We start from the raw sequence: 111,951 nt of genomic DNA on the forward strand, positions 1-111,951 counted from the left end.
CAGCGCGGCGCACGCGCAGTAGACGAAGGCGGCGATCCAGCCCCAACGCCCGGCCCCGCGCAGCGTCCACTCGTAGGCGATCAGGGCCGGCGCGGCACCGAAGGAGACCATGTCGGACAGCGAGTCCATCTGCTCGCCGAACGCGCTCTGCGTGTTCGTCATGCGGGCAACACGCCCGTCCAGGCTGTCCAGCACCATGGCGCAGAAGACCCCCACGGCGGCCAGGTCGAACCGGTTGTTCATGGCCATCACGACCGCATAGAAGCCGCCGAACAGTGCCGCCAATGTGAACAGATTGGGCAGGACGTAGATGCCCTTGCGGCGCTTGCGCGGCACGGGCTCGTCCACGAGCATCAGGTCGGAATCGTTTCCATCATGCATGGGACAAGTGTAGTGGAGGGGCCCATTGAAAAAGGCCACCGAAGTGGCCTTGCGGAGGTACCGGGAAACCGGTGATCAGTTGCGGGTCTGGTCGACCAGCTTGTTCTTCTTGATCCAGGGCATCATGGCGCGCAGCTGCTCGCCCACCACTTCGATCTGGTGCTCGGCGTTCAGGCGGCGGCGGCTGATCAGCGCGGGCTGGCCGGCGGCGGCTTCGAGCACGAAGCTCTTGGCGTACTCGCCGGTCTGGATGTCCTTCAGCACCTGCTTCATGACCTTCTTGGTTTCGTCGGTCACGATGCGCGGGCCCGTCACGTACTCGCCGTACTCGGCGTTGTTCGAGATCGAGTAGTTCATGTTGGCGATGCCGCCTTCGTAGATCAGGTCCACGATGAGCTTGAGCTCGTGCAGGCACTCGAAGTAGGCCATCTCGGGCGCATAGCCGGCTTCCACCAGCGTCTCGAAGCCGGCCTTGATCAGCTCGACGGTGCCGCCGCACAGAACGGCTTGCTCGCCGAACAGGTCGGTCTCGGTTTCTTCGCGGAAGTTGGTCTCGATGATGCCGGCACGGCCGCCGCCGTTGGCCATGGCGTAGGACAGGGCCAGGTCGCGCGCCTTGCCCGACTTGTCCTGGTGCACCGCCACGAGGTGGGGCACGCCGCCACCCTGGGTGTAGGTGCCGCGCACGGTGTGGCCGGGGGCCTTGGGCGCGACCATCCAGACGTCCAGGTCGGCGCGCGGCTGCACGAAGCCGTAGTGCACGTTGAAGCCGTGGGCGAACACCAGCGAGGCGCCCTGCTTGATGTTGGGTGCCACGTCGTTCTTGTAGACCTGGGCGATCTGCTCGTCAGGCAGCAGGATCATGACGACGTCGGCGGCCTTGACGGCTTCGGCGACTTCGGCGACCTGCAGACCGGCCTTCTCGACCTTGCTCCACGATGCGCCGCCCTTGCGCAGGCCGACCAGCACCTTGACGCCGCTGTCGTTCAGGTTCTGCGCGTGCGCATGGCCCTGGCTGCCATAGCCGATGATGGTGACGGTCTTGCCCTTGATCAGGGAGAGGTCACAGTCCTTGTCGTAGAAAACCTTCATTGTCTTGCTCCAAATGGTTCAGGCGAATTGCCGACGGCAGCCTCGCAAATCGTCGATCCGCCGCGCCGAGCCTGCCAGCACGCGCGCGCGGATGCTTGGTACTCACACGCGCAGGATGCGCTCGCCGCGGCCGATGCCGCTGGATCCCGTGCGCACGGTTTCCAGGATCGCGCTGCGCTCAATGGCTTCGAGGAAGGCGTCGTTCTTGCCCTGGTCACCCGTGAGTTCGATGGTGTAGCTCTTCTCGGTCACGTCGATGATGCGGCCGCGGAAGATGTCGGCCATGCGCTTCATCTCCTCGCGTTCCTTGCCCACCGCGCGCACCTTGACCATCATGAGCTCGCGCTCGGTGTAGGCGCCTTCGGTCAGGTCGACCACCTTGACGACTTCGATGAGCCGGTTCAGGTGCTTGGTGATCTGCTCGATCACGTCGTCCGAACCCGTGGTCTGGATCGTCATGCGCGACAGGCTCGGGTCCTCGGTCGGCGCGACGGTCAGCGATTCGATGTTGTAGCCGCGGGCCGAGAACAGGCCGACGACGCGGGAAAGTGCGCCGGCTTCGTTCTCCAGCAGCACTGCGATGATGTGTTTCATGGATGCAGATTCCTCTTTTCGCCGCCCTCCCCCGCGCACGGTAATGCGCGGGCTCGGCGGGCAATAGATTCGTCGTTGAAAGAGCCCGGCCCAGGTGGGCCAGGCGGTGCGAGCGTTACAGGTCTTCGGAGCCCAGCAGCATCTCGGTGATGCCCTTGCCGGCCTGGACCATGGGGAACACGTTCTCCGTCGGGTCGGTCCGGAAGTCCATGAACACCGTGCGGTCCTTGAGCTTGCGCGCCTCGCGCAGCGCCGGCTCCACGTCCTGCGGGCGCTCGATCAGCATGCCCACATGACCATAGGCCTCGGCCAGCTTCACGAAATTGGGCAGCGCGTCCATGTAGCTGCTGCTGTAGCGGCCGGCGTACTCGACCTCTTGCCACTGGCGCACCATGCCCAGGTAGCGGTTGTTGAGCGAGAGGATCTTGATCGGCGTGTTGTACTGCAGGCAGGTGGAGAGTTCCTGGATGCACATCTGCACCGAGCCCTCCCCCGTCACGCAGAACACCTCGGCCTCGGGCTTGGCGAGCTTGATGCCCATGGCGTAGGGGATGCCCACGCCCATGGTGCCCAGGCCACCGGAATTGATCCAGCGGCGCGGCTCGTCGAAGCGGTAGTACTGCGCGGCCCACATCTGATGCTGGCCGACGTCGGAGGTGACGTAGGTCTCCACGTCCTTGGTCATGTTCCACAGCGTCTCGATGACGTACTGCGGCTTGATCACGTCGCCCGCGCCACGGCTGTACTTGAGGCAGTCGCGCTTGCGCCAGACCTCGATCTGCTCCCACCAACCGGCCAAGGCGCCGCTGTCGGGCTTGGTGTCGGACTCGCGGATCATCGCGATCAGCTCGGTCAGCACGTCCTTCACATCGCCCACGATGGGGATGTCCACGCGCACGCGCTTGGAGATGCTCGACGGATCGATGTCGATGTGGATGATCTTGCGTTCGTTCTGCGCGAAGTGCTTGGGGTTGCCGATCACGCGGTCGTCGAAGCGCGCGCCCACGGCCAGCAGCACGTCGCAGTTCTGCATCGCGTTGTTGGCTTCCAGCGTGCCGTGCATGCCCAGCATGCCGAGGAACTTGCGGTCCGACGCCGGGTAGGCGCCCAAGCCCATCAACGTGTTCGTGACCGGGTAGCCCAGCATGTCGACCAGCGTGCGCAGCTCATTGGTCGCGTTGCTCAGCAGCACGCCGCCGCCGGTGTAGATGTAGGGGCGCTTGGCCGTCAGCAGAAGCTGCAGCGCCTTGCGGATCTGGCCGCCGTGGCCCTTGCGCACGGGGTTGTACGAGCGCATTTCCACCGTCTCGGGGTAGCCGCTGTACAGCGCCTTCTTGAACGAGACGTCCTTGGGGATGTCGACCACCACGGGGCCAGGCCGGCCGGTGCGCGCGATGTGGAAGGCCTTCTTGACCGTCATGGCCAGGTCGCGCACGTCCTTGACCAGGAAGTTGTGCTTGACGATGGGCCGCGTGATGCCCACGGTGTCGCACTCCTGGAAGGCATCGAGGCCGATCGCCGGCGTCGGGACCTGACCGGTGATGATCACCATCGGGATGCTGTCCATGTAGGCCGTGGCGATGCCGGTGATGGCATTGGTGACGCCAGGACCAGAGGTCACCAGTGCCACGCCCACGTCGCCAGTGGCGCGCGCATAGCCGTCGGCGGCGTGCACTGCGGCTTGCTCGTGGCGCACCAGCACATGCTGCATGGTGTCCTGCTTGTACAGCGCGTCGTAGATGTACAGCACCGCACCGCCAGGGTAGCCCCAGATGTGCTTGACGTTCTCGGCCTGCAAGGCCTTGACGAGGATCTCCGCGCCCATCAGCTCCTGGGGGCCGGTTTGCGAGAGGGGGGAGGATGCGGCAGCTGCCGACTTCAGTTCGGCTTTGGAGATTTCCATGATCAACCTTTGTGAATTTCTCTGACGAAATACCTTGGGTGCTCCTTCGCCCTCTCTTGTGAAGAGACGTTGGAACTTAAGGCCAGGACCATGGGCGAGATGCTTGCAGCGCCGGATCGTGACCCGTTTGCTTTTTTGACGAGCGCCGGGATTATCAACGATTTTTTGCGCCTTCTTGCATCGATGCCATAATCTTTGGCTTTCCTCGCGGCCCCATCGCGAGTGCGCGAACCCCCACAACAGCCGTCTTGGCCACCGACAAAGAACTGTCCGACTTCCTCAAAGGTGTGGAGAGACGCGCCTTCAAGCGTTGCCTGTACCACGTGCGCAACGAGGAAGCGGCGCTGGACATCGTGCAGGACAGCATGATGAAGCTCGCCGAGCACTACGGCGACAAGCCCCCGGCCGAACTGCCGCTGCTGTTCCAGCGCATTCTGTCGAACTGCACGCTGGACTGGTTCCGCCGGCAGAAGACGCGCAACGCACTCTTCTCCAACCTCAGCGACTTCGAGTCCGCCGGGGAGGACGGCGATTTCGACCTGCTGGAGGCGCTGGCGCCGCAGAGCGGCAGCGAAGGCCACGAGAGCGCGGAAGACACCACGCGTCGGGCACAGATCCTGCGGGAGATCGAAACCGAGATCCAACGGCTACCGGGACGTCAACGCGAGGCATTTTTGTTGCGTTACTGGGAGGAGATGGACGTCGCAGAGACGGCCGCTGCCATGGGTTGCTCCGAAGGGAGCGTCAAAACCCACTGCTCGCGCGCCGTCGCCAGCCTGAGTCGCGCCCTGACGGCCAAAGGAATCCACCTATGAACCAAGCTCTTTCCATCGCCCTGTCGACTGATCGCCTCGGCCGCGTGATCGCGGGCCGCCTATCGGAGTCCTGCACCAATCTGGACCATGACATTGCCGAGCGGCTCCGCGTGGCGCGGCAACAAGCCGTTGCCCGGCGCAAGGTGGCGGAGTTCGCGCCCGTGGTCAGCACGGTCAGCATCGTTCGCTCCGGGCGCGCTGGCACCCTGCAGTTGGGCGGGCGGGACGAACCCGGGCTGTGGGCCCGGCTGGGCGCAATGCTGCCACTGCTGGCCCTGGTTGCCGGGTTGCTGGTCATCTACATGGTGCAGAACGACAACCGCGCCAGCGAGTTGGCCGAAGTGGACGCGGCATTGCTCACCGACAGCCTGCCGACCGACGCCTACACAGACCCCGGTTTCCTGCAGTTCCTCAAGGCTGGTGACAACGCACCGCAGAACTGACACAGGGCGCCCCACTTTGCACGCACCCCGCCGCTTCCACTGGGTCCAGTTCGCCACAGGCGCCAGCCTGTGCTGTGCGGTGGCGCTGGCCTGTGCGCAGCCGGCCACCAAGGCCGCAAGCGGCCCGGCCACGGAAAAAGCCGAAGCGCCCAGCCCGCGCTGGGCGGGTCTGAGCAGCGCCCAGCGCCAGGCCCTCAAGCCACTCGGGCCGAGCTGGAACAGCCTTGGCGAAGGCCAGCGCCGCAAGTGGATCGCGCTGTCGCGCAACTTTGAAAAACTCCCGGCCGAAGAGCAGCAGAAGCTGCACCAGCGCATGGGCGAATGGGTCAAGCTCAGTGCCGCGGAGCGCAGCCGCGCGCGACTGAACTTCGCGGAAACCGAACGCCTGGCCAGCGACGACAAGCAGGCCAAATGGGAGGCCTACCAGGCGCTCAGCGAAGAGGAACGCCGCAAACTTGCCGAGCAGGCGCCGCGCCGCACCCTGCCCGGCATGGCCACTGCGATCCGCCCGATTCCGCGCCAGCGCCTGGCCACCATGCCGGTTGCGCCGGAAAATCAACGCACCATGCCGCGCATCAGCACCGCACCCCACCTGATCAATCCGCAGACCTTGCTGCCCCAGGTCGACGCCCACGCCACCGAGCCGGACACGGCCACGCACCAATGAAGGTCGCGACACCGGAGATGGCGCCTGCCTTGCAAGCGCCAGGACTGTGGCGCCGCATGGCTTGCTGGCTCTACGAAGGCATGCTGATGTTCGGCCTGGTTTTCATTGCCGGCTACCTGTTCGGCACGCTGAGCCAGACCCGCAACGCGCTGGACAACCGCACTGCCCTGCAGGCCTTCCTCTTCGTGGTGTTCGGCATCTACTTCACCTGGTTCTGGTCCAAGGGGCAGACGTTGGCGATGAAAACCTGGCACATCCGCGTGGTGGACCGGGCAGGCCGTCCCGTCAGCCAAACCAAGGCCTTCGTGCGCTACCTGCTGAGCTGGCTGTGGTTCCTGCCGCCGCTGGTCCTGATCGCGCCCTTTCAGCTGCCGGCCGGCGAATCCTTCGTGCTGCTGCTGGGCTGGGTCGCGGTGTGGGCGATCGCCAGCCGCTTCCACCCCCAATCCCAGTTCTGGCACGACGTCCTGGCCGGCACGCGCCTCGTCACAGCCCTACCACACACCCGATGAAGCCCGCGTTCTCGCTCTGTGTCTACTGCGGCTCCCGCCCTGGAGCGCATCCTGCCTACGGTGCCGCAGCGCAACAGGTCGGCCGCTGGATCGGCGAGCACGGCGGACAACTCGTGTACGGCGGCGGCCACAACGGCCTCATGGGCATGGTGGCCGATGCCACGCTGGCAGCCGGCGGCCAAGTCATCGGCGTGATCCCCCAGGCTCTTGTCGAGAAGGAATGGGCGCACCGCGGCTGTACCGAGTTACACGTGGTCGACACCATGCACGACCGCAAGCGCATGATGGCCGAGCGCGCCGATGCCTTTGTGGCCCTGCCCGGCGGGATTGGTACCTTCGAGGAGTTTTTCGAGGTCTGGACCTGGCGTCAACTGGGCTACCACGACAAGCCCGTCGGCCTGCTCAACATCGAGGGCCTGTACGACGGGCTGGAGAGCTTTCTGAAAACCACGGTTCGCGCAGGCTTCGTCAACGATTGGCAGATGGACCTGATCCGCATCGGCCGCGATGCAGAGGATCTGCTCAAGAACCTGGTCAACGATGCGGGCCTTGCGCCCGCGCCGCAGCTGGACCAGATCTGAGAAACCGGTCTCAGACGGCCGATTCGTCCTCTTCGCCGGTGCGGATGCGCACCACGCGCTCCACATCGGTCACGAAGATCTTGCCGTCGCCGATCTTGCCGGTGCGCGCTGCGCGCACGATGGCGTCCACGCAGCGGTCGACGTCGTCGTCCTTGACGACGATCTCGACCTTCACCTTGGGCAGGAAATCGACCACGTACTCGGCGCCGCGGTAGAGCTCGGTGTGGCCCTTCTGGCGGCCGAAGCCTTTCACCTCGGTCACGGTCAGCCCGGTCACGCCGCACTCCGCCAGCGCTTCGCGCACTTCTTCGAGTTTGAAGGGTTTGAGGATGGCGGTGATCTGCTTCATTTGAGTCTTTCTGGAGGCTGGCCAATACGTACTGGCAATAGGATAGCGTCATTCACCCGCGATCCTGCGGCCTGTCGCCCGAATTCGCCTGGCGCATTGGGGCCAAGCCACCCGGCGCAGCGGCAAGCAGCGGCTTGCCGGCATCATCCGAATCCACAGCATGGCAGACGACGACACCACCCTCCGCATCGTGGCGGACATCTCCGAGATCGACGCTGCCGCCTGGGACGGCCTGCTGGTGGCGCAGGCGGACCCCAGCCCGTTCATGCGCCACGCCTACCTGCAGGCCATGCAGGTCAGCGGCAGCGCCGTGACCGACACCGGGTGGACGCCCCGCATCCTGAGCCTGTGGCGCCGGGGCCAACTGCAGGCCGCCTGCGCGCTGTACCTCAAGACCCACTCGTACGGCGAGTATGTGTTCGACTGGGCTTGGGCCGACGCCTACCAGCGCCATGGCCTGCCCTACTACCCCAAGGCCGTCATCGCCCCACCCTTCACACCCGTGCCAGGTGCACGGCTGCTGGCGCGTGACGCGACCAGCAGGGCGACGCTGCTGCGCGCAGCCGTGGCGTGGTGCGAGGAGCAGGAACTGTCTTCATTGCATCTGCTGTTCGGCAACGCGTCCGACATGTCCGCCTGCGCCGACGCAGGGCTCATGCTGCGGCACCAGGTCCAGTTCCACTGGCAGAACGCGCGCGCGGCCGACGGGCTGCCGTTCGAGGACTTCGACGCCTTTCTGGCGAGCCTCGCGCAGGACAAGCGCAAAAAGATCCGCCAGGAGCGACGCAAGGTGGCCGAGGCCGGCGTGCGGTTTCGCTGGGCGCAGGGCCAGGCCATCACCGCGGTGGACTGGGACTTCTTCTACCGCTGCTACGAACGCACCTACCTGGAACATGGCAATGCGCCCTACCTGGCGCGCAGCTTCTTCACGTCCGTGGCGCGCGACATGTCCGAGCATTGGCTGCTGTTCACCGCAGAGCGGGACGGCGCGCCGATCGCCTGCAGCCTGGTGGCGCTGGAACCCGGTCTGGGTGTGGCTTACGGCCGTTACTGGGGCGCATTGGAACGCGTGGATTGCCTGCATTTCGAGGCCTGCTACTACCAGCCCTTGCAGTGGTGCATCGCCCAGGGCTACCAGCGCTTCGAAGGCGGCGCCCAAGGTGAGCACAAGATGGCCCGTGCGCTGATGCCGGTGCGCACCAGCAGCGCGCACTGGCTGGCGCACCCGGCCTTCGCGGAAGCAGTGGAACGTTTCCTGGAACGCGAAGGCCAGGGCATGGACGCGTACCTGAGCGATCTGGCGCAACGCACGCCATTTCGCCAGGCCGACGGCTAAGCCAGCGCCTGCGCGAAGTCGGCCAGCAGATCGGCCGGGTCTTCCAGGCCGATCGACAGTCGGACCAGGCCGTCGGCAATGCCCATGGCGGCGCGCACCTGCGCCCCTGCTTCCCAGAAGATGGTGGGCGCCACCGGGATGATCAGGGTGCGGGTGTCGCCCAGGCCTGTGGCCTTGATGGGCAGTTGCAGCCGGTCGATGAACTGCAGGCACGCCGCCGTGTCGCGCAACTCGAACGACAGCAGCCACGAGCCCGCACTGAACAACTGCTTGGCCAGCGCGTGCTGCGGATGGGTCTCCAGCATCGGGTAGTGCACCGCAACCACTGCCGAGTGCGCCTGCAGGTAGCGCGCCAACGCCAGCGCCGTGGCGCTGGTGTGTGCCACACGCAACGCCAGCGTCTCGGCGCCCAGGCTGATCTGGTGCGCGTGCTCCGACGACAGGTTTCCACCCATGTCCCGCAGGCCCTTCTTGCGCACCTGCGCAAGGCCCCACTGCTTCGCGTCGCCCTTGCGGTAGGCCGCAAAGATGTTCGGATAGCCATGCCAGTCGTACAGCCCCGTGTCGGTGACCGCGCCGCCCAGCGCCTGTCCGTGGCCGGCAATGGTCTTGGTCAACGACTGCACGACGAGACCGGCGCCCACGTCTCTCGGCCGGAACAGCGCCGGAGAGGTGACGGTGTTGTCGACGACGAACAGCAGACCGTGCTGGGCGCAGAACTTGCCGATGGCGGGCATGTCCGCGATCTGCGTTCCGGGATTCGCGATGGTCTCCACAAACACCATGCGCGTGTTGGGCTGTACCGCCGCAGCCACCGCCGCCGCATCGGTCGCGTCCACGGTGCTGATTTCGATCCCGAGATCGCGCAGCGTCCCGAAGATGCTGTTGGTGTTGCCGAACACATAGCGGCTCGCTACCAGGTGGTCGCCCGCGCGCAGCAATGTCAGGAACACCGCGCTGATGGCCGCCATGCCGGTGCCGAAACACACGGTGCCCACACCCTGCTCCAGCCGCGTGATCTGCGATTCCAGCGCGGCCGTGGTCGGGGTGCCCTGGCGCGCGTAGTTGTAGGCGCCCTTGAGCGTCCCCTGGAATACGCCGATCAGGTCTTCCACACGGTCGAAGCCGTACTGCGTCGAGGTGTGGATCGGCTTGCGTACGCCACCGTGTTCGACGCCAAAGCGGCGGTCGGAATGCACGATGCCGGTGCTGATGCCTTCGGAGGCCATGGACGGATCAGGCTCCGGTCTTGGTCTTGTAGTTGGCGACGCCGTCCAGCACTTCCTTCTTGGCCGCGTCGATGCCTTCCCAGCCCAGCACCTTGACCCACTTGCCGGCTTCCAGGTCCTTGTAGTGCTCGAAGAAGTGCGTGATGGCCTTCAGGCGCATCTGGTTCACATCCTGGACCGTCTTCCAATGGGTGTAGATCGGCAGCACCTTGTCGGTCGGCACGGCCAGCACCTTGCCGTCCACGCCGGCTTCGTCTTCCATCATCAGGATGCCCAGCGGGCGGCAGGGCACGACCACGCCGGGGAACAGCGGGTACGGCGTGATGACCAGCACGTCGACCGGGTCGCCGTCGCCGGAGAGCGTCTGCGGCACGTAGCCGTAGTTGCTGGGGTAGTGCATGGCCGTCGTCATGAAGCGGTCCACGAAGATCGCGCCCGACTCCTTGTCCACCTCGTACTTGATCGGATCGGCGTTCATCGGAATCTCGATGACCACGTTGAACGCATCGGGGATGTTCTTGCCGGGGGAGACTTTGTCGAGGGACATGGTGCTTTAGGAGCAGTTGACGGATCGGTTGGAACAGGGAACGCCTGGGACAAACCCGGATTTTAGGGGCCACGCTTGCGGTCGAGGCCGCGATGCAACAGTGTTTGCGAGATTTGCTTATATATTGGCCCAGTTGGCCAATCGTCATTCGCACGAGATCTGAGCACGACGAGGAAGCAACGCAGCGGGGGCACCGCATGCGTTGTGCCCTATCGAGCAACGAGAACAAGCGTGAGGAGAGACGTTCTATGACTGGCAACTCGGCGCTGATATTGGCGCTTGTCTGCGGCTTCATCGCCGTGGCCTACGGCTTCTGGGCCCGCAGCTGGATCCTGGCCAAGGACGCGGGCAATGCCCGCATGCAGGAGATCGCCGCGGCGATCCAGACCGGGGCCGCGGCCTACCTCGCACGGCAATACAAGACCATTGCCATCGTGGGCGTGGTGCTGGCGGTGCTGATTGCACTGTTCCTGGATGCCAAGACCGCCGTGGGCTTCGTGGTCGGCGCGGTGCTTTCCGGTGCCTGCGGCTTCATCGGCATGAACGTCTCGGTGCGGGCCAACGTACGCACCGCGCAGGCGGCCACCCAAGGCATCGGGCCGGCGCTGGACGTGGCCTTCCGCGGCGGCGCCATCACGGGCATGCTGGTCGTGGGCCTGGGCCTGTTGGGCGTCACCGGCTTCTACTGGTACCTGGCTGCCAACGGCGCGCCGGGCACCAAGCCCAGCGAACTGCTGAACCCGCTGATCGGCTTCGCCTTCGGTTCCTCGCTGATCTCCATCTTCGCGCGGCTGGGCGGCGGCATCTTCACCAAGGGCGCCGACGTGGGCGCCGACCTGGTCGGCAAGGTCGAGGCCGGCATCCCCGAGGACGACCCGCGCAACCCCGCCGTGATCGCCGACAACGTGGGCGACAACGTGGGCGACTGCGCCGGCATGGCGGCCGACCTGTTCGAGACCTACGCCGTCACGCTGATCGCCACCATGGTGCTGGGCGCGCTGGTCGTGACCGGCGGCGGCGTCAGCACCGTGGTCTATCCGCTCGCGCTGGGCGCAGTGTCCATCGTCGCGTCCATCATCGGCTGCTTCTTCGTCAAGGCATCGCCGGGCATGAAGAACGTGATGCCGGCGCTGTACAAAGGCCTGGCGGTGGCCGGCGTGCTGTCGCTGGTGGCGTTCTGGTTCGTCACGGCCTGGCTGATCCCCGACAACGCGATCGCCGCCTCCGGCAGCCAGATGAAGCTGTTCGGTGCCTGCACCGTGGGCCTGGTGCTGACGGCCGCGCTGGTCTGGGTCACCGAGTACTACACCGGCACGCAGTACGCACCGGTCAAGCACATCGCCCAGGCATCGACCACCGGCCACGGCACCAACATCATCGCGGGCCTGGGCGTGTCCATGCGCTCCACCGCCTGGCCGGTGATCTTCGTCTGCATCGCGATCTGGGTGTCGTACGCGCTGGGTGGCCTGTACGGCATCGCCATCGCCGCCACTTCCATGCTCAGCATGGCCGGCATCGTGGTCGCGCTGGACGCCTACGGCCCCATCACCGACAACGCCGGCGGCATTGCCGAGATGGCCGAGCTGCCCAGCAGCGTGCGCGATGTGACCGATCCGCTGGACGCCGTGGGCAACACCACCAAGGCGGTGACCAAGGGCTACGCCATCGGCTCGGCCGGGCTGGCGGCGCTGGTGCTGTTCGCCGACTACACGCACAAGCTGGAGGCATACGGCCGCGTCATCACCTTCGACCTGTCCAACCCGATGGTGATCATCGGCCTGTTCATCGGCGGGCTGATCCCCTACCTGTTCGGCGCCATGGCGATGGAGGCCGTGGGCCGTGCGGCCGGCTCGGTGGTGGTCGAGGTGCGGCGCCAGTTTCGCGAGATCACCGGGATCATGGAAGGCACGGCGAAGCCCGAGTACGGCCGCGCGGTGGACATGCTGACCTCTGCGGCCATCAAGGAAATGATGATCCCCTCGCTGCTGCCGGTGGTCGTGCCGATCCTGGTCGGCCTGCTGCTGGGGCCGGCGGCGCTCGGCGGGCTGCTGATGGGCACCATCGTCACCGGCCTGTTCGTGGCGATTTCCATGTGCACCGGCGGTGGCGCCTGGGACAACGCCAAGAAGTACATCGAGGACGGCCACCATGGCGGCAAGGGCTCGGAGACGCACAAGGCGGCCGTCACCGGCGACACCGTGGGCGACCCGTACAAGGACACAGCCGGTCCGGCGGTCAACCCGCTGATCAAGATCATCAACATCGTGGCGCTGCTGATCGTGCCGCTGGTGATGCAGTTCCACGGCGGCATGGCACCCGCGGCAACACCTGCTGCCGCAGCCATCGGCGACGCCGCCTCGTTCCGCGTCGACAACGGCGTCGTCAAGTTCTACTTCGCCACTGCGAAGGCCGATCTGGCCACCGGCAGCGACGCCGCGCTGGCCGAGGTGGCCAAGGCCGTCGCCTCCGGCAAGCGCGCCGTGGTCAGCGGTTACCACGATGCATCGGGGGATCCCGCCAAGAACGCCGAACTGGCGCGCCAACGCGCGGTTGCGGTACGTGAGGCGCTGAAGTCCGCCGGTGTGCCTGAAGACAAGGTTGAACTCAGAAAACCCGAGCAGACGACGGCGGGCGGCCCGCCCGCCGAGGCGCGCCGGGTGGAGGTCAGCGTGCAGTAGCGCAGCTGGCACCGCGCCCGAGCCCGCAGGCGACGCGGGCTTTTTCATCCATGGACGGCTAGAACCAGAGGGGGGGCAGTAAGATTCTTACTTTCTCCGGTAGGAATCGAGGCGGTCATGAAAATCACCAGCAAAGGGCAGGTCACGATCCCGCAGGCCGTGCGCGAGCAGGCTGGGCTGCATCCTGAAAGCGAAGTCGAGTTCGAAGTGCGGCCCAATGGCGATGTGGTGCTGCGCCGCGTGGCGCCGCGCGTGTCGCCCGTGCGGGCGGCGTTCCAGGCGGCGCGTGGGAGCGCCACAGCGGCCCAGTTCAAGGGCATGGGCACGGACGAGTTCATGCGCTGGCTGCGTGGCTAGACCCGCCTTGCGCGTGGCCGAGCCGGACGCGCGCTACCTGCACCCGTCCGCCACGCTGGTCGACAGCAATGTGCTGATCGACGTGCTGGCGGACGATCCGCAGTGGGCCGACTGGTCCCTCGATCAACTTGCGCGGCTGGGCGACGAGGCAGCGCTCGTCATCAACCCGCTGGTGCTGGCCGAGCTGAGCCCGCGCTTCGAGCGCGCCACCGACCTGGAGGCCGCGCTCGCAGCGCTGCCGCTGCGCCGCGATGCCCTGCCCTGGGATGCGGCCTTCCTCGCTGGGCAGGCATTTCGCGCCTACCGTGCGATGCCGGGCGCTGCAGACGGCCGGTCCCGCTCTCCCCTGCCCGACTTCTACATCGGTGCCCATGCCATGGTCGCCGGCTTGCGCCTGCTCACACGTGATGCCAGGCGTTACCGCCACTACTTTCCAAGGCTGGACATCATCTGTCCTTGATCCGCCCCACACATCTGACGCCATGCCCCTGAACTACATCGCCAACGCCTTCGTCCCCTCCTCGTCCGGCCGCACCATCCCGGTCATCGACCCGTCGGACGGCCAGCCCTTCGAGGAGATCCAGCGCAGCAACGCGCAGGACATCGACGCCGCCGTGCGCGCTGCGCGCCAGTGCTACGACGGCGTCTGGTCCAAGCTGTCGGCGGCCGAGCGCAGCCGGCTGCTCATGCGCCTGGCCGAAAAGATCGCCGAGCATGGCGAGGAACTCGCCGCGCTGGAGCAGCGCGACTGCGGCAAGCCGACCAAGCAGGCCCGCGCCGACGCCATCGCGCTGGTGCGCTACTTCGAGTTCTACGCCGGTGCCTGCGACAAGCTGCACGGCGAGACCATTCCCTACCAGAACGGCTACAGCGTCTTCACCTGGCGCGAGCCGCACGGCGTGACCGGCCATGTCGTGCCCTGGAACTACCCCATGCAGATCTTCGGCCGCTGCGTGGGCGGTGCGCTCGCCGCCGGCAACGTCTGCGTGGTCAAGCCCTCCGAGGATGCCTGCCTGTCGCTGCTGCGGGTTGCCGAACTGGCGGCCGAGGCCGGCTTTCCGGCCGGTGCCATCAACATCGTGACGGGCTACGGCCACGAGGTCGGCGACGCACTGGCGCGCCATCCCGGCATCGACCACATCAGCTTCACGGGCAGCCCCAAGGTCGGCACGCTGATCCAGCAGGCCGCCGCCGAGCGGCATTGCCCGGTCACGCTGGAACTGGGCGGCAAGAGCCCGCAGATCGTGTTCGCCGATGCCGACCTGGACCAGGCCATCCCGGCCATCGTCAACGCCATCGTGCAGAACGCGGGCCAGACCTGCTCCGCCGGTTCGCGCCTGCTGGTCGAGCAGTCCATCTACGAACCCTTGCTCGAACGCCTCGCCACGGCATTCGAAGCCCTGCGCGTCGGGCCCGCCGCGATTGACCTGGACGTGGGCCCGCTGATCCGCGCCACGCAGCAGCAACGTGTCTGGGACTTCCTGTCCGATGCCCATGCGGCCGACATCCCGGTGGTGGCCCAGGGCCGCGTGGTGGAGGAAGCGCCCGAGACCGGCTACTACCAGGCCCCCACGCTGCTGCGCGACGTGCCGGTGCAGCACCGGCTGGCGCAGGAAGAGGTGTTCGGCCCGGTGCTGGCCGCCATGGCCTTCCGCGACGAGGAGCATGCGCTGGAGCTGGCCAACGCCACCCAGTTCGGCCTCGTGGCCGGCGTCTGGACGCGCGACGGCGCACGCCAGTTCCGCATGGCGCGCGGCGTGCGCAGCGGCCAGGTGTTCATCAACAACTACGGTGCCGGCGGCGGCGTGGAACTGCCCTTCGGCGGCGTCAAGAGCTCAGGCCACGGCCGCGAAAAGGGCTTCGAGGCGCTGTACGGCTTCACGGTCCTCAAGACCGTGGCCGTGCGCCACGGTTGAGGCGGCTCAGCCCAGCGCGGTGTCGAGCAGCATCATGAGCACGAAGCCCAGCATGAGCCCGCCGGTGGCCCAGGCTTCATGGCCCTTGCGGTGCGACTCGGGAATGATCTCGTGGCTGATCACGAACAGCATCGCGCCGGCCGCGAAACCCAAGCCCCAGGGCAGCAGCGCCGCCGAGTAGCTGATGACGGCCGCGCCGATGACGGCACCCACCGGCTCGATCAGGCCGGACGCCATCCCCAGGCCCACGGCGAGACTGCGCCGGTAGCCCGCCGCCAGCAGCGCCACGGCGACCACCAGGCCCTCGGGCACGTCCTGGATCGCGATGCCGGTGGCCAGCGCGCCGGCCCGCATCGGGTCGGTGCCGGCGAAGCCCACGCCGATCGCCAGCCCCTCGGGCAGGTTGTGCAAGGCGATCGCGAAGACGAACAGCCAGGTGCGCTTGAGCGTGCGCGCCTCCGGCCCTTCCTTGCCCTTGATGAAGTGTTCGTGCGGCAGCCAGCGCTCCAGCGCCAGCAGCACGATGCCGCCGAGCAGGATGGCCGCGCCCACGGTCATGCCAGAGCGCCAGGGCCCGGCACCGCCCGCGTTCGCAGCGGCCAGGCCCGGAATGATCAGAGAGAACGCGCAAGCGGCCAGCATGACGCCCGCGCCGAAGCCGAACAAGCTGTCCTGCGCGCGGTCCGACAGGCGCTGCGACAGCAGCACCGGCACCGTGCCCAGGGCCGTGGCCAGCGCGGCCACCGAGCCCGCCTGCAGCGCCGCGGTCAGCACCGGGTCGGCCAGGATGCGCTGCAGCAGATGCACGAAGGGCAAGGCCAGCCCTGCGAGAAGAATGGCCCAGCCCAGCAGCTTGCGCGGACGCAGCGTGCCGAAGGCGGTCAGGCCGGAAGACTGCGTGTCGTGCATCGGCTTCCTTTTCAAGGGATCAGCGCGGCCGGCGGGCGGCGGCGAAGCGGCCGGACACCTCGGTCCAGTCCACCACGTTGAAGAAGGCCTGGATGTACTCCGGGCGGCGGTTCTGGTACTTCAGGTAATAGGCGTGCTCCCAGACGTCCAGCCCCAGGATCGGCGTGTTGCCCGACAGCCAGCCGGCCATCAGCGGGCTGTCCTGGTTGGCACTGCTTTCGACGACCAGCTTGCCGTCCGGCGCCACGCTGAGCCAGGCCCAACCGCTGCCAAAGCGTGTCAGCGCAGCGCGCGTGAAGGCGTCCTTGAAATTCGCGAAGCCGCCCAGATCGGCCTGGATCGCCTGCGCCAGTTCGCCCGTGGGCTCGCCGCCGCCCTGGGGCGACATCACGGTCCAGAACAGGCTGTGGTTGGCATGGCCGCCGCCGTTGTTGCGCACCACGGTCTGCAGGTTCTCGGGCAGCTTGGCCGCCTTGGCGACGAGTTCGTCGATCGGCACTTCCGCCCATTCCGTGCCCTGCACCGCGTTGTTCAGGTTCGTGATGTAGGTCTGGTGGTGCTTGCTGTGGTGGATTTCCATGGTCTGCGCATCGATGTGGGGTTCGAGCGCGGTGTAGGCGTACGGCAGGGCCGGCAAGGTGTAGGGCATCGGTGTTGTCCTGTGGGTTGGTGAAAACGAAGTCATTCAGTGCAAGGACCCGACCGCCATGCCCAGGCAGCCGGCACGCAGTGCACGTGCGATCACGGGATGGGCGCCATGGGCCTGGAGGTACAGCAGCAGGGCTGCATGGGTCTCGCGGCTGTGGCGCAGTGCCGCCTGCCGCAGCGCCCCCTCGGTGGCCGGGTCGCACAGCAGGTGCATCAGGGTTTCGTGTGCCAGCGCCAGGTGGGCGGCGGCCAGGTCGTTTCCGCCCGCATCGGCCTGCACTTCGGCCAGGTTGTGGTGCGAGACGACCAGCGCGGCCACGCAGTCGTCGCTGCGCTCGCCCGGCATGGCCAGCAACGCCCGCGCGATGCCCAGAGCCTCCTGGAAGTTGGCCAGTGCCAGCAGCACATGGCCCTGCCGGGCCGCAGCGGTGCCGCGCGACATGACGGACTGCCAGGGCGACAGCAGATCGCCGCCGGTCGTTCGGGAAGTGAGGGGTTCGAGATCCACGCGCATGCCTCCATCTGGGGTGCGCCCTTTGCGTGGACTTGCGTGTGCGTATTCGGGCGGTCAGATGATAATAACTCTCAATACCATTGTCCACACACCAGCGGATTCCCCCAGGCCCTGCGGCACAATCCCGCGATGGTCCACCGCGTCATTCCCCTCGTTGCCCAGGCTGCACCCCTGCCGGTGCCGCTGTACGCCGTGGGCGAGGATGGCGGCACGCTGTACGACCAGCTGCAGCGCCCGCTGCGCGACCTGCGCATCAGCGTGACCGACCGCTGCAACTTCCGCTGCAGCTACTGCATGCCCAAGGAAGTCTTCGGCAAGGACTACCCCTACCTGCCGCACAGCGCGCTGCTGAGCTTCGAGGAGATCGCTCGGCTGGCGCGGCTGTTCGTCGCCCAGGGCGTGCGCAAGATCCGGCTGACCGGTGGCGAGCCGCTGCTGCGCAAGAACATCGAGGTGCTGGTCGAGCAGCTGGCCGCGCTGCGCACGCCGGACGGCGAGCCGCTGGACCTCACGCTCACGACCAATGGCTCATTGCTGGCGCGCAAGGCCGCCAGCCTCAAGGCGGCCGGCCTGAACCGCGTGACCGTGAGCCTGGACGGGCTGGACGACACGGTGTTCCGGCGCATGAACGATGTCGACTTCCCGGTCGCCGACGTGCTGCGCGGCATCGAGGCCGCCCAGCAGGCAGGGCTCGGGCCGATCAAGGTCAACATGGTCGTCAAGCGCGGCACGAACGAGCAGGAGATCGTGCCCATGGCCCGGCATTTCCGCGGCACGGGCGTGGTGCTGCGCTTCATCGAGTACATGGACGTGGGCGCCACCAACGGCTGGCGCATGCACGAGGTCATGCCTTCGGCCGAGGTGGTGCAACGCCTGTCGGCCGAACTGCCGCTGGCGGCGCTCGAGCCAACGGCGCCCGGCGAGACGGCCGAGCGCTGGGGCTATGCCGACGGCTCGGGCGAGGTCGGCGTGATCAGCAGCGTGACCCAGGCCTTCTGCCACGACTGCAACCGGGCCCGGCTGTCGACCGAAGGCCAGGTCTACCTGTGCCTGTTCGCCAGCCGCGGCCACGACCTGCGCAGCCTGCTGCGCGGTGGCGCATCCGACGGGCAGATCACGCAGGCCATCGCCGGCATCTGGCACAACCGCAGCGACCGCTACTCGCAGCTGCGCGGCGCCGGCATGCTGGCGCCGACCGAGAAGCGCATCGAGATGAGCTACATCGGCGGCTGAACCGCCGCCGCCGCGCTCAACCCACCCAGCGCCGCGCGTTGTGCCACAGCTCCATCCAGGGGCTGGTGGCGCTCTGGTCGCCCGAGGTCCAGCTCATCTGAATGTTGCGGAACACGCGCTCGGGGTGCGGCATCATGGCCGTGAAGCGGCCGTCGGCCGTGGTCACGGCGGTCAGGCCCTGCGGGCTGCCGTTCGGGTTGAACGGGTAGGCCTCGGTCGGCTGACCGTGGTGGTCGGTGAAGCGCATCGCCGCGATGGCCTTGGCCGCGTTGCCGCGCCGCGCGAAGTTGGCAAGGCCCTCGCCGTGCGCCACCGCGATCGGCAGCCGGCTGCCGGCCATGCCCTTGAAGAACAGGCTGGGCGACTCCAGCACCTCCACCTGCGACAGCCGCGCCTCGAAGCGCTCGCTGCGGTTGGTCGTGAAGCGCGGCCAGTCCTGCGCGCCCGGGATGATGTCGGCCAGCTCGGCGAACATCTGGCAGCCGTTGCACACGCCCAGGCCGAAGGTGTCGCCACGGCCGAAGAAGGCCTGGAACTGCGCCGACAGGCGCTCGTGGAAGGTGATGGAGCGCGCCCAGCCGATGCCCGCGCCCAGCGTGTCGCCGTAGCTGAAGCCACCGCAGGCCACCACGCCCTGGAAGTCGGCCAGGTCGAAACGGCCGGCCTGCAGGTCGGTCATGTGCACGTCGAAGGCTTCGAAGCCGGCCTGGGTGAAGGCCCAGGCCATTTCCACATGCGAGTTGACGCCCTGCTCGCGCAGCACGGCCACCTTGGGCCGGCGCTGCAGCAGCGCCGGGGCCACCGCCGTGGTCGGGGTGAAGTTCAAGGCCACCTGCAGGCCCGGATCGTCGGCCGCACCGGCGGCCGCATGCTCGGCATCGGCGCCGGCCGGGTTGTCGCGCTGCTGGCAGATCTTCCAGCTCACGCTGTCCCAGACCTGATGCAGGTCGGCCAGCTTGGCCGAGAACACGGCTTTGGTGTCGCGCCAGACCTGGACCTCGCCCACGCCGACCTCCATGGCGCCGCCTGCGGGCCGCGTCTTGCCGATGAAGTGGCTCCACTTGGACAGGCCATGCGCGCGCAGCACCTGCATGACCTCGTTGCGCTCGGCCGTGCGCACCTGCAGCACCACGCCCAGCTCCTCGCTGAACAAGGCCTTGAGCGTGAGCTCCTCGCGCCGCGCCGAGACCTGGCTGGCCCAGTTCTTGGCGTCGCCGTACTCGGCCCGGCTGTCGCTGATGCCGTCGCCTTCGGTGACCAAGAGGTCCACGTTGAGCGCCACGCCCACATGGCCGGCGAAGGCCATTTCGCAGACGGACGCCAGCAGGCCGCCGTCGCTGCGGTCGTGGTAGGCCAGGATGCGGCCCTGGCCGCGGAGTTCGTTGACGGCGTTGACCAGGTTCACGAGGTCCTGCGGCACATCCAGGTCGGGTGCGGCGTCGCCCACCTGCCCCAGCGTCTGCGCCAGGATGCTGCCGCCCATGCGGTGCTGGCCACGGCCGAGGTCCACCAGCACCAGCGTGCTGTCGGCCTCGGTCGCGTCGAGTTGCGGCGTCAGCGTGCCGCGCACGTCGGCCAGCGTCGCGAAGGCCGAGACGATCAGGCTCACGGGCGCGCTGACCTGCTTCTTCTCGGCGCCGTCCTGCCACTGCGTGCGCATGGACAGCGAATCCTTGCCGACCGGGATCGAGATGCCCAGCGCCGGGCACAGCTCCATGCCCACGGCCTTGACGGTGGCGTACAGCGCGGCGTCTTCGCCAGGCTGGCCGCAGGCGGCCATCCAATTGGCCGACAGCTTCACGCGCGGCAATTCGATGGGGGCGGCCAGCAGGTTGGTGATGGCTTCTGCCACCGCCATGCGGCCAGACGCCGGTGCGTCGATCACCGCCAGCGGCGTGCGCTCGCCCATGGACATGGCCTCGCCCGCGAAACCGGCGTAGTCGGCCAGCGTCACGGCACAGTCGGCCACCGGCACCTGCCAGGGGCCGACCATCTGGTCGCGGTGCGACAGGCCGCCCACGGTGCGGTCGCCAATCGTGATCAGGAAGCGCTTGGACGCCACGGTCGGGTGCGCCAGCACGTCGATGACGGCCTTCTGCAGGTCCACACCATTGAGGTCCAGCGGTGCGAACTTGCGGGCCACGCTCTGCACCTCGCGGTGCATCTTGGGCGGCTTGCCGAGCAGCACTTCCATCGGCATGTCGACGGGGTTGTCGTCGGCCGCCAGCACCAGCTGGCGTTCCTCCGTGGCGCGGCCGACCACCGAAAACGGGCAGCGTTCGCGCGCGCAGAAGGCCGCGAAGCGGTCCAGCGACTCCGGCGCGATGGCCAGCACGTAGCGCTCCTGGCTCTCGTTGCACCAGATCTCCTTGGGTGCCATGCCGGACTCCTCGAGCGGCACGGACGCCAGCTCGAAACGCGCGCCGCGGCCCGCGTCGTTGGTCAGCTCGGGGAACGCGTTGGACAGACCGCCCGCGCCCACGTCGTGGATGGCCAGGATGGGGTTGTCCGCACCCTGCTGCCAGCAGCGGTTGATGACTTCCTGCGCACGGCGCTCGATCTCGGGATTGCCGCGCTGCACCGAGTCGAAATCGAGCTCTGCCGCGTTGGCGCCCGTGGCCATGGAACTGGCCGCGCTGCCGCCCATGCCGATGCGCATGCCCGGGCCGCCCAGCTGGATCAGCAGCGCGTCGGCCGGGAACGGGATCTTCTTTGTCTGCTCGGCAGCGATGGTGCCCAGGCCGCCCGCGATCATGATGGGCTTGTGGTAGCCGCGGCGCTGGCTGTCCACGTCGCTGGCCGCGGTCTGCTCGTACTCGCGGAAGTAGCCCAGCAGGTTGGGCCGGCCGAACTCGTTGTTGAAGGCCGCGCCGCCCAGCGGGCCCTCGGTCATGATCTGCAGGGCACTCGCGATGTGGGCCGGCTTGCCATAGGCCACGTCGGCAGCATCGGGCCAGAGCTTGGAGACCGTGAAGCCGGTCAGGCCGGCCTTGGGCTTGGAGCCGCGGCCGGTGGCGCCCTCGTCGCGAATCTCGCCGCCCGCGCCGGTCGAGGCGCCCGGGAACGGCGAAATGGCGGTCGGGTGGTTGTGCGTCTCCACCTTCATGAGCACGTGGTGCAGCGCGCTCTGGCCTGCGTAGGCCCCGCCCTCGCCCGCCACGAAGCGCTGCACGGTGCCGCCTTCCATGACCGAGGCGTTGTCGGAATACGCGACCACGGTGTGCTGCGGCGCCAACTGGTGCGTGTTGCGGATCATGCCGAACAGGCTCAGCGCCTGGTCCTGGCCATCCACCGTGAACTTGGCGTTGAAGATCTTGTGGCGGCAGTGTTCGCTGTTGGCCTGGGCGAACATCATCAGCTCGACATCGGTCGGGTTGCGGCCGAGCTTGGTGAAGGCGTCCAGCAGGTAGTCGATCTCGTCCACGGCCAGCGCCAGGCCGAATTCGCGGTTGGCCTCTTCCAGCGCCCCGCGGCCGCCGCCCAGCACGTCGACACGGGCCATGGGCGCGGCCTGCAGCGTGGCGAACAGGCCCTGGGCCTGCTGCCGGTCGGCCAGCAGGCTCTCGGTCATGCGGTCGTGCAGCAGGTCGCCGATGGCCAGCAGCTGCTCGGCGCTCAGGGCGGGTTTGCCACCCAGCAAGCCGCTCTTGAGCACCAGCCGGTACTCGGTGATGCGCTCCACGCGGCGCACGGTCAGGCCGCAGTTGTGGGCGATGTCGGTGGCCTTGGAGGCCCAGGGCGAGACCGTGCCCAGGCGCGGCGTGACCACCAGCACCGGCCCGTCGGCGGGGCCCATGTACGGATCGCCATAGTCCAGCAGCGCGGCCAGGCGCTCGGCGGCGGCCGGCTCCAGTGGCGCGTCGGCCAGCACCAGGTGCACATGGCGCGCTGCCAGGCCGGTGATCTTGTCGTGGATCGCCTGCAGGCGGGGAAGCAGTTGCTGGACGCGGAAGTCGCTCAGGGCGTTGCCGCCTTCGAGCTGGATCGGGTGCGAGGTCACGTTGTGGCGGCCTGTGGGTTGGCAGCGGCAGGACAAGCGCTGACTGGGCTTGTGGAGCGCCGCGGGGCGGAAAGCCGGCAATTTTAGCGGCGCCGGACAATGGAAAACCCGAGTGGGATAATTCGGCCCCATGAGCATCACCATCAAAGACGCCGCCGGCATCGCAGGCATGCGCGAAGCCTGCCGGTTGGCGTCCGAAGTCCTCGATTACCTGACGCCGCATGTCGCAGCCGGCGTCACGACCAAGGAAATCGACCGACTCGCCCACGAGTACATGGTCAACGTGCAGGGCACGCGCTCGGCCACGGTGGGCTACCAGCCGCCCGGCTACCCGCCCTACCCGGCCGCGCTGTGCACCTCGCTGAACCACGTGGTCTGCCACGGCATTCCGAACGAGAAGCCGCTCAAGAAGGGCGACATCATGAACATCGATGTCACCGTGATCACCAAGGACGGCTGGTTCGGCGACAACAGCCGCATGTACGTCATCGGCGAAGGTTCCATCGCCGCGCGCCGCCTGGTGCAGGTGACCTACGAGGCCATGTGGCACGGCATCGTCAAGGTCAAGCCCGGCGCGCGCCTGGGCGACATCGGCCACGCGATCCAGAAGTTCGCCGAAGGCCAGGGCTACTCGGTGGTGCGCGAGTTCTGCGGCCACGGCATCGGCCAGCGCTTCCACGAGGAGCCGCAGGTGCTGCACTACGGCCGCCCCGGCACCATGGAGGTGCTGGAGCCTGGCATGACCTTCACGATCGAGCCCATGATCAACGCCGGCCGGCGCGAGATCAAGGATGGCCCCGAGAAGGACGGCTGGACCATCGTCACCAAGGACCATTCGCTGTCGGCCCAGTGGGAGCACACCGTGCTGGTCACCGAGACCGGCTACGAGGTGCTGACCCTGTCGGCCGGCAGCCTGGCGCCGCCGGCCTTCGTGCAACCCCAACCCAGCGCCGCCGCCGCTTGAGCAGCCTGCCCGCCCCCTGCAGCGCCGCGCCGGCGGCCGACCTGCCGGCCCTGCGCGCCCACTACCAGCAGCGCAAGAGCGTTCTGCTGCAGACGCTGCGCGACTGCGGCGCCAGCACGCGCAACCTGCACGGCGTGTTGCAGCAGTTGGGGCGGCTGGCCGACGAGACGCTGTGCCAGCTCTGGCAGCGCGCCAGCATGCCGGCATCCTGCGCCCTGCTGGCCGTGGGCGGCTTCGGCCGGGGCGAGCTGTTCCCTCATTCCGATGTCGACGTACTGCTGATGCTGCCCGAAGACCTCTCGCCCGAGCACGATGCGGGCCTGAAGGCCTGCATCGAAGGCTTCATCGGCAGCTGCTGGGACGCAGGCCTGGAGATCGGCTCCTCGGTGCGCAACATCCGCGAATGCCTGGCCGAGGCCGAGAAGGACGTCACGGTGCAGACCTCGCTGCTGGAGGCGCGGCTCATCGCCGGCCACAGCGGCCTGTTCACGCTGTTCAGCAACCAGTTCCGCAAGGCCGTCGACCCGCAGGCCTTCCTGGTGGCCAAGACGCTGGAGATGCGCCAGCGCCACAACAAGTTCGACAACACGCCCTACGCGCTGGAGCCCAACTGCAAGGAATCGCCGGGCGGCCTGCGCGACCTGCAGCTGATCCTGTGGATCACCAAGGCCGCCGGCCTGGGCAGCAGTTGGGACGAGCTGGCCCGCACCGGCCTGGCCACGCCACACGAGGCGCGGCAGATCAAGCGCAACGAAGCCTTGCTGAGCCTGATCCGCGCCAGGCTGCATCTGGTCGCCGGCCGGCGCGAAGACCGCCTGGTGTTCGACCTGCAGACGGCCGTGGCCGAATCCTTCGGCTACCGCAACGATCTCTCGCAGGAGGCGCCGGTGCGCGCCAGCGAGCAGTTGATGCGCCACTACTACTGGGCAGCCAAGGCGGTCACGCAGCTCAACCAGATCCTGTTGCTCAACATCGAGGAGCGGCTGAACCCGACCACGCACGCGCTGCGGCCGATCAACGAGCGTTTCTTCGAGAAGGCCGGGATGATCGAGGTGGCCAGCGACGATCTCTACCACCGCCACCCGCACGCCATCCTGGAGACCTTCCTGCTCTACGAGAGCACGGTCGGCATCCGCGGCCTGTCGGCACGCACGCTGCGCGCGCTGTACAACGCGCGTTCACTGATGACGGCGCGCTTTCGCAACGACCCGGTCAACCGCGAGACCTTCCGCCGCATCCTGATGCAGCCGGCCGGCATCACGCATGCCATCCGGCTCATGAACCAGACCTCGGTGCTGGGCCGCTACCTGTGGGTGTTCCGCAAGATCGTCGGGCAGATGCAGCACGACCTGTTCCACGTCTACACGGTGGACCAGCACATCCTGATGGTGTTGCGCAACATGCGCCGCTTCTTCATGGCCGAGCATGCGCACGAGTACCCGTTCTGTTCGCAGCTGGCCGCCGGCTGGGACAAGCCCTGGATCCTGTACATCGCCGCGCTGTTCCACGACATCGCCAAGGGCCGTGGCGGCGATCACTCCGAGCTCGGCGCGCGCGACGTGCGTCGCTTCTGCCTGCAACACGGCGTCAGCCGGCAGGACAGCAAGCTGATCGAGTTCCTGGTGGAAGAGCACCTCACGCTGTCGCGCGTGGCGCAGAAGGCCGACCTCTCCGACCCCGATGTCATCGCCGGCTTCGCCAAGCGCGTGGGCAACGAGCGCTACCTCACGGCCCTGTACCTGCTGACCGTGGCCGACATCCGCGGCACCTCGCCCAAGGTCTGGAACGCCTGGAAGGGCAAGCTGCTGGAAGACCTGTACCGCTACACGCTGCGTGTGCTGGGCGGCCGCGCGCCCGACCCGGACGCCGACATCGAGGCGCGCAAGCGCGAGGCACTCACGCAGCTGGCGCTGCATGCCGAGCCCTTCGAATCGCACAAGCAGCTCTGGGCCACGCTGGACGTGAGCTACTTCATGCGCCACGAGGCCGGCGACATCGCCTGGCACGCACGCCAGATTGCGCGCCACCTGGGCCCCGAGGGCCTGTCTCCGGACCAGCCCGCCCTGGTGCGCGCACGCCGCTCGCCGGTGGGCGAAGGCCTGCAGGTGATGGTCTACACGGCCGACCGCGCCGATCTGTTCGCGCGCATCTGCGGCTACTTCGACCAGGCCGGCTTCTCCATCGTCGACGCCAAGGTGCACACGGCCAAGAATGGCTATGCGCTGGACACCTTCCAGGTCGTCACCTCCATGCTGCCTGAGCACTACCAGGAGCTCATGCACATGGTGGAGGCCGACCTCGGCCAGGCCCTGACCACCGGCGGCCCCCTGCCTGCCCCGGGCCGCGGCCGTGTGTCGCGCCGCGTCAAGAGCTTCCCCATCGCGCCACGCGTGGACCTGCAGCCCGACGACAAGGCCCAGCGCTGGCTGCTGTCGATCTCGGCCAGCGACCGGCCCGGCCTGCTCTACCTGGTGGCCCGCGTGCTCGCGGCCAACGACATCAGCGTGCAGCTGGCCAAGGTCACGACCCTGGGCGAGCGGGTGGAAGACACCTTCCTGATCCAGGGCCCGGCGCTGCAGCAGAACCGGCTGCAGATCGCAGTGGAGACAGAACTGCTCGAGGCCCTCGCCTGACGCGCCCGGTCCGCGATGCAGCGCGCCGCCACCTGGGCCATCTGCACCGCTGCACTGGCCCTGCTCGCGCCGGGCTGCGCCGTCCGCAACGCCCCGCCTGACACGGCCGGCACCCGCTGGACCAACACGCTGGGCATGGTCTTCGTGCGCATCCCGGCGGGCACCTTCCGCATGGGCACCGCCGCGTCCACCGAGGAACTGCAGGCCCTCTACCCGCGCGCCGAGCCGCGCCGCCTGCGGGAGCTGGAAGACGAGCGGCCGGCCCATGCCGTGCGCATCACGCGGCCGTTCTACCTGGGGCAGCACGAGGTCACCGTGGGCCAGTTCCGGGCCTTCCTGCAGCGCTCGGGCCATGTGCCGGAATCGATCGCCGACGGCACCGGAGGCTATGGCTGGAACCCGGCCTACGACCCCGCCACCACGGCCCGCGGCGACGCCTTCGAGGGCCGCGATCCACGCTACTCCTGGCGCAACCCGGGCTTCGCGCAGGGTGAGGACCATCCCGTCGTCAATGTGACCTGGAACGATGCCCAGGCGCTCGCGCGATGGCTGTCACGCACCGAAGGACGCCGTTACCGGCTGCCGACCGAAGCCGAGTGGGAATATGCCTGCCGTGCCGGCCAGCAAGGAGCGGAGCCGCCGCCCGCCGCGCTGCAGGGCCAGGCCAACGTGTTCGACCGCGACACGGCCGTGCACTGGCCGAAGTGGGCGAGCCAGGCCTTCCCGTTCCGCGACGGCCACGCGTTCACGGCGCCCGTGGGCAGCCACACACCCAATGCCTTCGGCCTGCACGACATGCTGGGCAACGTCTGGGAATGGACCGCCGACTGGCATGCCGACGACTACTACGCCCACTCCCCTGCCGAGGACCCGCAGGGCCCCGCCGAGGGCGAGGTCAAGGTGCGCCGTGGCGGCTCCTGGCACACCTGGCCGCTCTATGCGCGCTGCGGCTTTCGCAACTGGAACACACTCGAGACGCGCTACACGCTGGTCGGCATCCGGCTGGTGCTCCAGGCGCCGTGATCAGTTGTCGATCACGCGCCGCGTGAAGGCTTCCAGGTAGTCCATCAGCGCATCGGCGCCCTGCACGGCCTCGGCCTCGCTGCCGTTGGCGATGCCGCGGGCCAGCAGCGCATGGCAGCGCGCGCCTTCGGTGATCTCCCCGGCATGCTGGTAGGCATACCAGAAGCGCCGGCACTGCGTCACCAGCGGCACCACGGCGGTGACGGCCGAAGCGTTGCGGCTGGCCGCGTGGTTGGCGGCGTCCAGATCATGGTCGGCGCGCATGTAGCCCTTGAGGTCGTCGCGCGCCGCGGCGGCCACCATGCGCTGGGCGCAGTCGGCGATCTGCTGGCGCTCGGCCGCATTGGCGCGGCGCGCCGAGCAGGAGGCGATCACACGCTCCAGCACACGCCGCGTTAGGATGGCGTCCAGGTGGTTGGCCAGGTCGATGGGCGAGACCAGCAGGCCGCGCCGGGGCTGCTGCACGATCAGGCCGATCGACATCAGCCGCATCAGCGCCTCGCGCACGGGCGTGCGGCCCAGGCCGATGCGTTCGGAAATCTCGGCCTCCACGATGGGGCTGCCGGGCGGCAGGCCCATGGTGGAGATCATGGCCTCGATGGCCTCGTAGGCGATGTCGGCATCGCGCCGCCTGGGCGCTGCCCCCTTCTTCAGCATCACGTCAGATCCTCAGGGTAAGCACGGACGATAACCCGTGGCACCAAGCTTGCTTTGCACTCTAGCATACGGCTAATATATTTGAAATATTCCAAAGGAATACCCAAGATGCAGCAGCCCGCCCCACCCCGGCGCAACACATGGTCCAGTCTGGTGCTCGATGCCTCCGGTGCGGTGCTGCGCCTGGAGCGCTGGCTGATCCTGGCCCTGATGGCATTGCTCATGGTGTTGATCCTCGTGAACGTGGCCACGCGCTACACCGGCATGCCGATCTACTGGATCGACGAGGCGGCGGTCTACTCGGTGGTCTGGCTGACCTTCGTGGGCGGCTCGGCCATGACACGGCTGCGTATGGACTTCGCCGTCACGCTGCTGATCGACAAGCTCGGTGCCGGGGCCGCCCGCATCTTCAAGCTCACGGCCGGCGCCGGCGTGCTGGTGTTCGGCATCGCCATGCTGTGGATGTGCTGGGTCTGGATGGACCCGGTGGGCATCGCGCGCGCCGGCTTCGACGCCAAGGAGTTCGCCGCCACATCCTTCAACTTCCTCTACACCGAGCGCACGCAGACCCTGAACTGGCCCACCTGGCTGCTGCAGACCATCCTGCCGCTGTTCGCGTTCACGCTGAGCCTGCACGCCGCGGCCAACCTGGTCGAAGACCTGGGCTGGCAGCCCAAGCGCCGCCATGCCGGCTTCCCCGCCTCCGACGCCGAAGCCGTGGTGAACTGAACATGCTGACCACCCTGTTCTTCCTGGCCGTCATGTTCATCGGCGTGCCGATCGGCATCTGCCTGTGCCTGGCCGGCATGTTCTACATCTGGGACAGCGGCAACCCGCTGCTGTTCCAGTCCTTCCCGATGCAGATGTTCGGCGGGGTCGACAGCTACGGGCTGATCGCGATCCCGCTGTTCATCCTGATCGGCGAGATCATGAACGGCGGCGGCATCACGCGCCGGCTCGTGGAGCTGGCCATGGCCTTCGTTGGCTCGATCAAGGGCGGGCTGGCCTACGTGAACATCCTGGCCAATGCGATGGTGTCGTCCATCATCGGCTCGGCCACGGCGCAGGTGGCCATCATGTCGCAGATCATGGTGCCGGAGATGGAGAAGCAGGGCTACGACAAGACCTTTGCGGCCGGTGTCACGGTCTACGGCGGCATGCTGGGGCCCATCATCCCGCCCTCGGTGATGTTCGTGGTCTTCAGCGTGCTGGCCCAGGTGGCGGTGGGCGACATGCTGATCGCGGGCATCCTGCCCGGCATCCTGCTGACGGTGCTGTTCTTCGTGGTCATCGCCTGCATGGGGCTGGTCTACAACTACCCGCGCAGCGAACGCCGCACGCTGCGCCAGCGGGCCCGCTCGGCGTTGGTGTCCAGCCCCACGCTGCTGATCCCCATCGTGATCGTGGGCTCGATCCTGAGCGGCATGGCCAATCCCACGGAATCGGCGGCCGTGGGGGCGGTGGCCTCGGCGCTGGTGGGCCGCTACATCACCAAGGAGTTCCGCTTCAGCCAGATCCCCGAGATGCTGGTGCGCTCGGGCATCTACTCGGCCATCGTGCTGTTCCTGGTGGCCGCGGCCGCCGTGTTCTCGTGGATCCTGATCTTCGGCAAGGTGCCGCAGGCCACGGCCGCCTGGGTGCAGACCGTGGCCAGGGACCCCATCACCTTCCTGCTGCTGTCCAACGTGATCCTGCTCGTGATCGGCACCGTGATCGACGGCATCCCCGGACTGATCATGACGGTGCCCATCCTGCTGCCCATCGCCACCGAGGTCTACGGCATCGACCCGCGCCACTTCGGCGTGGTGGTGGTCGTCAACCTGGTGCTGGGCCTGATGTCGCCGCCCGTGGGGCTGAGCTTCTTCGTCGCCGCCGCCGTGACCGGGGCCAAGCCCGGAAAGATGTTCATCGTGACGCTGCCGTTCTTCCTGGTCTGCTGCGTGGCGCTCGTGCTGCTCTCCATCTTCCCCAGCCTGTCGCTGGGCCTGCTCAAGTAGTTTTTCAACCTGGAGTCCTTGCCATGACCCTTCGTCCGATCTCCCGCCGTTCCTTCGTCGCCGGCAGCGCCGCTGCCGCCTCGCTGGCCTTCAGCCCGGTGCTGCGCGCACAGGCCAAGGAGTTCCGCATCGGCCTCATCACGCCGGCCGGCCACTCCTGGAACCGCGCGGCCGTGGCCTTCGGCGAGACGCTCAAGAAGGAAACCGGCGGGCGCCTGTCGGCCACGGTGTTCCACTCGGGCCAGCTCGGCAACGAGTCGGCCATGATGCAGCAGCTGCAGTCCGGTGCGCTCGACATGGGCTGGATCCAGGCCGCCGAACTCGGCTCGCGCGTGGCCACGGTGGCGGCGATCAATGCGCCCTACCTGGTGCGCTCCACGGCCGCGGTGGCCAAGCTGGTCAAGACGCCGGCCGCCCTCAAGCTGCTGGAGGTGCTGCCGCGCGAGACCGGCTGCATCGGCCTGGGCTGGGGCATCACGGGCATGCGCTCGGTGTTCTCGACCAAGGACCTGAACAGCTCGGCCGACCTCAAGGGCCTGAAGCTGCGCATCAACCCCACGCCCGTCTACCGCGACTTCTACCAGTCCATGGGCGCGGCCCCCACGCCGATCCCCACGCCCCAGGTGTTCGACGCCATGGCCAATGGCCAGGTCGATGCGCTGGAGGCCGACATCGAGTTCTCGTGGAATGCGCGCTTCGACAAGGTGTCCAAGGTGATCCTGCAGATGAACGCGCTGTTCATGCCGTTCGCGCCGCTGGTCTCGGGCCGCGTCTGGGCGTCGCTGCCCGACAAGGACAAGGAACTGATCCGCGCCCAGGTCGCCAGGTCGCTCGATGCACAGATCGCCGAGATCGCGGGCACCGAGCCCGGCCTGCTGGCCAAGTTCAAGGAGACCGGCATCGCCATGAAGGCCGAGCCGGCCGCCAACGTGGAAGCCAGCATCAAGGCATTCGACGCGATCTGGCTGCCCAAGGCCCCTGCCATCGCCGAGCTGCGCGCCGCCGGCGCCACGCTGTAACCCATTTCAACCACAGGAGGCAACGATGAGCCCCAAAGTCAACTGGCAGGGCGTGTTCCCGGCCGTCACCACCCAGTTCCGCGAAGACATGTCGGTCGACGTGGACGCCACCGCCAAGGTGATGGACGCGCTGATCGCAGACGGCGTCTCGGGCCTGATCGTCTGCGGCACCGTGGGCGAGAACTGCTCGCTCTCGACCAAGGAGAAGATCGCCATCATGGAAGCCGGCCGCGCCGTGGCCAAGGGCCGCGTGCCCGTGATCTGCGGCATCGCCGAGTTCACCACGGCCTTCGCCTGCGAGACCGCCAAGGAGGCCGCGCGCATCGGCGTGGACGGCATCATGGTCATGCCGGCGCTGCTCTATTCTTCCAAGCCGCACGAGACGGCGGCGCACTTTCGCACCGTGTCCAAGGCCACCGACCTGCCGGTCATGGTCTACAACAACCCGCCGATCTACAAGAACGACGTGACGCCGGACATCCTGGCCACGCTGGCGGACTGCGAGACCATCGTCTGCTTCAAGGACAGCTCGGGCGACACGCGCCGCTTCATCGACACGCGCAACATGGTCGGCGACCGCTTCGTGCTGTTCGCCGGGCTGGACGACGTTGTGGTCGAGAGTGTGGCCATGGGCGCCGTCGGCTGGGTCTCGGGCATCTCCAACGCCTTCCCGAAGGAAGGCGAGACGCTGTTCCGCCTGGCCAAGGCCGGACGCTTCGACGAACTGATGCCGCTGTACGAATGGCTGATGCCGATCCTGCACCTGGATGCGCGGCCCGACCTGGTGCAATGCATCAAGCTGTGCGAGCACATCCTGGGCCGTGGCACCTACCGGACCCGGCCGCCACGCTTGGAACTGCCGGCCGCCGACAAGCTGCATGTGGAGACCATCATGAAGAAGGCGCTGGCGAACCGGCCGGTGCTGCCGGACGTGGGGATCACCGGGCGCTGAGCGCCAGGGGTCCCCTGCGCCGCGCCGTCAGGCGCGGCGGCGTGCGGCGCCCGCCATGCCCAGGCCGGCCAGCACAAGGGCCAGCGTGGCCGGCTCGGGCACTTCGCTCGCGTCCTGGAAGCTGAAGTCGTCCATCACGTAGAACGCGTGCAGGTTGCTGGAGACCACCACGGCGTCGATGGCGCCGGTCCAGCCGCTGGCCAGGAAGGCCGGTGTGTCGGACAGGCCCAGCGTGTCGGAACTGCCGACCAGCACACCGGCCAGGTACAGGTCGAAGCGTACGCTGGCCTCGCCGTAGCCGGCGAACCAGGCACCATCGAACACCGTGGGTGCCAGGAAGCGGATGGTGCTCGTGGCATCCGTGCCGTCCCAGCCCATGACGATGCGGCCATCGCCCGAGTGCGCCGTGAACGGCGATTCCGGCGTGGTGATGACCGACCAGCTGCTGCCCGACCAGTCCAGGCCGCCGTAGCTGGCGGGCACGGCCTCGTAGCCGTTGGCGCCCGTGATGTCGTCGAAGCTCAGCACGGCGGCCGAGGCGAAGGAGGTGCACAGCGCCAGGGCCGTGCCGGCGATCACGCCGCGAAGAATGGAATGCATGTCGGTTCTCGTGTCAGTTGTCGATGGCGCGGCGAGCCGCCCGCAGGGGATGAAGCCGGCTCGTACGCCACAGGTCGAAAGGCCGCGGAGCAGGCCATGCCAGCGCAGCCGCGGAACTGGCTCTGCCAGGCCGCCGGGTGCGCCCCCTTGAGGGGGGATGGGACTTCTACACGAAGTGAGAAGTCCAAACGGGGGTGGTTTCATTTCAGGTTCAACGCAGGCCCAGCGCGGGGTCGCTGACGGTGTGGCGGCCGGTCTCGACGCGGCCGGCGAAGCGCCGCAGGTAGTCGGGCTGGCCCGACACCGTGGCGCTGAAGTCGTACCAGTAGCCGTTGCCGGCCGTGGGCAGGCGCACAGCGAGTTCGCTGCGCGGCGCCAGGGTGTGGCTCTGGCTCAGCGCGGCATAGGCGTTCGCGGCGATGTTGAACGTGCACGGCGCCGTGCCGGTGTTGACCAGGCGCAGCACGAGATCGCTTGTGGCGGCGTCGCAGCGCACCTGCACGTCGGGCCGCGGCTGGCCGGCCGCGATCGCGCGCAGCGCACTGCCCGTGAAGTGGCGGTGGTAGCCGTTGGGGCCCAGCACCCACAGGTCGTAGGCGCCGCCCACGGCCGGCGTCCACAGGTCCGACAGCGTCTTGCCGGGCTCGACCATGTAGCGGCGCGGCACGGCGGCCAGGTCCTTGCGGTCGTAGACATGGAACACGGCGGCCTGGCGGCCCGTGTTGGCGAAGTCCAGCGCCACGCGCACGGCGGCCATGGTGGCGCCGGGCTGCACCGCGCAGGTCGTCGCCAGCTCGTAGGGCAGCGCGCGCGAGGGGCGCGTGCCCTCGGCCTGCACCGGGAACTGCTGCGCGGCCGGCGGCGCGATCTGCGCGAGCCGCTGCTGGGCCGTGCGCAGCGCATCGGCCTCGCCGCGGCTCTTGCGGCCCTGCAGCTGGGGCAAGGTCTCGCTGTTGGGCGTGGCGAAGTTGAAGGCGCTGGTCAGGTCGCCGCAGACGGCGCGGCGGAACGGGCTGATGTTGGGTTCGGCCACACCGAAGCGCGCCTCCAGGAAGCGGATCACCGAGGTGTGGTCGAACACCTGCGAGTTGACCCAGCCGCCGCGGCTCCAGGGCGAGATCACGTACATGGGCACGCGCGGGCCGGGACCGTAGACGCGGCCGTCGGCGGCCGGCTGGCTGGTGCTGCCCAGCGGCCTGCCGTGCGTGTAGTACTCGGCGCCCAGGTCGGCTTGCGCCAGCGTGGTCTTGCCGGCATAGCCGCCCTTGCCGTCCGGCGACGGCGCAGAGGGCGAAGGCACGTGGTCGAAGTAGCCGTCGTTCTCGTCGAAGTTGACGATCAGCACGGTCTTGCTCCAGACCTCGGGCACGGCCGTCAGCGCGTCCAGCACCTCCTGCAGGAACCAGGCACCCTGCACCGGGCTGGACGGGCCCGGGTGTTCGCAGTAGGCCGAGGGCGCGTTCATCCAGGATACGGCCGGCAGCCTGCCCTCGCGGATGTCGCGCTTGAAGGCGTCCAGGTAGGTATCGGGCGAAGTGCCGGGCAGCGTGTTGGCGATGCCCTTGTACAGCGGGTTGTTCGCGTTGTCGGTGGCCGCATCGTAGGCGTGGTACGGCAGGGCCTGGCCGGGGTTGCTGTAGGCGCTGTTCGGACCGCCGCCGCTGGACACGGGGTAGCCCGAGGCCTGGTTGGCACGGCGGAACTGGCGGAACGCGCCCAGCATGTTGTCGCCCCACTCGTCGGGCATGTTCTGGTAGCTGATCCAGCTGACGCCGGCCGCCTCCAGGCGCTCGGCATAGGTGGTCCAGGTGTAGCCCGTGTTGACGGCGCTGGCGCGGCCGTCCAGCCAGTCCCATTCGTTGGAGACGAAGGCGGTGCCGGTCGGCACGGCGCCGTTGGTGCCGGTCAGGAAGAAGGAGCGGTTGGCATCGGTGCCCGTGTGCATGGCGCAGTGGTAGGCGTCGCACAGCGTGAAGGCATTGGCCAGCGCGAACGGGAACGGGATCTCGGCTTCCTTGAAGTAGCCCATCGAGATGGTGTTCTTGTAGCGCGGCCACTGGTCCATGCGGCCGTTGTCCCAGGCCTGCTGGCTGTCGTTCCAGTCGTGCGGCGTGCCGTTGGCGCGCTGGGCGTTGCCCCGGCTGCCGTCCAGGTGGAAGGGCATGACCACGTTGCCGTTGGCCAGGCGCTGCTGCCAGACGTTGCGGCCCTCGGGCAGCGGGATCGGGAAACGGTCGCCGAAGCCGCGCACGCCGGCCAGCGTGCCGAAGTAGTGGTCGAAGGCGCGGTTCTCCTGCATCAGGATCACCACGTGCTCGACGTCGCGGATGGTGCCGGTCGCGTTGTTGGCCGGGATGGCCAGCGCACGTTGTATCGCCGGCGGGAAGGCTGCGTAGGTCGCGGCGGCGATGCCCGCGTGGGCACTGCCGCGCAGGAAGCTGCGTCGTGAGGTCATGGCTGTTGTGTGAGGTGTGGACGGCGCGCGCGCCAGGGGCGTGTTGCCGCTGCTGCGCACCGTTCCAGCGTACGCCGCGCACGTGACGCGGCTATGACCTCGGGCCGCAAGGCGCCATCGCGGCGCCCCGCCTCACGCAGCGATGCTCAGTCGTCCTCGCTGGCCGCAATGCCAGGGAACAGCACGTCGGTGAAACCGAAGCGTGTGAAGTCGCGCACGCGCATCGGGTAGAGCTTGCCGACCAGGTGGTCGCACTCGTGCTGCACCACGCGGGCATGGAAACCCTCGACCGTGCGGTCGATGGGGTCGCCGTACTGGTCGAAGCCGGTGTAGCGGATCTTCGACCAGCGCGGCACCACACCGCGCAGGCCGGGCACGGACAGGCAGCCCTCCCAGTCCTCCTCCTCGTCGGCCGACAAGGGGGTGATGATGGGATTGCAGAGCACCGTGATGGGCACCAGCGGCCGGTCCGGGTAGCGCGGGTTGCGCTCGTTGCTGCCGAAGATCACGAGTTGCAGGTCCACGCCGATCTGCGGCGCCGCCAGCCCTGCGCCATTGACGGCGTGCATGGTGTCGAACAGGTCGGACACGAGCAGGTGCAGCGCGTCGGAGTCGAAGGATTCGACGGGCACGGGCTGGGCGATGCGCAGCAGGCGCGGGTCGCCCATCTTGAGGATGTCGCGGACGGTCATGGGGGTTCGGGCTGGTCGCGCAGCGCGCGCAGTTGAAGGGCAAGCCGTGGCACCTCGACCTGGATCAGGCTCCACAGGATGTCGTTGTCGATGCCCAGGTAACCATGGATGAGCCGGTTGCGCGTCGCCACGATCAGGCGCCACGGCACTTCGGCATGGGCCGCACGCACAGGTTCGGGGATGCGCATGGCGGCTTCGCCCAGCAGTTCCAGATTGCGCACCGTGGCGTCGTAACGCATGGTGTCGGCGACGAAGCCCGCCTGCGCGACGCCGACGGTGTAGCTCTGGACCTTCTCGCAGAACTGCAGCATGTCATCGACATAGAAGCGCCACTCACGCGGCGCAGCGGGTTCAGACATGGATGGCATCGCGCTCGACGTGCGGCCGCAACTCAGGCCGCAAGGCCTTGTCGGTCACCAGGTCGACGGGACGGCCGAGCATGTCCTCCAGATAGAACATCAGGCCGAAGTAGCGCTCCGATGTGGCGGGGCCGTCAAAGCGCACGAGCAGGTCGACATCGCTGCGCTCCGATGCCTGCCCGCGCGCAACCGAGCCGAACAGGGCCAGGTCGAGCACGCCGAAGCGGTCGGCCATCACACGCTTGTGTTGCGCCAGCAGTAGCAGAACGGCAGCCGGGTCCATGCCGGCGATTATGTCTGCGCCTGCTCCAGCAGGGCCAGCATTCCGGCCTCGTCCAGCACGGCGATGCCGAGCTGCTGCGCCTTCTCCAGCTTGCTGCCCGCCTCTTCGCCAGCCACCACGTAATCGGTCTTCTTCGATACCGAACCTGCCACCTTGGCGCCGGCCGCCTCCAGCCTCTCCTTGGCCGCGTCGCGCGAGAGCGTGGGCAGCGTGCCGGTCAGCACGAAGGTCTTGCCGGCCAGCGGCAGCGGCACGCGCTGCGCGGCCAGTCCCTCGGACTCGGGCCAGTGCACACCGGCCGCGCGCAGCTGCTCGACCACCTCGCGGTTGTGCGGCTGCTCGAAGAAGGTGCGCAGGCTTTGGGCCACGATGGGGCCGACGTCGTTGACCTCCAGCAGCTGCTCCAGCGTCGCGTCCATGATGGGGTCGAGCCGGCCGAAGTGCTTGGCCAGGTCCTTGGCCGTGGACTCGCCGATGTGGCGGATGCCCAAAGCGTAAAGGAAGCGGCCCAGCGTCGTGGTCTTGCTGGCCTCGAGCGCCTGCACGAGGTTCATGGCGCTCTTGTCGGCCATGCGTTCGAGCATGGAGAGCTTGCCCACGCCGAGCTTGTAGAGCTCGGGCAGCGTGCGGATCAGGCCGCCATCGACGAGCTGGTCGACCAGCTTGTCGCCCAGGCCTTCGATGTCCATGGCGCGTCGGCCCGCGAAGTGCAGCAGCGCCTGCTTGCGCTGGGCCGGGCAGAACAGGCCGCCCGAGCAGCGGTGGTTCACGCCGTCGGGCTCGCGCACCACGGCGCTGCCGCAGACCGGGCATTGCCGCGGCATGCGGAAATTGGGTACATAGCCCTCGCGCGGGCCCGGCACCACGCCCACCACCTCGGGGATCACGTCGCCGGCACGCCGCACGATCACGCGGTCGCCCACGCGCACGCGCTTGCGCCGGATCTCGAACAGGTTGTGCAGCGTGGCGTTGCTGACGGTGGTGCCGCCCACGAACACCGGCTCCAGCTTGGCCACGGGCGTCAGCTTGCCGGTGCGGCCGACCTGGATCTCGATGCCGTTGAGCCGTGTGATCTGCTCCTGCGCCGGGTACTTGTGGGCCACGGCCCAGCGCGGCTCGCGCGACTTGAAGCCCAGCTGCTGCTGCAAGGCGCGGTCGTCGACCTTGTAGACCACGCCGTCGATGTCGAACGGCAGGCTGTCGCGTGCGGCCGCGATCAGCGCGTGGAAGTCCGCCAGGCCTTGCGCGCCCTGCACCACCTGGCGGTCCTTGTTGACGGGCACGCCCATGGTCGCGAGCGCATCCAGCGTGGCCGAATGCGTGGCCGGCGCGTCCCAGCCCTGCACCTCGCCCAGGCCGTAGGCGAAGAAGCTCAGCGGGCGTTGCTGGGCGATGCCGGCGTCGAGCTGGCGCACCACACCGGCGGCCGCGTTGCGCGGGTTCACGAAGGTCTTGCCGCCGCTCTCGCGCTGGCGTTCGTTCAATGCCTCGAAATCGTCGCGCCGCATGAAGACCTCCCCGCGCACCTCGAGCACCGGCACGTTGCCGTGCTTGAGGTAGTTTGGGATGGACTTGATCGTGCGGATGGTGTGCGTCACGTCCTCACCGGTCTCGCCGTCGCCGCGCGTGGCAGCCTGCACGAGTTCGCCCTGCTCGTAGCGCAGGTTGATGGCCAGGCCGTCGAACTTGAGTTCGGCCGCGTAGGCCAGGGCCGGCGCGTCCTCGGCCAGCTTGAGCGCGTTGCGCACGCTGGTGTCGAACTTGAGCGCACCGGCGGGCGTGGTGTCGGTCTCGGTCTTGATCGACAGCATGGGCACGGCATGGCGCACCGGCGTCAGGCCTTCCAGCACGGCGCCGATCACGCGCTGCGTGGGCGAATCGGCCGTCACGAGTTCGGGCCAGGCCGTCTCCAGCGCTTCGAGTTGCTGGTAGATGCGGTCGTACTCGGCGTCCGGCACCTCCGGGTCGTCGAGCACGTAGTAGCGGTGCGCGTAGCGGCGCAGCAGCGCCTTGAGCTGCTGCGCCTGTGCGGTCTGCTCGTGCGGCGCCATCAGCTGAACAAGCGGCGCGCGAGCGCCGAGCCGGCCGACAACTCGCGCGTGTCCAGCGTGTCGTACAGCTGTTCGAGCTCGGAGCCGATCACGTCCATGGCCTCGCGCGTGAGCGGGCGCGCCGCGTCGTCGGTGACCACGCCGTCCATGGCCTGGGCCAGCGCGGTGGCGGCTTCGCGCATGCGCACGAAGGGCTGCTCGGCGCGCTCGACCTGGGGCACGTCCAGCGTCAGCGTCACGCTGCGGATGGCGGCCTGGTCCGGGTCTTCGGCCAGCGCGGCCTGCGAATCGAAGCTCAGGCCCAGCAGCGGCGGCAGGCCGGGTGTGCCCGAGGGCAGCACCATGCGGCCCGGGATCATGCCGGCCACGAAGCCCAGGCGCGCAGCGTTCTGGTGCAGGTAACCAGGGCTCCAGGCCGCGTGCAGCGCGCGCAGCGTGAAGCTCAGTTGCGCGTCGTGGCTGCTGGCGAACTGGTCGAGCTCGCGCGCGCGCGCCACCTCCTCGCGCATCTCGGGGAACTCGGGCGCGCCATTCATGGCATCGGCGAAGGCCTGGGCCTTCATGACGAACTCGGAAAACTCGATCTCGTTGAGCGCGCCCGTGCGGTTGGCCAGCTGCACGCCGGCCTGCAGCGCGTCGTAGCGCTGGCCGGCCTGCGCGGCCTCCCATTGGCCGCCGTTGACGTTGCGGCCTTCCACCGCGAAGGGCTTGCTGCCGACACGGCGCGTGGCCGGTAGCGCGGCCAGCACGGCATCGCCGGAGACCGGGCCTTCGAGCGCGATGGGGGCGATCACGTCGACCAGCGGATCCAGCGTGGCGCGGCGCTCGGGCGCGGCCGGCAGCGGCAGGTTGGCGTCGTCGAAGCCGGGTTCGCGGCGTTCACCATCGGCCGCGTCTTCACTGGCGACGGGCTCGGCGGCGATGGGGTCGGGTTTGCGCGGCGCATTGCGGCGCGACGACCAGGCGCTGTGCGCCACGACGCCGGCCAGCACGACACCGCCGGCCACGGCCAATCCGATCTGCAGCGTGCTGCTCATCGGGTTCCTCTTGTTCTACGGTTGGATGTTCAGGACTCGGCCATGGACAGGGCCGATTCCATGTCGACCGCCACGATGCGTGAGACGCCCTGCTCCTGCATGGTCACGCCGATCAACTGCTTGGCCATTTCCATGGCGATCTTGTTGTGGCTGATGAACAGGAACTGGGTCTCGCGGCTCATGGCGCTCACGAGTTTGGCATAGCGCTCGGTGTTGGCGTCGTCCAGCGGCGCGTCCACCTCGTCCAGCAGGCAGAACGGCGCGGGGTTGAGCTGGAAGATCGCGAACACCAGCGCGATGGCCGTCAGCGCCTTCTCGCCACCCGACAGCAGGTGGATGGTCTGGTTCTTCTTGCCGGGCGGCTGGGCAATCACCTGCACGCCCGAATCCAGGATTTCGTCGCCGGTGATGACCAGCCGCGCGTTGCCGCCGCCGAACAGCTCGGGGAACATGCGGCCGAAGTGGCCGTTGACGGTGTCGAAGGTGCCCGAGAGCAGTTCGCGCGTCTCGTTGTCGATCTTGCGGATCGCATCTTCGAGCGTGGTCATGGCTTCCGTGAGATCGGCCATTTGCGCATCGAGGAACTGCTTGCGTTCGCGCGCGGCGCTGAGTTCGTCCAGCGCGGCGAGGTTGACGGCACCCAGCGCGACGATCTCGCGGTGCAGCCGGTCGATCTCGGTCTGCAGGCCAGCCAGCCGCACATTGCCTTCGGTGATGGATTGGGCCAGCTGGGCCATGTCCACGCCCGCGTCGAGCAGGTGCTGGCTGTACTGCTCCAGGCCCAGGCGCGCGGCCTGTTCCTTGAGCTGGAACTCGGTGATGCGCTGGCGTAGCGGGTCGAGCTCGCGCTCGAACTTGAGCCGGCGCTCGTCGCTCGCGCGCAGGCGCTGCGTCAGGTCGTCGTACTCGCTGCGCTGCGCGCCCAGGGCGGCCTCGCGTTCGAGCTTGAGCGCCAGCGCGTTCTGCAGACCCGCCTGGGCCGCGGCGTCCGACAGGCGCGAGAGCTCCTCGCGTGCGCGCTCCTCCTCGCCCACGAGCGAGCCGGCCTGCTGCTCGGCCATGGCGATGGCGCGCGACAATTCGTCGCGGCGTGCGCCCAGGCTGCGGTGCGCGAACTGCGCCTCCTGCGCCTGGCGCTCCAGGCTGCGTTGCTGCTCGCGCGATTCGGCCAGGCGGCGCTGGGCCTCGATCACGCGTTCGTCGAGCTGGGCATGGCGTTCCTGGCTGTCGGCCAGCTGCATGTCCAGCTCCTCGAAGCGGGCCTCGGCCGTGATGCGGCGCTCCTGCAGGTCTTCGAGCTGGGCGTCGACCTCGGCCAGGTCGCCGGTCAGCTGTTCGTTCCGGGCCCTGGCCTGCTCGGCCAGCTGCTGCAGCCGCAGCGTCTCGACCTGCAGCTGGTGCGCGCTGCTCTGGGTCTCGGCGGCTTCGCGACGCGCGCCGACCAGGCGCTGCGCGGCGTCGGCGTAGGCGGCCTCGGCGCGCACCAGTGCGCTGCGCGACTCCTCGCCGATCAAGGCCTGGGCGCGTAGCTGCTTGTCCAAGTTCTCGATCTCCTGCGCGCGCGCCAGCAGGCCGGCCTGCTCGGAGTCCTGCGCGAAGAAGCTCACGCTGTGGGCGCCGACCGCATGGCCCGCGCGCACGTAGATGGTCTCGCCGGGTTGCAGCTGGCTGCGCTGGGCCAGGGCTTCCTCGAAGCTTTGCGCCGTGTAGCAGCCGTGCAGCCATTCGGAGAACAGGGCGCGCTGGGCCGCATCGCCCAGGCGCAGCAGGTCGGCCAGGCGCGGCAGGCGGGCCGGCTCCTGCGCTGTCGGAGCAGCGGGCGGACTGTAGAAGGCCAGCTTGGCCGGCGGGCCCTCGGCGCCTTGCTGACCCAGGAAGCCCTTGACGCTGTCCAGCCGCGAGATCTCCAGCGCGCCCAGGCGCTCGCGCAACGCGGCCTCCAGCGCGTTCTCCCAACCCTGCTCGATGTGGATGCGGCTCCAGATGCCCTGCAGCCCGTCCAGGCCGTGGCGGGCCAGCCAGGGCGCGAGCTTGCCGTCGGTGCGGACCTTCTCCTGCAGCGCCTTGAGCGCCTCGGCGCGGGCCGACAGGTCGGCCTCGCGCGCGGATTCGGTGTTGACGGTCTGCTGGCGCGTGCGCCGCTCCTCATCGAGCTGCGGCACGCTGTCCTGCAGCTCCTGCAGCCGCGCATCGGCGATGCCGGCCGCCTCCTGGGCCACTTCGAGCTGCTCCTGCAGCTGGGCCAGGCGGGCTTCGTCGGGCACGGCCAGCGCGCGCTGGTCGGTCACCAGGCGGTCACGGCGCTGGTTGAGCTGGCGCGACTGCTCCTCGATGCTGCGCTGCTCGGCGGCCAGCACCTGGATCTGCTGCTGGACCTGGCCCACACGCGTGCGCTGCTCGTTGGCGCGGGCCTGGGCCTGGCCCAGTGCGTCTTCCAGTTCGGGCAGGCGCATGGCTTGCTCTTCGACCTGGGCCGCCAGCAGTTCGGCGGCCTCCTCGGCCTGCTCGCCCTGGCCCGACAGCGTCTCGAGCTCGGCTTCGGCGTCCTCGCGGCGCGTGCCCCACTGGCCGATCTGCTCCTTGAGCGTGGCCAGGCGCTGCTCCACGCGCTGGCGGCCTTCGATGACGAAGCGGATCTCGCTCTCCAGCTTGCCGACCTCGGCGCTGGCCTCGTAGAGCTTGCCCTGGGCCTGGTTCACGAGGTCGCCGGCCGCGTAGTGGGCCTGGCGCACGGTTTCCAGTTCGGCTTCGATGTGGCGCAGGTCGGCGACGCGGGCCTCCAGCGCGGTCTGGGCGTTGGCCACCTCGGCCAGGATGCGGGCCTGGTCGGCCTCGCTGTCGGCGCGCTTGAGGAACCACAGCTGGTGCTGCTTGAGCGTGGCGCTGGCCTGCAGCGCGTGGTAGCGCTGCGCGACCTCGGCCTGCTTTTCCAGCTTCTCGAGGTTGGCGTTGAGCTCGCGCAGGATGTCCTCGACGCGGGTCAGGTTCTCGCGCGTGTCGGACAGCCGGTTCTCGGTCTCGCGCCGACGCTCCTTGTACTTGGAGACGCCGGCCGCCTCTTCGAGGAACAGCCGCAACTCTTCGGGCTTGGATTCGATGATGCGGCTGATCGTGCCCTGGCCGATGATGGCGTAGGCGCGCGGCCCCAGGCCCGTGCCCAGGAACACGTCCTGCACGTCGCGCCGGCGCACGGGCTGGTTGTTGATGTAGTAGCTGCTGGTGCCGTCGCGCGTGAGCACGCGCTTGACGGCGATCTCGCCGAACTGCGACCACTGGCCGCCGGCGCGGTGGTCGGCGTTGTCGAACACCAGTTCCACGCTGGCGCGGCTGGCCGGTTTGCGCAGGTTGGTGCCGTTGAAGATCACGTCCTGCATGGACTCGCCGCGCAGCTCGCTGGCCTTGCTCTCACCCAGCACCCAGCGCACGGCGTCCATGATGTTGGACTTGCCGCAGCCGTTCGGGCCGACCACGCCCACGAGTTGTCCCGGCAACAGGAAGTTGGTGGGCTCGACGAAGGACTTGAAGCCGGCCAGCTTGATGGAGTTGAGGCGCAAGGGTGACTGAATGAAAAGCGGCCAGCACACGGGCTGGCCAAACGGCAATCGGGTGAGCGGAACAAGTGTACCCAGCGTCACCACCTCCAAAAGCAGAAGCCCGGCAGGACAAACCTGCCGGGCTTCTCTCGGCCTGCGTTGCTCAAAAATGAGCAACCATTGCCAAATGACGCTTACTTGGCTTGCTTGCGGCGGCCGGCGGCCAGACCCAGAAGGCCCAGGCCCATCAGGGCGACGGAGGCGGGCTCGGGGACCTCATTGACGGCGGTTGCACTGTAGAACGTGCCAGTACCGAGGGTGCGAACGTTGCCGTTCGGGTCGGTCACCACCGAAGAGGATGCGGTCGAGAAAGTAAAGTCTGCACCATCGGTCTTGGTGTTGGTGTCAAAGTAGCTGGCCGCAAGTCCACCGACAACGTCCAGTTGTCCGCCGCCGGTCACGGAAGACGGCGAAATGAAGCCGCTCAACGAATAACCATTCGCGGCATGACCAGCCAGTTGCAGCCACAAAGCGCTGCTGTTGTCGGCATAGGTGATCGTGACATTGACGACGCCTTGGTCATACAGACGCACCGCGCCGACGCCCGGGATAGGCGTCGAGCTCAGGTAGTTGAACCCGCTGAACGTGTACGTGAGGCTGCAACCGGTGCAGAGGAAACTGGCGTTGTCGTTGATCTTGGTAACCGACCCCGATCCAGTCACCGTGTAAGGGGCAGCACCCGAAATGTTCTGGAAGAAGTTGTCGGAGGTGCTTGTGAAGTCGAAATCGTAGGAGGTGTCCCAGGTCACGCCACCCACACTCACGACAGCAGCTTGCGCGCCGGCAAACGCTGCGAGCAGGGCTGCGCCGGCGAGAGTCTTTTTCAGAATATTCATGTTTCGTCCTTTGTCTGTAAACCTGAGGGCAACCCTTGCGCCCTCTTTTACAAATAAAGCATGAACAGTGCCAGCGCGTGAAAATATCTCAACTGCTTGTTTTCATTAAGAAATTTCTTGTTGCATAACTTTTCTATACGTTTATTTGTAAATTTGTGCGACATTTGTGTGTGAATTATTTCACGGCTGCTCTGCCGCTTTTTTCTGACCCCGTCTAGCGGTAGCGCCCCGGCGAAAGAATGCCGTTCGGATCCAGGCAGTCGTGCAGCCTGGCATGGAAGGCCTTCGCCATATCCTGCAGACCCACCACGGTGGGCATGCCACCGATGCCCACTCGGTAGGGGAAGTAACCAGCCGCGCGCCCGATCTGCACGAGCTCGGCATAGCAGGCCTTGGCAGCGGCAACTGCCTGCGGATCGTCACGCTTGAACACGATGGGGACCGTGCTGTCCACCAGCTTGTCGCTCAGGGTCGTGAACGTGATGAGCGGCTCGATGCCATGCTTGGCCGTGACCTCGTGCACCATCTTCACGTAGGCACGCATGGTGGCCGGCCGGATCGGCACCAGCGGCGCATACCAGATCAGCCCGCTGCCGTCGCGTGCCGGATCGCGGAATTGGCCGCGCGGCGGGTTCGGGTTGCGCCAGTAAGCCAGCGGCAGCGCCGTCTCGTTGGGCCGGCCGGCCACGAGTTCCAGGGACAGTGCCAGCGTCTGCGCCGTGCTGCCGATGCGCTCGCCCAGCCCGCCGGGCAGCCGCGCCGCGGCCCTGGCCAGGGTCTTGGCCGTGGCCGGTGTCAAGAAGATGAGGCGGCTCGCGATGCCCGACAGCGCGCGTCGGATCTCCTTCTGCGCGGCGGCCACCACACCCTTGGTTCCGTATAGCGTGCCGAAGCCCGTCCACGGAAAGATCTGGTACTGGCTGCCGAGTTCGGAGATCACCTTGGCCGGGATCAGCCCATCCACGAGCCGGTCCTCCGGGTACGGCGCCGACATGGCCAGCACGCGGTGCTGGTTCATGAGGTTGATCGCACCCACCGTCCCCGGCAGCCTGGACAGCACGCCGCGGATCGCCGTGGCTGCCGCCTCCAGCAGGCTGTCGTCCTTGAGGCTGAACAGGCAGACCTTGACGCATTCCGGCCGCCTGGCCAGCACGATGCTCATCCTGGTCACGATGCCGAACGCACTCTGCGTGAACAAGCCGACCGAGTACGGGCCGATGCCGTACTTGAACAGGCGCGCGATCTCCTCGCCGCCGGCCTCGTGCATGGCCGTACGGTAGATCGAGCCGTCGGCCAGCACCACCTCGACATCGGTCACGGCCGCGAAGTGGTCGGTGATGGGCGTGACGCCATAGCCGCGCTCCAGCGCATTGGACAGCAGGCTGCAGGTCGGCCCGGCGCCCGTCACCGGCACGAGGAAGGGATGTTGTCCGGCGTCGAGGAAGTCCGACAGCATGCCCTGGGTCACGCCCGGTTCTACTGTGACGACACCGAACTCGGCATCGAAGTGCAAGATCTTCTGCAGGCCACCCAGATCGATCAGCACACTGCCGTCGCCCGGTGGCAGTGCCGTGCCGTAACCCCAGTTGTGACCGGTGCTGATGGGATGCACGGGCACCTTGTTCTTCTGCGCGATCCGCATCACATCGGGCAGGCGGGTGCTGTCCAGGATGCGCAATGCTGCCGGAATCGTGCGCTCGTTGGCCGCCGTGTCGGCGCCGTAGGCGGCCTGTGCCTGTTGCGCATCCAGCACCTGCTCCGCCCCGAGGAGCTGCCTCCATGCACGGACCGCTGCGTCGATGTCCATTGCTCACTCCTACTAAATGAATCAGGGCATATTACGCAATAACATTGATTCCCTCGCATCACTGGCGAGGCGGAACGACGAAACTGTCGCGAATTCAGACCGGTGGTCGCAGTCTCTCGTCCGTTTGCACAGATGAACGCAACAAACTCCAGACGGCCTGGATGCGTGCGATGGAGCGGTTCTCCTTGGGCATGGAAATCCAGAACGTGCGCACGAACTGCGCCTCCTCGGGCAGCACGGCGCACAGCCGCGCGTCGCCGTCGGCCAGGAACGCCGGCAGCACGCCGATGCCCGCCCCCTGGGCAACGGCCTGGTGCTGGGCCAGCACGCTGGTGCTGCGCAATGCGTAGCGTTGTGGCCGGCACAGCTCGGCCAGGTAGCGCAGCTCCTTGCTGAACAAGAGGTCGTCGATATAGCTGATGAAGCTGTGTTGCGTCAGGTCGTCGCGGCCACGGATGGGCGGGTGCTGCGCAAGGTAGTGGGGCGAGGCGTACAGCCGTAGCACGTAGTCGCACAGGCGCGCCGCGACGGCGTTGCCGCGCACCGGCCGCTCCAGCGAGACCACGATGTCCGCCTCGCGCTGCGAGAGATTGACGTTGCGCGGCAGCGGCAGCAGGTCGACCACGAGCTGCGGATGCGCCTGCGCGAAGCGCGCCAGCATGGGCGCCAGCACCACGGTGCCGAAGCCCTCGGTGGCGCCCACGCGCACCACGCCCGAGAGTTCGCCAGCACGCGCCGCAGCGGTGCCGAGCACCGCGAGGCTGGCGGCCTCCATGGTCTCCACCTGGGGCAGCAGGCGCCGGCCGGCCTCGCTGACCAGGTATTCGCCACCCGAGCGCGTGAACAGCGGCGCGCCCACGGTCTGCTCCAGCGCGCGGATGCGGCGTGACACCGTGGTGTGCTGTACGTCCAGCCGCCGCGCCGCGGCACTGAGCTTGCGCGTGCGCGCCAGTTCCAGGAAGTAGCGCAGATGGTCCCAATCCATAGGCCGCGAGTATTGTGCAAATTTGCAGAGTCGCACAGCCTGGTTTGCTATTGCCGATGGAAATTTGCACAGGTAGCATGGCCGCCGATCTACAACCGACACCAGGAGACCTGCCCATGTCCGCCCTCCCCAAATCCGAGCCCGCCGTGCCCACCGTCAAGCTGCTCATCGACGGCCAGTTCGTCGAATCGCGCAGCGCCGAATGGCGCGACATCGTCAACCCCGCCACGCAGGAAGTGCTGGCCCGCGTGCCCTTCGCCACGCCGCAGGAGATCGACGCCGCCGTCGCCTCCGCCAAGACCGCCTTCAAGACCTGGCGCAAGACTGCCATCGGTGCACGCGCGCGCATCTTCCTCAAGTACCAGCAGCTGATCCGCGAGAACATGGCCGAGCTGGCTGCGATCCTGACGGCCGAACAGGGCAAGACCCTGCCCGACGCCGAAGGCGACGTGTTCCGCGGTCTGGAGGTGGTGGAGCACGCCGCCAGCATCGGCAACCTGCAGCTCGGCGAACTGGCCAACAACGTGGCCAATGGCGTGGACACCTACACGCTGCTGCAGCCGCTGGGCGTGTGCGCCGGCATCACGCCGTTCAATTTCCCGGCCATGATCCCGCTGTGGATGTTCCCGATGGCGATCGCCACCGGCAACACCTTCGTGCTCAAGCCCTCCGAGCAGGACCCGATGGTCACCATGCGCCTGTGCGAACTGGCGCTGGAGGCCGGCATTCCGCCCGGCGTGCTGAACGTGGTGCACGGTGGCGAGGCCGCTGTCAACGCGATCTGCGACCACCCGGACATCAAGGCCATCAGCTTCGTCGGCTCGACCAAGGTCGGCACGCACGTCTACAACCGCGCCACCCTGGCTGGTAAGCGCGCCCAATGCATGATGGGCGCGAAGAACCACGCCATCGTGATGCCCGACGCGAACAAGGAGCAAACGCTCAACGCACTGGCGGGCGCGGCCTTCGGCGCGGCCGGCCAGCGCTGCATGGCGGTGTCCGTGGCCGTGCTGGTCGGCGAGGCCCGCAACTGGATTCCCGACCTCGTGGCCAAGGCCAAGACGCTCAAGATCGGTGCCGGCACCGAGAAGGGCGTGGACGTGGGCCCGCTGGTCTCCTGCGCCGCCTACGACCGCGTCAACAGCCTGATCGAACGCGGCCTGGCCGACGGTGCCACGCTGGACCTGGACGGCCGCAAGCCGACCGTGCCCGGCTACGAGAAGGGCAACTTCGTCGGCCCGACGGTGTTCTCGAATGTGAAGCCCGGCATGGCCATCTACGACCAGGAGATCTTCGGCCCGGTGATCTGCCTGGCCGGCGCCGAAACCATCGACGAGGCCATCGCGCTCATCAACAGCAACCCGAACGGCAACGGCACGGCGATCTTCACGCAATCCGGCGCGGCGGCGCGCAGGTTCCAGGAAGACATCGACGTCGGCCAGATCGGCATCAACGTGCCGATCCCGGTGCCCGTGCCGCTGTTCTCGTTCTCCGGCTCGCGCGCCTCCAAGCTCGGCGACCTGGGCCCGTACGGCAAGCAGGTGATCCTGTTCTACACGCAGACCAAGACCATCACCGAGCGCTGGTTCGACGACTCCACTGTCTCGCAGGGTGTGAACACCACGATCAGCTTGAAGTAAGTTCGGGTCCATGGACTTCGAACTTTCGGAAGATCAACAAGCCTTCGCCGACACGGCCCGGGAATTCGCCACGCACGAACTGGCGCCGCATGCGGCGCAGTGGGACCGCGAGCAGACTTTCCCGCGCGAAGCCATCGGCAAGGCCGGCGACTTGGGTTTCTGCGGCCTGTATGCGCCCGAGCGCATCGGCGGCCTGGCTTTGCCGCGGCTGGACGCCACGCTGGTGTTCGAGCAGATGGCGGCCGCGGACCCGTCGACCACGGCCTTCATCACCATCCACAACATGGCGACCTGGATGCTGGGCAGCTGGGGCCAGAGCGCCGTCTGCGAGCGCTGGGGCGCGGACCTCACCAGCGGGCGCAAGCTCGCCTCCTACTGCCTGACGGAACCCGGTGCGGGCTCGGACGCCGGCAACCTCAAGACGCGCGCCGAGTTGCAGGGCAGCGAGTACGTCATCAACGGCGGCAAGGCCTTCATCTCGGGCGCCGGCGCCACGGATGTGCTGGTGCTCATGGCGCGCACGGGCGGCGGCGGCGCGGGCGGCATCTCGGCCTTCGCGGTGCCGGCCGATGCGGCCGGCGTCTCCTACGGCAAGAAGGAGCACAAGATGGGCTGGAACAGCCAGCCCACGCGCACCATCGCTTTCGACAACGTGCGCGTGCCGGCCGACCACCTGCTCGGGGCCGAAGGCGAAGGCTTTCGCATCGCCATGAAGGGGTTGGACGGCGGGCGCATCAACATCGCCACCTGCTCGGTCGGCGCGGCCCAGGGCGCGCTGGACGCGGCACGCCGCTACCTGCACGAGCGCCAGCAGTTCGGCAAGCCGCTGGCCAGCTTCCAGGCGCTGCAGTTCAAGCTGGCCGACATGGCGACCGAACTCGTCGCCGCCCGCCAGATGGTGCGCCTGGCCGCGAGCAAGCTCGATGCCGGCCACCGCGATGCCAGCACCTATTGCGCGATGGCCAAGCGCTTCGCCACCGACGCCGGCTTCACCGTCTGCAACGACGCGCTGCAACTGCACGGGGGCTACGGCTACCTGGGCGAATTCCCGCTGGAGCGGCTGGTGCGCGACACGCGCGTGCACCAGATCCTCGAAGGCACGAACGAAATCATGCGCCTGATCGTGGCGCGCAAACTGCTCGAAAGCGACGTGGACATCCAATGACAGAAGCCGTGGTTCTCTTCAACGAAATCCAAGCCGCCAACGGCAAGCGCTTCGGCGTGGCCACGCTCAACGCGCCCGCTTCGCTGAACTCGCTCTCGGTGGCCATGGTGCGGCTGCTCGCGCCGCAGCTGCGGGCCTGGGCCCAGGACGCCGGCATCGTCGGCGTGCTGCTCGATGCAGCCGGCGAGAAGGCCTTCTGCGCCGGCGGCGACCTGCGCCAGCTGTACCAGACACTGCTGGACTGCGGCCCCGCCCGCAACGAATATGCCGAACGCTTCTTCGGCGAAGAGTACGAGCTCGACTACCTGATCCACACTTTCCCCAAGCCCTTCCTGTGCTGGGGCCACGGCATCGTGATGGGCGGAGGCATCGGCCTGCTGGCGGGCGCCTCCCATCGCGTGGTCACGCCGCAGAGCCGGCTGGCCATGCCCGAGATCCACATCGGCCTGTACCCCGACGTGGGCGGCAGCTGGTTCCTGCGCCGCATGCCGGGCCGCACGGGCCTGTTCCTCGCGCTGACGGCTGCCAACTTCAACGCCAGCGACGCGCTGTTCGTGGGCCAGGCCGACCACCTGGTGCCGCACGAGCGCAAGGCCCAGGTGCTGGACGCCATCGCGCAGGCGGCGTGGAGCGGTGCCGAACAGGCCGACCGCGCCATGCTCTCGCGCATCCTGATCGCGGCCGGCCAGGGCGCCGAGGCACCTGCCTCCAAGCTGCGCGAGCACTTGGACACCATCAACGCCCTGATGGCCGGCGACGACCTCCTCGACATCGCCGCGCGGCTGTACGCACTGCAGAGCGAGGACGCCTGGCTGCAGGGGGCGGCCAAGGCCTTCGCCAAGGGCGCGCCAAGCTCCATCGCGCTGAGCTTCGCGCTGTGGCAGCGCGTGCCGCGCATGTCGCTGGCAGAAGTGTTCCGGCTGGAGTACTGGGCCTCGCTGGGCTTTTGCGCGCACAAGGACTTCGCCGAGGGCATCCGCGCCGTGCTGGTCGACAAGGACCGCAACCCCAAGTGGAGCCCGGCCAGCCTTTCCGAGATCACGCCGGCCTTCGTCGAGGACCACCTGCGCCCGCGCGGCGAGATGGCGCCCGAACTCGTCGGCCTCGTCTAACCCCCATCACGGAGACAACACCATGAAGATCGCATTCATCGGCCTCGGAAACATGGGCGGCCCCATGGCCCTGAACCTGCACAAGGCTGGCCACCAGGTCAGCGGGTTCGACCTCTCGGAAGCCGCCTGCAAGAAGTACGCGGCCGACGGCCTGGCTATTGCCGAGACGGCGGCCGCCACGCTGGACGGCGCCGAGGTCGTGGTCAGCATGCTGCCGGCCAGCCAGCACGTCGAGGCGCTCTACCTGGGTGAGAAGGGCCTGATCGGCAAGATCGCGCCCGGCACGCTGGTCATCGACAGCAGCACCATCGCAGCCGCGAGTTCGCGCAAGGTGGCAGAAGCCGGCGCCGCGCGCGGCATTGCCGTGATTGACGCGCCGGTCTCCGGCGGCACCGGCGGCGCCATCGCCGGCACGCTGACCTTCATGGTCGGCGGCAGCCACGCCGACCTGGAGCGCGCCCGCCCGCTGCTGGAAAAAATGGGCGCCAACATCTTCCACGCGGGCGATGCCGGCGCCGGCCAGACCGCCAAGATCTGCAACAACATGCTGCTGGGCATCCTCATGATCGGCACCTCCGAGGCGCTGGCGCTGGGCGTGGCCAACGGGCTGGACCCCAAGGTGCTGTCCGAGATCATGCGCCGCAGCTCGGGCGGCAACTGGGCGCTCGAGAAGTACAACCCCATGCCGGGCGTGATGGAGACCGCGCCGGCCTCCAAGAACTATGCGGGTGGCTTCGGTACGGACCTCATGCTCAAGGACCTGGGCCTGGCGCAGGAGAACGCCGCTGCCGTGCGCGCCTCTACACCCTTGGGTGGCTTGGCGCGCAACCTGTATGCGGCGCACAGCCTCGCCGGGCATGGCGCGCTGGACTTCTCCAGCGTGTTGAAGATGGTGCAAAAAGGCTGAAGCGCAGGCCGCCGGTCACGCTTCATCGGTTACTTGCCGCCAGGCCTGCAGGCCCAGCAGGTCGCGCAGGCTGGCCGCACCACGCGCCGAGATGGCCAAGGCCCGGTTGCCGGCCTTGCGGCTCAGCCACCCCTGGTCCAGGCAGTGCGCGCAGATCATCGCGCCGAGCCGGCCGGCGAGATGCGGCTTGCGTTCGCTCCAGTCCAGGCAGGGGCGGCAGTCAGGCCGGGCACGCCGCGTCGGCGGCTGGTCGGATGCCAGCGACAGGCCCCAGCGTGCCAGCACCGGCCCGGCCCGCTCGGTGACGAGGCCGGCCTCCCCCTCGAATTCGATCGCCTGGTCAGCCTGCAGCCGTTCGGCAATGGCCAGCCCGAGACGGCCGGCGATGTGGTCATAGCACATGCGGGCCATGCGCATTGCCGGCTCGCGCGGGCCGGGCACGACGGGACGCTGAAGCGGCATCTCGCCCGCGATCTGCATGAGGCTTTCCAGCACCTTGGCCACCTCGCCCGATGCAAGCCGGTGGTAGCGGTGCCGGCCTCGCTGCTCCATGTGCAGAAGGCCAGCCCCCACCAGCTGGGCCAGATGGCGGCTGGCGGTCTGCGGCGAGACGCTGGCGGCCCCGGCCAGTTCGGTCGCGGTGAGCCAGCGGCCATCCATCAGCTGCAGCAGCATCGCCGCGCGTGCGGGCTCGCCGAGCAGGGATGCAATCCGGGCAATCTGGTTGGTGTTCATGGTGTGGCTCCGCCTGCCAGCGTATCCCAAGGCGCCAGCCGGACGCTTCGTTCCGCAGCGAAGCATCGCGGCTGGCCCGTACCGCAGCATCGGGCACATCGCGGGCTGCCCCGCCTACCACTGTGCCCACACCATGTCGCCCTCCCGCTTCCCGCTGTCGCCCCCTTGCCATGGCAGCGCCATCGTGCGCGCGGCGTTCGTGCTGGCGCTGTTCGGCTGGGGCGTGGGCTTCTACGGGCCGCCAGTCTTCCTGCATGCGGTGCTGCAGCGCACCGGCTGGCCGCTGCCACTGGTCAGTGCTGCGCTGACCTGCCATTTCCTGGTCGGCGCCGGCGTCGCCGCCAGCCTTCCGGCCATCCACCGGCGCATCGGGATCCCTGCCGCGACCGTGGCCGGGGCCATGCTGCTGGCCGTGGGGGTGCTCGGCTGGGCTGCAGCAGCCGCGCCCTGGCAACTCTTCGTGGCGGCGATGTGCACCGGCGCTGGCTGGGTGCCGATGGGCGCCGCGGGCATCCATGCGATCGTCTCGCCCTGGTTCGCCGCGACGCGGCCGCTGGCATTGGCCAAGGCCTACAACGGCGCCAGCGTCGGCGGCATGGTCTTCTCGCCGCTGTGGGTGCTTCTGATCGACCGCGCCGGCTTTCCTGCCGCGGCCATGCTGGTCGGTCTCGCCATGGTCAGCGTGGTGTTGTCCATCGCCAGCCGTGAACTTGGCTGTGTTCCTGCGGGCCAGGTTCCGGCCACCGTGCCGGCACCGCTGGCCCGCGCCAGCGGTGCCATGGTCGTGCGCACCACGCTGTGGCGCGACCGCAGGTTCGTGACACTGGCCGCTGCCATGGCTCTGGGCCTCTTCGCGCAGATCGGACTGGTCTCCCAGCTCTTCTCATGGCTCGCAGCCGGCCTGGGCAGCCGGCAGGCGGGCTGGACCATGGGGCTGGCCACCGGCTGCGGCATGGCCGGCCGCTTCGCCATGGCGTGGCTGCTGGCGCGGTGGGCCGACCGGCGCCGTGCCGCGGCGGCCAGCTACGCCGTGCAAGCCGCCGGAACGCTGCTGCTGTGGTGGGCAGGCATGGAGCACACGGCGCTCCTGGTTTGCGGCGCCGTGTTGTTCGGGCTCGGCATCGGCAACGCCACTTCGCTGCCGCCGCTGATCGCACAGACGGAGTTCGCGCCTGCCGATGTGCCACGCGTGGTCGCGCGCAGCGTGGCGCTGTCGCAGGCGCTGTACGCGTTCGCCCCCGCCGTGCTGGCCGGCCTGGTTGCCGGCGGGCCGCACGCCGGGCCGCCGGCGGGAACCGGTTATGGCGCCTGCTTCCTCGTGCTCGTCGTGCTGCAGGCTTCGGCCGCCGTGGTCGTCGTCAGCGCGCCAGCGCCTCGACCAGCCGCTCGGGCTGCACCGGTTTGAACAGGCAGGGCAGCCCGCTGGCGCGGATGGCGGCGATGCGCTCGGGCGCGGTCTCGCCCGTCACGAGCAGGCCGCGCATCTCGGGCAGCTTGAGGCGCACCTCCACCAGGAAGTCCAGCCCGCTCTCGTTGCCCGGCAGGCGGAAATCGGCCACCACGGTGCTGATCTCCGGATGTTGCCGCAGCACCAGCCGCGCGGCCGGCACGTCGGCCGCCACGCGCACCTGGCAACCCTGGGCCGACAGCCAGGACGCCATGGCCATGGCACTGACGGCTTCGTCGTCGAGCACCAGCACATGCGCTGGCAGTTGCACGGCCCGGCGCGGATGCTGCGGCAGCACGGCGCCCGACGGCGCCACCGGCGGCACGGCCCTGACCAGCACGCCGAAGCGCGTGCCCCGGCCCGGGCGCGAACGCAGCTGCACCGGGTGTTGCAGCAGCGCCGACAGCCGCCGCACGATGGACAGGCCCAGCCCCAGACCCTGGGCCCGGTCGCGTTGCGGATTGCCGACCTGGTAGAACTCCTCGAAGACCTGGGCCTGCTGGGCCGGTGCGATGCCGATCCCGGTGTCCAGGATCTCGAAGCGCACGGCCTGGCCGCCGTCAGGCAGATGCGCCGGCCGCGCCGCGACCAGCACGCCGCCCTGCTCCGTGTACTTGAGCGCGTTGTCCAGCAGGTTGCCGAGCAGGCGCTCGAGCAGCAAACGGTCGCTGGCCACATGCAGGTCGCCCGGTGCGCGGATGCGCAGGCGCAGGCCCTTCTCCTGTGCCCGCACGCCATAGGTGTTCTGCAGCGAGACGAACAGCGCATGCACGCCCAGCGTCTCGATGCGCGGCTGCACGGCGCCCGCATCCAGGCGCGACACATCCAGCATGCCGTCCAGCGAAGTGCCGAGCATGCGCACCGAATGCGCCAGGCGCGCCACCGTCTCGTGCTGCGGCCCCTGGGCCAGCGCGTGCTCCAGCACGGCGGTGAACAGCGAGACCGCGTGCAGCGGCTGGCGCAGGTCGTGGCTGGCCGAGGCCAGGAAGCGCGTCTTCTCGCGGCTGCCGGCTTCCACGCGCTCGACCTGCTCGGCCAGGCGCTGCGCCAGATCTTCGCGGTCGAAGCGCACTTGCAGCGAGTCGACCAGCAGGTCCACCTGCTGCGCCGTCCACTTGACCAGTGTGGAGCTGTACTGCGCCAGCGCCAGCGCCATGATCCAGCCGATCAGCCCGCCCGACCAGGCCAGCGCCAGCACCAGGCCGCACATGGCCGGCACGACGAAGGCAGCGACCGTCTGCCGGTGCGAACTCAGCACCGCGGCCGCGCTGGACACCATGCCGACGATGAACACCGCCATCAGAGCCATGGAGGCGGTGTCGCCGTGGCGCATCAGCAACCAGGGCGCCATGGCCCAGGCGCCGCCCAGCATCCAGAGCAGCCGGGTCTGGCGATGCAGCTCCGGTCCCAGTTCGGCATCGGGCACCGGCCCGCGCGCGAGCAGCCGGCGCGTGTGGGTGTAGCGCAGCGCCTGCACGCCGTGCACCAGCGCCGCCCAGACCAGCACCCGCGGCGAAGGGCCCAGTACGTAGAACAGCACCCACAGTGCCAGCGCGTACAGCGCGGCCGCGATGGACGCGGCCAGGCTGAACTTCTGCAGCAGCAACTCGAGCTGGGCGCGCCGCACCGGACGCATGGTATCGGCGCCGCGCTCGGCATCGACGAGTTCCTCGTGCAGCAGCAGGCGCTGCCAGGCCGCGGCCTTGGGCATGTCGGGCTCAGGTGGGGAACATGCCCAGCAGCTCCGCGCGCGAACGCACGTTGAAGCCCAGGAAGACCGAGGACACGCAGTTCTTGACCGTGCCCAGCGTCAGCCCCGTCTCCGTGGCGATGGCCTGGTTGTCCATGCCGGCCAGCAGCAGTTCGAGCACCTGCACCTGGCGCGGACTCAGCCCCAGGCCCTGGGCCGTGCGCAGCGCGGCCGCGTCCGGTGGTGCGCTCGGGGCGGGCAACTGCGGCGGTGCATCGGCATGCTCGCGCAGCACCTCGACCCAGGCATCCATCGCGCCCGCATCGGCCGACTTGCCGATGTAGGCGCGCGCGCCCAAGCGCAGCGCCTCCTCGCGGATGCGCAGGTCCTGCGCGCCGCTGAGCACCACCACGGGCACGCCGGGATGGTCGCGCCGCAGGATGCGCAGGCCGGCGAAGCCCTTGGCATCGGGCAGCTGCAGGTCCAGCAGCACCAGCGCGATGCGCCCCTGCGCCTGGGCGAGCCTGGCCAGGCCTTGCTCCAGCGTGCCGGCTTCCTCGACCGCATAGCTGTCGGCGAACTGCTGCATGACCAGCGTGCGCACACCCATGCGCACGAGCGCGTGGTCGTCGATCACGAGCAGGCGCTGCACGCCAGCCATGGGCATGGGTTCGGTCAGGGGAGCAGACATGGCGCGGAACATACCAACAAGCCCAGCGGCTGACCAGCGGCGCGTGCGTGGGCCGGTGACCGGGGTCATGGCCGCACCGGCCCGCAGGCGCGCCCCGATAATCGCGCCCCATGAATCCCCTGCTCGCCCGCCTGCAGCCCTACCCGTTCGAACGGCTGCGCCAGTTGTTTGCCGGCGTCACGCCACCGCCCGGCCTGCGCCCCATCAGCCTGGGCATCGGCGAACCCAAGCACCCGACCCCACCGTTCATCCAGGCCGCGCTGGCCGGTGACCTGCGCGAGGGCCTGGCCGGCTACCCGCCCACGGCCGGCACGCCCGCGCTGCGCGCCGCCTTCACGGGCTGGTTGCAGCGCCGCTACGGTCTGGCGCTGGACAGCACCCAGGTGCTGCCCGTCAACGGCTCGCGCGAGGCCTTGTTCTCCTTCGCGCAGACCGTCGTCGACCCGACGCTGCCTGGCGCCACCGTGGTGTGCCCCAATCCCTTCTACCAGATCTACGAGGGCGCGGCCCTGCTGGCTGGCGCCGAGCCCTACTACGCGCCGAGCGACCCGCAACGCAACTTCGCGGTGGACTGGGACAGCGTGCCAGAGGCCGTCTGGGCCCGCACCCAGCTGCTCTATGTCTGCTCGCCCGGCAACCCCACGGGCGCCGTGATGCCGCTGGACGAGTGGCGCAAGCTGTTCGAACTGTCCGACCGGCACGGCTTCGTGATCGCCTCGGACGAGTGCTACAGCGAGATCTACTTCGGCGCCACCCCGCCGCTGGGCGGCCTGGAAGCCGCGGCGCAGCTGGGCCGCGGCGATCTGCGCAACATCGTGGCGTTCACGAGCCTGTCCAAGCGCAGCAACGTGCCGGGCATGCGCTCGGGCTTCGTCGCGGGCGACGCGGCGCTGATGCAGCAGTACCTGCTCTACCGCACCTACCACGGCAGCGCCATGAGCCCGGTGGTGCAGACGGCCTCCATCGCGGCCTGGAACGACGAGGCGCATGTCGAGGCCAACCGCGCGCTGTACCGCGAGAAGTTCGCCGCCGTCACGCCGCTCCTGGCCGAAGTGATGGACGTGCGCCTGCCCGATGCCGGCTTCTACCTGTGGGCCGGCGTGCCGCTGCGCCCGGGCGAGGCGGCCGAGGGCAGCGATGCGCGCTTCGCCCGCGAGTTGCTCGCTCAATACAATGTGACGGTCCTGCCCGGCAGCTACCTCGCCCGCGAGGCCGCAGGCCTCAACCCTGGCCAGGGGCGCGTGCGCATGGCCCTGGTGGCCGAGACCGCCGAATGCGTGGAAGCCGCGCAGCGCATCGTTCAATTCATCCAATCGAGACCGCAAACAGCATGAGCCAACAGCTTCAAACCACCATCGACAACGCCTGGGAGAACCGGGCCAGCCTGTCGCCCCAATCCGCCCCCAAGGAGGTGCAGGACGCCGTCGAGCACGTGATTGCCGAACTCAACAACGGCAAGCTGCGCGTGGCCACGCGCGAAGGCGTGGGCCAGTGGACCGTGCACCAGTGGATCAAGAAGGCGGTGCTGCTGTCCTTCCGCCTGAAGGACAACGAGGTCATGCAGGCCGGCGCGCTGGGCTTCTACGACAAGGTGCAGACCAAGTTCTCGCACCTGTCGGCCGAAGAGATGAAGGCCACCGGCGTGCGCGTGGTGCCGCCGGCCGTGGCGCGCCGCGGCAGCTTCGTCGCCAAGGGCGCGATCCTGATGCCCAGCTACGTGAACATCGGCGCCTACGTGGACGAAGGCACCATGGTCGACACCTGGGCCACCGTGGGCAGTTGCGCCCAGGTCGGCAAGAACGTGCACCTGTCCGGCGGCGTGGGCCTGGGCGGCGTGCTGGAGCCGCTGCAGGCGAATCCGACCATCATCGAGGACAACTGCTTCATCGGCGCACGCTCCGAGGTCGTCGAAGGCGTGATCGTCGAGGAGAACTCCGTGATCGGCATGGGCGTGTACATCGGCCAGAGCACGCCGATCTTCAAGCGCGACACCGGCGAGATCATCTATGGCCGCGTGCCCTCGGGCAGCGTCGTCGTCAGCGGCGGCCTGCACAAGAAGACCGCCAACGGCACGGACTACTCGACCTACGCCGCCGTCATCGTCAAGACCGTGGACGCGCAGACCCGCGCCAAGACCAGTCTGAACGACCTGCTGCGCGATTGAGTGCGCCACCCGGAGGCCCGACCATGAGCACGATGGAACGCATCCTGCGCCTGATGCAGGAGAAGAAGGCCTCCGACCTGTTCCTGTCGGCCAACGCGCCGGCTCAGCTCAAGATCAACGGGTTGACCGTGCCGATCAACAGCCAGGTACTGCCGTTCGACGCACCCGTCAAACTGTTGGCCGAGGTGGTCTCGGCACAGCAGATCCAGGAGCTCGACCGTACCGGCGAGCTCAATGCCGCGGTGTCGCTGAGCGGCGTCGGCCGCTTTCGCGTCAGTGCCATGCGCCAGCGCGGCAGCTACGCCGTGGTGGTGCGCTACATCAACACCGAGATCCCCACCCTGGAATCACTCAAGGTGCCCGCCGTGCTGGCCGACCTGGTGCAGCGCCGGCGCGGCCTGCTGCTCGTGGTCGGTGCCACGGGCGCCGGCAAGACGACCACGCTGGCGGCCATGATGGACCACCGCAACGAGCGCCAGAGCGGCCACATCCTGACCATCGAGGAACCCATCGAGTTCCTGTTCAAGAACAAGAAGTCCATCGTCAACCAGCGCGAGATCGGCACCGACACGCAGTCGCTGCAGGTGGCGCTCAAGAACGCGCTGCGCCAGGCGCCCGACGTGATCCTGATCGGCGAGATCCGCGACCGCGAGACCATGTCGGCCGCCATCGCCTACGCCCAGACCGGCCATCTGTGCCTGGCCACGCTGCACGCCAACAACAGCTACCAGGCGCTCAACCGCATCCTGAACTTCTACCCGGTCGAGGTGCGGCCCACCATGCTGGGCGACCTGGGCGCCGTGCTGCAGGCCGTGGTCTCCCAGCGGCTGCTGCGCACCGTGCGCGGCGACCGCGTGCCGGCGGTGGAGGTGCTCATGAACACCGCGCTCGTATCCGAAATGATCGAGCATGGCGATTTCTCCGGCGTCAAGGAAGCCATGGAGAAGTCCATCGCCGAGGGCTCGCAGACCTTCGAGGCCGACATCGCACGGCTCATCACCGAAGGCGTGATCGAGCGCCAGGAAGGCCTGTCCCACGCCGATTCGGCCACCAACCTGATGTGGCGGCTGCAGAACGACTTCACGCGCGGCACAGTGGCCACTGCACCCGCTGTGCCGGACGACGAACCCTCGTTCACCGAGATCACGCTGGACGTGAAGAACTGATCCCATGAATTCCACCCTGCGGCTGGCTGAGCAGCTGATCGCCCAGCCTTCCATCACCCCCGAAGACGGCCGATGCCAGGCCCTGGTCGCTGAGCGCCTGGCGCCGCTGGGCTTCGCCAGCGAGTCCATCGTCAGCGGCCCGGCGGATTTCCGCGTGACCAACCTGTGGGCGCGCCGCGCCGGCAGTGCCGCCGCTGCGCGCACGCTGGTCTTCGCCGGCCACACCGACGTGGTGCCCACCGGCCCGCTGGCGCAATGGACCAGCGACCCGTTCACGCCCACACACCGCGACGGCCGGCTCTACGGCCGCGGCGCCGCGGACATGAAGACCTCGCTGGCGGCCTTCGTCGTCGCCACCGAGGAGTTCCTCGCCGGCACACCTGCGCCCGCGCTGTCGATCGCGGTGCTCTTGACCAGCGATGAGGAAGGCCCGGCGCGCGACGGCACGGTGGTGGTCTGCGAGCGCCTGCGCGCGCGCGGCGAGCGCATCGACTGGTGCATCGTCGGCGAGCCGACCTCGGTCGAGCAGACCGGCGACATGGTCAAGAACGGCCGGCGCGGCACCATGGGCGGCAAGCTCACGGTACTGGGCATCCAGGGCCACATCGCCTACCCGCAGCTGGCGCGCAATCCGATCCACCAGGCGCTGCCGGCGCTGGCCGAACTGGCCGCGACCACCTGGGACCAGGGCAATGCCTTCTTCCAGCCGACCAGCTTCCAGATCAGCAACATCCACGGCGGCACGGGCGCGAGCAACGTGATCCCGGGCGATGTCGTGGTCGACTTCAACTTCCGCTTCTGCACCGAGTCCACGGCCGAAGGCCTGCAGCAGCGCGTGCGCGAAGTGCTGGACCGCCATGGCCTGGAGTACCGGCTGGACTGGACCGTGGGCGGCCTGCCCTTCCTGACCACGCCGGGGCCCCTGGTCGAGGCCGTGCGCGAGGCCATCGCAGCCGAGACCGGCTTGACGACCGAGCTGTCGACCACGGGTGGCACCAGCGACGGCCGCTTCATCGCCCAGATCTGCCCCGAAGTCATCGAACTGGGCCCGCCCAACGCCACGATCCACAAGATCGATGAGAACGTGCGCGTGGCCGACATCGAACCGCTCAAGAACATCTACCGCGGCGTGCTGGAACGGCTGGACCGGTCGTTGCGGTGAGCACCGTTCTGCAGACCATCGAAGCCGCGGCCACGCGGCTGGAGCAGGCCGGCGTGGCCTTCGGCCATGGCACGCTCAACGCGTTCGACGAGGCCGCCTGGCTGGTGCTGTGGCGCCTGGGCCTGCCGCTGGACGCGCTGGACGATGTGGCCGAGCAGCCCGTGGACGCCAACGGCCAGGCCCAGGTCGATGCGCTGCTGGGCGAACGCATCGCGACCCGCAAGCCTGCTGCCTACCTCACGCACGAAGCCTGGCTGCAGGACGTGCCCTTCTACGTGGACGAGCGCGCCATCGTGCCGCGCTCCTTCATCGCCGAACTGCTGGCCGATGGCTCCATCGACCCCTGGCTGGGCAACCACACGCACCGCGTGCTCGACCTGTGCACCGGCAACGGCAGCCTGGCGGTGCTGGCGGCCATGGCCTGGCCCGAGGTTCAAGTGGAAGCTGCCGACCTGTCGCCCGATGCCCTGGCCGTGGCCCGCATCAATGTGGACAAACACGCGTTGGCCGATCGCATCACGCTCATCGAATCTGACGGACTGGCCGGTGTGTCCGGACCGTTCGACCTGGTGCTGTGCAATCCGCCCTACGTCAACAGCGACAGCATGGCCGTCCTGCCCGCCGAGTACCAGGCCGAACCGACACTGGCGCTGGCAGGCGGGAAAGACGGGATGGACTTCATCCGCAAACTGCTGCAAGAGGTTTCTGCGAAAATGGCGCCTTTCGCGGTGTTGGTGCTGGAAATCGGCAATGAGCGCCCCTACTTCGAAGCCGCTTTCCCCGCGCTCGAAGTGGTGTGGCTGGACACCAGCGCTGGCGCAGACCAGGTGCTGCTGGTGACGCGCGAAGCACTCGGCCTCCTTTGAATTTTTCGATCACCGCAGCATGGTGGTCCTCATCACCATGATCACCCTCAAGAACGTCGTCCTGCGCCGCAGCGCCAAAGTGCTGCTGGACAGCGCCAGCGTCACCATCAACCCCGGCGAGAAGGTTGGCCTGGTCGGCCGCAACGGCGCCGGCAAGTCCACACTGTTCGCGCTGCTCAACGGCACGCTGCACGAAGACGGTGGCGACTTCTACGTGCCGCCGCAGTGGCGCCTGGCCCAGGTGGCGCAGGACATGCCCGAGACCGACCAGAGCGCCACCGACTTCGTGATCGAGGGCGACACCACGCTGCTGGCCGCGCAGCAGGAAGTGGCCGCCGCCGAAGCCAGCGACGACGGCGAGCGCATGGCCAACGCCTACATGGCCCTGTACGACGCGGGCTCGGGCGATGCCCAGGCGCGCGCGCAGGCGCTGATCCTGGGCCTGGGCTTCAAGACCAGCGAACTCGACAACCCCGTCAACAGCTTCTCGGGCGGCTGGCGCATGCGCCTGCAACTGGCGCGCGCGCTGATGTGTCCGTCCGACCTGATGCTGCTCGACGAGCCAACCAACCACCTGGACCTGGACGCCCTGGTCTGGTTGGAAGCCTGGCTCAAGCGCTACATGGGCACGCTGCTCGTGATCAGCCACGACCGCGAGTTCCTGGACGCCATCACCGACGTGACGGTGCACATCGAAACGGCCAAGCTCAACCGCTACGGCGGCAACTACAGCAAGTTCGAGGACATGCGCGCCGAGAAGATCGAGCTGCAGCAGGCCTCCTACGCCAGGCAGCAGGACAAGATCGCCCACCTGCAGAAGTTCATCGACCGCTTCAAGGCCAAGGCCAGCAAAGCCAAGCAGGCACAGAGCCGCGTCAAGGCGCTGGACCGCATGGAGAAGATCGCGCCGCTGCTGGCCGAGGCCGAGTTCAGCTTCGAGTTCAAGGAACCCGCCAACCTGCCCAACCCGATGCTGTCGATGTCGGACGCCACCTTCGGCTACCCGCCGCCGGAGGACGCGCCCGAAGGCACCGGCCCCACGGTCATCGTGCAGAAGGTCAACAAGTCGGTGCTGGCCGGCCAGCGCATCGGCATCCTGGGCGCCAACGGCCAGGGCAAGTCGACGCTGGTGAAGACCGTGGCGCGTGCGCTGCAGCCCATCGCGGGCCAGATCACCGAAGGCAAGGGACTGAACATCGGCTACTTCGCGCAGCAGGAACTCGACGTGCTGCGCCCGGCCGACAACCCGCTGGAGCACATGATCCGGCTGGTCAAGGAAACCACGGCGGCGGGCCGGCTGGCCGGCCAGGCCACGCGCGAGCAGGACCTGCGCAGTTTCCTCGGCACCTTCAACTTCAGCGGCGACATGGTCAAGCAGGCCGTGGGCAGCATGAGCGGCGGCGAGAAGGCGCGCCTGGTGCTGTGCATGATCGTCTGGCAGCGCCCCAACCTGCTGCTGCTCGACGAGCCGACCAACCACCTGGACCTGGCCACCCGCGAGGCGCTGGCCATGGCGCTCAACGAGTTCGAGGGCACGGTGATGCTGGTCAGCCACGACCGGGCCCTGTTGCGCTCGGTCTGCGACGAGTTCTGGATGGTCTCGCGCGGCGGTGTGGAGCCTTTCGACGGTGACCTGGACGACTACCAGCGCTACCTGCTCGACGAGTCCAAGCGTCTGCGCGACGAACTCAAGGCTGCGCCTGCGCCCAAGGCCGCGGCTGCGCCGGCACCGGCGCCCGCGGCGGTCCAGCGCAAGCAGGATGCCCAGAACCGCCAGGAGCAGAACGAGCGCCTGCGCCCGATCAAGAAGCAGATCGAGAAGCTGGACCGCAGCATGGCGGCGCTCACCGAAGAGAAGACGGCGCTGGAACAACGGCTCGCCCAACCACTGCCACCGGCCGAGATGGCCGAGGCCGGCCGCAGGCTCAAGCAGGTCGATGCACAACTGAGCGCACAGGAAGAAGAGTGGCTCGGGCTGTCCGAGCAACTGGAAACTTCCTGACAAGTGGGCGGCCGGGCTTCATGTACATTGCTCCGGCCTTCCACTTCCCTTGCATACACCATGTTCTCTCTGATCGGCACCATCATCGTCGGCTTCATCGTGGGTCTGCTGGCCCGGGCGTTCAAGCCCGGCGACGACAAGCTCGGCATCATCATGACGTCCATCCTGGGCATCGCCGGCTCGCTGCTGGCGGGCTGGGCCGGCCAGAAAATGGGCTGGTACGCGCCGGGCGATCCGGCCGGCTGGATCGCATCCATCGTCGGCGCCATCGTGCTGCTGCTCGTCTACGGGATGGTCAAGGGCAAGTAGGCACCATGGCCACGGCGCTCGAACTGGCCCAGGGCGACGAGCGCCTCGTCGCGGCCGTTCGGCGCGGCCGGCGCATGTTGCACGGCAAGGCCATGGTCGCTGCGGCGGCCAGCGCCGTGCCCGTGCCGGGCCTGGACTGGGCTGTCGACGCCGCCGTGCTGTCGCGGCTCATCCCGGCCGTCAGCGCCGAGTTCGGCCTCACGGCGGAACAGATCGGGCGCCTTGAGCCGCGCCAGCGCGACCAGGTCCAGAAGGCTGTCAACATGGTCGGCTCCGTGCTGATCGGCAAGTTCATCACCCGCGACCTCGTGCTCAAGGCCGCCGCCGCCGTGGGCATGCGGCTCACGACCAAGCAGGCCGCCAAGTACGTGCCGTTCGCGGGCCAGGCGATCTCCGCACTGGTCGGCTACAGCGCGATCCGCTTCCTCGGCGAGGAACACCTCAAGGACTGCGTGCGCGTGGCGCGCGAGGCGCAACTCGTGCTGCCCGAACCCACACTGCGCAAGCGGCTGCTGCTGCCCGGCCGCGCCTGAGCGCCGTGCGCCTCAATGCCGGAACGGCTTGAGGTCCAGCAGGATGGTCACGGTCTGGCGGTTGCCTTCGACGGCCACCGCGATGCGGGCGCCGCACTGGCTGGTCTGGCCCGGCCGGCTCTCGTAGGCCAGGCGGCGCTGGAAGCGCGAGGCATCGCCGTCGAACAGAAAGCCCACGCGGTGGCCACCAACGCGCACCTCGACCCGGCCGCCCACCTCTCTGGGCGCATGCAGGGTCGCCATGCACATGGGGCCGCGTTCGGCCAGCGCCGCATACAGCACGGCCTGGTGCCGCTCTGTGTCGGTGACCGCGAAGTCGAAGCGGCCCAGGACCTGCCAGTGGTGCAGGTCGGTGGCCTGCGCACCGCTGCCGGCCCCGGCGCCGAAGTCCGAAACGGCCAGCGCATACAGGTCACCGGCCGGATCGACGCGCGACCGCACCAGGCGCCACAACAGGAGCACCGCAGCGCCGCCACCCAGGGCCATGACCAGTTCAGACATCGAATCCCCCGAGCGCTTGGTGTGCGCGGTTTCTGCTAGGCCTGCGTTCGCGCCACGGTGGCGAAACGCAGTGCAGCAAACAAAGGGTTTTACCGGATTCAGGGTGGCCTGCGCAAGCCCCTTGCGCAGCCCTTGTCGAATCAGTTGGCCTGGGCCAACTGCTCCAGGATGGCCGGATTCTCCAGCGTGCTGGTGTCCTGCGTGATCGCCTCGCCCTTGGCGATGGAGCGCAGCAGCCGCCGCATGATCTTGCCCGAGCGGGTCTTGGGCAGGTTGTCGCCGAAGCGGATGTCCTTGGGCTTGGCGATGGGGCCGATCTCCTTGGCCACCCAGTCGCGCAGTTCCTTGGCGATCTGCTTGGCCTCCTCGCCATGCGGACGCGGGCGCTTGAGCACGACGAAGGCGCAGACCGCTTCGCCCGTGGTGTCGTCAGGCCGGCCCACCACCGCCGCCTCCGCCACGAGGTCGGTCTTGGCCACCAGCGCCGATTCGATCTCCATGGTGCCCATGCGGTGGCCCGAGACGTTCAGCACGTCGTCGATGCGGCCCGTGATCGTGAAGTAGCCGGTCTGCGCATCGCGGATCGCACCGTCGCCGGCCAGGTAGTAGCCCTTGAGCTCGGGCGGGTAGTAGCTCTTGACGAAGCGCTCGGCATCGCCCCAGATGGTGCGGATCATGCCGGGCCAGGGGCGCTTGACCACGAGGATGCCGCCGTGCCCGTGCGGCACGTCGTTGCCGGTCTCGTCGACGATGGCGGCGGCGATGCCCGGGAACGGCAGCGTGCACGAGCCCGGCACCAGCGTGGTGGCGCCCGGCAGCGGCGTGATCATGTGGCCGCCCGTCTCGGTCTGCCAGAAGGTGTCGACGATGGGGCAGCGGCCGCCGCCCACGTGTTCGTGGTACCACTCCCAGGCGGCCGGGTTGATCGGCTCGCCGACCGAGCCCAGGATGCGCAGGCTGGACAGGTCGTACTGCCTGGGGTGCACGGCCTCGTTGCCCTCGGCGGCCTTGATCAGCGAGCGGATCGCGGTCGGCGCCGTGTAGAACACCGTCACCTTGTGGTCCTGGATCATCTTCCAGAAGCGGCCCGCGTCCGGATAGGTCGGCACCCCTTCGAACACGATCTCGGTTGCGCCGAGCGCCAACGGCCCGTAGGTGATGTAGCTGTGGCCCGTGACCCAGCCGATGTCGGCCGTGCACCAGAACACGTCGTCGTCCTTCAAATCGAAGGTCCACTTGGTCGTCACGGCTGCCTGCAGCAGGTAGCCGCCCGTGGAGTGCTGCACGCCCTTGGGCTTGCCCGTGGAACCCGAGGTGTAGAGCAGGAACAGCGGGTGCTCGGCCTCGACCCACTCGGGTTCGCACTTAGACGGTTGCCCTTCGGTCAGTTCGGCCAGCCACAGGTCGCGCGGCGCCAGGAACGGCACGGCCCCGCCTGTGCGGCGCGCCACCAGCACGTTGCGCACGCTCTCGCAGCCGCCCAGGCCGATGGCCTCGTCGACGATGGCTTTGAGCGGCAACTGCTTGCCGCCGCGCACCTGCTGGTCGGCCGTGATGACGATGGAGGCGCCGGTGTCGGCGATGCGGTCGCGCAGCGCCTGGGCCGAGAAGCCACCGAACACCACGGAATGGATGGCGCCGATGCGCGCGCAGGCCTGCATGGCGGCCACGCCGTCGATCGACATGGAGATGTAGATGACGACGCGGTCGCCCTTCTGCACACCCAGCGAGCGCAGCCCGTTCGCAATGCGGCAGGTGCGCTCCAGCAACTCGCTGTAGCTGACCTTGGTGACCTGACCGTCGTCGGCCTCGAAGATCAGTGCGGTCTTGGCGCCCAGGCCGCGCTCGACGTTGCGGTCCAGGCAGTTGTACGAGACGTTCAGCGTGCCGTCGGCGAACCACTTGAAGAACGGCGCCTGGCTGCTGTCCAGCACCTGGGTGAAGGGCGTCTGCCAGGTGATGAACTCGCGCGCCAGGCTGCTCCAGTAGCCCTCGGGGTCGGTCTCGGCCTGGGCCACCAGTTTGTCGTAGGCCGCACGGCCGGACACATGGGCATTGCGGGCCAGCTCCGGCGGCGGTGCGTACTGGGCGGTGGCTTCGGTCATCTCGTCTCCTGGTGCACGATGCGGATGGTTGGGACGGGACGATTGCATCACATCGCCCGTCGCATTGGCCGCCAGCATCCACCAGGAACGTTGCACGACCGTGCCCCAAACTTAACAAATGTTTGCACCATACCCTGACGCCGTCGCAGGCGTTACCCTCGGGCCGACGCCATGCCCACCCACGATCCGTCCTCCGACGCCAGCGCGCCGCTCGCGCGCTACCTGACGCTGCAGGCCGGCCTGGACCTGCTGGACCGCGGCCTGTCCATCTTCGACCGCGACTTGAAGCTCGTGGCCTGGAACCGCGCGTACTTGAAGCTGCTCGACTTTCCACAAGCCATGGGCTATGTGGGCGCGCCGTTCGAGAGCTTCATCGCCTACAACGCCCAGCGCGGAGAATACGGCGCCGGCAACGCGGCCGCGCTCGTGGCCGAGCGGGTGGCGGCGGCGCGGGCTTTTCGCGCGCACGAGATCGAGCGCACGCGGCCGGGCGGGCAGGTGCTGCGCATCCGCGGCGAGCCCGTGCCCGGCCATGGCTTCGTGACCCTGTACTCCGATGTGACGGCCGAACGGCATGCGGAAGCCACCATCCGCGCCCACACCGAACAACTGGAAGCCCGCGTGGCCGAACGCACGGCCGAGCTGCAGCGCAGCGAGCAGCGCATGCGCCTGGTGATGGACTCGATCCCCGCCGCCGTGGGTTTCTTCGATGCCGGCCGCACCTACCGCTACCTGAACCGCGCCTACCACGACTGGTTCGGCGTCGACACCGGTGCGCCGGACCGGGCCAGCGCCCGCGCCTTCCTCGGCGATGCGGTCTACGCGGGCGTGCGGCCGCGCGTGCTGCGCGCGCTGCGCGGGCAGTCCCAGAGCTTCGAGTACGAGTTGCAGACCGCCCACGGCGAACGCCGCATCGTGCGCACCTCGCTGGTACCCGAGCGCGCCGGCGACGGCAGCGTGAGCGGCTGCTTCGAGCTGACCTTCGACATCACCGAGGAACGCCGCGCCCAGGTGCTGCTGGCGCGCGCACACAAGCTCGAATCGCTGACCCACCTCACGGGCGGCCTGGCGCACGATTTCAACAACATCCTGACCGTGGTCATCGGCAACCTGGACGCGCTCGCGCGCAGCCAACCCGGGGACGCTGCCACGCAGGAGTACGTGCTGCCCGCCCTCGGGGCCGCACGCCGCGGCGCCGACCTCGTCAAGGGCCTCATGAGCTTCGCGCGGCGCCAGCCGCTGGAGGCCCACTCGGTCAGCGTGGGCGCCCTGCTCGCCACCGTGGCGGGCCTCGTGCGCCGCGTGCTGCCCGATTCCCTGCAGCTGGAGATCAGCGCCGGCAGCGAGCCGCTGTGGACCTGGATCGACCCCACGCTGCTGGAGCAGGCCCTGATCAACATGGTGCTCAACGCGCGCGACGCCTGCGAAGCGCAGGGGCCTGCCGCGCGCATCCGCCTGCGCGCCTGCGCCACGCGCATCGACGCGGCTGCCGCCCTGCCGCTGCAGCTCTCGCCCGGCGACGCGATCCGCATCGACGTGCAGGACAACGGCATCGGCATGGACGCCCACACCCTGGCGCACCTGTTCGAGCCCTTCTTCACGACCAAGCGCGGCGGCCGCGGCACGGGCCTCGGAATGGCCGTGGTCTACGGCTTCATCAAGCAGTCCGGTGGCGCCGTGGACGTGCGCAGCGCGCCCGGCGAAGGCACGACGGTGTCGGTCTGGCTGCCGGCCGCACAGGCCCCGGCCGAGGCGCCGCGACTGGCGCAGCCCGCCGCGCGTGCCGCGCCGCGCCAGCGCGGCCTGGCCCTGCTCGTGGACGACGACGCCCAGGTGCGCCGCGTGGTGCGGCGCAACCTGCTGGAGCTCGGCTACGTGGTGCTGGAAGCCGAGCGCCTGGCCGAGGCGCAGAAACTCCTGGCGGCCACGCCCGACATCGCGCTCGTGCTGACCGACCTCGTGATGGCCGGCCCACTGGACGGCGTGCAGCTGGCCCGGGCCGCACGCGCGGGCCACTACGCCAAGGCGGTGGTCATCATGACCGGCAACGTGCCCGACGATTGGCCCCGCGATGCGGGCAGTCCGCTACTGCGCAAGCCCTTCACCACGGAGCAGCTGGCGGTGGCCATCGAACAAGGAACAACATGAGTGCCGAGACACACCACCGCACCGGCAACGACGCCAGCGCCCCACCCGCTCTGGTCTACGTCATCGAGGACGATGCCGACGTGGCCAGGCTCGTGCTGACCGCGCTGCGCGATTTCGGCTTCGCCTGCGAGGTGTTCGGCACGGGCGGTGCCGTGCTGCGCCGGCTGCAGTTCGAAAAGCCCGACCTGTGCATCGTCGACCTGGGCCTGCCCGACATGGATGGGCTGGACCTCATGCGCCGCATCGCCGCGGCCTCCAGCGCCGGCGTGCTGATCCTGACGGGGCGGGGCCACACGGCCGACCGCGTGATGGGTCTGGAACTCGGCGGCGACGACTACGTGACCAAGCCCTTCGAGTCGCGCGAACTCGTGGCCCGCGTGCGCAGCATCCTGCGCCGACGCGGCGCGGCCGCAGGCAGCGCCCCGGGCCAGCGCCGCTACGCCAGCTTCCTGGGCTGGCGCATCGACTGCGCGGCCAATGTGCTGCGCGCGCCCGATGGCAGCGAACACCTGCTCGGCACGGCCGAGACCCAGGTGCTGCGCTGCTTCGTCGAGCGCCCGCACCAAATCCTCACGCGCGAACAGCTCATGGGCGAGCGCGACCTCTCGCCCACCGACCGCAGCATCGACGTGCGCATCTCGCGCCTGCGCAAGAAGATCGAACCCGACCCGCACGAGCCCGCCATCATCAAGACGGTCTATGGCGCGGGCTACCTGTTCGCGGCCGATGTAAGTTGGGAGTAAGTCAGCTGGGAGTAAGCGCGATCTCGCGCCCCCGTATGACGAATGATTGCGCCGCCACCGCAAGCGCGCGCGCCACGCAGAAGATGCGCTCCAGGAACACTACCTGGAGACACGCATGGCCAAGGCCCCGACGGATGTGGTGCAACGCATCCAGTCCCACCCCCAATACCAGGCGCTGCGGCGCAAACGCAGCCGCTTCGGCTGGACGCTCACGATCCTGATGCTGGTCGTCTACTACGGCTACATCGGACTCATCGCCTTCGACAAGCCCTTCCTGGCCCGGGCCATCGGCAGCGGTGTCACGAGCATCGGCATCCCGATCGGCCTCGGCGTGATCGTGTTCACCATCCTCATCACGCTGCTCTACATCCGCCGCGCCAACGGCGAGTACGACCGCGAGACCGCCCAGATCCTGAAGGACGCCACGCAATGAACACGCGCCGCAACACTTTCCTCGCACTGGCGCTGGCCGCCTGCGCAGGCCTCGCACAGGCCGCCGGCGGCGACGTCGGCCAGGTCGCCAAGCAGCCGACCAACTGGATCGCGATCGGCATGTTCTCGGTCTTCGTGCTGGCGACGCTCTACATCACCAAGTGGGCCGCAGGCCGCACCAAGTCGGCCTCCGACTTCTACACCGCGGGCGGCGGCATCACGGGCTTTCAGAACGGGCTGGCCATCGCGGGCGACTACATGTCGGCCGCGTCCTTCCTGGGCATCTCGGCGGCCGTGATGGCCACCGGCTACGACGGGCTGATCTACGCGATCGGCTTCCTGGTGGGCTGGCCCATCCTGACCTTCCTGATGGCCGAACGGCTGCGCAACCTCGGCAAGTTCACCTTCGCCGACGTGGCCGGCTACCGCTTCAAGCCCGGCCCGATCCGCGCGTTCGCAGCCTCCGGCACGCTGGTCGTCGTGGCCTTCTACCTGATCGCGCAGATGGTCGGCGCTGGCCAGCTCATCAAGCTGCTGTTCGGCCTGGACTACTGGGTGGCCGTGGTCATCGTGGGCGTGCTCATGATGGTCTACGTGCTGTTCGGCGGCATGACGGCCACCACCTGGGTGCAGATCATCAAGGCCTGCCTGCTGCTGTCCGGCGTCACCTTCATGGCCATCATGGTGCTGGCGCAGTTCGGCTTCTCGCCCGAGGCGCTGTTCGCCAAGTCGGTCGAGGTGCGCACGCAGATCGCGTCCAACACCGGCAAGACGCCGCAGGAGGCGGCCTCCATCGGGCTGTCCATCATGGGCCCGGGCGGCTTCGTGAAGGACCCGATCTCGGCGATCTCCTTCGGCATGGCGCTGATGTTCGGCACGGCCGGCCTGCCGCACATCCTGATGCGCTTCTTCACCGTGCCCGACGCCAAGGAGGCGCGCAAGTCGGTCGGCTGGGCGACGGTCTGGATCGGCTACTTCTACCTCTTGATCTTCATCATCGGCTTCGGTGCGATCACGCTGGTGCTGACCAACCCCGAGTTCGCCAACACCGTGACGGGCGTGATCCACGGCGGCGCAGGCGCCTCCAACATGGCGGCCGTGCTGGTGGCCAAGGCGGTCGGCGGCAACGTGTTCTACGGCTTCATCTCGGCCGTGGCCTTCGCCACCATCCTCGCGGTGGTGGCCGGGCTCACGCTGTCGGGTGCCTCGGCCGTCTCGCACGACATCTACGCCACGCTGATCAAGCACGGCAAGGCCGACAGCGCCTCCGAGCTGCGCGTCTCGCGCATCACCACGCTGGCGCTGGGCGTGGTGGCCGTGGTGCTGGGCATCGCGTTCGAGAAGCAGAACATCGCCTTCATGGTCTCGCTGGCCTTCGCGGTGGCGGCTTCGGCCAACTTCCCGGTGCTGTTCCTGTCGATCATGTGGAAGGACTGCACGACGCGCGGTGCCGTCATCGGCGGCTTCCTTGGCTTGATCTCCTCGGTTGGCCTCACGATCCTGTCGCCGTCGGTCTGGGAGGCCACGCTGGGCCACCCGGCCGGCTCGGCGCCCTTCCCCTACGCTTCGCCCGCGCTGTTCTCGATGAGCATCGGCTTCGTCGGCATCTGGCTGTTCTCGGTGCTCGACAAGAGCCGCCAGGCCGAGAAGGAGCGCGCGCTGTTCGCGGCGCAACAGGTGCGTTCGGAGACCGGGCTGGGGGCTTCGGCAGCATCGGCGCACTGAACCTGGGCTGAGTCTTCGCATCCCCCGCCTCGACGGCCACCCTTGCGGTGGCCGTTTCCATTTGCGCGGCATGCCCATGCGCTGTTGTCCTGGCGCGGCGCCGGCAAGAGCCGGCCCACGCGTCCCGCGCCGGGTGGACGTCACAATGCGGGCCCTGATGCGCCAGCCAGCCACTGAACTGCAGTCCCTCCTCTTTCGCCACGTCAGCGCCGACAAGGCCGCGCTGTACCGCGCCGTGATGGAGACCTTCGCCGCGGCGAAGCGCCAGTTCCGCCTGCACCTGCGGCCCGACGAGGTGCTGGCCGAGGGCACCTGGACCGCACCCGCGCCGCGCATCGAGGAAGTGCAGGCCGCGCTGGCCCAGCTCACCGAATGGGGCAACCTCGAATCGCAGCCCGACACCGCCCGCGTGGCCAGCCTGGGCGACTTCTACCGCGCGCGCTGGCTGTACCGCCTCTCGCAGGGCGGCGAGGCGGTCGAGGCCGCGCTGGCCACCTTCGCGCGCCTGCTTTCCCGCCGCGCCGAGCTGCAGACCGTGGCGCTGGAGGACATCGCCAGCCGCCTGCAGGCGCTGCAAGCCCTGGCCGACGAGGCCGCGCCCGATGCCGCCAAGGTGCACGAGACGCTGCGTGACCTGGTCCGCGTGTTCGAGAGCCTGGCCGACAACGCCCAGGCCTTCATGGCCGGCATCGCGCGCAGCATCGAGCTGCAGCAGGCCGAGGCCACGGCCGTGCTGGCCTACAAGCGCCGGCTCATCGACTACCTGGAACGCTTCATCGGCGACCTGGTGGGCCGCTCAGGCGGCATCGCGGCGCGCATCCTCGACCTGGCGCCGCGCATCGACCCGCTGCTGTGGCAGGCTGCGCAGCGCGAGGCGCGCGACAGCGCCCCCGGCGACGAGGCTGAGCAGCTGGATGCCGTGTCGCGCAGCTGGCAGGCCTGGCGCGAACGCTGGAGCGGCCTGCGCCGCTGGTTCGTCGCCACCGGCCACGAGCCGCCGCAGGCCGAGCTGCTGCGCGCCAAGGCCCGCTCGGCCATCCCGCAGCTGCTGGCGGCCGTGGCTGCGCTCAACGAACGCCGCAGCGGGCGCAGCGACCGCTCGGCCGACTTCCGCATGCTGGCCGGCTGGTTCGCCGGCTGCGCCAGCGACGACGAAGCCCACCGCCTCGCACGCGCCGCCTTCGCGCTGAACCCGGCCCGGCACTTCTCGCTGAACCCTGCGCTGCAGGCCGGCGCCGAGGAGCTGCCCGCCAGCACGCCCTGGGCCGAGGCGCCACCCCTGCGCATCCACCCGCGCCTGCGCGAGTACGGCCAGGCCACGCCGCGCGGCGCCATGCCGCGTGTGCAGGTGCGCGACGCGGAGCGCCAACTGCTGGCCGCGCAGTTCCGCGAGGAACATGCGCAGATCGAGGCGGCGCGCGTGCGGCTCGCCACCGGACAGCCCACGCGGTTGTCCGACCTGGGCGAACTCGACACCCACGCCTTCGGCCTGTTCCTGGGCCTGCTGGGCGAGGCGCTCACGGCGCAGTCCCACCCCGATGCGGCGGTCGAACTCGACAGCGGCGACGGCCTGCTGCGCATCCGCCTGGAGCCCCTGGCCGCCGACAGCCGCGCCGAGATCCACACGGCCGACGGCGTGTTCGCCGGCCGCGACCACCTGCTTACCATCTCCCGGACGGACACCCATTGACCACCGACGCCCGCAGCATCGCCCAGCAGCAAAGCCGCCACCGCGACGACGAGCGCAGCCAGGCCCTGCGTGCGCTGCTGATGGCGCCGCTCATGACGCCTGCGCACGAGCACTTCGCGGCCGTGCGCCGCCATGCCGACGAGCTGCGCGCCTGGTTCGCGCGCGAAACCGGCTGGCCGCTGCACATCGAGCGCGACTGCGCCCGCCTCTACAAGCGCCCCGCCGACCTGCAGGACGCCAGCCGTGGCCTGCCCGGCTACGACCAGCGCCGCTACGTGCTGCTGGCCCTGGCCTGCGCGGTGCTCGAACGCTCTGACCCGCAGATCACGCTGCGCGTGCTGGGCGAGCGCCTGCTGGCCTGGGCGGCCGACCCCGCACTGGCCTCGCGCGGCTTTCGCTTCGAACTGCAGGCCCCGCACGAGCGCCGCGAGCTGGTGGCCGTGTGCCGCACGCTGCTGGAACTGGGTGTGCTGCAGCGCGTGGCCGGCGACGAGGAAGGCTTCGTGCGCGCCAGCGCCGCCACCGAGGGCGCCGACGCGCTCTACGACGTGCAGCGCCGCGTGCTGGCCGGCATGCTGGCTGCGGTGCGCGGCCCTTCCACCTGGCCCGCGGGCGAGGGCCCCGTGAGCCTGGACGAACGCCTGGCCGCACTCGTCGGCGAACACGTGGCCGACAGCGACGATGCCCGGCGCGCCGCGCTGCGCCACCACCTGTCGCGCCGGCTGCTGGACGACCCCGTGGTCTACCTGGACACCCTGGCCGACCCCGAGCTGCGCGCCTACTTCGCCAACCAGCGCGGCCCCATGGCCACGCGCCTGTGCGATGCCACCGGCCTGGCGGCCGAGCAGCGCGCCGAAGGGCTGGCCCTGGTCGACGAGGATGGCGCACTGACCGACGTGGCCATGCCCGCCGAAGGCACCGAGGCCCACGCCACCTTGCTGGCGGCCGAGTTCCTGGCCGGATGCGGTGCGCCTGCCACGCTGGACGAGGTCGCCAGCTTCCTGGCCGGCGCACGCGAGCGCTATGGCAGCTACTGGCGCAAGTCCGCGCGCGAGCCCGGCTCCGAAGGCGAACTGGCCCAGGGCGCGCTGGAGCGCCTGCACAAGCTGCAGCTCGTCGCGCGCGAGGGCGGCACCGTGCGCCCGCTGCCCGCGCTGGCCCGGTTCAAAGTGGGCGAGGCCGACATCCGCCAGCCAGGCAAGCCCCCACAGAATTCGCTTTTCGACGCTGCATGACAGACACCCTGACCGACGCCCCCGCCCTGCCCCAGCCACGCCTGGCCCGCTGGCAGCCCCTGCGCCTGGGCCTGGTCGAACTCTTCCACTACGACAGCGAGGAGTTCTGGTTCAAGGACGGCCACCTGCTGCTGCGTGGCAACAACGGCACTGGCAAGTCCAAGGTGCTGTCGCTCACGCTGCCCTTCCTGTTCGATGCGCAGTTGAAATCCTCGCGCATCGAGCCCGATGGCGACGCCGGCAAGAAGATGGCCTGGAACCTGCTGCTGGGCCGGCACGACCGCCGCATGGGCTACACCTGGATCGAGTTCGGCCGCGTCGACGAGGCTGGCCAGCCGCACTACCTCACGCTGGGCTGCGGCCTGTCGGCCGCGGCGGCCCGCCCGCAGGTGGACAGCTGGTTCTTCGTGCAGGAAGGCGCGCGCGTGGGGCAGGACTTCTGGCTCATCGGCCCGAGCCGCGTGGTGCTCACGCGCGAGCGCCTGCGCGACACCTTGGCCCCGCTCGGCGGCCAGCTCTTCGACACGGCGGCCGCCTACCGCCGCGCGGTGGACGAGCGCCTGTTCCACCTGGGCGCCGTGCGCTACGGGGCGCTGATGGACACGCTGATCCAGCTGCGCCAGCCGCAGCTGTCCAAGAAGCCGGACGAGGCCAACCTCTCCAATGCGCTCAGCGAAGCCCTGCCACCCATGTCCACCGACCTGTTGGGCGACGTGGCCGATGCGCTCAACGAGCTGGAAACCTACCGCCGCGAGCTCGACGAGTACGAGGCCCTGGCCCGCGCCGTGGGCCAGTTCAACCAGCGCTACCAGGTCTATGCCGCCACCCAGGCGCGGCGCCAGGCCAGGGGCCTGCGCAGCGCGCAGACCGGCTTCGACAACGCCAGCCGCGAACTCAACGAAGGCCGCGCCGCACTGGCCGTGGCCCAGGCCGACGAAGCCGAGGCGACGCAGGCGCAGGCCGATGCGGAACGACAGTTGCAGGCCAGCCGCGTGCGGCTCGAAGAACTGCTGAACGACCCCGCCAACAACGCCGCGCGCCAGCTCGACCTGGCCGAACGCGACGCCAGCCGACGCCAGTCCGAAGCGCAGCAGGCGCTGCGTGCGCAGGCCGACACCCAGGCCAGGCTGTCGCGCGAGCAGCAGGCCAGCCGCGAGCGCGGCCAGCGCGCGGCACAGGCCGGCACGGCGCTGGAGCGCACCCGTGCCGACACCCAAGCCGGCGCCCAGCGCAGCGGCCTGGCGCCAGCCTGCGCCGCCAACCCGCTGCTGGTGGCCGACGTGGCCAGCCTGGCGCCTGCGGCGCTGGACGCCGCGCGCCACGAACTGCGCCAGTCCCTGGCCCAGCGCCGCGAGCATGTCACCCTGCTGCTGCGCCGCTGCCGCGAGGCCGAGGAAGCCGCGCAGGCCCGCGCACGCCAGCAGGCCCTGCGCGACGAACGGCAGGACGAGGCCGAGGCGGCAGCCGCCGCACGCGAAGAGGCCGACACCGCTGCCCAGGCCCAGGCCGAGGCGCTGGTCGACGCCTGGCAGGCCTGCCTGGCCGACCTGCGGCAATTGCAGGTCGCTGGCGACGAAGCCGTGCTCGACGCCTTGGCAAGCTGGGCCGCCAGCCTGCAGGGCGACAACCCGGCCCGCACCGCGCTGCACGCCGCCCAGCAGGCCGCCAGCCTGCGCCTGGCCGAACGCCAGGCCGCGTTGAACACGGAGCAGCAGCGCATCGACGACGCACAGGCCCTGTTGCAGGCCGAGCGCACACGCCTGGAACGCGGCGAGGACGCCACCCCGCCCCCGCCGCACTGGCGTGCGGCCGAGGCCCGTGCCACCACAAACCAACGCGCTGGCGCCCCGCTGTGGCAACTGCTGGACTTCCACCCGCAGACCGACCCCGCCCAGCACGCCGGCCTGGAGGCTGCCCTGCAGGCGGCCGGCCTGCTCGACGCCTGGGTCACGCCCGACGGCCTGCTGCACCGGGCCGACGGCACGGCGCTGCTGCACGATGCGCAGTGGCTTGCACGCCCGCGCCAGCCCTGGTCGCTGGCCGCCTGGCTGCAACCGGCCGAGCTGCCGGACCATGCGGCCGCCGTGCCCGCCGCCACCGTGCAGGCGCTGCTGGAGGGCGTGGGCTGCGGCCCGCACGACGACGGCACGGCCGAGGCCTGGATCCAGCCCGACGGCCGCTTCCGCCTGGGCGCACTCGCCGGCGCCTGGAGCAAGCCCGCAGCCGACTTCATCGGCTACGCCGCCCGCGCCGCGGCCCGTGCGCGGCGGCTGCAGCAGATCGCCGCGGAGCTGGCCGTGCTGGCCCAGGCCCGTGCGCAGTGCGCGCAGGACCAGCAGCGGCTCGCGCAGGACCGCCAGCAGGCCGAGGCCGAATGGCGCAGTGCCCCGGCCGACGACGCGCTGCGTGCCGCCCATGCCGACGCGGCCGCCTGCGCCCGTGCCTTCCAGGCCGCGCGCGAACGGCTGGACCAGGCCGAGCGCCAGCTGCAAGCCGCCACCGCCCAGCGCGACGCCGCGCGCCAGGCCCTGGTGCGCGATGCCGAAGACCTGCAGCTGCCGCCCGAACGCGAGCCGCTGCACGCCATCGAAGCCGCGCTGCAGTCCTTCGCCGACACGCTGCACGCGCTGGCCCACGCCGCGCTGGCACTGCGCGACGCGCTGCACGAGCACGGCCTGCAACAGCAGCGCGAGCACGACGCGCTGGCCGACGCCGACCAGGCCGCCGCCCACGCGGCCGAGCGCGAGGCGCAGGCCGAGGAAGCCCGCATCCGCCTGCAGACGCTGCGTGAGTCGGTCGGCGCCAAGGTCGAGGAACTGCAGGCCCGGCTGCGCGTAGCGCGCGACTCGGTCGATCACAGCCAACAGCACACGAAGGGCTGCGAGATGGCATTGCGCGAAGCCGGCGAAGCCCGCGCCCGCGCCGGGCAGAAGACCCAGGACGCCGACGCCGTGCTGGCCGAACGCAGCGCCACGCGCCAGCAGGCCGTGGCCCACCTCCAGGGCTTTGCGGCCACCGGCCTGCTGGCCACGGCGCTGCCCGCGGCCGACATCCCGCCGCAGCAACCGCCCTGGACCATCGAGGCCGCGCTGACCCTGGCCCGCAGCAGCGAGCAGGCCCTGTCCCACGTCAAGGACGACGACGAGGCCTGGACCCGCGTGCAGAGCCTGGTCTCGCAGGACTACACCGAGCTGGGCCGCGCACTGGCCGCACTCTCCCACCAGGCGCAGGCCGAGACGCACGACTACGGCCTGGTCGTCAGCATCGTCTACCAGAACCGGCCCGAACGCCCCGACCAGCTCGGCGCACGCCTGGCCGCCGAGATCGCCCAGCGCCGCGAGCTGTTGACGGCTGGCGAACGCCAGGTGCTGGAGAACCACCTGCAGGCCGAGATCGCCGCCGCCGTGCGCCGGCTGCTGCTGGACGCCGAGCGCCAGGTCGACAGCATCAACACCGAGCTGGCCAAGCGTCCGACCTCCACCGGCGTGCGCTTTCGCCTGCAGTGGCAGCCCCTGCCCGAAGGCGCGGACGGCGCACCCGTGGGCCTGGAGGCCGCCCGCAAGCGCCTGCTGAACACCAGCACCGACCTGTGGACCGCCGAGGACCGCCGTGTGGTCGGCGAGATGCTGCAGCAGCGCATCGCCGCCGAACGCGCGCGCGCCGACGCCGGCCTGGGCGGCAGCCTGCTGGAGCAACTGGCGCGCGCGCTGGACTACCGGCGCTGGCACCGCTTCCGCGTGCAGCGCTGGCAGGACGGGCAGTGGCGCCCGCTCTCGGGCCCCGCCTCCAGCGGCGAGCGTGCGCTGGGCCTCACCGTGCCGCTGTTCGCCGCCGTCTCCAGCTACTACAGCCAGGACGGCGCCACGCTGGCGCCGCGCCTGGTGCTGCTGGACGAGGCCTTCGCCGGCATCGACGACGCCGCCCGCGCGCACTGCATGGGCCTGGTGCGCGAGTTCGATCTCGACTTCGTGATCACCAGCGAGCGCGAATGGGCCTGCTACGCCGAGCTGCCAGGCGTGGCCATCGCCCAGCTGCAGCGCCGCGAGGGCGTGGACGCGGTGCACGTCTCGCGCTGGACCTGGGACGGCCGCGCGCGGCGGCGCGAGGACGATCCGGACCGGCGCTTCCCGGCCGAGGCCTGACGGTGGACGCACGGCTGCAGCGCCTGCTCGGCGGCGAAGCCCTCGCACCGCTGCGCCAGCGCCTGCGCCGTCACTTCGAGCGGCACGACGACGGCCACGCCGGCGCCGTGCTGCAGCTCGCGCAGCTCGACGCCGCCGAGCATGCCGCGCTGGCGCAGCTGATGGGCCGCCCGTCGCGCCCGGCCCGCTCGGCCCGCGTCGACGTGGCCGCCATCGATGCCGCACTGCAGGCCGCCGGCATCGCCGCTTCGCTGCGCGCGGCGCTGGAACAACTGGACGGGCCGATCACCAGCCGCAGCGCGCAACAGACGGCCCACGCAGCGGCCTGGGCCACCGTCACCGGAGCGCCCGGCCTGCATCCGATGCTGCGGGACTGGCTGCAGGCGTCGCAGGCCACCGCCTTGCTCAAGCGCCTGGCGCGGCAGGACACGGCCAGCGCCACCGCGCTGCTCGCACAGGCCGACGCCGTGCTGCAGCGCCTGCCGGTCCGGGGCATGCCGCGCGCCCAGCTGGCCGCCACCGTGCTCGGCAATGCCCATGCGCTGGACGCCGGTCGGCCCGTCGCCAGCCTCGTGCTGGCGGTCTGGCGCCAGGCGGGGCCCGCAGACGAAGCGGACGACGAAGCCGACCCCGAACGCAGCCGCGACACCTGGGCCCGTGCCGGCGTGCTGGTCAACGAACTCGCGCGCCCGGCGCTGGTGCTGAACCTGCCGGGCTTCGGCACGCCCGGCGAGCCAGCCTACCTGTCGCTGCGCCAACTCGTGCGCAACCCGCCGCGCTGGAACGTCGCCAGCCTGGCCGTGTCCGTCTGCGAGAACCCCAACCTGCTGGCCATCGCGGCCGACCAGCTCGGCGCGGGCTGCGCGCCGCTGGTCTGCACCGACGGCATGCCCGCCGCGGCGCAGCGCACGCTGCTGGGCCAACTGGTGCAGGCCGGGGCGCGCCTGCAGGTGCATGCGGATTTCGACTGGCCGGGCCTGCGCATCGCCAACCACGTGCTGCGCAGTTGGCCGGCGCAGGCCTGGCGCATGGGCGCTGACGACTACCTGGCCGCGGCGCGCACGGCGCCGCACGCCGGGCGCGACCTGCCCGACGCCGGCGCCGTGGCCACCTGGGATGCAGCGCTGGCACCGGCGATGCAGTCCTGCGGGCTGGCCATCGCCGAGGAGGCGCTGGCCGAGCGCCTGCTGCAGGATCTGCGCTGCGGCTGAAGCCTGCCGCGCCCGCCTGTGCGACCGGCCGCTGGGCGCGACGGCCCGTCAGGCCGAGGCGCGCCGGGGCAAGACCCAGCCAGGCCGTGCGAAGTGGCAGGTGTAGCCGCCGGGGTGCCGCTCCAGGTAGTCCTGGTGTTCCGGCTCGGCCTGCCAGAAGTCGCCCAGGGGCGCCACTTCCGTCACCACCTTGCCCGGCCACAGGCCCGAGGCTTCCACGTCCTGGATGGTGTCGAGCGCCTCGCGCCGCTGGGCATCGGAGGCGAAGAAGATCGCCGAACGGTAGGACATGCCGCGGTCGTTGCCCTGGCGGTTCGGCGTGGTCGGGTCGTGGATCTGGAAGAAGAACTCCAGCAGGCGCCGATAGCCCAGCACCGCCGGATCGAACACGATCTCGATGGCCTCGGCATGGCTGCCGTGGTTGCGGTAGGTGGCGTTGGGCACATCGCCGCCCGTGTAGCCCACCCTTGTCGAGACGACGCCCGGCATCTTGCGGATCAGATCCTGCATGCCCCAGAAGCAGCCGCCCGCCAGCACTGCGCGTTCGGTCGCCATCTCAAGCCTCCTCGACCTGGTTCAGGTACTCGCCGTAGCCCTCGGCCTGCATGGCGTCGCGGTGCACGAAGCGCAGCGAGGCCGAATTGATGCAGTAGCGCAGGCCGCCGCGGTCGGCCGGCCCGTCGGGGAAGACGTGGCCGAGGTGGCTGTCCCCGTGCGCCGACCGCACCTCGGTGCGCACCATGCCATGGCTGGTGTCGCGCAGCGCGTTCACGTGCGCGGGCACGATGGGCTTGGTGAAGCTGGGCCAGCCGCAGCCCGACTCGAACTTGTCGGACGATGCGAACAGCGGCTCGCCCGAGACGATGTCCACATAGATGCCTGGTGCGTGGTTGTCCAGGTACTCGCCGGTGCCGGGGCGTTCGGTGCCGCTTTGCTGGGTCACGCGAAACTGCTCTGGCGTGAGCCGGGCAATGGCTTCAGGAGACTTGGTGTAGGGCATCTTCGGTTCCAGTTCGTTGTCTGCAGGTCTCCCAGGTGGGCCCGACGGGGAAGTTTTCAATCGGGCTGTGCGACGCAACTGTGCCGGCGCGGGCATACAGCCAGCTTGGTGGCAAGATCGCCGACTGCAATCCGGTATTGAGGAGTCGTCTTCTTGCGTCCGTTGAACCACCTGCTGGAATCCAAGGACCCCTGTCATTCCACTTGTCGGCAGCGGGCTGGTGAAGCGGAGCTTCCAGTGGAGGTTTTCACCCCATCGGCAACCATTGGCATGGCTGCTACCTTCATTCGGCCTGTCGGCCCGCATCCATCCAGCGCGGCCGAACCTCAAGCGCATCTGGCGCAGCTTGGTTGCCAATGAAACGCATGCGATTCGATCTGCTGCGCTGCTCGACCAGTGGCGTCGAGGCCGTGGAAGCGGACACGACGCTCACGTTTCACCGCCATACGCACGAGCAGTACGGCATTGGCTTGATCACGCGCGGTGCACAGAAATCAGCGAGCGGCCGGGGTGTGGTGGAAGCGGTCGCGGGAGAGATCATCACGGTCAATCCTGGCGAAGTGCATGACGGTGCACCCATCGGCGATGGCGGGCGGGCCTGGCGGATGCTCTACCTGCAACCTGCGCTCGTTGCCAAGCTGACCGCCGAGCTTGCCGAAGGATGGGCCGCATCCTCCATCGAGTTCACGCAGCCCAGGATCACGGACAAACATCTGGCGAGCCTCTTCAGGAAGCTTTTCCAGGTCATCACGGCACCCGTCACAGCCCACGGCGGATTGGAGGCGGACGAGACGCTGTTGCTCCTGCTGGGCGGCTTGATGCAGGCCAGGCGTGACGATGCAGGGTCCATCCCGCCCGGGATCGCGTCGGCGCGTGCCCTGATGGATGGGAATCCAGTGGCGGCGCTGACGCTGTCCGCGCTGGCGCACGAGGCCGGGCTCAGCCGCTACCAGTTCCTGCGGACCTTCGCCAGGGCGACTGGCCTGACGCCCCACGCGTATCTCATGCAGCGGCGCATCCACCACGCGCGCCACCTGATCGATGGTGGGGCACGGCTTGCCGAAGCGGCCGCCGACAGCGGCTTCTCCGACCAGAGCCACATGACGCGGCTCTTCGTTCGCAGTTTCGGCATGGCGCCGGGGGCGTACGCCAAGGCGGTCGGCTAGCCTGCAATTTCATTCAAGACGTGTGGGCCGACGACGGGGAGGATCAGGGCCGAATCCCCCACCTTTTGCCGAAGGCACGATCTTGCTGTTCTCCTACGCCACATGCATTCGCCGCGACTTTCCTGAGCTTTGCACGCGGGTGCTTCGCCTGGAAGGCCTCACATCCACCGCCCCGGCGGCAAGCCACATTGCCCGCTTCTTCGCGGTCGCCAGGGAGCGCATCGCACTTGCACCTGAGAGTGACCTGCCGGAAATCCAGGCTTGGCGGCGCGCTTTCGCGAAGATGGGATTGAAGCCAACCCAGTACCGCTGCGCCTCTGAAGCGCTTCTGCGCCGGCTTCGCAAGGAAGGCGATCTGCCATCGGTCCACCCCTTGGTCGATCTGTGCAATGCCGTGTCAGCGGCGCATGCCATCCCCATCGCTGCGATCGACCTCGCCAGGGTCGATGGCAGGCTGCAGGTACGGCCTGCGCTTGGCACGGAGACCTACGTGACCCTGGCAGGAGACATTGAGCATCCGGACGCGGGGGAGATCATCTTCGCCGACGACAGCCGCCACGCACACGCGCGGCGTTGGACGAACCGGCAAAGCGGCCATTCGGCAGTCCGGGATGGGACGACAGATGCGCTCATCGTCACGGAGGCGATGCACGGCACGGCGCATGCAGATGTCGATCGACTGGTCGCGCAACTGAAGCTCGCAATCCCTGCGCTCTGGCCCGCAGCCTCCCTCACAGAGGTGCCGGTGCGATGAGCATCGAGTTTCTGCTCACGTCCCTTGTCATCATCGCGTCGCCTGGGACTGGCGCTCTCGTGACACTGGCCGCGGGCCTCGCGCGCGGTGCACGGGCGTCGGTCGTCGCCGCCGTGGGTTGCACGCTGGGGATCCTGCCCCACATGCTCGCAGCGATCACCGGTCTGGCTGCGCTCCTGCATGCCAGCCCCATGGCCTTCGAAGCGATCAAGTATGCCGGTGTGGCCTATCTGCTCTACATGGCCTGGATGACGCTGAGGGCAGATGGGCCTTTGCAGATCGCGTCCGACGGTCTCGCCGATTCAGATGGGAAAGTCATCCAGCAGGCGGTCCTCGCGAACCTGCTCAATCCCAAGCTGTCGATCTTCTTCCTTGCCTTCCTGCCGCAGTTCATCGGCCCCGGCGAAGCGCGGCCCACACGTACCATGCTGGAGCTGTCGCTCGCTTTCATGGCCATGACGTTCGTTGTCTTCGCCGCCTACGGAGTCATCGCTGCCAGTTTGCGCGACCGTGTTCTTTCGCGTCCGGGTGTCCTCCACTGGATGCGGCGGGCTTTCGCGGTGACTTTCGTCGCACTGGCGGCCCGGCTGGCCCTGGTGCGCCTGTAGCGTCTGCGCCTCCTGTGGCGTGGCAAGGGGCAGCAGCCGTTTCACACCACCTTGCCGAAGTCGCTCACCGAGCCCTTGCGAGCACAGCCCTACGCCATGAGGCAGCCGGCGCAAACGGGCTTTGGGGCTTCTCGAACCGGCACCCTCAAGGCGCCTGGTGCAGCACCAGCGGCAACACGGCCGGTGCCCCCGCCTCGCGCAGCAGCGCGGCGGCCACGGTCATGGCCCAGCCGCTGCGGTAGCGGTCCGCGAGCAGCAGCAGCGGCCCGCGCGGCACCTCCACCCCGGTCTGCAGCAGCACCGCCCGATGCAGCGCCGCCACCTTGGCGGCCGAGGCGAGGTCGGCATCGGGCAGCGGCCCCGCGAGATGCAGCGCATCGACCAGCGGCAAGCGACCCTGGCGCGCCACATGCTCGGCCACGGACTGCAGCAGCAGCGGGTGCGTGGCCGAGGGCATGGGCACGACGGCCACGGGACGTGCGCCCCAGCTGGCCCGCCAACGGCCGAGCACGGCCACCACGCCGTCCAGCAGCGCCTGCGGCGCTGGCGCATCGGGCGCGGCGAACAGCGGCAGCAGCACATCGGCCCAGCCCGCGTCGTCGGCGAAGGCCAGCGCGCGGCCCTCGCTGCAGGCCGCGATGCGGCCCTTGCGCGCGCCGCCCGTGGGCCAGAGCTTGCGCGGCGCGATGACCACGTCCTGCCCGCGTGCGTAGACCCGCGCCGCCTCCACGCGCGCCAAGCCGGGCTGCGCGCCTGGTGCGGGCAGACGGCCTGTGCACACGCTGCAGCGGCCGCAGTCGCTGGGCGCGGGGTCGTCCAGCGCCTCCTGCAGGAAGCGCATCAGGCAGCCCTGGCCCGCGGCGAAGGCGCGCATCAGGCCTGCCTCGCGTTCGCGCACCGCACCCAGCGCCTGCCAGCGCGCGGCGTCGAAGGTCCAGGGCTTGCCGCTCACGGCCCAGGCCGAGCCTTCGCGTTGCACCACCTCCTCCACCGCCAGGATCTTGAGCAGGCCTTCCAGCCGGCCACGCCGGATGCCGGTGCTGTTCTCCAGCGCCACCAGGCCCTGCGCGCCGGTGGCCAGCGCGCCCAGGATCTGGCCGACGCGGCGCTCGTCGGGCACGCCTGCCGTCGCGAAATAGGCCCAGATGCGCGCATCGGTCTCGGCAGGCAGCAGCACGGCCAGGGCGTCGTCGAGCGCGCGGCCGGCGCGGCCGACCTGCTGGTAGTAGGCCACGGGCGACGAGGGCGAGCCGACGTGGATGCAGAAGGCCAGGTCGGGCTTGTCGTAGCCCATGCCCAGCGCGGAGGTGGCGACCACGGCCTTGAGCGCATTGCGGCGCAGCGCGTCCTCGATGCGCTGGCGCGCGTCCGGCTCCAGGCCACCGTGGTAGGCCGCCACGTCGAAGCCGCAGGACCGCAGGAAGCCGGCGATGCGCTCGGTGTCGGCCACCGTCAGCGCGTAGACGATGCCCGAGCCGGCGAAGCTGTCCAGCGCGTCCGCCACCCAGGCCAGCCGCTCCAGCGGCCCCAGCCCGGGCACCACGGCCAGGCGCAGCGATGAGCGCGCGAGCGAGCCGCGGAACGTGCGCGTGTCCGGCCCCAGCTGGCGCGCGATGTCCTCGGTCACGCGGTGGTTGGCCGTGGCGGTGGTGGCCAGCACGGGCGTGCCGGCCGCGATGCCCAGCAGCGTCCTGGACAGGCGCTGGTAGTCGGGGCGGAAGTCGAAGCCCCAGTCGGAGATGCAGTGCGCCTCGTCGATGACGACCAGCCCGGTGGTGGCCAGCAGCTGGGGCAGGCGCCGCGCGAAGCCGGGGTTGCCCAGGCGCTCGGGCGAAACCAGCAGCACGTCCAGCCGGTTGGCGGCGATGTCGCCGAACACGCCGTCCCAGTCGTCCAGGTTGGTCGAATTGATGGTGGCTGCGCGCAGGCCTGCACGGGCCGCCGCATCGACCTGGTCGCGCATCAGCGCGAGCAGCGGCGAGACGATCAGCGTGGGGCCGCCGCCGGTGGCACGCAGGGCCGAGGTCGCGGCCCAGTACACGGCGGATTTGCCCCAGCCCGTGGCCTGCACGACGAGCACGCGGTCGCGCTGTTCGACCAGCGCGGCGACGGCGGCCAGCTGGTCTTCCCGCGGGCGGGCCGCCGGGCCCGCCATGGCGGCAAGGACCTGGCGCAGATGGGCGTCGGCAAGGGCCGGCATGGTGCGCCGTGCTGCAAGAGCCCTGTCAGGCCGAAGCCGGGCGGCTTACTTGCCGAACAGGCGCAGCAGGTGCTGCCAGGCCCGCAGCAGGAAGCCCGCGCGCTCGACATCGGCCTGCGCGACCAGCGGCGCCTCGGCCACGGCCTTGCCGCCCGCCGTGGCCACCACCTTGCCGATCACCGTGCCCTTGGCCACGGGGGCCTCCAGGTCGGGCTTGATCTCCGCCGCCGTCTCCAGCTTCTGGCCCTTGGGCACGGTGACGGTCCAGGGCGCGCCCAGCACGGCGGGCACCGTGTCGGCCTTGCCGAAACTGACCTTGGCCAGCGCCACCTGCGCATCCGGCTGGATGGGCGTGGCCTTCTCGAAGCGGCCGAAGCCCCAGCTCAGCAGCGCACGCGTCTGGTCGGCGCGCGCCTGCATGCTGTTGGCGTTGAGGATCACGGTGATCAGGCGCATGTTGTTGCGCTTGGACGAGGTGACGAGGCAGTACCCTGCTTCCTGGGTATGGCCGGTCTTCAGGCCGTCGACCGTGGGATCGGTGTAGAGCAAGGCGTTGCGGTTGCCCTGCTTGATCTTGTTGTAGGTGAACTCGCGCTCGGCGTAGATCGGATAGAAGTCGGCGCTGTCGTGGATGATGGCGCGCGCCAGGATCGCGAGGTCGCGCGCGGAGGCCTTGTGCGCAGGGTCCGGCAGGCCCGTGGCGTTGACGAAGTTCGTCTGCGTCATGCCCAGGCGCTTGGCCTCGGTGTTCATGAGCTTGGCGAAGTTGTCCTCGGTACCGGCGATGTGCTCGGCGATCGCCTTGGACGCGTCGTTGCCCGACTGCACGATGATGCCGCGCAGGATGTCGATCACCGTGGCCTGGCTGTTGAGCGGCAGGTACATGCAGGACTCAGTGCCCGAACCACGGCACCAGGCGTTCTCGCTGACCGAGACGAGATCGTCCTGCTTGAGCTTGCCGGTCCGGATGGACTGCTCGACCAGGAAGCTGGTCATCATCTTGGTCAGCGAGGCCGGCGGCAGCGCCTCGTCAGGGTTCTCGGACGCCAACACCTGGCCGGAGTCGTAGTCCATCACCAGCCAGGCCTTGGCCGCGAGCACCGGCGGGCCTCCGGGTTCGGTGGGCTGGCCCACGGACGACGCCGCGGCGGCCTTCTTCTGCGCTGCGGCCTTGGCCTTGGTGGCCTGGTGCTGCGCCGCAAAGGACGCGGTGGATGGGACGAAGCCGCCGGCGGCGATGGCGAGGACGGCGGAGAGGACCAGGGAACGGTTGGCTTGCACGATGCTCAGGGACAGGAAAACGGGTGGAGGTTCGGGTACGAGTTCGGCCGGGCGGCGGGAGTTCACTCCCACTCGATGGTCGCGGGCGGCTTGCTGCTCACGTCGTAGGTCACGCGGTTGATGCCGCGCACCTCGTTGATGATGCGGCTGGACACCTTCTTGAGCAGCGCATAGGGCAGCTCGGCCCAGTCGGCCGTCATGAAGTCGCTGGTCTGCACGGCGCGCAGCGCGACCACGTAGTCGTAGGTGCGGCCGTCGCCCATCACGCCCACGCTCTTGACCGGCAGGAACACGGTGAAGGCCTGGCTGGTGAGGTCATACCAGGTCTTGCCGGTGGCCTCGTCGCGGAAGTTGCGCAGCTCCTCGATGAAGATCGCATCGGCGCGGCGCAGCAGGTCGGCGTAGTCCTTCTTGACCTCGCCCAGGATGCGCACGCCCAGGCCCGGGCCTGGGAACGGATGGCGGTAGACCATCTCGGGCGGCAGGCCCAGCGCCACGCCCAGCTCGCGCACCTCGTCCTTGAACAGGTCGCGCAGTGGCTCCAGCAGCTTCAGGCCCAGTTGCTCGGGCAGGCCGCCCACGTTGTGGTGGCTCTTGATCGTGACGGCCTTCTTGCTCTTGGCGCCGCCGGACTCGATCACGTCGGGGTAGATCGTGCCCTGGGCCAGCCACTTGGCACCCTTGGCGCCAGCGCTGGTCAGCTTGGCCGCCTCCTGCTTGAACACCGTGACGAACTCGCCGCCGATGATCTTGCGCTTGGCCTCGGGATCGCTGACGCCGGCCAGCTTGCCCAGGAACAGGTCGCTGGCGTCGACGCGGATCACCTTGGCGTGCAACTGGCCGACGAACATGTCCATGACCATGTCGCCTTCGTTCAGGCGCAGCAGGCCGTGGTCCACGAACACGCAGGTCAGCTGGTCGCCGATGGCGCGGTGGATCAAGGCCGCAGCGACGCTGGAATCGACGCCACCGGACAGGCCCAGGATCACCTCCTCGTCGCCGACCTGCGCGCGGATCTGCTCCACGGCTTCGGCGATGTGGTCCTTCATGACCCAGTCGGCATTCGCCGCGCAGATGCCGCGCACGAAGCGCTCCAGGATCGCGTGGCCCTGCTTGGTGTGCGTGACCTCGGGGTGAAATTGCACGGCGTAGAAGCGGCGCGCCTCGTCGGCCATGCCGGCGATCGGGCAGCTGTCCGTGCTGGCCATGAGCTTGAAGCCGGGTGGCAACTCGGTGACCTTGTCGCCATGGCTCATCCACACGTCCAGCATGCCGTGGCCCTCGGGCGTGGCGAAGTCCTGGATGCCTTCGAACAATTTGGTGTGGCCGCGCGCGCGCACCGAGGCGAAACCGAACTCGCGCTTGTGCCCGCCCTCGACCTTGCCGCCCAACTGGTGCGCCATGGTCTGCATGCCGTAACAGATGCCCAGCACCGGCACACCGAGCTCGAACACGGCCTGCGGCGCCTTGTCGGTGGTGTCCTCGTAGACGCTGGCGTGGCTGCCCGACAGGATCACGCCCTTCAGATGGCCGTCGGCGGCGTAGGCACGCACCCATTCATCCGTCACGTCGCAGGGATGGACCTCGCTGAGCACGTGGGCCTCGCGCACGCGCCGGGCGATCAGCTGCGTGACCTGGGAGCCGAAGTCGAGGATGAGGATCTTGTCGTGGTTCATGGCTTGCGAAAGTGAAACGGGCAGCGTGTGCTGCCCGTGCCGTGGAGATGCGGGGAAATCAGGCCTGCGGCGGAATGCGCAGCACCTGACCCGGGTAGATCTTGTCCGGGTGCGACAGCATGGGCTTGTTGGCCTCGAAGATCTTCGGGTACGCGTTGGCGTTGCCGTAGAACTTCTTGGCGATGGCCGACAGCGTGTCGCCACGCACCACGGTGTGGTACTGGCTCAGGTCGGCCGGCTCGGTCGAGACGATCTCGTCGTTGACGCCGACCACGCCCTCCACGTTGCCGCAGCACAGGACGATCTTTTCCTTGATCTCCTGCGTGGGCACGGTGCCGGACACGGTGACGATCTGGGTGGCGCCGTCGAAGGCGATGCTCAAAGCATCGGCCGGCAGATTCTGCGCGCGGATGTAGTCGCCGATGGCCTTGGAGGCCACCACGTTCGCCGCGGCCAGCTTCTCCTGGCTGCTGGGCTCGGCGGCGGCCGCGGCCACCTCGGGCTTCTTGCCAAACAGTTTCTCGCCGGCTTCCTTGATGAAAGACATCAGACCCATGGATCGCTCCTTGTATACGGTTGGGGGACGCGGGTCATTCTGCCCGATAGTTCGGCGCTTCCTTGGTGATCTGCACGTCGTGCACGTGGCTCTCGCGGATGCCGGCCGTGGTGATCTCCACGAACTCGGCCTGGCTACGCATCTCTTCGATGGTGGCGCAGCCGCAGTAGCCCATGCTGGCGCGCACGCCGCCAGCCATCTGGTAGACGATGGAGATCATCGAACCCTTGTAGGGCACGCGGCCTTCGATGCCCTCTGGCACGAGCTTGTCGGCGTTGGGGTTGCCGGTGGTCGCTTCCTGGAAGTAGCGGTCTGCGCTGCCCTGCTGCATGGCGCCGATGCTGCCCATGCCGCGGTAGCTCTTGTAGCTGCGGCCCTGGAACAGGATCACTTCGCCGGGTGCTTCTTCGGTGCCGGCGAACATGCCGCCCATCATCACCGTGTGGGCGCCGGCTGCGATGGCCTTGGCGATGTCACCGCTGTAGCGGATGCCCCCGTCGGCGATCAGCGGGACACCGGAGCCTTGCAATGCCGTGGCCACACTGTCCACCGCCATGATCTGCGGCACGCCGACACCCGCCACGATGCGCGTGGTACAGATCGAGCCCGGACCGATGCCGACCTTGACCGCGTCGGCGCCGGCTTCCACCAGCGCCAGCGCGGCCGCGCCAGTGGCGATGTTGCCGCCGACCACGTCGACCTGCGGGTAGTTCTGCTTGACCCAGCGCACACGCTCGATCACGCCCTTGCTGTGGCCGTGGGCGGTGTCGACCACGATGGCATCGACACCGGCCTTGACCAGCGCCTCGACCCGCTCCTCGGTGCCCTCGCCCACGCCGACGGCGGCGCCCACGCGCAGGCGGCCCGAGGCATCGCGCGCCGCGTTCGGGAAGCTGGTCTGCTTGGTGATGTCCTTGACGGTGATCAGGCCCTTGAGTTCGAAGGCGTCGTTGACGACCAGCAGGCGCTCGAGCTTGTGCTTGTTGAGCAGCGCCTTCGCGTCGACCAGCGTGGTGCCGTCGGGCACGGTGATCAGCCGCTCGCGCGGCGTCATGATGTCGCGGACCTTGACGTCGTAGCGGGTCTCGAAGCGCAGGTCGCGGCCGGTCACGATGCCGATGACCTTGCCGCCCTCCAGCACCGGGAAGCCCGAGATGCCCAGCTCATCGGACAGCTGCATCACCTGCAGCACCGTATGGTCCGCGGTGATCACCACCGGATCGCGCAGCACGCCGGACTCGTAGCGCTTGACGCGCGCCACTTCGGCGGCCTGCTGCTGCGCCGTGAGGTTCTTGTGCACGATGCCCATGCCGCCCTCTTGCGCGATGGCGATCGCCAGGCGCGCCTCGGTCACGGTGTCCATGGCAGCGGACACCAGCGGCAGGTTCAACTTGATGTTGCGGGAGAAGAGCGTCGCGAGGGACGTGTCCTTGGGCAGGACTTGGGAGAACGCCGGCACCAGCAACACATCGTCGAAGGTGAGCGCTTTTCCGAGGAGGCGCATGAGAAAGCTCCAAAAAAAAGATTGTACCCGCGTGAGATTTGCGCGGAAGCAGACCGCTACACTGCCCCGATGCGCACTGCGGTTGCTCTGTTGCTTGCCCTTGGAACGGCCCTGTCCATGCCGGCCGCGGCCCAATGGATGTGGCGCGATGCCAATGGCAAGCCGGTGTTCAGCGACCGGCCGCCGCCGGCCGACATTCCCGACAGGAACATCGTGCAGCGGCCCAGCGGCACGCAGCGCGCTGCGGCGCCCGCTCCGGCGGCGGCCTCGGCACCTGCCGCCGCCCTGCCCGCCCCCCCCAGCGGCCAGGACAAGGAACTTGAGCAGCGCCGCCAGCAGGCCGAGGCCGCCGAAGCCGCCAAACAGAAGGCCGCGCAGGAGGTGCAGGCCAAGGCCCGCGCCGAAAACTGCGCGCGCGCGCGGCAGAACAAGGCCAGCCTGGATTCGGGCATCCGCATCACGCGCACCAACGCCCAGGGCGAACGCGAATTCCTCGACGATGCCCAGCGCGCCGCCGAGACGCGCCGCACGCAGGACATCATCGCGCGCGACTGCGCGCCGAACGCCCAGCTTCAGTAACCCGCCTTGGCACCTGGCCGGCGCTTGGCAAACAGGCCCGTCGCGCGCGCACCCTGCTGCGCGAAACGCTCGCGCCGTGCCACCTTGGGATCCACCAGCAAAGGCCGGTAGCACTCGACACGGTCGCCATCGCGCAGACGCTGCGCCGCCGTGGCCTTGCGCCCCCAGATGCCGGTGGGCATCTCGGCCAGCACCAGACCTGCGAAGGCCTGCTGCGCCTGGGCCGCCCGCAAGGCGTCGGCCAGGCAGGCGCCGGACGGCAACTGCACACGGGTCTCGAGCACCTGCCGCGGCCCGGCGGCCGCCACCACCTCGACGGTGATGGATGCCGTCATCCGCCGTAGACCTGCTCGGCGCGCTTGACAAAGGCGTCGACCAGGCTGCCGGCGATGCGGTCGAACACCGGCCCGACGACTGCACCCAACGCCATGCTGGAAAAGCCGTAGCGCAGCTCCAGCCCGACGCGGCAGGCGCCCTGCGTGCCGTCGCCTACGGGCTGGAAGCTCCAGTCGCCCTCGAGCTTGGAGAATGGCCCCTTGACCAGCCGCATGCCGATCTGCCGGCCCGGCACATGGGTGTTGCGCGTGGTGAAGCTCTGGTGGATGCCGGCGAAGGCGATGCCGACCTCGGCCGTCATGCCGTCCGCGTGCCGCTCGAGCACGGCGGCGCGGTCGCACCAGGGCAGGAACTGGGGATACTGGTCGACCTGGGCCACCAAGTCGAACATCTGCTCGGCGCTGTACCAGATCAGGACGGACTTCTGGACGGTTTTCATAGAATCACGGGTTCCGCCGGATTCTAGACAGGCTTGCTTCGCAGGCGTTTGTCCCCACCTGCACAGGCCATGGCCAAGAAACCCCAAGCAAGCTCCTCCCGCATCGCCGACAACAAGAAGGCCGCCTTCAACTACTTCTTCGAGGAGAAGTACGAGGCCGGCATGGTGCTGGAAGGCTGGGAAGTGAAGGCCCTGCGCGAAGGCAAGGTGCAGTTGACCGACGGCTACGTGATCGTGCGCGACGGCGAGATGTTCATCGTCGGCTGCCAGATCAACCCGCTGCGCTCGGCCTCCACGCATGTGAACCCCGACGCCGTGCGCACCAAGAAGCTGCTGCTGCACAAGGAGCAGATCAAGCGTCTCACGGGCAAGGTCGAGCAGAAGGGCTACACGCTGGTGCCGCTGAACCTGCACTGGAAGGACGGCCGCGTGAAGTGCGAGATCGCGCTGGCCAAGGGCAAGGCCGAGCACGACAAGCGCGACACCATCAAGGACCGCGAAGGCAAGCGCGAGGTCGAGCGCGCGATGAAGTCGCGCAACCGCTGAGGCCGCGCCTCACAGCGTCCCGAGCACCGAGGGCGTGAACACCAGCGGCTGCTCCGGCTGGCCCTGGCCCTGTCCGCGAGCCCATGCCAGCAAGGCTTCGGCCGGCATGGGCCGGGCGAAGTGGTAGCCCTGCAGTTCGTCGCAGTCCATGCGCAGCAGGATCTCGCTCTGGGCAGCGGTTTCCACGCCTTCGGCGACCACGCGCAAACCCAGCGCATGCGCGAGCCGGATCACGGCATCGACCACGGCGCGCGCATCCTTGCTCTGTTCCAGGTCCCGCACGAAGCTGCGGTCGATCTTGAGTTGGTGCGCCGGCAGCTGGCGCAGGTAGCTCAGGCTGCAGTAGCCGACGCCGAAGTCGTCGATCGCCAGGAACACGCCGATGCGCGCCAGGTCGTCGAAGACGCGCTGGGTCTCCTGCACGTCCTCCATCGCCACCGACTCGGTGATCTCGCAGAGCAGCTGCGAGGCCGCGAGTGCGTGTGCCTGCAGCGCCCGGCCGATGCGCTGAACCAGATCGGGCTCGCGCAGCTGGTGGACCGAGACGTTGATGGACACACGCATGTGCAGGCCTTCGCGGGCCCAGGCCGCCATCTGCCGGCAGGCCTCTTCAATGACCCAGGCCCCCAACTGGTTGATGAGGCCGAAACGCTCGGCCAGCGGGATGAACCGGTCCGGCGCCACCATGCCGTGCACCGGATGCTGCCAGCGCAGCAACGCCTCCACGCCGTGGACCTGCCCGCGCCGACCATCGATCTTGGGTTGGTAGTGCAGCACCAACTGGCCGCGGGCCGCGGCCTGGCGCAGGTCGCTCAGCAGGCTCATCTGCTCGCCGGTGTTCAGGTCCATGTGCGCCTCGAACAGGGCGCAGCCGTTGCCGCCGTTGCGCTTGGCCGCGTACATGGCCGCATCGGCATTGGCCACCAGCTTGTCGCGCAGGCCATGGTCCGGGTAGACCGCCACGCCGACCGAACCGGCCACCCGCACGGTGCGCCCGCCCACCTCGAACGGCGCGTCCAACACGCGCACCGCGCGCGCCGCAAGCGCCATGCAGTCGGCCACGCTGCCGGCATCCTCCACCAGCAACAGGAACTCGTCGCCGCCCATGCGCGCCACGGTGTCGCTGCTGCGGGCAAGTCGCCGCAACCGGTCCGCGGCCTCCTTGAGCACGGTGTCACCGGCAGCGTGGCCGAACATGTCGTTGACCGGCTTGAAGCCGTCCAGATCGATGAACAGCACGCCGATCTTCTCGGGCTTGCGCGTGCCGCCGCGCTCGGCCGCGCGGTCGTACCGCTGCAGGGCGTGCAACAGCCGGTCCTCGAACAGCAGGCGGTTCGGCAAACCCGTCAGCGCATCGCTGAACACGCGCCGGTGCAGTGCGTCGTTGGCCGATTCCACCGTCCGCAGCCGTTCATGGGCAACTCCCAGCGACGCGGTGTTGCGCTGTACCCGGCTGTCCAGCGCGGCCAGTGCCAGCGTCGCGGCCAGCAGCAACGCGCAGACCAGGCCCACCGTCACCGCCAGGCCGGACCCACCGAGCGCGTCCACGCTCAGGCAGACCGTGCCCTCGGGAAAGGCCGCGGCCTGCATGCCGGCGTAGTGCATGCCCGAAATCGCCAGGCCCATGACGGCGGCGGCACCGAACTGGTAGGGCCGACGCCGCAGGTCGTCGAAGCTGCGCAGCCAGAAGAACAGCCACAGCGCGACGCCCGAGGCCACCACCGCGATGATGGCCGAGGCGATCACCCAGGCCGCATCCCAGACGATGGCGGGCGACATGTCCAGCGCCGCCATGCCGACATAGTGCATGGCGCAGATGCCCGTGCCCATGACGAGGGCGCCGGCCACCAGCCGTGTCGCGTCCAGACGTCCCAGGCTGGCCACGCCCAGCGCCACGGCCGAAGTCAGCACCGCCGCCAACAGCGATGCCAGGGTCAGGCCATAGCTGTAGCCGAGCCGGGTGGGCAAAGAGAAGGCGAGCATGCCGATGAAGTGCATGGACCAGATGCCGACGCCCATCACCAGCGAGCCCCCCGATCCCCACAGCAACGCTGCCACCCGCTCCGGCCGGTGCACCCGCACGGCCAGGTCGAGTGCGACATAGGACGCCAGCGCAGCGATCACCACCGAGGCCAGGACGCCCCAGGGATCGTGCGAAGTCGGGAGATAGAGCATCGGAACACCTCCAGCCTCGCGCTCCCACGCGGACTGCGCAGTGCGGCTTCTATTTGTTACTGGAATCGTACCATTCAGTCGAAACTTTTGTGCGATTTTCCGAGCATCAGACCTTGCCAAGCACCGAGTCGGAAAACGCCAGTGGAGCGTTGCCGGCACTGCGGTGGTTGTCACCATCCTGCGCCCAGGACTGCAGGGCCTGTGCCGACATCGGTCGTGCGAAGTGGTAGCCCTGCAGTTCGTCGCAGCCCATCTGCAGCAGGATGTCGTTCTGCGCCGCTGTCTCCACGCCCTCGGCCACCACGCGCAGGCCCAGGGCGTGCGACAGGCGGATCACCGCGTCGACCACAGCGCGCGCGTCGTTGCTGCTTTCCAGGTCCTGCACGAAGCTGCGGTCGATCTTCAGCTGCCGGGCCGGCAACTGGCGCAGGTAGCTCAGACTGGAGTAGCCGGTGCCGAAGTCGTCGATCGACAGGTACACGCCGATGCGCGCGAGGTTGTCGAAAGTGCGCTGCGTGGCCTTGATGTCCTCCATGGCCACCGACTCGGTGATCTCGCACAGCAGCTGCGAGGCCGGCACGAAGTTGCGCTGCAGCGCCTGCTCGATGCGCTGCACCAGGTCGCTCTCGCGCAGCTGGTGCACCGACAGGTTCACCGACACGCGCATGCGCAGGCCCTGGTCGGCCCAGGCATGCATCTGCCGGCAGGCCTCCTCGATGACCCAGCCGCCGAGCTGGTTGATCAGGCCGAAACGCTCGGCCAGCGGGATGAACTCCTCGGGCTCCACCAGGCCGCGCTCGGGATGCTGCCAGCGCAGCAGCGCCTCCACCCCGTGCACCTGGCCTCGCTTGCCATCGATCTTGGGCTGGTAGTGCAGGGCCAACTGGCCACGCGCCAAGGCCTGGCGCAGGTCGCTGAGCAGGCTCAGCTGTTCGCCGGCGCCGCGGTCCATGTGGGCCTCGAACAGCGCGCAGCTGTTGCCGCCGTTGCGCTTGGCCACGTACATGGCGGCGTCCGCATTGGCGACCAGCTTGTTGCGCTCGCCCTGGTCCGGGTAGACCACCACGCCGATGGAGCAGCCGATCTGCACACTGCGCCCCGCCACGTCGAAGGGCTGGCTCAGGGCCTGCGCTACGCGGCCGCCCAGCGTCATGCAGTCGGCCACGCTGCCGGCGTCCTCCACCAGCAGCAGGAATTCGTCGCCGCCCACGCGTGCCACCGTGTCGCTGCTGCGCGCCAGTTGCTGCAGCCGGCCGGCCGCGGCCTGGAGCACCGCGTCGCCGGCGGCGTGGCCGAAGATGTCGTTGACCGGCTTGAAGCCGTCCAGGTCGATGAACAGCACGCCGATGCGCTCGGCCTTGCGCTGGCTAATGCTCTCGTCGGCGCGTTCATGGCGCGACAGGGCGTGGGCCAGCCGGTCCTCGAACAGCAACCGGTTCGGCAGGCCGGTCAGCGGGTCGCTGAAGGCGCGCCGGTGCAGTTCGTCGTTGGCCGACTGCAACTCGGCGTTGGCTGCCTGCAGCGAAGACGACAGCCTGGCCGTGCGGCGCTGCATGCGGTAATCCCACGAGGAAACCCCCAGCGTCAGCAGCAACAGCAGCACACAGGCCACACCCACCGCGATGGCCAGCCCGCGGCCGCCCAGGGCGTCCACGCTCAGGCAGACAGCGTCCTGCGGGAACGAGGCGGCCGCCATGCCTGCGTAGTGCATGCCGGCGATCGCCAGGCCCATCACGGCCGCGGCCACGATCTGGTAGATCCAGCCCCGCAGGCCCTGGAAACCGCGCAGCCAGAAGAACAGCCACAGCGCCACCGCAGAGGCGCCGACGGCGATCACCGCCGAGGCCGCTACCCAGCCCATGTTCCAGACGATGCCGGGCGCCATGTCCAGCGCCGCCATGCCCATGTAGTGCATGGCACAGATGCCCAGGCCCATGACACCGGCGCCGACCAGCACGCGCACCAGGCCCAGCCGCCCCAGGCTGGCAATGCCCAGGGCAACGCCCGAGGTGAGCACCGCCGCGACGAAGGAGACGGCCGTCAGTCCGGGCGTGTAGCCCAGCTGGATCGGCAGCGAGAACGCCAGCATGCCGACGAAGTGCATGGACCAGATGCCGGTGCCCATCACCAGCGATCCACCCAGCCACCACAGCAGCGCCGTGAGCCGATCAGGCTGACGCACGCGCCGTGCCAGATCCAGCGTCACGTAGGACGCCGCGCTGGCAATCAGCACGGAGGCCAGGACGCCCCAGACGTCGTATGAGGTGGGAAGAAAGCTCATCGAACCGTGCAGCCCCGTCTGGTCCGCAAGCGCGTGTGGCGAAGGCTTCATTATTGCCAATACCGTCCAATTGATCTGCGCATTTATCACCAATTTAAGGACATATCGCGGGGGCCGGCCCGCCCATAATCGCCGCCCATGTCTTCGCCTACTTGGCCGGCCCATGCCGGCGCCATCACCGACGTGGCCGGCATCGAGGTCGGCCATTTCACCGATTCCCGCCGACCGACCGGCTGCAGCGTGGTGCTGGCGCGCGGCGGCGCCGTGGCCGGCGTGGACGTGCGCGGCGCAGCGCCCGGCACGCGCGAGACCGACCTGCTGGCACCGTCCAACCTGGTCGAACGCGTGCACGCGGTGATGCTGGCCGGCGGCAGCGCGTTCGGCCTGGCCACGGCCGACGGCGCCATGCGCTGGCTCGAAGAGCAAGGCGTGGGGCTGGACGTGCGTTTCGCCACCGTGCCGCTGGTGCCGGCTGCCGTGCTGTTCGACCTGCCCCTGGGCGACGCCCGCATCCGCCCCGACGCCGCCGCCGGCTATGCCGCCTGCGCCGCTGCCAGCGGCGCGGCACCGGCCCAGGGCAACGTGGGCGCCGGCGCCGGTGCCATGGTGGGCAAGGTGTTCGGCGCGGCGCGCGCCATGAAGGGTGGCATCGGTACGGCCAGCGTCAGCGTGGACGGCGTGACCGTCGGCGCGCTGGTAGCCGCCAACCCACTCGGCGACGTGGTCGAACCGGCCACGGGCCGCGTGATCGCCGGTGCGCGCACGGTCGATGGCCGGGCGCTACTGGACACACGCCGCGCACTGCTGGCCGGCGAGGCGCCCCGCCCCATCCTGGCCGGCACCAACACCACGCTGGCCGTGATCGCCACCGATGCGGCCATCACCAAGCCGCAGGCGCACCGCCTGGCCCAGGCCGGCCACGACGGGCTGGCCCGGACCATCAACCCGGTGCACACCATGTCGGATGGCGACACGGTGTTCGCGCTGGCCACGGGCCTCGCGCCGTCGCCTTCGCCGGGCATGATGGTGCTGGCGACGATGGCGGCAGAGGCCGTGGCTCGGGCCGTGCTGCAGGCCGTGTGGGCGGCCGAGGCGGTGCGCGTAGGCGACCTGCAGTTGCCAGCGGCACGCGACTTCGCCCGCCCATGACATCCCTGCCACGCACGCTGCGGCTCGCACTGCTGGGCCTGCGCGACCTGCTGGTCTCGGCCGGCCCGCTGGTGCTGCTGCCCATCGCCATCCTGGCCGCGGCCTACTGGTACCTGCAGCCGCAACCGCCGACCAGCCTGCGGCTGGCCACTGGCCCGGCCGGCAGCGCCTACGCGGCCTTCGGCCAGCGCTACGCCGATGCCTTGCGCAGCCATGGCATCACGGTGGAGCTGGTGCCAACGGACGGTTCGCTCGACAACCTCGCACTGCTGCGCCGCGGCGAGGCCGAGGCGGCCTTCGTGCGCGGCGGCAGCGCCGACCCGGTGGCCGACGAGGAGGCTGGCCTGCAGTCCCTGGGCGCGCTGTTCTACGAGCCGCTGTGGATCTTCTACCGGCCCGACGCGCTGCGCCCGGCCCAGCGCCGCGCCGGCCCGCTGCAGTCGCTGGCCGCGCTCGCGCCCCTGCGCGTGAACGTGGACAAGGCCGGCAGCGGCGTGCCCGACATCCTGGAGCGCATGCTGCGCGCCAACCGGCTCGACCCGGCCGCCATGCAGGTCTCGCACCTGGCGCAGAGCCCGGCCACCGAGGCGCTGGAAGGCGGCCTGCTCGACGTGATGGTGCTGGCCTCGGCCCCCGAGTCACCGCTGGTGCAACGCCTGTTGCGCGCACCCGGTGTCGCGCTCGTGGACCTGCGCCAGAGCGATGCCTACACGCGGATCTTCCCGTTCTTCTCGTCCGTGCGCCTGCCGCGCGGCATCGTCGACCTGGCCAAGGACCTGCCGGTCGACGACGTGTCCATGCTGGCGGCGACGACGTCGCTGTTGGTGCGTGAGCAGACCCATCCCGCCCTGCGCCAGCTGCTGGCGCAGGCCGCGCAAGGCATCCATGGCGGTGCCGGCTGGTTCAACCGCGTGCGCGACTTCCCGAACACGCGCACCAGCGAACTGCCCGTCAGCAGCGAGGGCGACCGCGCCATCAACGGTCAGCCGCCGTTCTGGCAGCGCTACCTGCCGTTCTGGGCCAGCAACCTGGTCGAACGCATGTGGCTGGTGCTGGGCGGCCTGCTGGTGCTGCTGCTGCCGCTGTCGCGCGTGGTGCCGCCGCTCTACATCTTCCGGGTGCGCAAGCGCGTGTTCCGCTGGTACGCGCAACTGCGCGAGATCGAGGCGCGCACCGGTGATGCCGACGCATCGCCCGACCGGCTGCTGGAGCAGCTGGACCACCTCGACCGCGTGGTCGACAAGGTGGCGGTGCCGCTGTCTTACGCGGACGAGCTGTACGCGCTGCGGCACAACATCCATGCCGCGCGCAAGCGGGTCCTGGCACGCCGACTGGACCCGGGCGACTGATTACTTCAGTGCCTTGAAGCGCACGCGCTTGGGCTTGGCGCCCTCTTCGCCCAGGCGGCGCTTCTTGTCGGCCTCGTACTCCTGGTAGTTGCCGTTGTAGAAGACCCATTGCGAGTCGCCTTCGGCCGCCAGGATGTGGGTGGCGATGCGGTCCAGGAACCAGCGGTCATGGCTGATGACCAGCACGGTGCCGGCGTATTCCAGCAGCGCGTCTTCGAGCGCGCGCAGGGTTTCCACGTCCAGGTCGTTCGACGGTTCGTCCAGCATCAGCACGTTGCCGCCCTGGATCAGCGTCTTGGCCAAGTGCAGTCGGCCGCGTTCGCCGCCCGACAGGTTGCCGACCTTCTTCTGCTGGTCCTGGCCGTTGAAGTTGAAGCGGCCCGCGTAGGCGCGGCTGGCCATCTGGAACTTGCCGACGTTGATGATGTCCAGGCCGCCCGAGATGTCTTCCCAGACGGTCTTGTCGTTGGCCAGCTCGTCGCGGTGCTGGTCGACGAAGGCCATCTTGACGGTCTGGCCGACGACGACCTCGCCGCTGTCGGGCTGCTCCCGGCCTGCGATCAGCTTGAACAGCGTGGACTTGCCGGCGCCGTTGGGGCCGATGATGCCGACGATGGCACCGGGCGGGATGTTGAAGCTCAGCTTGTCGATCAGCAGCCGGTCGCCGAAGCTCTTGCTGACGTCCTTGAATTCGAAGACCTGCTGGCCCAGGCGGTCGGCCACGGGGATGAAGATCTCGTTGGTCTCGTTGCGCTTCTGGTAGTCGACGTCCGACAGTTCCTCGAAACGCGCAAGCCGCGCCTTGCTCTTGGCCTGGCGCGCCTTGGGGTTCTGGCGCGACCATTCCAGTTCCTTCTTCAAGGCCTTGGCGTGGGCTTCCTCGCTCTTTTGCTCCTGCGCCAGACGCTCGCCCTTCTGCTCCAGCCAGGTGCTGTAGTTGCCCTTCCATGGGATGCCGCGGCCGCGGTCCAGTTCCAGGATCCACTCGGCCGCGTTGTCCAGGAAGTAGCGGTCATGGGTGATGGCCACCACGGTGCCGCTGAAGCGCTGCAGGAACACTTCCAGCCACTCCACCGACTCGGCGTCCAGGTGGTTGGTGGGCTCGTCGAGCAGCAGCATGTCGGGCTTGGACAGCAGCAGCTTGCACAGCGCCACGCGGCGCTTTTCGCCGCCGGACAGCAGGCCGATCTTGGCGTCCCATGGCGGCAGGCGCAGCGCGTCGGCGGCGATCTCGATCTGGTGCTCCGAATCGGTGCCGGCCGCGGCGATCACCGCTTCCAGCTGGCCCTGCTCGGCCGCCAGCGCGTCGAAATCGGCGCCTTCCTCGGCATAGGCGGCGTAGATTTCTTCGAGCCGTGCCTTGGCGGCGTTGACCTCGCCCATGGCTTCGTCGATGGCCTCGCGCACCGTGTGCTCGGGGTTGAGCTTGGGCTCCTGCTCCAGGTAGCCGATCGACAGGCCGGCCATCGGCATGGCCTCGCCCTCGAACTCCTTGTCGACGCCGGCCATGATCTTGAGCAGCGAGGACTTCCCGGAGCCGTTCAGGCCCAGCACGCCGATCTTGGCGCCCGGGAAAAAGGAGAGCGAAATGTCTTTCAAAATCTGCCGCTTGGGCGGCACGGTCTTGGAGACGCGGTTCATGGTGTAGACGTACTGGGCCATGCAGAAGGTCCTGGACAGAGCAAAAAAGAAGGGCCGTGAGACCGGCCGAATGGGGGATTATCGTCTGCGTGCGACAATGCGCCGGTCGGTGGCCTTCCAGTTGGCCATCGCACCAGCACTCTGCTGGGGGGGTTCGCGCATCACTGCTGCAGCCGACGCCCTACTCTCAATCCAATACGTCTGCCTAAGACTGGTGCGATGGCTCCCCATCGCGACAGGCCGATTCCATAGCGCCCTGGAAGGGTGCCCCATTGTTGTCCATGACATTTGACGAACTGAACCTGGCTCCGGCCATCCTGCAAGCCGTGCGCGAGCAGGGTTACGACACTCCCACCGCGATCCAGGCCCAGGCCATTCCGGTCATCCTCGAAGGCCGCGACCTGCTGGGCGGCGCCCAGACCGGCACCGGCAAGACCGCCGCCTTCACGCTGCCGCTGCTGCAGCGCCTCTCGCAATCCGAAGCCCCGCGCAACAAGTTCAACGGCAAGGGCATCCGTGCCCTGGTGCTGACGCCCACGCGCGAACTCGCCGCCCAGGTCGAGGAATCGGTCCAGACCTATGGCAAGTACCTGAACCTCAGCTCCACCGTGGTCTTTGGCGGCGTGGGCATGAACCCGCAGATCAACAAGGTCAAGGCCGGCGTGGATGTGCTGGTGGCCACCCCCGGCCGCCTGCTCGACCTGCTGCAGCAAGGCGTGCTGGACCTGGGCCAGGTGCAGATGCTGGTGCTGGACGAAGCCGACCGCATGCTGGACATGGGCTTCATCCACGACGTGAAGAAGGTGCTGGCCGTGGTGCCCAAGGCCAAGCAGAGCCTGCTGTTCTCGGCCACCTTCAGCGACGAGATCCGCGAGCTGGCCGCCACGCTGCTGCGCGACCCGCAATCGATCCAGGTCACGCCGCGCAACACCACGGTGCAGCGCATCACGCAGGTGATCCACCCCGTGGGCCGCGCCAAGAAGAAGGCCGCGCTGCTGCACATCATCCAGCAGCACAACTGGAGCCAGGTGCTGGTGTTCACGCGCACCAAGTTCGGCGCCAACCACGTGGCCGAGTTCCTGGCCAAGAACGGCGTGACCGCCATGGCCCTGCACGGCAACAAGAGCCAGGGTGCCCGCACCCAGGCACTGGCCGGCTTCAAGAGCGGCGACATCCGTGCGCTGGTGGCCACCGACATCGCGGCCCGCGGCATCGACATCGACGAGCTGCCGCACGTCGTGAACTACGAGATCCCCAACGTCAGCGAAGACTACGTGCACCGCATCGGCCGCACCGGCCGCGCCGGCGCCAGCGGCGAAGCCGTGAACCTGGTCTGCATGGACGAGGAAGGCTTCATGCAGGACATCGAAGACTTCACCAAGCAGCGCATCCCGGTGCAGGTGCTGGAAGGCTTCGGCCCCGAGCCCGGCGAGAAGGGCGAGCCCATCGCCATGGGCCGCCAGACCCTGTGGGGCGGTGCAGGCAAACCGCCGAGCCGTGAAGTCATGGCGGCCGCGGCCAAGGCCGCGCGCAGCGAGATGATGCAGCGCATGCGCGACAACAAGGGCCAGAACGGTGGCGGTGGTGGTGCCGGCCGTGGCCAAGGCGGCGGCAACGGTGCAGGCCGCTCGGCGCAGGGCCAGCAGCAACGCGGACCGCAAGGCGGTGGCGGCCGCCCGGCCGGCGGCCACAATGGCCCGCGCCACAACGGCGCAGGCGGCGGTGGTGGCTACGGCGGCAACGGTGGCGGCGCGGGTGGCGGCCACGGCCAGCCCGATCCGCTGCGCACTTCCACGCTGGGCGGCCGTGCCAAGCCGGCACCGCGCAGCACCGCAGGCGGTCAGCCTGATCCGATGCGCACCAGCGTGGACAGCATGGGCGGCGGTGGCCGCAACCGCGGCTTCGGCGGCGGTGGTGGCGGTCGCGGCGGCCGCAGCGGTGGCCACGGCGGCGGCGGCGGTTCCCGCGGCGGCTTCGGTGGCGGCGGCGGCTACGGCCGCTGACTCGGCTCAGTCCCTGATGAACAGCGTGCGCAGGGGCTGGTCGCCGACCTGGCGGCTCCAATGCCCGTGCACGCTGGCGTCGAAGGTGCTACCGCTCGGCAGCACGTCGGCCGAATAGAAGTGCTCCCCAGGACCGAAGACGCGCGAGCTTCCGTCCTGCAGGCCGATCTCCATCTGGCCCGACAAGATCACCACCCATTGCGGCGTGACCGTCACATGGAACTGGCTGCGAAAGCCCACCGGGCTCTCGCGCAGCTGGTAGCCGCCGCTGGGCCGCAGCGCCGACAGCGCCGACTGCGGCGTGCCTTCGTCCAGTGCCACGTCTTCCTCCTTGAAGCGGGCGCGGCCATCGGTGTCGGTGAACAGAATCGTCTTGCGAAAGTGGGGCATCTGGGAAGTCCTCGGAAAGCCCGGCATTGTCGCGTCTGGCCTGCAGTGCGGGCGCGGTATAAACGCCGCCCATGCCCTCCCCTTCTTTTCCGCTGCTCGCCATCGACTGGGGCACGAGTTCGCTGCGCGGCGCGCGCATCGCGGCCGACGGCCAGGTGCTGGAGCAGCGCGGCCTGGCGCGCGGCATCCTGAGCGTGCCTGCCGGCGGCTTCGAGGCCGTCCTCGACGAGTGCTTCGGCGACTGGCGCGCCCAAAGCGCGCTCTGCCTGGTCTCCGGCATGGCTGGCAGCCGCCAGGGCTGGCTGGAAGCGCCCTACTGCCCCTGCCCGGCCGGCTTTGCCGAACTCGCAGCACAGCTGGCCTGGGTGCCTGGTGCACGCAGCCCGGTGGCCATCGTGCCCGGCCTGTCCATGGACCAGGGCGGCCTGCCCGACGTAATGCGCGGCGAGGAGGTGCAGATCTTCGGCGCCATGCGGCTGAGCGGCCAGGCCGACGGCCTGTTCGTGCTGCCCGGCACGCACAGCAAATGGGCCCAGGCCGAGGCCGGCCGCGTGACCGGGTTTCGCAGCTTCATGACCGGCGAGGTCTATGCGCTGCTGAGCCAGCATTCCATCCTCGCGCGCACACTGAACGCCGAGGCCCCGTTCGACGAGGCCGCCTTCGTACAGGGCGTGGCCCGCGCGCGCGATGCGGGCGGCCTGCTGCACCACGCCTTCGGCGCCCGCGCGCTCACGCTGTTCGGCCAGCTGGATGCCGACAGGATGGCCAGCTACCTCTCCGGCCTCGTGATCGGCGCCGAGCTGCACGGCGCCGCGCCCAGGCCCGATGCGCCGATCGTGCTGATCGGTTCCGAATCGCTCGCAGCCCGCTACGCGCTCGCGCTCGAAGTCCACGGCGTTGCAAGCCGCCGGCTCGGTGCCGAAGCCACCTGGGCCGGGCTGCATGCCCTGGCCCGCACCCTGGATTGACCCCATGCCCACCCACGATCTCCTGAGCGCAGCCATGCGCACCCTGCCCCTGGTCGCCATCCTGCGCGGCCTGACGCCGGCCGAGGCACCCGCCATCGGCGCGGCGCTGGATGCCGCCGGCTTCGCCATGCTCGAGGTGCCGCTCAACTCGCCGCAGCCGCTGGACAGCATCGCGCTGCTGGCCGCAAGCCACCCGGCCAAGCTGGTCGGCGCGGGCACCGTGCTGACGGCGGCCCAGGTGCGTGAGGTGCACGGCGCTGGCGGCCGCCTGGTGGTGGCGCCCAACTTCGAGGCCGAGGTCGTGCGCGAGGCCGTGCGCCTGGGCATGGTCTGCCTGCCCGGCATCCTGACGCCGACCGAGGCCTTCGGCGCGCTCGCGGCCGGCGCGCACGGGCTCAAGCTGTTCCCGGCCGAGATGGGCTCGCCCGCCGTGGTCAAAGCCCTGCTGGCCGTGCTGCCGGCCGGCACGCCGCTGCTGCCCGTGGGCGGTGTCTCGGTGGCCAACATCGCCGAGTGGCGCGCCGCTGGCGCGGCCGGCTGCGGCATCGGCTCGGCGCTGTACAAGCCCGGCAAGAGCGCAGTGGCCGTGGCGCAGGACGCCCGCGCGTTCTCGGCGGCCTGGCACGGCGCGCAGGCCGCCTGAAGTCGCTCAGGGCCCGGCCACGCCCTGCTCGCGCAGCAGCCGGTCCAGCGCCTCGGCCACCAGCGGGCGGCTGAAGAAATAGCCCTGGAAGGCCTGGCAGCCCTCGCTGGCCAGGAAGTCGCGCTGCGCGGCCGTTTCCACGCCTTCGGCGATCACGTTCAGGCCCAGGCTTTGCGCGAGCCGGATCACGGTGCGCGCGATCGCCGAATCGTTGGCGTTCACCAGCACGTCGCGCACGAAGGACTGATCGATCTTGAGCTGGTCCAGAGGCAGCTTCTTGAGGTAGGCCAGCGAGGAGTAGCCGGTGCCGAAGTCGTCGAGCGCGAAGCGCACACCGAGGTCCTTCAGCGCGTCCATCTTGGAGACGATGGCCTGCATGTCGTCCACCAGCACGCTCTCCGTCAATTCGAGCTTGAGCCGCTGCGGGTCGGCACCGGTCTGGTCGAGCACCGAGCGCACCTGGCGCACGAACTCGTTGTGCCGGAACTGCCGCGCGCTGACGTTGACGGCCATGGTCAGACCCGCCAGCGCCGGTTGCCGGCCCCATTCGGCCAGTTGCCGGCACGCGATCTCCAGCACGCGGTGCCCCAGCAGCAGGATCATGCCGGTCTCCTCCGCGAGCGGGATGAACTCGGCCGGTGAGACCAGGCCACGTGCCGCGTGCCGCCAGCGCACCAGCGCCTCCACGCCCGTGATGCGGCTTGCGCCATCGACCTGCGGCTGGTATTGCAGGAAGAACTCGCGCTGCACGAAGGCCTGGCGCAGGTCGCCCTCCAGCGCCGCGCGCGCCGTCACAGCCGCCTCCAGGCCCGGGTCGAAGAAGCGCAGCGTGTGCTTGCCAGCCGCCTTGGCCTGGTACATCGCGATGTCGGCCTGCTTGAGCAGATCGCCCGCGCTCTCGGTGCCGGCGCTGAAGCTGGCCACGCCGATGCTGGCGGTGCTCTGGTGTTCGTAGCCTTCGAGCCGGTAGGGCTGGGCCAGCGCGGCCAGGATCTTCTCGCCCACGCGGCGCGCCTGCACGGCGATCTCCTGCGGCACGGCGCTGAGTTCCTCCAGCACGATCACGAACTCGTCGCCCCCGAGCCGCGCCACCGTGTCGACCTCGCGCACGCAGGACACCAGGCGCATCGCCACCTGCTGCAGCAGCATGTCGCCCTTGTCGTGGCCCAGCGTGTCGTTCAGGGTCTTGAAGTTGTCCAGGTCCATGCACAGCAGCGCGCCGCCGGTGCGGTGGCGCACGCAGCTGGCCAGCGCCTTGTGCAGCCGGTCCTGCAGCAGCTGGCGGTTGGGCAGGCTGGTCAGGCCGTCGTAGAAGGCCAGTTTCTGGATCTTGGCCTCGGCCTGCTTGCGCTGCGTGATGTCGGTGTCGATCATGAGCACGGAGCGCGGCACGCCCTGCTCGTCGCGCACCAGCGTCCAGCGCGCCTCCACCTGCACGGCCTGGCCCAGTTTGCGCCGCCGCGCCACCTCGCCATTCCATTCGCCGCTGGCCATGAGTTCCTCATGGGCGTGGCCGCCCATGGTTTCGTCCTCGAACAGCAGACTGGCCACCGATTGGCCCATGGCCTCTTCGGCGCGCCAGCCGTAGAGCCGCTCGGCGCTCTTGTTCCAGTACTGCACGCGGCCTTCGGTGTCGGCCACGACGATGGCGTCGCGCGCCTTGTCCAGCAGCGAAGCCTGGTGGCGGATGTGCTCGTCGGCCTGGCGGCGGTCGAGCTCGGCGGCCACGCGCACGGCGAAGATGCGCAGCGTGGAGGCCAGGAATTCCTGGTGGCGCAGCGGCTCGGCGAACACCACCAGCACGAAGCCGCTCACGCGCTGGTTCGCGTCGAACAGGCTGTGCCCGGCATAGGCCTGCCCCCCGATCGAGGCCAGCAGCGGATACGGTGCAAAGGCCTCGGCCACGCCTTCGGTGACCACGTAGGCGCCGCTGCCCAGCAGGCCGGCCAGCCGGCTGCCGGCCAGCGGCGCGTCGAAATTGCGCCGCACCTGCCCGTGCACCACCGCACCCAGCGTGCGCGCCACCATCGACTCCGGCCCCAGCGTGGCGATGAAGCTGGCCTGCGCGCCCAGCGCGTCGGCCATGTTCAGTGCCAGCTGCTCGAAGAACTCCGTGCCGGTGCTGGCCGACACCGCGGCCGCCACCTTGAGCATGGCCGTCTGCACGCGCTGCTGGGCCTCCTGCGTGAGGCGCTGCTGCTCGCGCGCGCGCAGCGTCACGAGGCCGAAGGCCAGGTCCTCGGCCAGCGCCTGCAGCAGCGTGACCTCGTCCTCGGTCGGCGTCGCCACCTCGCCCGAGTACAGGTAGAACAGGCCGAAGGTGCGCGCGCCGTCGCGCAGCGGCAGGCAGACCAGGCCGCGGTAGCCGTGCGCCAGGGCGTTGGGCGCCCAGAGCGCGCAGCGCGGGTCGTTCTCCACGTCGGGCACGATGATCAGCTGGCCCGTGCGGATCGTGAGTCCCACCGGGCCTTGTCCGGCCGGCCTGTCGGCAGCCCAGCTCATCGGGAAGCTGCCGATGTAGCCGCGCTCGTCGCCCACCTTGGCAGCCGGCTCGACGCTGCGCTCGGCATCGTCGCGTGCGAAGCCGACCCAGGCCATGGCATAGCCGCCGATGTCCACCGTGATGCGGCACAACTCTTCCAGCAGCGACTGCTCCGAGCTGGCGCGGACCAGGCTCTCGTTGCAGGCCGACAGCATGCGCTGGGCCCGGCTCACGCGGGCCAGCGCGGCCTCGGCACGCAGGCGCGCACTGACATCCAGACTGCGCACCAGGCGGGCGGGCCGGCCGGCGAAGTCGATCGTCGTGCCGGAGACTTCGACATCGAATTCGCTGCCGTCCTTGCGGCGGTGCCGCAGCCGCAGGTTGGCGAAGGCGTCGCCCGGCATGACGACGCGCGGCGCCGTCTCGCCGGGCGCGCGCAGGTCGGTCATGGGCCTGCCGAGCAGCTCCTGCGGCTCATAGCCGTACATCTGGGCGGCGCTGCGGTTCACGGCCAGCACGCGCAGCGTCGGCATCTCGGTCACGAACATGGGCTGCGGGTTGAGGTCGAACAGCGCGCGGTACTTGTCGGCCGCCTCGCGCAGCCGGGCGTGCATGCGGTGGCGGTCGATCGTCACGCCCAGCGTCTCACCCAGGATCTGCACGTTGCCGATGTCGCGGTCGTAGAAGGCCTGGGGCGCGGCGTAGACTGCCAGCAGCACGCCGACCATGCCCTCGCCCGAACGCAGCGGCGCGATGATCATGGAGCGCACGCCATCGGCCCGGGCCCGCGCGCGGTCCAGCCGGTCGTCGAACAGCGTGTCGTCGCTGATCATCACGCGGCCCTGGGCCAGGGCCTTGGCCGACAGGCTGATCTCCATGTTGGCGCGTCGTCCGACCTGCTCGCGCAGCAGGCCGGAGCCCGCCGCGATCACCAGCACGCCCGCTTCATCGGCCAGTTCCAGCGACATGCCGTCGGCGTTCAGCAGTTCCTGCGTGCGCTGCACGGCGCGGTCCATCAGCGACTGCAAGGGGACATCGAGCGCGGCGAATTCCTGCTGCAGCTGGGCGATGCGGATGCGGTCCTGCGCATCGCGCCGGCTTTCCTGCTTGGCGCGGGTGTGGGCCGTGAGGTCGGTGCGGCCAGCCATCTCCAGGAAGCGCTGCTGGCTCTGGGCCACCGCGCTGCGCAGCGGCTCCTGCTCGGCCAGCACGCCGAGCCCCTGCAGCAACGGCGCCAGCATCCAGTCGAACTCCGGGTCCGGCGGCCCCGCCGGCGGCGGCCGGACACTGTCGGGGGGAATGTCGGGCGGGGGCATGTTCACAGTAGACCATGCTGGCACAGCGCCACACCAGGGCCTGCACCCCGGGGCGCCGCGCGTCGGGCCCGGCTGGCCGTCCGGCCGCCTCAGAAGGTGTGAACGAACCGCGCACCTGAGCGATCATTCAGTGCATGAGCACGGCGAAGACCAGGAACACAGTTGAACAAGCCCAGCCAGGCTTGTTCGGGCAAGGGGAACTGTCGGCAAGCGGCGAAGCGCCGGTGCAGGTTGCGGCCAGCGCGCAAGGCGCACCACGGGTGATGTCGCCGGTGCGCAACCAGGTGGAACTGCGCCCCGTCGACCTGGACGCGATGCTGGGGCTTGCGCACCCGGCGCGCACTGTGTGGGCCTTCGTGCAGACCATGGACTTGGCACCGCTGTATGCGCGCATCAAGTCGGCTGGCAGCCGCGGTGGCGCTCCAGCCATCGACCCTGCGATCCTGGTGGCGCTGTGGCTGTGGGCCACGGTGGACGGCGTAGGCTCGGCACGCGAGATCGATCGGCTGTGCGAGCGCGATGACGCTTACCGCTGGATCTGCGGTGGCGTGGGCGTGAACTACCACTCGCTGGCAGACTTTCGCACCGAGCACGAAGCCTGGCTGGACACGCAGCTGACGCGCTCGATCACCTCGCTGCTCGAGCGCCGGCTGGTCACGCTCGATGTCGTGGCACAGGACGGACTGCGCGTGCGTGCGCACGCCAAGGCCTCCAGCTTTCGCCGCCGCGACAAGCTGGCCGAACTGCACGCCCAAGCGCAAGAGCAGGTCCGTGCGCTCAAGCGCGAACTGCGCGAGGACGCCGGTGCCAGTGCGCGGCGCAAGCAAGCGGCCATCGAGCGCGCTGCGCGCGAGCGTGAGCAATGCCTGGCGGCCGCTGTGGCCACGATGGGCAAGCTGCAGCGCAAGACGCCGGCCCAGCCCAAAGCGGCCAAGCGGTCCAGGCAGTCCCCGGGCGATGAACCCCCGGTGGCACATGCACCGCTGCGGTCAAGCCCGAACCCGAACCGCGCGTGAGCACCACCGATCCCCAGGCGCGCGTGATGAAGATGGCCGATGGAGGCTTTCGCCCGGCCTTGAACGCGCAACTGGCTGTTGATGTCCAGACCCAACTCATCGCCGCGGTCGCCATCACCAACAGCGGCAGCGACATGGGCCAGATGGCTCCGGTACACCAAGACCTCCAGCAGCGCTACGCCACCACGCCGCAGCACTGGCTGGCAGACGGGGGCTTCACCAAGCTTGCCGCCATCGACGAGCTGACCGAGCGCGGCACCCAGCCGGTGGTGCCGCCGCCGCGCAGCCGCAACCCGAGCATCGACAGCCTGGCGCCCAAAGGCACCGACACCGCGGCGCAAGCCCAGTGGCGCGCATTCATGACCAGCGACTTCGCCAAGGACCTGTACGTCTGGCGTGGCGCCAGCGTCGAATGCGCCAACGCGCAGCTCAGGCGACGCGGTCTGCACCGCTTCAACGTCTGCGGCATGGTCAAAGCGCGCGCTGTGCTGCTGTGGCACGCCTTGGCGCACAACTTGATGCGCATGCGCAGCCTGGGGATCAAGCCAGCGGCATGAATTCAGGGGCATACGCCCCCGCATGAGGCCGTACACGCGCGCAACAGGACGCCAACACATTCCACGGCTGCGCGCCGTGTCTGCCCGCGCGATGTGACCCGCGGACCAACTGGCGCCTTTGCCGGCACCTTGGCGTCGGCCTGCATCGTTGACAGGTGGTTCGTTCACGGCTTGTCAGGCCACGTCTTCGGCGGCCTCCAGCGGCTCCGGCGCCAGCAGCGCCAGCGATTCCTGCAACAGCGCATGCAGCGCCGCCACGCGCGCATCGCCCAGCAGGCGGTTCAGTTCCAGCTGGGCTTTCTTCCAGCGCTGGCGCGCCTCGGCGCGCTTGGCGCGGCCGGCTTCGGTCAGCGTCACCAGCCGGCTGCGGCCATCGCTGCCGGGTCCCTGCTCCACCCAGCCGGCCGCCACCAGTGGCTGCAGGTTGCGCGTGAGCGTGGACGGCTGCAGGCGCAACTGGCGTGCCAAAGCGCCAGGCTGGGCCGGGCCGAGCTTGTCCAGTGCCGTGAGCAGCGAGAACTGCGTGGTCTTGAGCCCGACCTGGGCAAGTTCGGCGTCGTACAGCCTTGCCACGCGGCGCATCAGCTGGCGCAGCTGCAGATGGGTGCAACCCTGCGGCATGGCTTTGGCTTGGAGCACGGTTCCCATAGAATCATTGTAGCTACAACAGTTGTGGCTGCAATCGATGGAGAAGACATGAGCACGGAAGAAGAAGCCCGCGTCCGCTGGGAGCAGGAATTCGAGGCCGCCAAGCACCGCATGCACGCGGGCGGTGGCAAGCCCGGCCTGGCGCGGCCCGAGCAGGTGGCGGGCAAGACCGGCCTTCAGATCATGCAGGCCATGCTGGCAGGCGAGCTGCCCTACCCGCACATCGCCGAGACACTGGATTTCGGCCTGGTCGAGGTCGGCTACGGCCTCGCGGTATTCCAGGGCACGCCGCAGCTCATGCACTACAACCCGCTGGGCAGCGTGCACGGTGGCTGGTTCGCCACCCTGCTGGATTCGGCGCTGGGCTGCGCGATCCACACCACCATGCCGCCCGGACGCGGCTACACCACGGCAGAACTGGGTGTGAACATCGTGCGCGCCGCCACCGTCAAGAGCGGCCCGCTGCGCGCCATCGGCAAGGTGGTCCACAGTGGCCGCCAACTGGCTACCGCCGAAGCCC

Annotated in this window: 93 protein-coding genes and 1 pseudogene (2 of these 94 cut by a window edge); 51 read left to right on the plus strand and 43 right to left on the minus strand. The window is 69.1% G+C overall.

What is annotated here, in order from left to right; all coding sequences use genetic code 11:
- The 4 genes from pssA to ACSQ4M_RS23100 all read right to left on the minus strand — a co-directional run.
- Positions 1–381, minus strand: the 5' end (the start) of a protein-coding gene (gene pssA, locus ACSQ4M_RS23085) for a CDP-diacylglycerol--serine O-phosphatidyltransferase (protein ID WP_436191745.1). Its footprint begins 435 nt before the window's first position; the window shows 381 of its 816 coding nt (coding positions 1–381); it begins with the start codon at positions 379–381; the stop codon falls past the left edge of the window.
- A gap of 75 nt (positions 382–456) precedes the next feature.
- Positions 457–1,473: a ketol-acid reductoisomerase gene (ilvC, locus tag ACSQ4M_RS23090; RefSeq protein WP_436191746.1), complete on the minus strand. Its 1,017-nt coding sequence runs from the start codon at positions 1,471–1,473 to the stop codon at positions 457–459.
- Between the two features lie 102 nt (positions 1,474–1,575).
- A complete protein-coding gene (gene ilvN / locus ACSQ4M_RS23095; protein ID WP_056660219.1) occupies positions 1,576–2,067 on the minus strand; it encodes an acetolactate synthase small subunit in 492 nt (163 codons plus the stop codon).
- A gap of 115 nt (positions 2,068–2,182) precedes the next feature.
- Complete coding sequence (locus ACSQ4M_RS23100; RefSeq protein ID WP_436191747.1) at positions 2,183–3,970, minus strand: acetolactate synthase 3 catalytic subunit; 1,788 nt, start codon at positions 3,968–3,970, stop codon at positions 2,183–2,185.
- 248 nt (positions 3,971–4,218) lie between these two features.
- On the opposite strand from ACSQ4M_RS23100, the gene ACSQ4M_RS23105 reads away from it, so the two are divergent.
- Genes ACSQ4M_RS23105 through ACSQ4M_RS23125 form a run of 5 tightly spaced genes read left to right on the plus strand, consistent with a single transcriptional unit; the run spans position 4,219 to position 6,988 of the window.
- Entirely contained in the window at positions 4,219–4,785 is a 567-nt protein-coding gene (locus tag ACSQ4M_RS23105; RefSeq protein ID WP_436191748.1) for an RNA polymerase sigma factor, read from the plus strand.
- Complete coding sequence (locus ACSQ4M_RS23110; protein WP_436191749.1) at positions 4,782–5,228, plus strand: DUF3619 family protein; 447 nt, start codon at positions 4,782–4,784, stop codon at positions 5,226–5,228. The genes ACSQ4M_RS23105 and ACSQ4M_RS23110 overlap by 4 nt, the downstream gene beginning before the upstream one ends.
- A 16-nt stretch (positions 5,229–5,244) precedes the next feature.
- On the plus strand, positions 5,245–5,895 hold the full coding sequence (locus ACSQ4M_RS23115) for a DUF3106 domain-containing protein (protein WP_436191750.1): 651 nt from the start codon (positions 5,245–5,247) through the stop codon (positions 5,893–5,895).
- Positions 5,892–6,407 carry an RDD family protein gene (locus tag ACSQ4M_RS23120; protein WP_436191751.1) on the plus strand — a complete coding sequence of 172 codons (516 nt, stop codon included), beginning with the start codon at positions 5,892–5,894 and terminating at the stop codon, positions 6,405–6,407. The genes ACSQ4M_RS23115 and ACSQ4M_RS23120 overlap by 4 nt, the downstream gene beginning before the upstream one ends.
- A complete protein-coding gene (locus ACSQ4M_RS23125) occupies positions 6,404–6,988 on the plus strand; it encodes a TIGR00730 family Rossman fold protein (protein WP_436191752.1) in 585 nt (194 codons plus the stop codon). The genes ACSQ4M_RS23120 and ACSQ4M_RS23125 overlap by 4 nt, the downstream gene beginning before the upstream one ends.
- 10 nt (positions 6,989–6,998) lie before the next feature.
- Here ACSQ4M_RS23125 and glnB read toward each other — a convergent pair whose 3' ends face one another.
- A complete protein-coding gene (gene glnB / locus ACSQ4M_RS23130) occupies positions 6,999–7,337 on the minus strand; it encodes a nitrogen regulatory protein P-II (RefSeq protein WP_056660201.1) in 339 nt (112 codons plus the stop codon).
- Between the two features lie 160 nt (positions 7,338–7,497).
- On the opposite strand from glnB, the gene ACSQ4M_RS23135 reads away from it, so the two are divergent.
- Positions 7,498–8,673, plus strand: coding sequence for a GNAT family N-acetyltransferase (locus ACSQ4M_RS23135; protein ID WP_436191753.1), 1,176 nt, complete (start codon positions 7,498–7,500; stop codon positions 8,671–8,673).
- Here the strand turns inward: ACSQ4M_RS23135 and ACSQ4M_RS23140 are convergent.
- Both ACSQ4M_RS23140 and ppa read right to left on the minus strand, forming a co-directional pair.
- On the minus strand, positions 8,670–9,902 hold the full coding sequence (locus tag ACSQ4M_RS23140; protein ID WP_436191754.1) for a cystathionine gamma-synthase family protein: 1,233 nt from the start codon (positions 9,900–9,902) through the stop codon (positions 8,670–8,672). The two genes, ACSQ4M_RS23135 and ACSQ4M_RS23140, sit on opposite strands and share 4 nt — an antisense overlap.
- 7 nt (positions 9,903–9,909) lie before the next feature.
- On the minus strand, positions 9,910–10,449 hold the full coding sequence (gene ppa, locus ACSQ4M_RS23145) for an inorganic diphosphatase (protein ID WP_056660193.1): 540 nt from the start codon (positions 10,447–10,449) through the stop codon (positions 9,910–9,912).
- A gap of 248 nt (positions 10,450–10,697) precedes the next feature.
- Between ppa and ACSQ4M_RS23150 the strand changes: the two genes are divergently transcribed.
- The 4 genes from ACSQ4M_RS23150 (at position 10,698) to ACSQ4M_RS23165 (ending at position 15,400) form a co-directional block, all read left to right on the plus strand.
- A complete protein-coding gene (locus tag ACSQ4M_RS23150) occupies positions 10,698–13,127 on the plus strand; it encodes a sodium-translocating pyrophosphatase (RefSeq protein ID WP_436191755.1) in 2,430 nt (809 codons plus the stop codon).
- A gap of 117 nt (positions 13,128–13,244) precedes the next feature.
- Complete coding sequence (locus ACSQ4M_RS23155; protein ID WP_436191756.1) at positions 13,245–13,484, plus strand: AbrB/MazE/SpoVT family DNA-binding domain-containing protein; 240 nt, start codon at positions 13,245–13,247, stop codon at positions 13,482–13,484.
- Complete coding sequence (locus tag ACSQ4M_RS23160) at positions 13,477–13,944, plus strand: type II toxin-antitoxin system VapC family toxin (protein ID WP_436191757.1); 468 nt, start codon at positions 13,477–13,479, stop codon at positions 13,942–13,944. Before ACSQ4M_RS23155 ends, ACSQ4M_RS23160 begins: the two co-directional genes overlap by 8 nt.
- A 22-nt stretch (positions 13,945–13,966) precedes the next feature.
- Positions 13,967–15,400: an aldehyde dehydrogenase family protein gene (locus ACSQ4M_RS23165; RefSeq protein ID WP_436191758.1), complete on the plus strand. Its 1,434-nt coding sequence runs from the start codon at positions 13,967–13,969 to the stop codon at positions 15,398–15,400.
- A 6-nt stretch (positions 15,401–15,406) separates the two neighbouring features.
- Here ACSQ4M_RS23165 and ACSQ4M_RS23170 read toward each other — a convergent pair whose 3' ends face one another.
- The 3 genes from ACSQ4M_RS23170 to ACSQ4M_RS23180 are packed head-to-tail and all read right to left on the minus strand — an operon-like array spanning position 15,407 to position 17,465.
- Positions 15,407–16,309, minus strand: coding sequence for a ZIP family metal transporter (locus ACSQ4M_RS23170; protein ID WP_436191759.1), 903 nt, complete (start codon positions 16,307–16,309; stop codon positions 15,407–15,409).
- Between the two features lie 19 nt (positions 16,310–16,328).
- Positions 16,329–16,958 carry a superoxide dismutase gene (locus tag ACSQ4M_RS23175; protein ID WP_436191760.1) on the minus strand — a complete coding sequence of 210 codons (630 nt, stop codon included), beginning with the start codon at positions 16,956–16,958 and terminating at the stop codon, positions 16,329–16,331.
- A gap of 36 nt (positions 16,959–16,994) precedes the next feature.
- The gene (locus ACSQ4M_RS23180) at positions 16,995–17,465 is read right to left on the minus strand and encodes a DUF2753 family protein (protein WP_436191761.1); all 471 of its coding nucleotides are present in this window, start codon (positions 17,463–17,465) and stop codon (positions 16,995–16,997) included.
- Between the two features lie 135 nt (positions 17,466–17,600).
- Here ACSQ4M_RS23180 and moaA point away from each other — a divergent pair, with 135 nt between their 5' ends.
- A complete protein-coding gene (moaA, locus tag ACSQ4M_RS23185) occupies positions 17,601–18,704 on the plus strand; it encodes a GTP 3',8-cyclase MoaA (RefSeq protein ID WP_436191762.1) in 1,104 nt (367 codons plus the stop codon).
- 16 nt (positions 18,705–18,720) lie between these two features.
- Here the strand turns inward: moaA and purL are convergent, their stop codons facing one another.
- Positions 18,721–22,836, minus strand: coding sequence for a phosphoribosylformylglycinamidine synthase (gene purL / locus ACSQ4M_RS23190; protein WP_436191763.1), 4,116 nt, complete (start codon positions 22,834–22,836; stop codon positions 18,721–18,723).
- Here purL and map point away from each other — a divergent pair.
- The 3 genes from map to ACSQ4M_RS23205 are packed head-to-tail and all read left to right on the plus strand — an operon-like array spanning position 22,835 to position 27,324.
- Entirely contained in the window at positions 22,835–23,668 is an 834-nt protein-coding gene (map, locus tag ACSQ4M_RS23195; RefSeq protein ID WP_436191764.1) for a type I methionyl aminopeptidase, read from the plus strand. The two genes, purL and map, sit on opposite strands and share 2 nt — an antisense overlap.
- Positions 23,665–26,301 (plus strand): [protein-PII] uridylyltransferase, encoded by a 2,637-nt coding sequence (locus ACSQ4M_RS23200; RefSeq protein ID WP_436191765.1) that lies wholly within the window; start codon positions 23,665–23,667, stop codon positions 26,299–26,301. Before map ends, ACSQ4M_RS23200 begins: the two co-directional genes overlap by 4 nt.
- A 15-nt stretch (positions 26,302–26,316) precedes the next feature.
- Positions 26,317–27,324 (plus strand): formylglycine-generating enzyme family protein, encoded by a 1,008-nt coding sequence (locus tag ACSQ4M_RS23205; RefSeq protein WP_436191766.1) that lies wholly within the window; start codon positions 26,317–26,319, stop codon positions 27,322–27,324.
- On the opposite strand, the gene ACSQ4M_RS23210 is transcribed toward ACSQ4M_RS23205, so the two are convergent.
- Complete coding sequence (locus tag ACSQ4M_RS23210; protein WP_436191767.1) at positions 27,325–27,981, minus strand: GntR family transcriptional regulator; 657 nt, start codon at positions 27,979–27,981, stop codon at positions 27,325–27,327.
- 108 nt (positions 27,982–28,089) lie between these two features.
- On the opposite strand from ACSQ4M_RS23210, the gene ACSQ4M_RS23215 reads away from it, so the two are divergent.
- Genes ACSQ4M_RS23215 through ACSQ4M_RS23230 form a run of 4 tightly spaced genes read left to right on the plus strand, consistent with a single transcriptional unit; the run spans position 28,090 to position 31,949 of the window.
- On the plus strand, positions 28,090–28,710 hold the full coding sequence (locus ACSQ4M_RS23215) for a TRAP transporter small permease (protein WP_436191768.1): 621 nt from the start codon (positions 28,090–28,092) through the stop codon (positions 28,708–28,710).
- A 2-nt stretch (positions 28,711–28,712) separates the two neighbouring features.
- Entirely contained in the window at positions 28,713–29,978 is a 1,266-nt protein-coding gene (locus tag ACSQ4M_RS23220) for a TRAP transporter large permease (protein ID WP_436191769.1), read from the plus strand.
- Between the two features lie 23 nt (positions 29,979–30,001).
- Positions 30,002–30,997: a TRAP transporter substrate-binding protein gene (locus ACSQ4M_RS23225; RefSeq protein ID WP_436191770.1), complete on the plus strand. Its 996-nt coding sequence runs from the start codon at positions 30,002–30,004 to the stop codon at positions 30,995–30,997.
- Between the two features lie 25 nt (positions 30,998–31,022).
- Positions 31,023–31,949: a dihydrodipicolinate synthase family protein gene (locus ACSQ4M_RS23230; RefSeq protein ID WP_436191771.1), complete on the plus strand. Its 927-nt coding sequence runs from the start codon at positions 31,023–31,025 to the stop codon at positions 31,947–31,949.
- 27 nt (positions 31,950–31,976) lie between these two features.
- On the opposite strand, the gene ACSQ4M_RS23235 is transcribed toward ACSQ4M_RS23230, so the two are convergent.
- The 11 genes from ACSQ4M_RS23235 to ACSQ4M_RS23285 all read right to left on the minus strand — a co-directional run bounded on the left by ACSQ4M_RS23235 (position 31,977) and on the right by ACSQ4M_RS23285 (position 46,647).
- Positions 31,977–32,549 (minus strand): PEP-CTERM sorting domain-containing protein, encoded by a 573-nt coding sequence (locus ACSQ4M_RS23235; RefSeq protein ID WP_436191772.1) that lies wholly within the window; start codon positions 32,547–32,549, stop codon positions 31,977–31,979.
- Between the two features lie 211 nt (positions 32,550–32,760).
- Positions 32,761–35,004 carry a phosphocholine-specific phospholipase C gene (locus tag ACSQ4M_RS23240; RefSeq protein ID WP_436191773.1) on the minus strand — a complete coding sequence of 748 codons (2,244 nt, stop codon included), beginning with the start codon at positions 35,002–35,004 and terminating at the stop codon, positions 32,761–32,763.
- A 146-nt stretch (positions 35,005–35,150) separates the two neighbouring features.
- The gene (def, locus tag ACSQ4M_RS23245; RefSeq protein WP_436191774.1) at positions 35,151–35,696 is read right to left on the minus strand and encodes a peptide deformylase; all 546 of its coding nucleotides are present in this window, start codon (positions 35,694–35,696) and stop codon (positions 35,151–35,153) included.
- Positions 35,693–36,055: a HepT-like ribonuclease domain-containing protein gene (locus tag ACSQ4M_RS23250; RefSeq protein ID WP_436191775.1), complete on the minus strand. Its 363-nt coding sequence runs from the start codon at positions 36,053–36,055 to the stop codon at positions 35,693–35,695. The genes def and ACSQ4M_RS23250 overlap by 4 nt, the downstream gene beginning before the upstream one ends.
- Complete coding sequence (locus ACSQ4M_RS23255) at positions 36,048–36,338, minus strand: nucleotidyltransferase family protein (RefSeq protein WP_436191776.1); 291 nt, start codon at positions 36,336–36,338, stop codon at positions 36,048–36,050. Before ACSQ4M_RS23255 ends, ACSQ4M_RS23250 begins: the two co-directional genes overlap by 8 nt.
- 8 nt (positions 36,339–36,346) lie before the next feature.
- Positions 36,347–38,389: an NAD-dependent DNA ligase LigA gene (gene ligA, locus ACSQ4M_RS23260; RefSeq protein ID WP_436191777.1), complete on the minus strand. Its 2,043-nt coding sequence runs from the start codon at positions 38,387–38,389 to the stop codon at positions 36,347–36,349.
- The gene (locus tag ACSQ4M_RS23265; protein WP_436191778.1) at positions 38,389–39,426 is read right to left on the minus strand and encodes a cell division protein ZipA C-terminal FtsZ-binding domain-containing protein; all 1,038 of its coding nucleotides are present in this window, start codon (positions 39,424–39,426) and stop codon (positions 38,389–38,391) included. Before ACSQ4M_RS23265 ends, ligA begins: the two co-directional genes overlap by 1 nt.
- A gap of 29 nt (positions 39,427–39,455) precedes the next feature.
- Entirely contained in the window at positions 39,456–42,980 is a 3,525-nt protein-coding gene (gene smc, locus ACSQ4M_RS23270) for a chromosome segregation protein SMC (protein WP_436191779.1), read from the minus strand.
- Between the two features lie 173 nt (positions 42,981–43,153).
- Positions 43,154–43,855: a PEP-CTERM sorting domain-containing protein gene (locus tag ACSQ4M_RS23275; protein ID WP_436191780.1), complete on the minus strand. Its 702-nt coding sequence runs from the start codon at positions 43,853–43,855 to the stop codon at positions 43,154–43,156.
- Between the two features lie 214 nt (positions 43,856–44,069).
- Positions 44,070–45,662, minus strand: coding sequence for an FAD-binding oxidoreductase (locus ACSQ4M_RS23280; protein ID WP_436191781.1), 1,593 nt, complete (start codon positions 45,660–45,662; stop codon positions 44,070–44,072).
- 94 nt (positions 45,663–45,756) lie between these two features.
- Complete coding sequence (locus ACSQ4M_RS23285) at positions 45,757–46,647, minus strand: LysR family transcriptional regulator (protein ID WP_436191782.1); 891 nt, start codon at positions 46,645–46,647, stop codon at positions 45,757–45,759.
- Between the two features lie 116 nt (positions 46,648–46,763).
- Between ACSQ4M_RS23285 and ACSQ4M_RS23290 the strand changes: the two genes are divergently transcribed.
- From ACSQ4M_RS23290 to mmsB, 4 genes are read left to right on the plus strand one after another with little or no spacing between them, the layout of a single operon-like run.
- Positions 46,764–48,287 carry a CoA-acylating methylmalonate-semialdehyde dehydrogenase gene (locus tag ACSQ4M_RS23290; protein WP_436191783.1) on the plus strand — a complete coding sequence of 508 codons (1,524 nt, stop codon included), beginning with the start codon at positions 46,764–46,766 and terminating at the stop codon, positions 48,285–48,287.
- Between the two features lie 10 nt (positions 48,288–48,297).
- A complete protein-coding gene (locus ACSQ4M_RS23295) occupies positions 48,298–49,452 on the plus strand; it encodes an acyl-CoA dehydrogenase family protein (RefSeq protein WP_436191784.1) in 1,155 nt (384 codons plus the stop codon).
- The gene (locus ACSQ4M_RS23300) at positions 49,449–50,564 is read left to right on the plus strand and encodes an enoyl-CoA hydratase/isomerase family protein (protein ID WP_436191785.1); all 1,116 of its coding nucleotides are present in this window, start codon (positions 49,449–49,451) and stop codon (positions 50,562–50,564) included. The genes ACSQ4M_RS23295 and ACSQ4M_RS23300 overlap by 4 nt, the downstream gene beginning before the upstream one ends.
- A gap of 22 nt (positions 50,565–50,586) precedes the next feature.
- Positions 50,587–51,471: a 3-hydroxyisobutyrate dehydrogenase gene (gene mmsB / locus ACSQ4M_RS23305; protein ID WP_436191786.1), complete on the plus strand. Its 885-nt coding sequence runs from the start codon at positions 50,587–50,589 to the stop codon at positions 51,469–51,471.
- Positions 51,472–51,486: 15 nt separating this feature from the next.
- Here the strand turns inward: mmsB and ACSQ4M_RS23310 are convergent, their stop codons facing one another.
- Positions 51,487–52,206, minus strand: coding sequence for an ArsR/SmtB family transcription factor (locus tag ACSQ4M_RS23310; protein WP_436191787.1), 720 nt, complete (start codon positions 52,204–52,206; stop codon positions 51,487–51,489).
- Between the two features lie 133 nt (positions 52,207–52,339).
- Between ACSQ4M_RS23310 and ACSQ4M_RS23315 the strand changes: the two genes are divergently transcribed.
- Entirely contained in the window at positions 52,340–53,611 is a 1,272-nt protein-coding gene (locus ACSQ4M_RS23315) for an MFS transporter (RefSeq protein WP_436191788.1), read from the plus strand.
- On the opposite strand, the gene ACSQ4M_RS23320 is transcribed toward ACSQ4M_RS23315, so the two are convergent.
- Complete coding sequence (locus ACSQ4M_RS23320; RefSeq protein ID WP_436191789.1) at positions 53,565–55,364, minus strand: ATP-binding protein; 1,800 nt, start codon at positions 55,362–55,364, stop codon at positions 53,565–53,567. The two genes, ACSQ4M_RS23315 and ACSQ4M_RS23320, sit on opposite strands and share 47 nt — an antisense overlap.
- Positions 55,365–55,371: 7 nt before the next feature.
- Positions 55,372–56,034 (minus strand): response regulator transcription factor, encoded by a 663-nt coding sequence (locus tag ACSQ4M_RS23325; RefSeq protein ID WP_436191790.1) that lies wholly within the window; start codon positions 56,032–56,034, stop codon positions 55,372–55,374.
- A gap of 110 nt (positions 56,035–56,144) precedes the next feature.
- Here ACSQ4M_RS23325 and dapC point away from each other — a divergent pair, with 110 nt between their 5' ends.
- The 8 genes from dapC to ACSQ4M_RS23365 are packed head-to-tail and all read left to right on the plus strand — an operon-like array spanning position 56,145 to position 64,236.
- Positions 56,145–57,368, plus strand: coding sequence for a succinyldiaminopimelate transaminase (gene dapC, locus ACSQ4M_RS23330; RefSeq protein ID WP_436191791.1), 1,224 nt, complete (start codon positions 56,145–56,147; stop codon positions 57,366–57,368).
- The gene (gene dapD / locus ACSQ4M_RS23335) at positions 57,365–58,198 is read left to right on the plus strand and encodes a 2,3,4,5-tetrahydropyridine-2,6-dicarboxylate N-succinyltransferase (RefSeq protein ID WP_436191792.1); all 834 of its coding nucleotides are present in this window, start codon (positions 57,365–57,367) and stop codon (positions 58,196–58,198) included. Before dapC ends, dapD begins: the two co-directional genes overlap by 4 nt.
- A gap of 23 nt (positions 58,199–58,221) precedes the next feature.
- Positions 58,222–59,364: a PilT/PilU family type 4a pilus ATPase gene (locus tag ACSQ4M_RS23340; protein ID WP_436191793.1), complete on the plus strand. Its 1,143-nt coding sequence runs from the start codon at positions 58,222–58,224 to the stop codon at positions 59,362–59,364.
- 4 nt (positions 59,365–59,368) lie between these two features.
- Positions 59,369–60,526: a succinyl-diaminopimelate desuccinylase gene (gene dapE, locus ACSQ4M_RS23345; protein WP_436191794.1), complete on the plus strand. Its 1,158-nt coding sequence runs from the start codon at positions 59,369–59,371 to the stop codon at positions 60,524–60,526.
- Positions 60,523–61,392: a 50S ribosomal protein L3 N(5)-glutamine methyltransferase gene (prmB, locus tag ACSQ4M_RS23350; protein ID WP_436191795.1), complete on the plus strand. Its 870-nt coding sequence runs from the start codon at positions 60,523–60,525 to the stop codon at positions 61,390–61,392. The genes dapE and prmB overlap by 4 nt, the downstream gene beginning before the upstream one ends.
- Before the next feature lie 37 nt (positions 61,393–61,429).
- Positions 61,430–63,394 (plus strand): ABC-F family ATP-binding cassette domain-containing protein, encoded by a 1,965-nt coding sequence (locus tag ACSQ4M_RS23355; protein WP_436194058.1) that lies wholly within the window; start codon positions 61,430–61,432, stop codon positions 63,392–63,394.
- A gap of 60 nt (positions 63,395–63,454) precedes the next feature.
- Positions 63,455–63,703, plus strand: a complete 249-nt coding sequence (locus ACSQ4M_RS23360; RefSeq protein WP_436191796.1) for a GlsB/YeaQ/YmgE family stress response membrane protein — start codon at positions 63,455–63,457, stop codon at positions 63,701–63,703.
- A gap of 5 nt (positions 63,704–63,708) precedes the next feature.
- On the plus strand, positions 63,709–64,236 hold the full coding sequence (locus ACSQ4M_RS23365) for a hypothetical protein (protein WP_436191797.1): 528 nt from the start codon (positions 63,709–63,711) through the stop codon (positions 64,234–64,236).
- Between the two features lie 12 nt (positions 64,237–64,248).
- Here the strand turns inward: ACSQ4M_RS23365 and ACSQ4M_RS23370 are convergent, their stop codons facing one another.
- Both ACSQ4M_RS23370 and acs read right to left on the minus strand, forming a co-directional pair.
- Positions 64,249–64,737, minus strand: coding sequence for a hypothetical protein (locus ACSQ4M_RS23370; protein WP_436191798.1), 489 nt, complete (start codon positions 64,735–64,737; stop codon positions 64,249–64,251).
- Between the two features lie 140 nt (positions 64,738–64,877).
- Complete coding sequence (gene acs, locus ACSQ4M_RS23375) at positions 64,878–66,842, minus strand: acetate--CoA ligase (RefSeq protein ID WP_436191799.1); 1,965 nt, start codon at positions 66,840–66,842, stop codon at positions 64,878–64,880.
- A gap of 171 nt (positions 66,843–67,013) precedes the next feature.
- On the opposite strand from acs, the gene ACSQ4M_RS23380 reads away from it, so the two are divergent.
- The 8 genes from ACSQ4M_RS23380 to ACSQ4M_RS23415 all read left to right on the plus strand — a co-directional run bounded on the left by ACSQ4M_RS23380 (position 67,014) and on the right by ACSQ4M_RS23415 (position 80,168).
- Positions 67,014–68,990, plus strand: a complete 1,977-nt coding sequence (locus ACSQ4M_RS23380) for a hybrid sensor histidine kinase/response regulator (RefSeq protein WP_436191800.1) — start codon at positions 67,014–67,016, stop codon at positions 68,988–68,990.
- Positions 68,987–69,733: a response regulator transcription factor gene (locus tag ACSQ4M_RS23385; RefSeq protein ID WP_436191801.1), complete on the plus strand. Its 747-nt coding sequence runs from the start codon at positions 68,987–68,989 to the stop codon at positions 69,731–69,733. The genes ACSQ4M_RS23380 and ACSQ4M_RS23385 overlap by 4 nt, the downstream gene beginning before the upstream one ends.
- A gap of 115 nt (positions 69,734–69,848) precedes the next feature.
- Complete coding sequence (locus ACSQ4M_RS23390) at positions 69,849–70,166, plus strand: DUF485 domain-containing protein (RefSeq protein WP_436191802.1); 318 nt, start codon at positions 69,849–69,851, stop codon at positions 70,164–70,166.
- Complete coding sequence (locus ACSQ4M_RS23395; RefSeq protein ID WP_436191803.1) at positions 70,163–71,890, plus strand: cation acetate symporter; 1,728 nt, start codon at positions 70,163–70,165, stop codon at positions 71,888–71,890. The genes ACSQ4M_RS23390 and ACSQ4M_RS23395 overlap by 4 nt, the downstream gene beginning before the upstream one ends.
- Positions 71,891–72,047: 157 nt before the next feature.
- Positions 72,048–73,580, plus strand: coding sequence for a TIGR02677 family protein (locus tag ACSQ4M_RS23400; RefSeq protein ID WP_436191804.1), 1,533 nt, complete (start codon positions 72,048–72,050; stop codon positions 73,578–73,580).
- The gene (locus ACSQ4M_RS23405; protein WP_436191805.1) at positions 73,577–74,815 is read left to right on the plus strand and encodes a TIGR02678 family protein; all 1,239 of its coding nucleotides are present in this window, start codon (positions 73,577–73,579) and stop codon (positions 74,813–74,815) included. The genes ACSQ4M_RS23400 and ACSQ4M_RS23405 overlap by 4 nt, the downstream gene beginning before the upstream one ends.
- Positions 74,812–78,957, plus strand: a complete 4,146-nt coding sequence (locus ACSQ4M_RS23410) for a TIGR02680 family protein (protein WP_436191806.1) — start codon at positions 74,812–74,814, stop codon at positions 78,955–78,957. The genes ACSQ4M_RS23405 and ACSQ4M_RS23410 overlap by 4 nt, the downstream gene beginning before the upstream one ends.
- Before the next feature lie 2 nt (positions 78,958–78,959).
- Positions 78,960–80,168: a TIGR02679 family protein gene (locus ACSQ4M_RS23415; protein ID WP_436191807.1), complete on the plus strand. Its 1,209-nt coding sequence runs from the start codon at positions 78,960–78,962 to the stop codon at positions 80,166–80,168.
- A 48-nt stretch (positions 80,169–80,216) separates the two neighbouring features.
- Here the strand turns inward: ACSQ4M_RS23415 and msrA are convergent, their stop codons facing one another.
- On the minus strand, positions 80,217–80,723 hold the full coding sequence (msrA, locus tag ACSQ4M_RS23420) for a peptide-methionine (S)-S-oxide reductase MsrA (RefSeq protein ID WP_436191808.1): 507 nt from the start codon (positions 80,721–80,723) through the stop codon (positions 80,217–80,219).
- Between the two features lies 1 nt (position 80,724).
- A complete protein-coding gene (gene msrB, locus ACSQ4M_RS23425; RefSeq protein WP_436191809.1) occupies positions 80,725–81,168 on the minus strand; it encodes a peptide-methionine (R)-S-oxide reductase MsrB in 444 nt (147 codons plus the stop codon).
- 356 nt (positions 81,169–81,524) lie between these two features.
- On the opposite strand from msrB, the gene ACSQ4M_RS23430 reads away from it, so the two are divergent.
- The 3 genes from ACSQ4M_RS23430 (at position 81,525) to ACSQ4M_RS23440 (ending at position 83,696) form a co-directional block, all read left to right on the plus strand.
- The gene (locus tag ACSQ4M_RS23430; RefSeq protein ID WP_436191810.1) at positions 81,525–82,334 is read left to right on the plus strand and encodes a helix-turn-helix domain-containing protein; all 810 of its coding nucleotides are present in this window, start codon (positions 81,525–81,527) and stop codon (positions 82,332–82,334) included.
- Between the two features lie 82 nt (positions 82,335–82,416).
- Positions 82,417–83,088, plus strand: coding sequence for a B3/B4 domain-containing protein (locus tag ACSQ4M_RS23435; protein WP_436191811.1), 672 nt, complete (start codon positions 82,417–82,419; stop codon positions 83,086–83,088).
- Positions 83,085–83,696 (plus strand): LysE family translocator, encoded by a 612-nt coding sequence (locus tag ACSQ4M_RS23440; RefSeq protein WP_436191812.1) that lies wholly within the window; start codon positions 83,085–83,087, stop codon positions 83,694–83,696. Before ACSQ4M_RS23435 ends, ACSQ4M_RS23440 begins: the two co-directional genes overlap by 4 nt.
- A gap of 145 nt (positions 83,697–83,841) precedes the next feature.
- Here ACSQ4M_RS23440 and ACSQ4M_RS23445 read toward each other — a convergent pair whose 3' ends face one another.
- The 5 genes from ACSQ4M_RS23445 to guaB form a co-directional block, all read right to left on the minus strand.
- A complete protein-coding gene (locus ACSQ4M_RS23445; RefSeq protein WP_436191813.1) occupies positions 83,842–85,896 on the minus strand; it encodes a RecQ family ATP-dependent DNA helicase in 2,055 nt (684 codons plus the stop codon).
- Between the two features lie 45 nt (positions 85,897–85,941).
- On the minus strand, positions 85,942–87,177 hold the full coding sequence (locus tag ACSQ4M_RS23450) for a D-alanyl-D-alanine carboxypeptidase family protein (RefSeq protein WP_436191814.1): 1,236 nt from the start codon (positions 87,175–87,177) through the stop codon (positions 85,942–85,944).
- A gap of 62 nt (positions 87,178–87,239) precedes the next feature.
- Positions 87,240–88,853 (minus strand): glutamine-hydrolyzing GMP synthase, encoded by a 1,614-nt coding sequence (gene guaA, locus ACSQ4M_RS23455; RefSeq protein ID WP_436191815.1) that lies wholly within the window; start codon positions 88,851–88,853, stop codon positions 87,240–87,242.
- 58 nt (positions 88,854–88,911) lie between these two features.
- The gene (gene lysM / locus ACSQ4M_RS23460; RefSeq protein ID WP_436191816.1) at positions 88,912–89,409 is read right to left on the minus strand and encodes a peptidoglycan-binding protein LysM; all 498 of its coding nucleotides are present in this window, start codon (positions 89,407–89,409) and stop codon (positions 88,912–88,914) included.
- A gap of 34 nt (positions 89,410–89,443) precedes the next feature.
- On the minus strand, positions 89,444–90,913 hold the full coding sequence (gene guaB, locus ACSQ4M_RS23465) for an IMP dehydrogenase (RefSeq protein ID WP_056660043.1): 1,470 nt from the start codon (positions 90,911–90,913) through the stop codon (positions 89,444–89,446).
- Positions 90,914–90,982: 69 nt separating this feature from the next.
- Here guaB and ACSQ4M_RS23470 point away from each other — a divergent pair, with 69 nt between their 5' ends.
- Positions 90,983–91,492 carry a DUF4124 domain-containing protein gene (locus ACSQ4M_RS23470; RefSeq protein WP_436191817.1) on the plus strand — a complete coding sequence of 170 codons (510 nt, stop codon included), beginning with the start codon at positions 90,983–90,985 and terminating at the stop codon, positions 91,490–91,492.
- Here the strand turns inward: ACSQ4M_RS23470 and ACSQ4M_RS23475 are convergent.
- Together ACSQ4M_RS23475 and ACSQ4M_RS23480 are read right to left on the minus strand one after the other, a co-directional pair.
- A complete protein-coding gene (locus tag ACSQ4M_RS23475) occupies positions 91,486–91,827 on the minus strand; it encodes an RnfH family protein (RefSeq protein WP_436191818.1) in 342 nt (113 codons plus the stop codon). The two genes, ACSQ4M_RS23470 and ACSQ4M_RS23475, sit on opposite strands and share 7 nt — an antisense overlap.
- Positions 91,824–92,267, minus strand: coding sequence for a type II toxin-antitoxin system RatA family toxin (locus ACSQ4M_RS23480; protein WP_436191819.1), 444 nt, complete (start codon positions 92,265–92,267; stop codon positions 91,824–91,826). Before ACSQ4M_RS23480 ends, ACSQ4M_RS23475 begins: the two co-directional genes overlap by 4 nt.
- A gap of 69 nt (positions 92,268–92,336) precedes the next feature.
- On the opposite strand from ACSQ4M_RS23480, the gene smpB reads away from it, so the two are divergent.
- Positions 92,337–92,813, plus strand: coding sequence for an SsrA-binding protein SmpB (gene smpB / locus ACSQ4M_RS23485; RefSeq protein ID WP_056660032.1), 477 nt, complete (start codon positions 92,337–92,339; stop codon positions 92,811–92,813).
- A gap of 9 nt (positions 92,814–92,822) precedes the next feature.
- Here the strand turns inward: smpB and ACSQ4M_RS23490 are convergent, their stop codons facing one another.
- Positions 92,823–94,988 (minus strand): putative bifunctional diguanylate cyclase/phosphodiesterase, encoded by a 2,166-nt coding sequence (locus ACSQ4M_RS23490; RefSeq protein WP_436191820.1) that lies wholly within the window; start codon positions 94,986–94,988, stop codon positions 92,823–92,825.
- Between the two features lie 106 nt (positions 94,989–95,094).
- Complete coding sequence (locus tag ACSQ4M_RS23495; protein ID WP_436191821.1) at positions 95,095–97,269, minus strand: putative bifunctional diguanylate cyclase/phosphodiesterase; 2,175 nt, start codon at positions 97,267–97,269, stop codon at positions 95,095–95,097.
- A gap of 138 nt (positions 97,270–97,407) precedes the next feature.
- On the opposite strand from ACSQ4M_RS23495, the gene ACSQ4M_RS23500 reads away from it, so the two are divergent.
- Both ACSQ4M_RS23500 and ACSQ4M_RS23505 read left to right on the plus strand, forming a co-directional pair.
- Positions 97,408–98,418: a P1 family peptidase gene (locus ACSQ4M_RS23500; protein WP_436191822.1), complete on the plus strand. Its 1,011-nt coding sequence runs from the start codon at positions 97,408–97,410 to the stop codon at positions 98,416–98,418.
- On the plus strand, positions 98,415–99,767 hold the full coding sequence (locus ACSQ4M_RS23505; protein ID WP_436191823.1) for a TAXI family TRAP transporter solute-binding subunit: 1,353 nt from the start codon (positions 98,415–98,417) through the stop codon (positions 99,765–99,767). The genes ACSQ4M_RS23500 and ACSQ4M_RS23505 overlap by 4 nt, the downstream gene beginning before the upstream one ends.
- On the opposite strand, the gene ettA is transcribed toward ACSQ4M_RS23505, so the two are convergent.
- Entirely contained in the window at positions 99,768–101,429 is a 1,662-nt protein-coding gene (ettA, locus tag ACSQ4M_RS23510; RefSeq protein WP_436191824.1) for an energy-dependent translational throttle protein EttA, read from the minus strand. It abuts the gene before it with no gap.
- A 260-nt stretch (positions 101,430–101,689) separates the two neighbouring features.
- On the opposite strand from ettA, the gene ACSQ4M_RS23515 reads away from it, so the two are divergent.
- Positions 101,690–103,411: a DEAD/DEAH box helicase gene (locus ACSQ4M_RS23515; RefSeq protein ID WP_436191825.1), complete on the plus strand. Its 1,722-nt coding sequence runs from the start codon at positions 101,690–101,692 to the stop codon at positions 103,409–103,411.
- Between the two features lie 6 nt (positions 103,412–103,417).
- Here the strand turns inward: ACSQ4M_RS23515 and ACSQ4M_RS23520 are convergent, their stop codons facing one another.
- Positions 103,418–103,801: a hypothetical protein gene (locus ACSQ4M_RS23520; RefSeq protein WP_436191826.1), complete on the minus strand. Its 384-nt coding sequence runs from the start codon at positions 103,799–103,801 to the stop codon at positions 103,418–103,420.
- Between the two features lie 71 nt (positions 103,802–103,872).
- On the opposite strand from ACSQ4M_RS23520, the gene ACSQ4M_RS23525 reads away from it, so the two are divergent.
- Together ACSQ4M_RS23525 and ACSQ4M_RS23530 are read left to right on the plus strand one after the other, a co-directional pair.
- The gene (locus ACSQ4M_RS23525) at positions 103,873–104,769 is read left to right on the plus strand and encodes a 2-dehydro-3-deoxygalactonokinase (RefSeq protein ID WP_436191827.1); all 897 of its coding nucleotides are present in this window, start codon (positions 103,873–103,875) and stop codon (positions 104,767–104,769) included.
- 34 nt (positions 104,770–104,803) lie between these two features.
- A complete protein-coding gene (locus tag ACSQ4M_RS23530) occupies positions 104,804–105,412 on the plus strand; it encodes a 2-dehydro-3-deoxy-6-phosphogalactonate aldolase (protein WP_436191828.1) in 609 nt (202 codons plus the stop codon).
- 6 nt (positions 105,413–105,418) lie between these two features.
- Here the strand turns inward: ACSQ4M_RS23530 and ACSQ4M_RS23535 are convergent, their stop codons facing one another.
- Complete coding sequence (locus ACSQ4M_RS23535) at positions 105,419–109,210, minus strand: EAL domain-containing protein (protein WP_436191829.1); 3,792 nt, start codon at positions 109,208–109,210, stop codon at positions 105,419–105,421.
- 263 nt (positions 109,211–109,473) lie between these two features.
- Here ACSQ4M_RS23535 and ACSQ4M_RS23540 point away from each other — a divergent pair.
- Positions 109,474–110,783, plus strand: a pseudogene (locus ACSQ4M_RS23540) (IS1182 family transposase).
- A 174-nt stretch (positions 110,784–110,957) separates the two neighbouring features.
- Here the strand turns inward: ACSQ4M_RS23540 and ACSQ4M_RS23545 are convergent.
- Entirely contained in the window at positions 110,958–111,431 is a 474-nt protein-coding gene (locus ACSQ4M_RS23545) for a MarR family winged helix-turn-helix transcriptional regulator (protein WP_436191830.1), read from the minus strand.
- Between the two features lie 48 nt (positions 111,432–111,479).
- Here ACSQ4M_RS23545 and ACSQ4M_RS23550 point away from each other — a divergent pair, with 48 nt between their 5' ends.
- On the plus strand, positions 111,480–111,951 hold the 5' portion of the coding sequence (locus ACSQ4M_RS23550) for a PaaI family thioesterase (protein WP_436191831.1). The gene runs 74 nt beyond the window's last position; only the first 472 of its 546 coding nucleotides appear in the window; its start codon is at positions 111,480–111,482; its stop codon lies beyond the right edge, outside the window.

This window comes from Pseudorhodoferax sp. LjRoot39 (genome assembly GCF_964253035.1).
GTDB lineage: Bacteria > Pseudomonadota > Gammaproteobacteria > Burkholderiales > Burkholderiaceae_C > Pseudorhodoferax.

What these genes read in the sequence shown, in the direction of transcription:
- ilvC (WP_436191746.1), bottom strand. Translation starts at nt 1,473, where the DNA reads ATGAAGGTTTTCTACGACAAGGACTGTGACCTCTCCCTGATCAAGGGC.
- ilvN (WP_056660219.1), bottom strand. Translation starts at nt 2,067, where the DNA reads ATGAAACACATCATCGCAGTGCTGCTGGAGAACGAAGCCGGCGCACTT.
- ACSQ4M_RS23100 (WP_436191747.1), bottom strand. Translation starts at nt 3,970, where the DNA reads ATGGAAATCTCCAAAGCCGAACTGAAGTCGGCAGCTGCCGCATCCTCC.
- ACSQ4M_RS23110 (WP_436191749.1), top strand. Translation starts at nt 4,782, where the DNA reads ATGAACCAAGCTCTTTCCATCGCCCTGTCGACTGATCGCCTCGGCCGC.
- ACSQ4M_RS23120 (WP_436191751.1), top strand. Translation starts at nt 5,892, where the DNA reads ATGAAGGTCGCGACACCGGAGATGGCGCCTGCCTTGCAAGCGCCAGGA.
- ACSQ4M_RS23125 (WP_436191752.1), top strand. Translation starts at nt 6,404, where the DNA reads ATGAAGCCCGCGTTCTCGCTCTGTGTCTACTGCGGCTCCCGCCCTGGA.
- glnB (WP_056660201.1), bottom strand. Translation starts at nt 7,337, where the DNA reads ATGAAGCAGATCACCGCCATCCTCAAACCCTTCAAACTCGAAGAAGTG.
- ACSQ4M_RS23135 (WP_436191753.1), top strand. Translation starts at nt 7,498, where the DNA reads ATGGCAGACGACGACACCACCCTCCGCATCGTGGCGGACATCTCCGAG.
- ACSQ4M_RS23140 (WP_436191754.1), bottom strand. Translation starts at nt 9,902, where the DNA reads ATGGCCTCCGAAGGCATCAGCACCGGCATCGTGCATTCCGACCGCCGC.
- ppa (WP_056660193.1), bottom strand. Translation starts at nt 10,449, where the DNA reads ATGTCCCTCGACAAAGTCTCCCCCGGCAAGAACATCCCCGATGCGTTC.
- ACSQ4M_RS23150 (WP_436191755.1), top strand. Translation starts at nt 10,698, where the DNA reads ATGACTGGCAACTCGGCGCTGATATTGGCGCTTGTCTGCGGCTTCATC.
- ACSQ4M_RS23155 (WP_436191756.1), top strand. Translation starts at nt 13,245, where the DNA reads ATGAAAATCACCAGCAAAGGGCAGGTCACGATCCCGCAGGCCGTGCGC.
- ACSQ4M_RS23165 (WP_436191758.1), top strand. Translation starts at nt 13,967, where the DNA reads ATGCCCCTGAACTACATCGCCAACGCCTTCGTCCCCTCCTCGTCCGGC.
- ACSQ4M_RS23170 (WP_436191759.1), bottom strand. Translation starts at nt 16,309, where the DNA reads ATGCACGACACGCAGTCTTCCGGCCTGACCGCCTTCGGCACGCTGCGT.
- ACSQ4M_RS23175 (WP_436191760.1), bottom strand. Translation starts at nt 16,958, where the DNA reads ATGCCCTACACCTTGCCGGCCCTGCCGTACGCCTACACCGCGCTCGAA.
- moaA (WP_436191762.1), top strand. Translation starts at nt 17,601, where the DNA reads ATGGTCCACCGCGTCATTCCCCTCGTTGCCCAGGCTGCACCCCTGCCG.
- map (WP_436191764.1), top strand. Translation starts at nt 22,835, where the DNA reads ATGAGCATCACCATCAAAGACGCCGCCGGCATCGCAGGCATGCGCGAA.
- purL (WP_436191763.1), bottom strand. Translation starts at nt 22,836, where the DNA reads ATGGGGCCGAATTATCCCACTCGGGTTTTCCATTGTCCGGCGCCGCTA.
- ACSQ4M_RS23205 (WP_436191766.1), top strand. Translation starts at nt 26,317, where the DNA reads ATGCAGCGCGCCGCCACCTGGGCCATCTGCACCGCTGCACTGGCCCTG.
- ACSQ4M_RS23210 (WP_436191767.1), bottom strand. Translation starts at nt 27,981, where the DNA reads ATGCTGAAGAAGGGGGCAGCGCCCAGGCGGCGCGATGCCGACATCGCC.
- ACSQ4M_RS23215 (WP_436191768.1), top strand. Translation starts at nt 28,090, where the DNA reads ATGCAGCAGCCCGCCCCACCCCGGCGCAACACATGGTCCAGTCTGGTG.
- ACSQ4M_RS23220 (WP_436191769.1), top strand. Translation starts at nt 28,713, where the DNA reads ATGCTGACCACCCTGTTCTTCCTGGCCGTCATGTTCATCGGCGTGCCG.
- ACSQ4M_RS23225 (WP_436191770.1), top strand. Translation starts at nt 30,002, where the DNA reads ATGACCCTTCGTCCGATCTCCCGCCGTTCCTTCGTCGCCGGCAGCGCC.
- ACSQ4M_RS23230 (WP_436191771.1), top strand. Translation starts at nt 31,023, where the DNA reads ATGAGCCCCAAAGTCAACTGGCAGGGCGTGTTCCCGGCCGTCACCACC.
- ACSQ4M_RS23235 (WP_436191772.1), bottom strand. Translation starts at nt 32,549, where the DNA reads ATGCATTCCATTCTTCGCGGCGTGATCGCCGGCACGGCCCTGGCGCTG.
- ACSQ4M_RS23240 (WP_436191773.1), bottom strand. Translation starts at nt 35,004, where the DNA reads ATGACCTCACGACGCAGCTTCCTGCGCGGCAGTGCCCACGCGGGCATC.
- def (WP_436191774.1), bottom strand. Translation starts at nt 35,696, where the DNA reads ATGACCGTCCGCGACATCCTCAAGATGGGCGACCCGCGCCTGCTGCGC.
- ACSQ4M_RS23250 (WP_436191775.1), bottom strand. Translation starts at nt 36,055, where the DNA reads ATGTCTGAACCCGCTGCGCCGCGTGAGTGGCGCTTCTATGTCGATGAC.
- ACSQ4M_RS23255 (WP_436191776.1), bottom strand. Translation starts at nt 36,338, where the DNA reads ATGGACCCGGCTGCCGTTCTGCTACTGCTGGCGCAACACAAGCGTGTG.
- ligA (WP_436191777.1), bottom strand. Translation starts at nt 38,389, where the DNA reads ATGGCGCCGCACGAGCAGACCGCACAGGCGCAGCAGCTCAAGGCGCTG.
- ACSQ4M_RS23265 (WP_436191778.1), bottom strand. Translation starts at nt 39,426, where the DNA reads ATGAGCAGCACGCTGCAGATCGGATTGGCCGTGGCCGGCGGTGTCGTG.
- ACSQ4M_RS23275 (WP_436191780.1), bottom strand. Translation starts at nt 43,855, where the DNA reads ATGAATATTCTGAAAAAGACTCTCGCCGGCGCAGCCCTGCTCGCAGCG.
- ACSQ4M_RS23280 (WP_436191781.1), bottom strand. Translation starts at nt 45,662, where the DNA reads ATGGACATCGACGCAGCGGTCCGTGCATGGAGGCAGCTCCTCGGGGCG.
- ACSQ4M_RS23285 (WP_436191782.1), bottom strand. Translation starts at nt 46,647, where the DNA reads ATGGATTGGGACCATCTGCGCTACTTCCTGGAACTGGCGCGCACGCGC.
- ACSQ4M_RS23290 (WP_436191783.1), top strand. Translation starts at nt 46,764, where the DNA reads ATGTCCGCCCTCCCCAAATCCGAGCCCGCCGTGCCCACCGTCAAGCTG.
- ACSQ4M_RS23295 (WP_436191784.1), top strand. Translation starts at nt 48,298, where the DNA reads ATGGACTTCGAACTTTCGGAAGATCAACAAGCCTTCGCCGACACGGCC.
- ACSQ4M_RS23300 (WP_436191785.1), top strand. Translation starts at nt 49,449, where the DNA reads ATGACAGAAGCCGTGGTTCTCTTCAACGAAATCCAAGCCGCCAACGGC.
- mmsB (WP_436191786.1), top strand. Translation starts at nt 50,587, where the DNA reads ATGAAGATCGCATTCATCGGCCTCGGAAACATGGGCGGCCCCATGGCC.
- ACSQ4M_RS23310 (WP_436191787.1), bottom strand. Translation starts at nt 52,206, where the DNA reads ATGAACACCAACCAGATTGCCCGGATTGCATCCCTGCTCGGCGAGCCC.
- ACSQ4M_RS23315 (WP_436191788.1), top strand. Translation starts at nt 52,340, where the DNA reads ATGTCGCCCTCCCGCTTCCCGCTGTCGCCCCCTTGCCATGGCAGCGCC.
- ACSQ4M_RS23320 (WP_436191789.1), bottom strand. Translation starts at nt 55,364, where the DNA reads ATGCCCAAGGCCGCGGCCTGGCAGCGCCTGCTGCTGCACGAGGAACTC.
- ACSQ4M_RS23325 (WP_436191790.1), bottom strand. Translation starts at nt 56,034, where the DNA reads ATGTCTGCTCCCCTGACCGAACCCATGCCCATGGCTGGCGTGCAGCGC.
- dapC (WP_436191791.1), top strand. Translation starts at nt 56,145, where the DNA reads ATGAATCCCCTGCTCGCCCGCCTGCAGCCCTACCCGTTCGAACGGCTG.
- dapD (WP_436191792.1), top strand. Translation starts at nt 57,365, where the DNA reads ATGAGCCAACAGCTTCAAACCACCATCGACAACGCCTGGGAGAACCGG.
- ACSQ4M_RS23340 (WP_436191793.1), top strand. Translation starts at nt 58,222, where the DNA reads ATGAGCACGATGGAACGCATCCTGCGCCTGATGCAGGAGAAGAAGGCC.
- dapE (WP_436191794.1), top strand. Translation starts at nt 59,369, where the DNA reads ATGAATTCCACCCTGCGGCTGGCTGAGCAGCTGATCGCCCAGCCTTCC.
- ACSQ4M_RS23355 (WP_436194058.1), top strand. Translation starts at nt 61,430, where the DNA reads ATGATCACCCTCAAGAACGTCGTCCTGCGCCGCAGCGCCAAAGTGCTG.
- ACSQ4M_RS23360 (WP_436191796.1), top strand. Translation starts at nt 63,455, where the DNA reads ATGTTCTCTCTGATCGGCACCATCATCGTCGGCTTCATCGTGGGTCTG.
- ACSQ4M_RS23365 (WP_436191797.1), top strand. Translation starts at nt 63,709, where the DNA reads ATGGCCACGGCGCTCGAACTGGCCCAGGGCGACGAGCGCCTCGTCGCG.
- ACSQ4M_RS23370 (WP_436191798.1), bottom strand. Translation starts at nt 64,737, where the DNA reads ATGTCTGAACTGGTCATGGCCCTGGGTGGCGGCGCTGCGGTGCTCCTG.
- acs (WP_436191799.1), bottom strand. Translation starts at nt 66,842, where the DNA reads ATGACCGAAGCCACCGCCCAGTACGCACCGCCGCCGGAGCTGGCCCGC.
- ACSQ4M_RS23380 (WP_436191800.1), top strand. Translation starts at nt 67,014, where the DNA reads ATGCCCACCCACGATCCGTCCTCCGACGCCAGCGCGCCGCTCGCGCGC.
- ACSQ4M_RS23385 (WP_436191801.1), top strand. Translation starts at nt 68,987, where the DNA reads ATGAGTGCCGAGACACACCACCGCACCGGCAACGACGCCAGCGCCCCA.
- ACSQ4M_RS23390 (WP_436191802.1), top strand. Translation starts at nt 69,849, where the DNA reads ATGGCCAAGGCCCCGACGGATGTGGTGCAACGCATCCAGTCCCACCCC.
- ACSQ4M_RS23395 (WP_436191803.1), top strand. Translation starts at nt 70,163, where the DNA reads ATGAACACGCGCCGCAACACTTTCCTCGCACTGGCGCTGGCCGCCTGC.
- ACSQ4M_RS23400 (WP_436191804.1), top strand. Translation starts at nt 72,048, where the DNA reads ATGCGCCAGCCAGCCACTGAACTGCAGTCCCTCCTCTTTCGCCACGTC.
- ACSQ4M_RS23410 (WP_436191806.1), top strand. Translation starts at nt 74,812, where the DNA reads ATGACAGACACCCTGACCGACGCCCCCGCCCTGCCCCAGCCACGCCTG.
- msrA (WP_436191808.1), bottom strand. Translation starts at nt 80,723, where the DNA reads ATGGCGACCGAACGCGCAGTGCTGGCGGGCGGCTGCTTCTGGGGCATG.
- msrB (WP_436191809.1), bottom strand. Translation starts at nt 81,168, where the DNA reads ATGCCCTACACCAAGTCTCCTGAAGCCATTGCCCGGCTCACGCCAGAG.
- ACSQ4M_RS23430 (WP_436191810.1), top strand. Translation starts at nt 81,525, where the DNA reads ATGAAACGCATGCGATTCGATCTGCTGCGCTGCTCGACCAGTGGCGTC.
- ACSQ4M_RS23440 (WP_436191812.1), top strand. Translation starts at nt 83,085, where the DNA reads ATGAGCATCGAGTTTCTGCTCACGTCCCTTGTCATCATCGCGTCGCCT.
- ACSQ4M_RS23445 (WP_436191813.1), bottom strand. Translation starts at nt 85,896, where the DNA reads ATGCCGGCCCTTGCCGACGCCCATCTGCGCCAGGTCCTTGCCGCCATG.
- guaA (WP_436191815.1), bottom strand. Translation starts at nt 88,853, where the DNA reads ATGAACCACGACAAGATCCTCATCCTCGACTTCGGCTCCCAGGTCACG.
- lysM (WP_436191816.1), bottom strand. Translation starts at nt 89,409, where the DNA reads ATGGGTCTGATGTCTTTCATCAAGGAAGCCGGCGAGAAACTGTTTGGC.
- guaB (WP_056660043.1), bottom strand. Translation starts at nt 90,913, where the DNA reads ATGCGCCTCCTCGGAAAAGCGCTCACCTTCGACGATGTGTTGCTGGTG.
- ACSQ4M_RS23470 (WP_436191817.1), top strand. Translation starts at nt 90,983, where the DNA reads ATGCGCACTGCGGTTGCTCTGTTGCTTGCCCTTGGAACGGCCCTGTCC.
- ACSQ4M_RS23475 (WP_436191818.1), bottom strand. Translation starts at nt 91,827, where the DNA reads ATGACGGCATCCATCACCGTCGAGGTGGTGGCGGCCGCCGGGCCGCGG.
- ACSQ4M_RS23480 (WP_436191819.1), bottom strand. Translation starts at nt 92,267, where the DNA reads ATGAAAACCGTCCAGAAGTCCGTCCTGATCTGGTACAGCGCCGAGCAG.
- smpB (WP_056660032.1), top strand. Translation starts at nt 92,337, where the DNA reads ATGGCCAAGAAACCCCAAGCAAGCTCCTCCCGCATCGCCGACAACAAG.
- ACSQ4M_RS23490 (WP_436191820.1), bottom strand. Translation starts at nt 94,988, where the DNA reads ATGCTCTATCTCCCGACTTCGCACGATCCCTGGGGCGTCCTGGCCTCG.
- ACSQ4M_RS23495 (WP_436191821.1), bottom strand. Translation starts at nt 97,269, where the DNA reads ATGAGCTTTCTTCCCACCTCATACGACGTCTGGGGCGTCCTGGCCTCC.
- ACSQ4M_RS23500 (WP_436191822.1), top strand. Translation starts at nt 97,408, where the DNA reads ATGTCTTCGCCTACTTGGCCGGCCCATGCCGGCGCCATCACCGACGTG.
- ACSQ4M_RS23505 (WP_436191823.1), top strand. Translation starts at nt 98,415, where the DNA reads ATGACATCCCTGCCACGCACGCTGCGGCTCGCACTGCTGGGCCTGCGC.
- ettA (WP_436191824.1), bottom strand. Translation starts at nt 101,429, where the DNA reads ATGGCCCAGTACGTCTACACCATGAACCGCGTCTCCAAGACCGTGCCG.
- ACSQ4M_RS23515 (WP_436191825.1), top strand. Translation starts at nt 101,690, where the DNA reads ATGACATTTGACGAACTGAACCTGGCTCCGGCCATCCTGCAAGCCGTG.
- ACSQ4M_RS23520 (WP_436191826.1), bottom strand. Translation starts at nt 103,801, where the DNA reads ATGCCCCACTTTCGCAAGACGATTCTGTTCACCGACACCGATGGCCGC.
- ACSQ4M_RS23525 (WP_436191827.1), top strand. Translation starts at nt 103,873, where the DNA reads ATGCCCTCCCCTTCTTTTCCGCTGCTCGCCATCGACTGGGGCACGAGT.
- ACSQ4M_RS23530 (WP_436191828.1), top strand. Translation starts at nt 104,804, where the DNA reads ATGCGCACCCTGCCCCTGGTCGCCATCCTGCGCGGCCTGACGCCGGCC.
- ACSQ4M_RS23535 (WP_436191829.1), bottom strand. Translation starts at nt 109,210, where the DNA reads ATGCCCCCGCCCGACATTCCCCCCGACAGTGTCCGGCCGCCGCCGGCG.
- ACSQ4M_RS23545 (WP_436191830.1), bottom strand. Translation starts at nt 111,431, where the DNA reads ATGGGAACCGTGCTCCAAGCCAAAGCCATGCCGCAGGGTTGCACCCAT.